The organism is Streptococcus himalayensis (assembly GCF_001708305.1).
Lineage (GTDB): Bacteria > Bacillota > Bacilli > Lactobacillales > Streptococcaceae > Streptococcus > Streptococcus himalayensis.
The window spans coordinates 1,269,557-1,384,899 of sequence record NZ_CP016953.1; the positions used below are offsets into that span (position 1 = coordinate 1,269,557).

Annotated in this window: 95 protein-coding genes and 1 tRNA gene (2 of these 96 running past the window's edge); 81 read left to right on the forward strand and 15 right to left on the reverse strand. The window is 42.0% G+C overall.

Annotated elements, in window-relative coordinates; all coding sequences use genetic code 11:
* The 9 genes from BFM96_RS05965 to BFM96_RS06005 form a co-directional block, all read left to right on the forward strand.
* On the forward strand, nt 1-372 hold the 3' portion of the coding sequence (locus BFM96_RS05965; protein WP_068991605.1) for a glycogen/starch/alpha-glucan phosphorylase. It extends 2,025 nt beyond the left edge of the window; the window shows 372 of its 2,397 coding nt (coding positions 2,026-2,397); its start codon lies beyond the left edge, outside the window; the stop codon is at nt 370-372.
* Nucleotides 373-955: 583 nt separating this feature from the next.
* Nucleotides 956-1,165, forward strand: a complete 210-nt coding sequence (locus BFM96_RS05970; RefSeq protein ID WP_068991607.1) for a F0F1 ATP synthase subunit C — start codon at nt 956-958, stop codon at nt 1,163-1,165.
* Between the two features lie 21 nt (nt 1,166-1,186).
* On the forward strand, nt 1,187-1,888 hold the full coding sequence (atpB, locus tag BFM96_RS05975; protein WP_068991609.1) for a F0F1 ATP synthase subunit A: 702 nt from the start codon (nt 1,187-1,189) through the stop codon (nt 1,886-1,888).
* 18 nt (nt 1,889-1,906) lie between these two features.
* The gene (gene atpF / locus BFM96_RS05980; protein WP_068991613.1) at nt 1,907-2,401 is read left to right on the forward strand and encodes a F0F1 ATP synthase subunit B; all 495 of its coding nucleotides are present in this window, start codon (nt 1,907-1,909) and stop codon (nt 2,399-2,401) included.
* On the forward strand, nt 2,401-2,937 hold the full coding sequence (locus BFM96_RS05985; protein WP_068991616.1) for a F0F1 ATP synthase subunit delta: 537 nt from the start codon (nt 2,401-2,403) through the stop codon (nt 2,935-2,937). The genes atpF and BFM96_RS05985 overlap by 1 nt, the downstream gene beginning before the upstream one ends.
* 15 nt (nt 2,938-2,952) lie before the next feature.
* Complete coding sequence (gene atpA / locus BFM96_RS05990; protein WP_068991619.1) at nt 2,953-4,461, forward strand: F0F1 ATP synthase subunit alpha; 1,509 nt, start codon at nt 2,953-2,955, stop codon at nt 4,459-4,461.
* 15 nt (nt 4,462-4,476) lie between these two features.
* Complete coding sequence (locus BFM96_RS05995) at nt 4,477-5,352, forward strand: F0F1 ATP synthase subunit gamma (protein ID WP_068991620.1); 876 nt, start codon at nt 4,477-4,479, stop codon at nt 5,350-5,352.
* A gap of 87 nt (nt 5,353-5,439) precedes the next feature.
* The gene (gene atpD, locus BFM96_RS06000) at nt 5,440-6,846 is read left to right on the forward strand and encodes a F0F1 ATP synthase subunit beta (RefSeq protein WP_068991623.1); all 1,407 of its coding nucleotides are present in this window, start codon (nt 5,440-5,442) and stop codon (nt 6,844-6,846) included.
* A 10-nt stretch (nt 6,847-6,856) separates the two neighbouring features.
* Nucleotides 6,857-7,276: a F0F1 ATP synthase subunit epsilon gene (locus BFM96_RS06005; RefSeq protein WP_068991626.1), complete on the forward strand. Its 420-nt coding sequence runs from the start codon at nt 6,857-6,859 to the stop codon at nt 7,274-7,276.
* Between the two features lie 472 nt (nt 7,277-7,748).
* Here the strand turns inward: BFM96_RS06005 and birA are convergent, their stop codons facing one another.
* Nucleotides 7,749-8,684 (reverse strand): bifunctional biotin--[acetyl-CoA-carboxylase] ligase/biotin operon repressor BirA, encoded by a 936-nt coding sequence (gene birA / locus BFM96_RS06010; RefSeq protein ID WP_068991627.1) that lies wholly within the window; start codon nt 8,682-8,684, stop codon nt 7,749-7,751.
* Nucleotides 8,671-9,690: a LacI family DNA-binding transcriptional regulator gene (locus tag BFM96_RS06015; protein ID WP_068991630.1), complete on the reverse strand. Its 1,020-nt coding sequence runs from the start codon at nt 9,688-9,690 to the stop codon at nt 8,671-8,673. The genes birA and BFM96_RS06015 overlap by 14 nt, the downstream gene beginning before the upstream one ends.
* Before the next feature lie 319 nt (nt 9,691-10,009).
* Here BFM96_RS06015 and BFM96_RS06020 point away from each other — a divergent pair, with 319 nt between their 5' ends.
* From BFM96_RS06020 to ftsX, 10 genes are all read left to right on the forward strand, one after another.
* Entirely contained in the window at nt 10,010-11,185 is a 1,176-nt protein-coding gene (locus tag BFM96_RS06020; RefSeq protein ID WP_068991633.1) for a galactokinase, read from the forward strand.
* Nucleotides 11,178-12,683: a UDP-glucose--hexose-1-phosphate uridylyltransferase gene (gene galT / locus BFM96_RS06025; RefSeq protein WP_068991637.1), complete on the forward strand. Its 1,506-nt coding sequence runs from the start codon at nt 11,178-11,180 to the stop codon at nt 12,681-12,683. Before BFM96_RS06020 ends, galT begins: the two co-directional genes overlap by 8 nt.
* Complete coding sequence (galE, locus tag BFM96_RS06030; protein WP_068991639.1) at nt 12,680-13,681, forward strand: UDP-glucose 4-epimerase GalE; 1,002 nt, start codon at nt 12,680-12,682, stop codon at nt 13,679-13,681. The genes galT and galE overlap by 4 nt, the downstream gene beginning before the upstream one ends.
* Before the next feature lie 157 nt (nt 13,682-13,838).
* Complete coding sequence (locus BFM96_RS06035) at nt 13,839-13,973, forward strand: DUF4044 domain-containing protein (protein WP_068991641.1); 135 nt, start codon at nt 13,839-13,841, stop codon at nt 13,971-13,973.
* A gap of 99 nt (nt 13,974-14,072) precedes the next feature.
* Nucleotides 14,073-15,383 (forward strand): GTPase ObgE, encoded by a 1,311-nt coding sequence (obgE, locus tag BFM96_RS06040; protein ID WP_068991642.1) that lies wholly within the window; start codon nt 14,073-14,075, stop codon nt 15,381-15,383.
* Between the two features lie 42 nt (nt 15,384-15,425).
* The gene (locus tag BFM96_RS11090) at nt 15,426-15,581 is read left to right on the forward strand and encodes a hypothetical protein (protein ID WP_145939714.1); all 156 of its coding nucleotides are present in this window, start codon (nt 15,426-15,428) and stop codon (nt 15,579-15,581) included.
* A 228-nt stretch (nt 15,582-15,809) separates the two neighbouring features.
* Entirely contained in the window at nt 15,810-16,937 is a 1,128-nt protein-coding gene (gene queG / locus BFM96_RS06045; RefSeq protein ID WP_068991646.1) for a tRNA epoxyqueuosine(34) reductase QueG, read from the forward strand.
* A gap of 32 nt (nt 16,938-16,969) precedes the next feature.
* A protein-coding gene (prfB, locus tag BFM96_RS06050) for a peptide chain release factor 2 (RefSeq protein WP_145939715.1) occupies nt 16,970-18,065 on the forward strand; the annotation gives its coding sequence in 2 pieces (ribosomal slippage) (nt 16,970-17,041 and nt 17,043-18,065; 1,095 coding nt in all).
* A gap of 21 nt (nt 18,066-18,086) precedes the next feature.
* Nucleotides 18,087-18,779 (forward strand): cell division ATP-binding protein FtsE, encoded by a 693-nt coding sequence (ftsE, locus tag BFM96_RS06055; RefSeq protein WP_068991651.1) that lies wholly within the window; start codon nt 18,087-18,089, stop codon nt 18,777-18,779.
* Entirely contained in the window at nt 18,772-19,698 is a 927-nt protein-coding gene (ftsX, locus tag BFM96_RS06060) for a permease-like cell division protein FtsX (protein WP_068991654.1), read from the forward strand. Before ftsE ends, ftsX begins: the two co-directional genes overlap by 8 nt.
* A 304-nt stretch (nt 19,699-20,002) precedes the next feature.
* Here the strand turns inward: ftsX and BFM96_RS06065 are convergent, their stop codons facing one another.
* Nucleotides 20,003-20,632 (reverse strand): MBL fold metallo-hydrolase, encoded by a 630-nt coding sequence (locus tag BFM96_RS06065; protein ID WP_068991657.1) that lies wholly within the window; start codon nt 20,630-20,632, stop codon nt 20,003-20,005.
* A gap of 105 nt (nt 20,633-20,737) precedes the next feature.
* On the opposite strand from BFM96_RS06065, the gene BFM96_RS06070 reads away from it, so the two are divergent.
* The 3 genes from BFM96_RS06070 to BFM96_RS06080 are packed head-to-tail and all read left to right on the forward strand — an operon-like array spanning nt 20,738 to nt 25,030.
* Nucleotides 20,738-23,188 carry a bifunctional DnaQ family exonuclease/ATP-dependent helicase gene (locus tag BFM96_RS06070; RefSeq protein WP_068991659.1) on the forward strand — a complete coding sequence of 817 codons (2,451 nt, stop codon included), beginning with the start codon at nt 20,738-20,740 and terminating at the stop codon, nt 23,186-23,188.
* A 49-nt stretch (nt 23,189-23,237) separates the two neighbouring features.
* A complete protein-coding gene (locus tag BFM96_RS06075; protein WP_068991661.1) occupies nt 23,238-24,470 on the forward strand; it encodes an FtsW/RodA/SpoVE family cell cycle protein in 1,233 nt (410 codons plus the stop codon).
* Between the two features lie 11 nt (nt 24,471-24,481).
* Nucleotides 24,482-25,030 (forward strand): DJ-1 family glyoxalase III, encoded by a 549-nt coding sequence (locus BFM96_RS06080; protein WP_068991663.1) that lies wholly within the window; start codon nt 24,482-24,484, stop codon nt 25,028-25,030.
* Nucleotides 25,031-26,419: 1,389 nt separating this feature from the next.
* Here the strand turns inward: BFM96_RS06080 and BFM96_RS06085 are convergent.
* The gene (locus BFM96_RS06085) at nt 26,420-26,746 is read right to left on the reverse strand and encodes a helix-turn-helix domain-containing protein (RefSeq protein WP_068991669.1); all 327 of its coding nucleotides are present in this window, start codon (nt 26,744-26,746) and stop codon (nt 26,420-26,422) included.
* 191 nt (nt 26,747-26,937) lie between these two features.
* On the opposite strand from BFM96_RS06085, the gene BFM96_RS06090 reads away from it, so the two are divergent.
* From BFM96_RS06090 to BFM96_RS06105, 4 genes are read left to right on the forward strand one after another with little or no spacing between them, the layout of a single operon-like run.
* A complete protein-coding gene (locus tag BFM96_RS06090; RefSeq protein WP_145939716.1) occupies nt 26,938-28,305 on the forward strand; it encodes a hypothetical protein in 1,368 nt (455 codons plus the stop codon).
* 19 nt (nt 28,306-28,324) lie between these two features.
* The gene (locus BFM96_RS06095; protein ID WP_068991674.1) at nt 28,325-29,311 is read left to right on the forward strand and encodes an excalibur calcium-binding domain-containing protein; all 987 of its coding nucleotides are present in this window, start codon (nt 28,325-28,327) and stop codon (nt 29,309-29,311) included.
* A complete protein-coding gene (locus tag BFM96_RS06100) occupies nt 29,304-29,747 on the forward strand; it encodes a thioredoxin domain-containing protein (protein WP_068994210.1) in 444 nt (147 codons plus the stop codon). The genes BFM96_RS06095 and BFM96_RS06100 overlap by 8 nt, the downstream gene beginning before the upstream one ends.
* A 1-nt stretch (nt 29,748) precedes the next feature.
* Complete coding sequence (locus BFM96_RS06105; protein ID WP_068991677.1) at nt 29,749-31,014, forward strand: hypothetical protein; 1,266 nt, start codon at nt 29,749-29,751, stop codon at nt 31,012-31,014.
* A gap of 983 nt (nt 31,015-31,997) precedes the next feature.
* On the opposite strand, the gene BFM96_RS06115 is transcribed toward BFM96_RS06105, so the two are convergent.
* Both BFM96_RS06115 and BFM96_RS06120 read right to left on the reverse strand, forming a co-directional pair.
* Nucleotides 31,998-33,530 (reverse strand): DNA primase family protein, encoded by a 1,533-nt coding sequence (locus BFM96_RS06115; protein WP_068991685.1) that lies wholly within the window; start codon nt 33,528-33,530, stop codon nt 31,998-32,000.
* Nucleotides 33,505-33,837 (reverse strand): hypothetical protein, encoded by a 333-nt coding sequence (locus BFM96_RS06120; protein ID WP_083201756.1) that lies wholly within the window; start codon nt 33,835-33,837, stop codon nt 33,505-33,507. Before BFM96_RS06120 ends, BFM96_RS06115 begins: the two co-directional genes overlap by 26 nt.
* Before the next feature lie 415 nt (nt 33,838-34,252).
* On the opposite strand from BFM96_RS06120, the gene BFM96_RS06125 reads away from it, so the two are divergent.
* The 8 genes from BFM96_RS06125 to BFM96_RS06160 all read left to right on the forward strand — a co-directional run bounded on the left by BFM96_RS06125 (nt 34,253) and on the right by BFM96_RS06160 (nt 40,348).
* Entirely contained in the window at nt 34,253-35,062 is an 810-nt protein-coding gene (locus BFM96_RS06125; RefSeq protein WP_068991687.1) for a helix-turn-helix domain-containing protein, read from the forward strand.
* A 60-nt stretch (nt 35,063-35,122) separates the two neighbouring features.
* Complete coding sequence (locus BFM96_RS06130; RefSeq protein WP_068991689.1) at nt 35,123-36,268, forward strand: tyrosine-type recombinase/integrase; 1,146 nt, start codon at nt 35,123-35,125, stop codon at nt 36,266-36,268.
* Nucleotides 36,269-36,417: 149 nt separating this feature from the next.
* Complete coding sequence (serC, locus tag BFM96_RS06135) at nt 36,418-37,509, forward strand: 3-phosphoserine/phosphohydroxythreonine transaminase (protein ID WP_068991691.1); 1,092 nt, start codon at nt 36,418-36,420, stop codon at nt 37,507-37,509.
* Nucleotides 37,509-38,069 carry a GNAT family N-acetyltransferase gene (locus BFM96_RS06140; protein WP_068991694.1) on the forward strand — a complete coding sequence of 187 codons (561 nt, stop codon included), beginning with the start codon at nt 37,509-37,511 and terminating at the stop codon, nt 38,067-38,069. Before serC ends, BFM96_RS06140 begins: the two co-directional genes overlap by 1 nt.
* Before the next feature lie 55 nt (nt 38,070-38,124).
* Nucleotides 38,125-39,300, forward strand: coding sequence for a 3-phosphoglycerate dehydrogenase family protein (locus BFM96_RS06145; RefSeq protein ID WP_068991697.1), 1,176 nt, complete (start codon nt 38,125-38,127; stop codon nt 39,298-39,300).
* A gap of 7 nt (nt 39,301-39,307) precedes the next feature.
* Complete coding sequence (locus tag BFM96_RS06150; protein ID WP_068991700.1) at nt 39,308-39,511, forward strand: DUF6440 family protein; 204 nt, start codon at nt 39,308-39,310, stop codon at nt 39,509-39,511.
* Complete coding sequence (locus BFM96_RS06155; RefSeq protein WP_068991703.1) at nt 39,498-40,001, forward strand: methylated-DNA--[protein]-cysteine S-methyltransferase; 504 nt, start codon at nt 39,498-39,500, stop codon at nt 39,999-40,001. The genes BFM96_RS06150 and BFM96_RS06155 overlap by 14 nt, the downstream gene beginning before the upstream one ends.
* Nucleotides 39,995-40,348: an arsenate reductase family protein gene (locus BFM96_RS06160; RefSeq protein WP_068991707.1), complete on the forward strand. Its 354-nt coding sequence runs from the start codon at nt 39,995-39,997 to the stop codon at nt 40,346-40,348. The genes BFM96_RS06155 and BFM96_RS06160 overlap by 7 nt, the downstream gene beginning before the upstream one ends.
* Before the next feature lie 163 nt (nt 40,349-40,511).
* Here BFM96_RS06160 and BFM96_RS06165 read toward each other — a convergent pair whose 3' ends face one another.
* Nucleotides 40,512-41,642, reverse strand: coding sequence for a 5-methyltetrahydropteroyltriglutamate--homocysteine S-methyltransferase (locus tag BFM96_RS06165; RefSeq protein ID WP_068991711.1), 1,131 nt, complete (start codon nt 41,640-41,642; stop codon nt 40,512-40,514).
* 162 nt (nt 41,643-41,804) lie between these two features.
* Between BFM96_RS06165 and nth the strand changes: the two genes are divergently transcribed.
* Nucleotides 41,805-42,434 carry an endonuclease III gene (gene nth / locus BFM96_RS06170; protein ID WP_068991713.1) on the forward strand — a complete coding sequence of 210 codons (630 nt, stop codon included), beginning with the start codon at nt 41,805-41,807 and terminating at the stop codon, nt 42,432-42,434.
* A 733-nt stretch (nt 42,435-43,167) separates the two neighbouring features.
* Here the strand turns inward: nth and yghU are convergent.
* Nucleotides 43,168-43,959 (reverse strand): glutathione-dependent disulfide-bond oxidoreductase, encoded by a 792-nt coding sequence (gene yghU, locus BFM96_RS06175; protein ID WP_068991716.1) that lies wholly within the window; start codon nt 43,957-43,959, stop codon nt 43,168-43,170.
* 189 nt (nt 43,960-44,148) lie between these two features.
* Between yghU and BFM96_RS06180 the strand changes: the two genes are divergently transcribed.
* Complete coding sequence (locus BFM96_RS06180; RefSeq protein ID WP_068991719.1) at nt 44,149-47,337, forward strand: LPXTG cell wall anchor domain-containing protein; 3,189 nt, start codon at nt 44,149-44,151, stop codon at nt 47,335-47,337.
* Nucleotides 47,338-47,679: 342 nt separating this feature from the next.
* Here the strand turns inward: BFM96_RS06180 and BFM96_RS06185 are convergent, their stop codons facing one another.
* Nucleotides 47,680-48,060 (reverse strand): VOC family protein, encoded by a 381-nt coding sequence (locus BFM96_RS06185; protein ID WP_068991723.1) that lies wholly within the window; start codon nt 48,058-48,060, stop codon nt 47,680-47,682.
* A 9-nt stretch (nt 48,061-48,069) separates the two neighbouring features.
* Entirely contained in the window at nt 48,070-48,897 is an 828-nt protein-coding gene (locus tag BFM96_RS06190) for an exodeoxyribonuclease III (RefSeq protein WP_068991726.1), read from the reverse strand.
* Between the two features lie 197 nt (nt 48,898-49,094).
* Between BFM96_RS06190 and metG the strand changes: the two genes are divergently transcribed.
* The 5 genes from metG to BFM96_RS06215 all read left to right on the forward strand — a co-directional run bounded on the left by metG (nt 49,095) and on the right by BFM96_RS06215 (nt 56,084).
* A complete protein-coding gene (gene metG / locus BFM96_RS06195) occupies nt 49,095-51,089 on the forward strand; it encodes a methionine--tRNA ligase (RefSeq protein ID WP_068991728.1) in 1,995 nt (664 codons plus the stop codon).
* A 459-nt stretch (nt 51,090-51,548) separates the two neighbouring features.
* Nucleotides 51,549-51,803, forward strand: a complete 255-nt coding sequence (locus tag BFM96_RS06200; RefSeq protein WP_068994215.1) for a DUF1912 family protein — start codon at nt 51,549-51,551, stop codon at nt 51,801-51,803.
* Between the two features lie 19 nt (nt 51,804-51,822).
* Nucleotides 51,823-52,167, forward strand: a complete 345-nt coding sequence (locus BFM96_RS06205; RefSeq protein WP_145939717.1) for a hypothetical protein — start codon at nt 51,823-51,825, stop codon at nt 52,165-52,167.
* Between the two features lie 458 nt (nt 52,168-52,625).
* On the forward strand, nt 52,626-53,204 hold the full coding sequence (locus BFM96_RS06210) for a GNAT family N-acetyltransferase (protein ID WP_068991736.1): 579 nt from the start codon (nt 52,626-52,628) through the stop codon (nt 53,202-53,204).
* A 228-nt stretch (nt 53,205-53,432) separates the two neighbouring features.
* Nucleotides 53,433-56,084: a valine--tRNA ligase gene (locus BFM96_RS06215; RefSeq protein WP_068994217.1), complete on the forward strand. Its 2,652-nt coding sequence runs from the start codon at nt 53,433-53,435 to the stop codon at nt 56,082-56,084.
* Between the two features lie 270 nt (nt 56,085-56,354).
* On the opposite strand, the gene tnpC is transcribed toward BFM96_RS06215, so the two are convergent.
* Genes tnpC through BFM96_RS06235 form a run of 4 tightly spaced genes read right to left on the reverse strand, consistent with a single transcriptional unit; the run spans nt 56,355 to nt 58,433 of the window.
* Nucleotides 56,355-57,689 carry an IS66 family transposase gene (tnpC, locus tag BFM96_RS06220; RefSeq protein ID WP_068991741.1) on the reverse strand — a complete coding sequence of 445 codons (1,335 nt, stop codon included), beginning with the start codon at nt 57,687-57,689 and terminating at the stop codon, nt 56,355-56,357.
* On the reverse strand, nt 57,661-57,867 hold the full coding sequence (locus tag BFM96_RS06225; protein WP_068991744.1) for an IS66 family transposase: 207 nt from the start codon (nt 57,865-57,867) through the stop codon (nt 57,661-57,663). Before BFM96_RS06225 ends, tnpC begins: the two co-directional genes overlap by 29 nt.
* A 49-nt stretch (nt 57,868-57,916) precedes the next feature.
* Nucleotides 57,917-58,210 carry an IS66 family insertion sequence element accessory protein TnpB gene (gene tnpB, locus BFM96_RS10870; protein ID WP_262981923.1) on the reverse strand — a complete coding sequence of 98 codons (294 nt, stop codon included), beginning with the start codon at nt 58,208-58,210 and terminating at the stop codon, nt 57,917-57,919.
* Nucleotides 58,211-58,247: 37 nt separating this feature from the next.
* Nucleotides 58,248-58,433, reverse strand: a complete 186-nt coding sequence (locus BFM96_RS06235) for a hypothetical protein (protein WP_068991750.1) — start codon at nt 58,431-58,433, stop codon at nt 58,248-58,250.
* Between the two features lie 775 nt (nt 58,434-59,208).
* Here BFM96_RS06235 and murB point away from each other — a divergent pair.
* The 18 genes from murB to BFM96_RS11230 all read left to right on the forward strand — a co-directional run bounded on the left by murB (nt 59,209) and on the right by BFM96_RS11230 (nt 98,147).
* Nucleotides 59,209-60,108 (forward strand): UDP-N-acetylmuramate dehydrogenase, encoded by a 900-nt coding sequence (gene murB, locus BFM96_RS06240; RefSeq protein WP_068991754.1) that lies wholly within the window; start codon nt 59,209-59,211, stop codon nt 60,106-60,108.
* A gap of 274 nt (nt 60,109-60,382) precedes the next feature.
* Nucleotides 60,383-61,540, forward strand: coding sequence for an ABC transporter ATP-binding protein (locus BFM96_RS06245; RefSeq protein ID WP_068991757.1), 1,158 nt, complete (start codon nt 60,383-60,385; stop codon nt 61,538-61,540).
* The gene (locus BFM96_RS06250) at nt 61,521-62,324 is read left to right on the forward strand and encodes an ABC transporter permease (protein WP_068991761.1); all 804 of its coding nucleotides are present in this window, start codon (nt 61,521-61,523) and stop codon (nt 62,322-62,324) included. Before BFM96_RS06245 ends, BFM96_RS06250 begins: the two co-directional genes overlap by 20 nt.
* Entirely contained in the window at nt 62,324-63,097 is a 774-nt protein-coding gene (locus BFM96_RS06255) for an ABC transporter permease (protein WP_068991762.1), read from the forward strand. Before BFM96_RS06250 ends, BFM96_RS06255 begins: the two co-directional genes overlap by 1 nt.
* Nucleotides 63,094-64,164 (forward strand): ABC transporter substrate-binding protein, encoded by a 1,071-nt coding sequence (locus BFM96_RS06260; protein ID WP_068991766.1) that lies wholly within the window; start codon nt 63,094-63,096, stop codon nt 64,162-64,164. Before BFM96_RS06255 ends, BFM96_RS06260 begins: the two co-directional genes overlap by 4 nt.
* Before the next feature lie 539 nt (nt 64,165-64,703).
* The gene (locus tag BFM96_RS11095) at nt 64,704-74,441 is read left to right on the forward strand and encodes a MucBP domain-containing protein (RefSeq protein WP_068991769.1); all 9,738 of its coding nucleotides are present in this window, start codon (nt 64,704-64,706) and stop codon (nt 74,439-74,441) included.
* 340 nt (nt 74,442-74,781) lie between these two features.
* The gene (mnmE, locus tag BFM96_RS06270) at nt 74,782-76,155 is read left to right on the forward strand and encodes a tRNA uridine-5-carboxymethylaminomethyl(34) synthesis GTPase MnmE (protein WP_068991772.1); all 1,374 of its coding nucleotides are present in this window, start codon (nt 74,782-74,784) and stop codon (nt 76,153-76,155) included.
* A gap of 845 nt (nt 76,156-77,000) precedes the next feature.
* A complete protein-coding gene (gene rnc, locus BFM96_RS06275) occupies nt 77,001-77,708 on the forward strand; it encodes a ribonuclease III (RefSeq protein WP_068991777.1) in 708 nt (235 codons plus the stop codon).
* Nucleotides 77,689-81,222 carry a chromosome segregation protein SMC gene (smc, locus tag BFM96_RS06280; RefSeq protein ID WP_068991779.1) on the forward strand — a complete coding sequence of 1,178 codons (3,534 nt, stop codon included), beginning with the start codon at nt 77,689-77,691 and terminating at the stop codon, nt 81,220-81,222. The genes rnc and smc overlap by 20 nt, the downstream gene beginning before the upstream one ends.
* Before the next feature lies 1 nt (nt 81,223).
* Nucleotides 81,224-82,018 (forward strand): Cof-type HAD-IIB family hydrolase, encoded by a 795-nt coding sequence (locus tag BFM96_RS06285; RefSeq protein ID WP_068991782.1) that lies wholly within the window; start codon nt 81,224-81,226, stop codon nt 82,016-82,018.
* Nucleotides 82,018-82,851: a Cof-type HAD-IIB family hydrolase gene (locus tag BFM96_RS06290; protein ID WP_068991783.1), complete on the forward strand. Its 834-nt coding sequence runs from the start codon at nt 82,018-82,020 to the stop codon at nt 82,849-82,851. Before BFM96_RS06285 ends, BFM96_RS06290 begins: the two co-directional genes overlap by 1 nt.
* Nucleotides 82,838-84,493, forward strand: a complete 1,656-nt coding sequence (gene ftsY, locus BFM96_RS06295; RefSeq protein ID WP_068991787.1) for a signal recognition particle-docking protein FtsY — start codon at nt 82,838-82,840, stop codon at nt 84,491-84,493. Before BFM96_RS06290 ends, ftsY begins: the two co-directional genes overlap by 14 nt.
* 239 nt (nt 84,494-84,732) lie before the next feature.
* Nucleotides 84,733-84,876 carry a hypothetical protein gene (locus tag BFM96_RS11225; protein WP_188595269.1) on the forward strand — a complete coding sequence of 48 codons (144 nt, stop codon included), beginning with the start codon at nt 84,733-84,735 and terminating at the stop codon, nt 84,874-84,876.
* 414 nt (nt 84,877-85,290) lie between these two features.
* On the forward strand, nt 85,291-85,788 hold the full coding sequence (locus tag BFM96_RS06300) for a GAF domain-containing protein (protein ID WP_068994218.1): 498 nt from the start codon (nt 85,291-85,293) through the stop codon (nt 85,786-85,788).
* Nucleotides 85,788-87,458 (forward strand): DNA polymerase III subunit gamma/tau, encoded by a 1,671-nt coding sequence (gene dnaX / locus BFM96_RS06305; protein WP_068991789.1) that lies wholly within the window; start codon nt 85,788-85,790, stop codon nt 87,456-87,458. The genes BFM96_RS06300 and dnaX overlap by 1 nt, the downstream gene beginning before the upstream one ends.
* A gap of 29 nt (nt 87,459-87,487) precedes the next feature.
* Nucleotides 87,488-87,682 carry a DUF3272 family protein gene (locus BFM96_RS06310; protein ID WP_068991792.1) on the forward strand — a complete coding sequence of 65 codons (195 nt, stop codon included), beginning with the start codon at nt 87,488-87,490 and terminating at the stop codon, nt 87,680-87,682.
* A 481-nt stretch (nt 87,683-88,163) separates the two neighbouring features.
* Nucleotides 88,164-97,949 (forward strand): MucBP domain-containing protein, encoded by a 9,786-nt coding sequence (locus BFM96_RS06315; protein ID WP_068991794.1) that lies wholly within the window; start codon nt 88,164-88,166, stop codon nt 97,947-97,949.
* 21 nt (nt 97,950-97,970) lie between these two features.
* Nucleotides 97,971-98,147 (forward strand): hypothetical protein, encoded by a 177-nt coding sequence (locus tag BFM96_RS11230; RefSeq protein ID WP_188595270.1) that lies wholly within the window; start codon nt 97,971-97,973, stop codon nt 98,145-98,147.
* 503 nt (nt 98,148-98,650) lie between these two features.
* Here BFM96_RS11230 and BFM96_RS06320 read toward each other — a convergent pair.
* Entirely contained in the window at nt 98,651-99,559 is a 909-nt protein-coding gene (locus tag BFM96_RS06320) for a LysR family transcriptional regulator (protein ID WP_068991797.1), read from the reverse strand.
* A gap of 399 nt (nt 99,560-99,958) precedes the next feature.
* Between BFM96_RS06320 and BFM96_RS06325 the strand changes: the two genes are divergently transcribed.
* From BFM96_RS06325 to rnr, 22 genes are all read left to right on the forward strand, one after another.
* Complete coding sequence (locus BFM96_RS06325) at nt 99,959-100,765, forward strand: dihydroorotate dehydrogenase electron transfer subunit (RefSeq protein ID WP_068991802.1); 807 nt, start codon at nt 99,959-99,961, stop codon at nt 100,763-100,765.
* Nucleotides 100,766-100,776: 11 nt separating this feature from the next.
* Entirely contained in the window at nt 100,777-101,715 is a 939-nt protein-coding gene (locus BFM96_RS06330) for a dihydroorotate dehydrogenase (protein ID WP_068991805.1), read from the forward strand.
* A 178-nt stretch (nt 101,716-101,893) separates the two neighbouring features.
* Nucleotides 101,894-102,589 carry an orotidine-5'-phosphate decarboxylase gene (gene pyrF / locus BFM96_RS06335; RefSeq protein ID WP_068991808.1) on the forward strand — a complete coding sequence of 232 codons (696 nt, stop codon included), beginning with the start codon at nt 101,894-101,896 and terminating at the stop codon, nt 102,587-102,589.
* A gap of 19 nt (nt 102,590-102,608) precedes the next feature.
* Complete coding sequence (gene pyrE / locus BFM96_RS06340; protein ID WP_068991812.1) at nt 102,609-103,238, forward strand: orotate phosphoribosyltransferase; 630 nt, start codon at nt 102,609-102,611, stop codon at nt 103,236-103,238.
* A gap of 2 nt (nt 103,239-103,240) precedes the next feature.
* Entirely contained in the window at nt 103,241-103,672 is a 432-nt protein-coding gene (locus BFM96_RS06345; RefSeq protein ID WP_068991816.1) for an ASCH domain-containing protein, read from the forward strand.
* A 395-nt stretch (nt 103,673-104,067) separates the two neighbouring features.
* Nucleotides 104,068-104,412 carry a DUF4298 domain-containing protein gene (locus BFM96_RS06350; protein ID WP_083201759.1) on the forward strand — a complete coding sequence of 115 codons (345 nt, stop codon included), beginning with the start codon at nt 104,068-104,070 and terminating at the stop codon, nt 104,410-104,412.
* Between the two features lie 43 nt (nt 104,413-104,455).
* The gene (locus BFM96_RS06355) at nt 104,456-105,964 is read left to right on the forward strand and encodes a glycosyltransferase family protein (protein ID WP_068991821.1); all 1,509 of its coding nucleotides are present in this window, start codon (nt 104,456-104,458) and stop codon (nt 105,962-105,964) included.
* Nucleotides 105,961-106,176, forward strand: coding sequence for a YozE family protein (locus tag BFM96_RS06360; protein WP_068991824.1), 216 nt, complete (start codon nt 105,961-105,963; stop codon nt 106,174-106,176). The genes BFM96_RS06355 and BFM96_RS06360 overlap by 4 nt, the downstream gene beginning before the upstream one ends.
* 76 nt (nt 106,177-106,252) lie before the next feature.
* On the forward strand, nt 106,253-107,233 hold the full coding sequence (locus BFM96_RS06365; RefSeq protein ID WP_068991826.1) for a PhoH family protein: 981 nt from the start codon (nt 106,253-106,255) through the stop codon (nt 107,231-107,233).
* A gap of 120 nt (nt 107,234-107,353) precedes the next feature.
* Nucleotides 107,354-107,911 carry a GNAT family N-acetyltransferase gene (locus tag BFM96_RS06370; RefSeq protein WP_068991829.1) on the forward strand — a complete coding sequence of 186 codons (558 nt, stop codon included), beginning with the start codon at nt 107,354-107,356 and terminating at the stop codon, nt 107,909-107,911.
* A 281-nt stretch (nt 107,912-108,192) separates the two neighbouring features.
* Nucleotides 108,193-108,265 (forward strand) — tRNA-Thr (locus BFM96_RS06375).
* Between the two features lie 124 nt (nt 108,266-108,389).
* Nucleotides 108,390-108,887 carry an rRNA maturation RNase YbeY gene (ybeY, locus tag BFM96_RS06380; RefSeq protein WP_068991831.1) on the forward strand — a complete coding sequence of 166 codons (498 nt, stop codon included), beginning with the start codon at nt 108,390-108,392 and terminating at the stop codon, nt 108,885-108,887.
* On the forward strand, nt 108,868-109,263 hold the full coding sequence (gene dagK, locus BFM96_RS06385) for a diacylglycerol kinase (protein WP_068991832.1): 396 nt from the start codon (nt 108,868-108,870) through the stop codon (nt 109,261-109,263). The genes ybeY and dagK overlap by 20 nt, the downstream gene beginning before the upstream one ends.
* Before the next feature lie 49 nt (nt 109,264-109,312).
* Nucleotides 109,313-110,209 (forward strand): GTPase Era, encoded by an 897-nt coding sequence (era, locus tag BFM96_RS06390; protein WP_068991835.1) that lies wholly within the window; start codon nt 109,313-109,315, stop codon nt 110,207-110,209.
* Nucleotides 110,210-110,244: 35 nt separating this feature from the next.
* The gene (locus BFM96_RS06395; RefSeq protein WP_068991836.1) at nt 110,245-110,718 is read left to right on the forward strand and encodes an NUDIX hydrolase; all 474 of its coding nucleotides are present in this window, start codon (nt 110,245-110,247) and stop codon (nt 110,716-110,718) included.
* Nucleotides 110,719-110,741: 23 nt separating this feature from the next.
* Nucleotides 110,742-111,176, forward strand: coding sequence for a GNAT family N-acetyltransferase (locus BFM96_RS06400; protein WP_068991837.1), 435 nt, complete (start codon nt 110,742-110,744; stop codon nt 111,174-111,176).
* Between the two features lie 214 nt (nt 111,177-111,390).
* Nucleotides 111,391-112,215, forward strand: coding sequence for a DNA-formamidopyrimidine glycosylase (mutM, locus tag BFM96_RS06405; protein WP_068994220.1), 825 nt, complete (start codon nt 111,391-111,393; stop codon nt 112,213-112,215).
* A complete protein-coding gene (gene coaE / locus BFM96_RS06410; protein WP_068991840.1) occupies nt 112,212-112,808 on the forward strand; it encodes a dephospho-CoA kinase in 597 nt (198 codons plus the stop codon). Before mutM ends, coaE begins: the two co-directional genes overlap by 4 nt.
* Before the next feature lie 64 nt (nt 112,809-112,872).
* Nucleotides 112,873-114,015, forward strand: a complete 1,143-nt coding sequence (locus tag BFM96_RS06415; protein ID WP_229676517.1) for a multidrug efflux MFS transporter — start codon at nt 112,873-112,875, stop codon at nt 114,013-114,015.
* Nucleotides 114,015-114,164 carry a 50S ribosomal protein L33 gene (rpmG, locus tag BFM96_RS10925; RefSeq protein ID WP_083201761.1) on the forward strand — a complete coding sequence of 50 codons (150 nt, stop codon included), beginning with the start codon at nt 114,015-114,017 and terminating at the stop codon, nt 114,162-114,164. Before BFM96_RS06415 ends, rpmG begins: the two co-directional genes overlap by 1 nt.
* A gap of 39 nt (nt 114,165-114,203) precedes the next feature.
* Nucleotides 114,204-114,437, forward strand: coding sequence for a preprotein translocase subunit SecG (secG, locus tag BFM96_RS06420; RefSeq protein ID WP_068991842.1), 234 nt, complete (start codon nt 114,204-114,206; stop codon nt 114,435-114,437).
* Between the two features lie 180 nt (nt 114,438-114,617).
* Nucleotides 114,618-115,343: the start of a ribonuclease R gene (rnr, locus tag BFM96_RS06425; protein WP_068991845.1), read on the forward strand. It continues 1,560 nt past the right edge of the window; only the first 726 of its 2,286 coding nucleotides appear in the window; its start codon is at nt 114,618-114,620; its stop codon lies beyond the right edge, outside the window.

Here is a 115,343-nt window from a genome sequence, read left to right on the forward strand (position 1 = left end):
ATTGTGATTTTCGGGATGGATAAGGATGAAGTCTATCGCCATTATGAGCAGCATGACTACTATTCACGTGCTCTATATGAAGCTAATCCAACAATTCGTCGGGTGGTTGATAGCTTTGTGGATGGTACCATTCCAAACGTTCGGAATGAAGGTTCTGAGATTTATGAAGCCTTGATAACGCATAATGACGAGTATTTCTTGTTAGAAGACTTTGAATCTTATGTTGCCGCACAAGAGAAGATTGATCAGCTCTATCGAGATAAAGAAGTGTGGGCACGCATGAGCCTCATCAATATTGCTACATCTGATAAGTTTACATCCGATGATACTATTGAACAATATGCCCAAGAGATTTGGAATTTAGAACGTTAATAAACTGAGAGGAGCTGGGAGATTTTTTCCGGCTCCTTGTCATATGCAAGGAAAATCAAAGTTATACTCATCCAAAATCAAAGTCTGGCTCAGCCTCTCAACTAACCTCCGTTCCCCCTGTGGTTTTTCGAACACAAGCTACGTTAGTTTTATCGATCACCTCCCACTATTCTCAATTGTGGAATTTAGGCAGATGTTGATTGGTATAGAGTAGTATTTTTACAACTTTCTCAGATGGTTCGGACGTAAATGATTTTTTTCTATTATTGTCCATTTCATTCACTGTAAAAGTATCCTATTTGTTTCACTTAATGCTCTATTTTATGGCAAAAAAAATAAATAATGATAGCTAAAATGGCTGTTTTTGAAATTTGATAGAGATTAGTAGGGAGAGGCCGATGACCAACAGGTGAAACTTTCATTAACTTTCTTCCTATTTAATAGAATTCTTGTTTTAGAATTATTGGTCAGGGAAAGTGAAACAAAAACTTAAAAAACGCTTTCAAATAGTGAAAACATTTGACAAATAAAAGAATTAGGACTAGAATAGCTTAGTAAATCAAAAAAATGAAGGAGAATCGTTATGGATTTAACAATTTTAGCACTCGGTCTAGCTGTTATGGGTGTCAGTATCGGAGAAGGTCTTTTGGTCTCTAGTTTTTTACGCTCAGCAGGTCGTCAGCCAGAAATGTATAATAAATTAAGAACAGGGATGATGCTTGGGGTTGCCTTTATCGAAGGAACATTCTTTGTATTACTTGCTATGGCAATCTTGTTCAAAATCATTTTCTAATGCTCAGAAAAGAGGTGATTGTTGTTGGAAAATAAAACTCCAACCTTAAATCTTGGTCCGATAACCCTCGATTTGACGTTACTTGCCATGTCTATACTGACAATCGGAATTATTTTTGGGCTTGTCTATTGGGCGAGTCGCAATATGACAGTGAAACCGACAAAAAAACAAAATGTACTAGAATTTTTTGTTGACTTTGTCAATGGCATTATCAAAGACAATCTAGGCACAGCATCAGAATATACCAAGTCCTACTCTCTCTTCTTATTTGTTATTTTTTCTTTTGTGCTAGTGGCCAATCAATTGGGGCTATTAGCTCACCTACAAGTAAATGGCTATAGTTTTTGGTCGTCTCCTACCTCAAATATGTTCTATGATATGGGCTTATCCTTATTGATTAGCTTATTTGTAAACATTGAGGGAGCTCGTAGACAAGGGTTTAAAGCCTATATTTCAGAATATAAAAATCCAATGAATATTTTGGAAGTCTTTACAGATTTTCTTTCTTTGGCTTTGCGTTTATATGGAAATATCTTTGCTGGTGAAATCATTTTAGGGCTATTGGTCCAAATGTCACAAGCAAGTATCTTTTTATTCCCGTTTGCTTTTATTTTAAATATGGTTTGGACAGCCTTTTCGATGTTTATCGGCTTCTTGCAAGCCTATGTGTTCACGATGTTGACCACCATGTACTTAGCGAAAAAATCAGGCATTGAGGCGTAATAGAATAGGAGAAGAGAAATGGAAACATCACTAGGAAGCATCATTGGAAATCTTATTCTTGTGACCGGTTCAGTGGCAGTTTTATTCTTCCTCATTAAGAAATATGCATGGGGAGATATCACAAAAACCTTTGAAGAACGTTCACAAAAGATTGCTAACGATATTGACAGTGCAGAACTTGCTCGCCAGAAGGCTGAGGAACTTGCACAAAAAAGAGAAATGGAATTGGCAGGAAGTCGCCAAGAAGCGTCTGACATTATCGAAACAGCTAGGGAAACTGCTGAGAAAAATAAGGCAGGTATTCTGTCAGAGGCAGCACTTGAGGCGGGTCGCTTGAAGGAAAAAGCCCATCAAGAGATTGCACAGACCAAGGCAGAAGCACTCAGTGGCATTAAGGAAGATGTTGCCGATTTGACCATCCGCTTGGCCAGCAAAGTTCTAGTGCAAGAATTAAATCAAGAGGCGCATAGCGACTTGATTGATCGTTATATTGACCAGTTGGGAGATGCATAATGGACAAGAAGAGATATGGGGTTGTCGCGACCTATACTGCACCGTTTGTCCAAGTTGTGATGGAAAAAGGGCAGCAGCAAGAGGTGTTTGAAAAATTGTATGAAATTCGTGCGATTTTTGAGGAGACCCATCTTGCTGGCTTTTTGTCACATATTGGTGTCGATGGGGCAGAAAAAGAAAAAGCTCTTCGTCTGTTTCAAGGGACAAACCTATCCTTACTGGACCATTTTATAGAAGTGATTCTCCAAAATCATCGGGAAAGTTATTTCTATGATATGGTGGTTGATAGCCTAGGGCGTTTGGAAAAGATTACCAACGAATTTGATGTGGTAATTAAGTCTGTTAGTCCCTTATCAAGCGAGCAAAAGGCGAGATTGCGTCCCTTGATTGAGAAAAAGTTCAACTTAAAAGTACGTGCTTTTCAAGAAGAACTCGATCACGAGCTGATAGGTGGCTTTGTAGTAACAGCAAATAACAAAACAATTGATGCGAGTATTAAACGTCAATTGCAAGCAGTAAAAGAAAAATTGAAATAGAAAGTGGTGTGAATTTTGGCGATTAACGCACAAGAAATCAGCGCTTTAATTAAGCAACAAATTGAAAATTTTCAGCCAAATTTTGACGTCACAGAAACAGGAGTTGTAACCTATATCGGGGACGGAATCGCACGTGCTCATGGACTTGAGAATGCTATGAGTGGTGAGTTGTTGATTTTTGAAAACGGCTCTTATGGAATGGCGCAAAACTTGGAGTCAACGGATGTCGGTATCATCATCTTGGGTGATTTTACGGACATTCGTGAAGGAGATAGCATTCGTCGGACAGGGAAAATCATGGAAGTTCCAGTCGGGGAAGCCTTGATTGGTCGTGTTGTCGATCCTTTGGGTCGTCCTGTGGATGGGCTTGGCGAGATTCATACAGACAAGATGCGTCCTGTTGAGGCTCCTGCACCGGGGGTTATGGAGCGTAAATCTGTTTCTGAGCCCTTGCAGACGGGTTGGAAGGCGATTGATGCCTTGGTACCGATCGGCCGTGGACAGCGGGAATTGATTATCGGTGACCGCCAAACAGGAAAAACAACCATTGCGATTGATGCGATTTTAAACCAAAAAGGTCAAGATATGATCTGTATTTATGTCGCGATTGGTCAAAAAGAATCAACGGTTCGAACGCAAGTAGAAACCCTTCGCCAATACGGAGCCTTGGATTATACGATTGTCGTGACAGCATCTGCCTCTCAACCGTCTCCATTGCTTTACTTGGCACCGTATGCTGGGGTCGCTATGGCAGAAGAGTTTATGTACCAGGGCAAGCATGTTTTGATTGTCTATGATGATTTGTCTAAGCAAGCGGTTGCCTATCGTGAATTGTCCCTTCTTCTTCGTCGGCCGCCGGGTCGTGAGGCCTTTCCTGGAGATGTTTTCTATCTCCACAGCCGCCTGTTGGAGCGTTCTGCCAAGGTATCTGATGAGCTAGGTGGCGGCTCTATTACCGCTTTGCCATTTATCGAAACTCAGGCAGGAGATATTTCAGCCTATATCGCAACCAATGTGATTTCGATTACGGATGGTCAGATTTTCTTGGGAGATAGCCTGTTTAACTCAGGTATTCGTCCAGCGATTGATGCGGGTTCCTCTGTTTCTCGGGTAGGGGGTTCTGCTCAAATCAAGGCCATGAAAAAAGTTGCTGGGACACTTCGGATTGACTTGGCTTCTTACCGCGAATTAGAAGCCTTTACCAAATTCGGTAGTGACTTGGATGCGGCAACTCAGGCGAAATTAAATCGTGGTCGTCGGACGGTAGAAGTCTTGAAACAGCCGGTTCATAAACCACTTGCTGTGGAAAAACAAGTTACAATTTTGTACGCCTTGACCCATGGCTTCTTAGATAGTATTCCAGTGGATGATATTGTGCGGTTTGAAGCAGAATTCCACGATTACTTTGAAGCTCATCATGAGGATATTTTAGAAGTGATTCGCACAACGAAAGACCTTCCATCTGAGGAAGTGTTGGATAGTGCTATCACGGAATTTATCAATCAGTCAAGCTTTAAGAAATAAGAATAGGGGTGTCAGATGGCGGTTTCGTTAAATGATATAAAAACTAAAATTGCATCCACTAAGAATACTAGCCAAATCACCAATGCCATGCAGATGGTATCCGCTGCAAAACTTGGAAAATCAGAAGAAGCCGCAAAGAATTTTCAGATTTATTCCCAAAAAGTTCGGAAATTGGTCACGGATATCCTGCATGGGGACGTAGTTTTGGATTCGCAAAATCCCATGCTCATCCATCGTCCTGTGAAAAAGACAGGCTATATTGTGATTACATCAGATCGGGGCTTGGTCGGCGGTTACAATGCGACGATTTTAAAGAGTATGATGGAGTTGCTAGCGGATTACCATGAAAAACATGATTTTGCCATTATCGCCATCGGTGGTATCGGGGCCGACTTTTTCAAAGCACGTGGAATTCAGCCAGTCTATGAACTGCGAGGCTTAGCCGATCAGCCAAGTTTTGATGAGGTTCGCAAAATCATCAATAAAACGGTTGAAATGTATCAGAGCGAGATTTTTGATGAACTTTACGTCTGTTATAACCATCATATCAATAGCTTGACCAGTCAAATGCGGGTGGAGCAGATGCTTCCTATCATTGATCTCGATCCGAATGAAGCCGATGAAGATTATAAGCATACATTCACGCTTGAAACCAATCGGGAGGAATTGCTCGATCAGCTCTTGCCTCAATTTGCAGAAAGTATGATTTACGGGGCCATTATTGATGCCAAGACTGCTGAAAATGCAGCTGGAATGACGGCTATGCAAACGGCAACAGACAATGCTAAGAAGGTCATCAATGACTTGACCATTCAGTACAACCGGGCTCGGCAAGCGGCGATTACGCAGGAAATTACCGAGATTGTCGCAGGAGCTAGTGCTTTGGAATAATCTCTTGGATGATGCAATCTAAGAAGAATAGAATGAGAATATAGAGTTAAAAGAGATGTCTTTAGACTCTTAGAAATGGAGAAATAGATGAGCTCAGGCAAAATTGCTCAGGTTATCGGACCAGTTGTAGACGTTGCGTTTGCAGCTGGCGATAAGCTACCTGAGATAAATAATGCACTTGTAGTCTATAAAAACGACGAGAAAAAATCAAAAATCGTCCTTGAAGTAGCTCTTGAGCTTGGAGATGGAGTAGTGCGGACCATTGCCATGGAGTCAACAGATGGCTTGACACGTGGCTTGGAAGTCTTGGACACAGGTCGTCCAATCTCTGTCCCAGTTGGACAAGAAACGCTTGGACGAGTGTTCAATGTATTGGGAGAAACCATTGATTTAGATGCTCCGCTAGCTGAGAGCATGGACCGTGAACCCATTCATAAAAAAGCCCCAACCTTTGATGAATTGTCAACCTCATCTGAAATTTTGGAAACAGGGATTAAGGTTATTGACTTACTTGCTCCTTATTTAAAAGGGGGAAAAGTTGGTCTCTTTGGTGGTGCTGGTGTTGGGAAAACCGTTCTTATCCAAGAATTAATTCACAATATCGCCCAGGAGCACGGTGGTATTTCAGTATTTACGGGTGTTGGTGAGCGGACGCGTGAAGGAAATGACCTGTACTGGGAAATGAAAGAATCAGGCGTTATTGAAAAAACAGCCATGGTCTTTGGACAGATGAATGAGCCACCAGGGGCGCGGATGAGGGTTGCCTTGACTGGTTTAACCATTGCAGAATACTTCCGTGATGTCGAAGGTCAGGATGTGCTATTGTTCATTGATAATATCTTCCGTTTCACGCAAGCAGGTTCTGAAGTGTCTGCCCTCTTGGGTCGGATGCCATCAGCCGTAGGGTATCAACCGACCTTGGCCACTGAAATGGGACAATTGCAGGAGCGGATCACCTCCACCAAAAAAGGTTCTGTAACCTCCATCCAAGCAATTTATGTGCCAGCAGATGACTATACAGATCCAGCTCCAGCAACAGCTTTCGCCCATTTGGATTCAACAACCAATCTTGAGAGGAAGTTGGTACAGCTAGGGATTTATCCAGCCGTAGATCCACTTGCTTCCAGCTCTCGTGCTTTGGCACCAGAGATTGTCGGTGAGGAGCACTATGCAGTTGCTGCAGAGGTGAAACGAGTTCTTCAACGCTACCATGAATTGCAGGATATTATTGCTATCTTGGGGATGGACGAGTTGTCAGACGAAGAAAAGACCTTGGTTGCCCGGGCACGCCGAATTCAGTTCTTCCTATCTCAAAACTTCAATGTGGCAGAACAATTCACAGGTCAGCCAGGATCATACGTACCAGTAGCAGATACGGTTCGTGGTTTCAAAGAAATCTTGGATGGTAAGCACGACCATCTTCCTGAAGATGCTTTCCGTGGTGTTGGTTCTATCGAAGATGTGATTGCTAAAGCTGAAAAAATGGGATTTTAAGAGGTGACTGATGGCTCAAATGACAGTACAAATCGTGACGCCAGATGGTCTGATTTATGATCACCATGCGAGCTTTGTGTCCGTAAGAACAAATAACGGAGAATTGGGAATTTTACCTCATCATGAAAATATGATTGCTGTATTAGCTGTGGATGAGGTAAAGGTCAAACGAATAGATGATGATAGCCATGTCAATTGGATTGCTGTAAATGGAGGAATTATCGAAGTAGCCGATAATCTTATTACCATTGTGGCGGACTCAGCAGAGCGGGCACGAGATATTGATATTAGCCGTGCCGAGCGTGCCAAACGCCGTGCCGAGTTGGCCCTTGAAGAAGCTCAAGACAAGCATTTGATAGACCAAGAACGTCGGGCAAAAATCGCCTTGCAACGAGCGATTAACCGAATCAATGTCGGCAGTCGTCTATAAACATGAAAAATCTAATCTCAAAAGATGTTGATGCTTGAAATTTTTGATCATCAAATATTAAAGTTGATAAATGAAGCATAAAAAACGAACAAGACAGGATTCTGAGAGTCAGAAAACTAGTCTTGTTCGCTTTTTTATATGTAGGGGTGAACTTTTTGTTTCAGCCTCTTTTTCTGTATTCAGCAGAAGGGGGGTGACACGCTATAACAATCACAATCTGCCTAGGCAACAAAACTAAAGTTCAGCAAGATGAGTATAAAGACGTCAGATTTTGATGTTTGACGAGTATGAGGGGAAATCTCAAAATATTGCTTACCTGTCTTGGGGAGAGGTCAAATGTTCGAAGTTGTTAACGTTGGTGGACGCAATAGTTTTGAAAGGGATGCTTCTGTGCGAATGCATAGAGTGGATTATGCAGTGCTGAAGCGTTAGTAGGACTGATAAGGGGAACAGAGGGTAGCATTTCGTCGTTTTACCAACTTTGCAGAGAAATTTCGCCACTGGATAGCCAGATTTCAGTCCCTGTATCGAGTTTAACGAGGAGTTTTCCTTGGTCGGAGATGTCTTTTGCCTGTCCTGTTTGGAGCTGGCCGTTTTGTTCAAAGGAAATTTTTTGCCCTAAAACAAGGGATTGCTTGCGGTAGAGGTAGATGAGTTCTTCTGGGCTTGAATGGAAAAACTGATTCCAAATCGCTGCGATTAGTTCATTACGGGTAATCGGACAGCGATCGGGGAACAGGGACGTAGCCTTGTCTTTTAATTCTTCTGGAAAGTGTGAAATAGATAGGTTCAATCCTACACCGATGATGACATCGGTTACCAAGCCTGTTTCGACAGAAGTGACAGCCTCCGTGAGAATACCCGCAACCTTCTTTTTGTGGTAATAGAGGTCATTGACCCATTTGATGTCTAAATCAATCAGGGTTAACTCTTTAACAGCCTTGTAAATAGCAGCAGCAACTAAAATAGTATAAGTCGGAAGTTGCTCAAAAGGGAGTTGCGGTTTGAGATGAAGGGACATATAAATTCCCCCTTGGTTGGGCGAATAATAGTCTCGACCAAATCGACCTCGCCCAGCTTCTTGATAGGGAGCAAGGTAGAGGGTGTTGGGCTGTTCTCCATTTTCGATTCCTGCTTTGGCATCGAGCTGTGTGGACTGACAGCTGGGATTGAGACGGACCTTAACAGGGCAATGATGTTGGATAGCTGCTGGTAGGAGTAAGTCACCAGCTATCCATTTATACCCCTTATTTTTGACAGATTCAATCGTAATTCCTTTTTTTTCCAATCGTTGAATAGCCTTCCAAATAGATGTTCTGGAGACACCAAGTTGGGTGGCTAAGCTTTCTCCGCTGAGGTAATCTTGGGCATCATAAAGCAATTGAAAAAGGGTTTCATAGGTTTTCATAGGGACAGCTACTTTCTCGAATGGTTAGGCTTGTAGATAAGGTCATCATTTGTGGAATGCTCTCTCCCTCTTTTTCTAGCTCTTGGTGGAGAAGTTCTAGGGCTGCTTTCCCCATCTCTTCTGTGTAGACTGTGACAGAGCTGAGAGGCGGGTAGACATATTTGGAAATAGAGGTGTCGTTAAAGGCAACAAGGCTGATTTGAGTAGGGACGGCAATGCTGGCTTCTTGGAGGGCACGAAGGGCTCCGAGAGCGAGGGTGTCGTTGGCTAAAAAGAGAGCAGAAGGAAGGTGTTTCGGATGTTCACGGAGTAATTCTGCCATCATTTGGTAGCCAGCTTCAGCTGTAAAGAAGCCAATCTTAATCCAGTCTTCTTGGAGCAATCCCTTTTGGCTGAGATAGTTCCGAAATGTGGATAAACGGCTATCCAGCAAAAGAGTAGTGTCATCAGACGTACATTCTTGACCAGCTAGCATCCCAATTTTTACATGTCCATGTTTTAGAAAATAATCCAAGACAGCAATGACAGAGTTTTCAAAGTCAGTCGTCACACAGCTATGGCCGTAGCGAAGAGTATTGCTGTCTATGAATACAATCTGCTTAGAGTAGGTTTCTAGCTCCTGAATCTTTTGACTGCTAAATTTACCAATGGCAACAATGCCCTTGATGCCTGATAGGGTATGAAAACTATCATTGTTAAAAATCCGAACAAGGCTGTAACCCATCTCCTGAGCTCTTTTTTCAACCCCTATTCGGATAGAATAATAATAGAGATCATCCAGTTCTTGGGCTTTTGTGTACCATTCAACGATGGCAATGGTCCCTATTTGAGACTTTTTAGGAGGTGTTTTCTTTCCTCTTTTTTCATATCCTAACTCTTGGGCGGTTTGAAAGATTAGCTGTCTAGTCGTCTGCGTTACTGAGAGATTGGGATCGTGATTTAAGACCCGCGATACCGTAGCAGACGAGACACCAGCCTTCTCTGCGATGTCTTTGATTCTGACCATAGCATTTCCTTTGGAGGTATGTTTTCTTGATGTTTCTATTATACGCTACTTTAGGACAAATGAAAAGAAAAATTTAGTAAATTTTTATTAGAAATCAGCTATTTTGTAAGATAGATGTAAGAAAAATTTACTAAATAAAGTTTGAAAAGTTCCTAAATATTGGATATAATAAAGAAAAAACGTTTTCATACTCGTCAAACATCAAAATCTGACATCGTTAACTCACCTTGCTGAACCCGAGTTCTACCTGAGGTTTCGTTGCCTAGTCTGATTTTGATTGTTATAGGGTATCAACAGAAAATGGGAAATGAGGACAATTATGGATATGCATGTAGCAGATTTGAAAAAGGATTTCTTAGAAGTATTTGGCGTGGAAGCTGACCAGACCTTCTTTTCTCCTGGGCGGATTAACTTAATTGGAGAGCACACGGACTACAATGGAGGACACGTTTTCCCAGCGGCGATTAGTTTGGGAACTTACGGTGCTGCAAAAAAGCGGACGGATCAACTATTGCGTTTTTATTCCGCTAATTTTGCTGACAAGGGGATTATTGAGGTAGAGCTTGAACATCTTGTCTTTGATAAGGAGGATCATTGGGCCAATTATCCAAAAGGAGTTCTTCATTTTTTGAAGGAAGCAGGGCACATCATCGACCAAGGGATGGATGTTTATGTCTATGGCAATCTTCCCAATGGCTCTGGGCTGTCATCGTCTGCGTCCTTGGAGCTTTTGATTGGGGTGATGGCAGAACATCTTTTTGGACTAGAAGTGGAACGCTTGGATTTGGTCAAAATTGGCAAGTTGACAGAAAATCAATTCATCGGGGTGAATTCAGGGATTATGGACCAATTTGCCATCGGAATGGGAGCAGATGAGCGAGCGATTTATCTGGATACCAATACCCTAGCTTACGAACTGGTACCACTTGATTTGAAGGATAAGGTCATTGTCATCATGAATACCAATAAACGGCGGGAATTGGCGGATTCCAAGTACAATGAACGACGTGCTGAGTGCGAAGAAGCGGTTGTTGAATTGAGAGCTGCATTAGACATTCAGACGTTGGGAGAATTGGACGCTCAAACCTTTGATGAATACAGCTATTTGATTAAAGATGACAATCGTCTCAAACGTGCCCGCCACGCAGTTTTAGAAAATCAGCGAACCTTACAGGCTCAGCAGGCTTTACAGGCGGGAGACTTGGAGCGTTTTGGCCGTCTCATGAATGCTTCTCATGTATCCTTGGAGTACGATTACGAGGTAACTGGTCTTGAGTTGGATACCTTGGTTCATGCTGCTTGGGCACAAAAAGGAGTGCTTGGAGCACGAATGACTGGAGCAGGATTTGGTGGCTGTGCCATTGCCCTTGTAGAAAGAGCCTGTGTGGAAGACTTTATCGAAGCTGTCGGCCAGTCTTACACAGCTACTGTGGGATATGAACCAAGTTTTTATATGGCAGAGATTGCAGGAGGAACAAGAATTTTTCATGAATAGAAGGCAAAACAGGAGTGAATCGCTAGTCGAATCCTTTGTTGCACAGGTCATTCACTTTGGTCCCTATGAGGAGCTGGATCGGCTTTACGTGAACAACCGAGTGCTAGCCTTGGTAGGAGACGAAGCCTTGGATGTTGAGACGTTGGCTACCGACTTGCTCGATTTGAAGGAAGAATTGGTGGCAGTCGCAGTGGTTAATGGTCAGATAGGAGATAGTCAGTCTGAAAAAGAAATCTTGGGAGCTAGCCTGATGGACTTATTGACACCAAGTCCAAGTCAGCTGAACCGGCAATTTTGGGAAGATTATGCAGTCTCTCCCCATCAAGCGATTGCAGATTTCTATGCTCTCAGTCAGCGAAATGATTATATTAAGGTGAGAGACATCGCTAAAAACATCGTCTACACCAGTCCGACCAGCTACGGAGATTTAGAAATTACGATCAATTTATCAAAGCCAGAAAAAGATCCGAAAGAAATCGCAGCGGCACGAGAGCAAGCAGTCAGTCATTACCCTGTTTGCCAGTTATGCTTTGAGAATGAAGGCTACCACGGGCGGTTGAACCATCCTGCGCGTGCCAATCACCGCATGATTCGTTTTGATTTGGACGGAAAAGAGTGGGGCTTTCAGTATTCTCCCTATGCTTATTTTAAGGAGCACTGTATCTTTTTAGATAAGGAGCACCGTCCGATGGAGATTTCTCGGAGCACCTTTGAGCGTTTGTTTGGGATTGTGGAGCGTTTTTCAGATTATTTTGCAGGCTCTAATGCCGACTTGCCGATTGTAGGGGGCTCTATCTTGACCCACGAACATTATCAGGGAGGACGACATACGTTTCCCATGGAAATAGCAGAGCTGGAGAGCCGATTTACTTTCAGAGGATTTGAGACGGTAGAGGCGGGGATTGTCAAGTGGCCGATGTCGGTCATTCGCTTGCGTTCTCAAGATAAATCTGCTATGCTAGAACTTGCAGATCGCATCTTACAGAAGTGGAAAGGCTATTCTGATCCAGAGCATCACATTTTAGCTTATACGGGACGGGAAAGTCATCATACGATTACCCCAATCGCACGCTTGAAACAGGGTTTGTATGAGTTGGATCTCGTTTTGAGGGACAATCAAACATCAGAAGAATTCCCTGATGGCATTTACCATCCACATCCAGATGTGCAGCATATCAAAAAAGAAAATATCGGCTTGATTGAAGTCATGGGCTTAGCGATTTTACCGCCGCGTCTCAAGGATGAATTGGCAGAAGTAGAGAAGTTTTTGCTAGGAAAAGAAGCACGAGTGGCTCCTTATCACAAGGACTGGGCCAATCGTCTCAAACAAGAATTTCCAGATGTCTATGAGGATACCGTTGTAGACATTGTCCGTCAGTCAGTTGGACAAATCTTCTGTCGAGTACTAGAAGACGCTGGGGTCTATAAGCGTCATCAAGAGGGACAAAAAGCCTTTTTAGAGTTTATCAAGACGGTCGGTATCAAGGAGAAACTATGACAGTTTTAGTATTGGGAGGGGCAGGCTATATCGGCTCTCACATGGTGGATCGCCTCATTGCAACAGGAAAAGAAGAGGTTGTTGTAGTGGACAATCTCGTCACAGGGCACAAGAAAGCTCTGCACCCTGACGCTGTATTTTACCAAGGGGACTTGGCAGACAAGTCTTTTATGCGCCAGGTCTTTGAACAGCATCAAGAGATTGATGCTGTGATTCACTTTGCAGCTTACATTCAAGTGGCTGAATCCATGGCTGATCCCTTGAAATATTTTCAGAATAATACAGCAGGACTGGTCAACTTGCTAGAAGTGATGAGGGAATATGGGGTGAAACATATTGTCTTTTCATCTACGGCAGCGACTTATGGTATTCCAAAAGAAATTCCAATTGTGGAAACGACGCCCCAAAAGCCCATCAATCCTTACGGTGAAAGCAAACTGATGATGGAAACCATCATGCGTTGGGCAGATGAGGCCTACGGTATGACCTTTGTCGCTCTGCGTTATTTCAATGTGGCAGGGGCAAAACCAGACGGCAGTATTGGAGAGGATCATGGTCCTGAAACCCATCTTTTACCGATTGTCTTGCAAGTAGCGCAAGGCAAGCGAGATAAGATTATGATTTTTGGGGACGATTACCAGACACCAGATGGAACCAATGTTCGTGACTACGTCCATCCCTTTGATTTGGCAGATGCTCACCTACTAGCGGTCGAGTATTTACGGGCTGGAAATCCTTCTGAGGCCTTTAATCTCGGTTCTTCTACTGGATTTTCAAATTTGGAAATCGTAGAAGCAGCCCGCAAAGTCACTGGACATCCGATTCCGCTTGAAATTGCCGATAGACGCCCGGGCGATCCAGATACGTTGATTGCCTCTTCTGAAAAGGCCCGCCAGGTACTGGGCTGGACACCAAAATTTGACGATATAGAGCGGATTATCGAGACCGCTTGGAAATGGCATGCTAGCCATCCAAATGGCTACGATGACCGAGGATAAAGTGGCAATCGAGGAAGTCTGAGAGCAGATTGCTAAAATTATTCAAAAGAGAGGCAGGAAAATCATGATTTTTATCCCACTGCCTCTTTATGATTTGAAAATCTTTGCCGTTCATGGTAGAATAAAAGAAAAACTTAAGAGATATTGAGGTAACATCGTGGCTTTTGGAGATAATGGACAACGAAAAAAAACAGCATTTGAAAAATTAACCCTGCTGGTCGTAATTATCATGTTGCTCGTGACGGTTGGAGCTATTTTTGCAAGTGCCTTGGGAGCTTTGAGTGCTTCTTAATCACACGAGACTATAAGAAAAAGTGAGTGAGATAAACCTCCTCTGTGCGAGTTGGAGTTTGTCTTGCTCCTTTTTACGGAAATTAGAAAGTAGTAAAAAATGAGTATGTTTTTAGATACAGCCAAGATCAAGGTCAAGGCTGGTAATGGTGGAGATGGCATGGTCGCTTTTCGCCGTGAAAAATACGTTCCCAATGGCGGACCTTGGGGCGGTGATGGCGGTCGTGGTGGCAATGTTGTCTTTGTTGTAGACGAAGGCTTGCGGACCCTGATGGATTTTCGCTACAATCGGCATTTTAAGGCCCCATCTGGTGAAAAAGGCATGACCAAAGGCATGCACGGTCGTGGAGCAGAAGACTTGTATGTTCGAGTACCGCAGGGAACGACCGTCAGAGATGCTGAGACAGGAAAAGTATTGACAGACTTGATTGAGGATGGGCAAGAATTTGTCGTGGCACGCGGGGGTCGTGGGGGTCGTGGAAATATTCGTTTTGCCACACCGAAAAATCCAGCACCCGAGATTTCAGAAAATGGAGAGCCAGGGCAAGAGCGGGAATTGCAGTTGGAGTTGAAGATATTAGCAGATGTGGGCTTGGTTGGTTTTCCATCAGTTGGTAAATCAACCCTGCTCAGTGTGATTACAGCTGCCAAGCCTAAAATTGGGGCTTATCATTTCACTACCATCGTGCCTAATTTAGGGATGGTTCGGACCCAGTCTGGCGATTCCTTTGCGGTGGCAGATTTGCCAGGTTTGATCGAGGGAGCCAGTCAAGGAGTTGGACTTGGAACCCAGTTTCTTCGCCATATTGAGCGGACGCGGGTCATCCTGCATGTGATTGATATGTCAGCTAGTGAAGGACGCGATCCTTACGAAGACTACCTCGCCATTAACAAGGAGCTAGAGTCTTACAATCTTCGCTTGATGGAACGTCCACAGATTATCGTGGCAAATAAGATGGACATGCCAGATAGTGCTGAAAATCTGAATGTTTTCAAAGAAAAATTAGCTGCAACTTATGATGAATTCGATGAATTACCGCAGATTTTCCCGATTTCGAGTCTGACAAAGCAAGGCTTAGGGACGCTTTTAGATGCGACGGCTGAATTGCTAGCGAAAACGCCAGAATTTCTCCTTTATGATGAGTCGGATATGGAAGATGAAGCCTATTATGGCTTCCATGAGGACGAGCCAGCCTTTGTTATTGATCGTGATGACGATGCGACTTGGGTCTTATCTGGGGATAAATTGGAGAAACTCTTTAGCATGACGAATTTTGACCGTGACGAATCTATCATGAAATTTGCCCGTCAACTTCGGGGAATGGGGGTCGATGAGGCCCTTCGTGCACGAGGTGCCAAAGATGCTGATTTGGTCCGCATTGGTAATTTTGAATTTGAATTTGTGGATTAGGAGAATGTAGCCCCTAGACTAGACATGAAGTGGAGGTTTACCATGGGAGATAAACCCATATCTTTCCGAGACAAGGATGGTAATTTTGTATCAGCCGCAGATATTTGGAATGCTGAAAAGTTAGAAGAACTCTTTAATCGGCTCAATCCCAATCGGAAACTCCGCTTGGAGCGAGAACGATTGGGAAAGGAAGACTAACAAGTCGTCTAAGGCCCTTTTCTTACAAGGGAGATGTCCAGACAGACTAGCAGTGAGCGATTCAATTTTTGAAGAAAGATTGGTTTTTTGTAGGATGCAGATACCAGTCTTTTTTATTGGTCTTGAAAGGATGGGTAATCATAGTATGAGCGAAGTCTAGTAGGAGTTCTTTGATGCTTTATTTTCCCTTTATTCCCAAATGTAGCTTTTTTTGTTACAATAAAAGAAATGAATCTAAAAGAACAAATCATCTCCTTATCGAAGGAAATTGGTATTTCGAAGATTGGCTTTACAACAGCTGACGATTTTGCCTATTTGGAGAAATCCTTGCGGGCTGCAGTCGAAGAAGGGCGTACATCAGGCTTTGAACATAAAAACATTGAAGAACGCATCCAGCCCAAATTGAGCCTAGCCTCTGCTAAGACCATTATCTCGATTGCCGTTGCTTACCCAAGAAGGCTACCGCAAAAACCGCAGAAAACCCAGTATAAACGTGGCAAGATTACGCCCAATTCTTGGGGTCTAGATTACCACTATATTTTACAGGACAAGTTGGAACGCTTGGCACGTGGCATTGAAGAATTGACAGCTGATTTTGAATACAAGGGCATGGTCGATACCGGTTCACTTGTTGATACAGCAGTCGCAAGACGGGCAGGAATTGGCTTTATTGGTAAAAATGGTCTGGTCATTTCAAAGGAATTTGGTTCCTACATGTTTTTGGGTGAACTCATTACCAATTTAGAAATTGAGCCTGATCAGCCGGTGGACTATGACTGTGGGGACTGCAATCGTTGTGTGACGTCCTGCCCCACCTCTTGCTTGATTGGGGATGGCACCATGAATGCTAGGCGTTGTCTGTCCTTTCAGACCCAAGATAAGGGGATGATGGACCTTGAATTTCGTAAGAAAATCAAAACAGTCATCTATGGCTGTGATATTTGTCAGATTTGCTGCCCCTATAATAAGGGGATTGACAGCCCACCGGTTGTGGACATTGACCCTGATTTGGCTGAGCCAGAACTCATTCCCTTTTTGGACTTGTCAAATGCTCAGTTCAAGGGAAAATTTGGCATGATTGCGGGTAGCTGGCGAGGAAAAAATATTCTCCAGCGAAATGCCATTATCGCACTTGCCAATGCAAATGACAAATCGAGCATCCCAAAACTCTTAGAAATCATTGATAAAAAGCAAAATCCGATTCACATGGCAACGGCCATCTGGGCACTTAGTCAGCTGGTCAAAGAGCCCAATGAGGAGCTGATTGACTTTATTGAGCAAGTAAAGAGCGACCATCCAGATGTCCTAGCTGAGCAGGCCGAATTTTTAAAATTCGCCAAACAGGCTCAGATATGATATAATGAAAAGGATATAGAAAAGAGGTAACTATGGATATTGCAGAAATTCGTCAAAAAATTGACGCGAATCGTGAAAAATTAAACTCTTTCAGGGGGTCTCTTTGACTTAGAAGGTCTGGAAGAGGAAATTGCCATCTTAGAAAATAAGATGACGGAACCTGATTTTTGGGATGACAATCTGGCAGCACAGAAAACATCTCAAGAGTTGAACGAACGAAAAGAAACCTATAATAACTTCCATCACATGACAGATTTATTTGATGAATCGGAGATTCTCCTTGATTTTCTCGCAGAAGATGAATCTGTTCAGGAGGAGCTGGAAGAAAAACTACGAGAGTTAGAAAAGAGAATGACGGCCTATGAGATGACCCTTCTCTTGTCTGAGCCTTATGACAATAACAATGCCATTTTGGAAATTCATCCAGGTTCTGGCGGAACAGAGGCCCAGGACTGGGGGGACATGCTACTTCGCATGTACACACGCTTTGGCAATGCTCGTGGCTTTAAGGTGGAGGTGTTGGACTACCAAGCAGGGGATGAGGCAGGGATTAAGTCTGTGACCCTTTCTTTTGAAGGTCCGCATGCCTATGGTCTTCTCAAGTCTGAAATGGGCGTTCACCGCTTGGTGCGGATTTCGCCTTTTGACTCAGCGAAACGTCGTCATACCTCCTTTACATCAGTGGAAGTCATGCCAGAGTTGGACGATACGATTGAAATTGAGATTCGAGATGACGAGATTAAGATGGATACCTTCCGCAGTGGCGGTGCTGGTGGACAAAACGTCAATAAGGTCTCAACAGGGGTTCGTTTGACCCATATTCCGACAGGCATTGTTGCCCAATCAACGGTCGATCGAACTCAGTACGGCAACCGTGATCGTGCGATGAAAATGCTTCAAGCCAAGCTCTATCAGATTGAGCAAGAGAAAAAAGCAGCTGAAGTTGATTCCTTAAAAGGAGACAAGAAAGAAATTTCTTGGGGGAGCCAGATTCGCTCCTATGTCTTTACGCCATATACCATGGTAAAAGATCACCGCACAGGCCATGAAGTCGCTCAGGTGGATAAGGTTATGGATGGAGACTTGGACGGCTTTATCGATGCCTATCTCAAGTGGCGGTTAAATTAGAAGAAAGGACTTGTAGCTGACATGTCAATAATCGAGATGAAAGACGTTGTCAAAAAGTACGACAACGGAACGACAGCACTCCGTGGAGTATCTGTCACGATAGCGCCAGGGGAGTTTACCTATATTGTAGGTCCTTCTGGGGCTGGGAAGTCAACCTTTATTCGCTTGCTTTACCGTGAAGTCAAGGTCGATAAAGGCAGTTTGAAAGTGGCAGATTTTGATCTGACCAAGATTAAAAAGAGAGATGTCCCCTTGCTTCGTCGCAATGTCGGCGTGGTCTTTCAAGACTATAAACTCTTGCCCAAGAAAACAGTCTATGAAAACATTGCCTATGCGATGGAAGTGATCGGCGAGCGCCGCAGACATATCAAAAAACGGGTCATGGAAGTCCTTGACTTGGTGGGATTAAAGCACAAGGTTCGTTCCTTTCCAAATGAGTTGTCAGGTGGGGAGCAGCAGCGGATTGCGATTGCACGTGCGATTGTGAATAATCCTAAGGTGCTGATTGCAGATGAGCCAACGGGAAATCTGGATCCCGATAATTCTTGGGAAATCATGAATCTTTTGGAGCGTATCAATCTCCAAGGAACAACGGTTCTCATGGCCACCCATAATAGCCAGATTGTTAATACCCTTCGCCACCGCGTTATTGCTATTGAAAATGGTCGTGTGGTGCGTGATGAGGCGAAAGGAGAGTACGGATACGATGATTAGTAGATTTTTCCGTCATTTAATAGAATCGCTGAAAAGTTTAAAGCGTAATGGCTGGATGACCGTTGCTGCGGTCAGTACGGTGATGATTACCCTCAGTTTGATGGCGATTTTCATCTCTGTGATTTTAAATACCGCAAAACTAGCGACAGATATTGAAAACAATGTCCGAGTGACGGTGTATTTGCGTAAAGATACAGCGGATAATAGTGAGCGGGTTATCCAAGAAGGCCAAGAAGTCCAAAACGAGAATTACCACAAGGTGTACAATGCTCTGACCAACCTATCCAATGTTAAGTCTGTGACCTTCTCCAGCAAGGAAGAGCAATTGGATAAATTGGTTGAGGTGATGGGAAGCGATTGGAAATTGTACCAAGGAGATGCCAATCCCTTATACGATGCCTATGTCGTAGATACCACTGCTCCTGAGTATGTCACCAGTGTGGCAGATGGAGCCAAGTCTATCGAGGAAGTTTCCGAAGTAGAATACGGTGGAGCCAACACCAAGAGAATCTTTGCCCTTGCCAATATCATTCGAACTTGGGGGCTAGTCGGAGCGGGCTTGCTGGTCTTTATTGCGATTTTCCTCATTTCTAATACCATTCGGATTACCATTATTTCTCGAAGCCGCGAAATTCAAATCATGCGTTTGGTGGGAGCTAAAAATGGTTATATCCGTGGTCCCTTCTTACTGGAAGGAGCTTGGATTGGCTTGATTGCAGCGATTATTCCAGCGGGCTTGGTTTATGTTTTGTATGACATGGCTTATCAAGCCTTTAATCCAGCTCTTGCCAAGCAAAATCTCTCGATGATTGTGCCAGATACCTTTGTACCGATGATGATTGCCTTTATCTTTGTAGTCGGTATCATCATTGGTTCGATCGGATCCGGCATTTCGATGAGACGCTATTTAAAGATTTAAGAGCGGGAGCTAGAAACCTTGTTAGCCATCAGCTTAGCTGGTGGTTTTCTCATTTTTCTCTCCGAGAAAAACTGGCTGGAAGCTATAATACTCAATGAAAATCAAAGGTAGCGATTTTGCGACTTTTTTAGATGTTTCCTACCTCTTTTTATCACTGTCTTTTTCATTTACTGAAAAAGCGTCCTATTTGATTGACTTAGCCCATTTCATAGCAAAAAATAAATTTTTATATATGGTGACTATTTTTGAAATTAAATGAGTATAACGAAAAAAACGTTGAAAGATTATCAACGTTTTTTTGTGACTAAAAGAAAGGATTAAACAGCTTTTCATGAGAAATGGTGGTAGCAGGGCCGTGACCGGGATAGACATCATAGTTGGGCAGGGTGAAGAGCTGGGTTTTGATACTGGTTAAGAGAGTGTCCTTGTCTCCGGTATAAAGATCAAATCGCCCAATGGCTTCGAAAAAGAGAGCATCGCCACTGAGAACCATTCGATCATCTGGAAAGACAAGGGAGACACTGCCGATCGAGTGCCCTGGTGTTTCCAGAACATAGAAATGAAAACCATCAAGATGATACGGAGTCTGAATGGCAAAGAAGTGCTCAGCTGGTTGTAAGATGACATCAGGGATATCATCGTGCATGGGAAGACCTGAGCGGTTATAGGTTGGCGTGTAGAGCCAGTCCCCTTCTTTTTCAGAGATGTAGACAGGCGGTGCCCCAAACTGCTTTCGAACCAAGTCCAGACTCATAATATGGTCATAATGGGCATGGGTCAATAAAATCGCTGAAATGGGTTTGTTTATCTCTTCAATCTTACTACGGATGACCTCCCAGTCACTACCAGGGTCAATGATGAGAAGATGGGTCTCATTTTCTAGGTAGTAGGTGTTTTGATAAGCTTGAGTATTTAGGGTTGTATGAATCTTCATCGTGTTTCCTCCGCTTCTAGTGTAGCAAAAAAGAGAAAAATTGACTAGAGAGAGGTCAGCTTTTCCTCCCCAAATCTTAGTAGAATATGATATAATTTGAGTATTATGGCACAAGAAAAGACGAAGTATGCGGTTGTTGATCTGGAGGCAACGAGCGCAAATAGCAATGCAAAGATTATCCAAGTGGGCATTGTTCTCATTGAAGACGGCAACATTACCCAGACCTATGAAACGGATGTCAATCCTCACCAAGCTTTAGATAGTCATATCAAGGAGTTAACAGGGTTGACGGATGAACGCTTGAGACAAGCTCCAGATTTTTCTCAAGTAGCAGGAGAGATCTATGAACGGATCCACGATGCCATTTTTGTGGCTCACAATGTACAGTTTGATGCGAATCTCTTGGCAGAAAGTCTCTTTTGGGAGGGATTTGATTTACTGACGCCGCGGATTGATACGGTTGAGTTGGCACAGATTTTTTTTCCGACTTTTGATAAGTATAATCTCGGTGTCTTGAGCCAATATCTGGACATTCCTTTAGAACACGCGCATACTGCTCTTTCAGACGCTTATGCGACCGCTCTGCTCTTTCTTAAAATTCAAGAAAAGATAAAAATGCTCCCCAAAACATTGGTGGAAGAACTACTGGAGCGTGGGGACTGTCTTTTGTACGAGTCTAAGTTAGCCATTCAGGCTGTTTTTGAAGAGATGCCTGATGTCGCAAGCCACGATTTTATAGAACGCCACGGTCTCTTTTTTAAAAAGCCAGAGGAAAAGACCTCCGCATTAAAATTATCACAGGATTTTAGCCATAATATCCATCTGCTGGGATTAGAAGAGCGTGGGGAGCAGGCTATTTTTGCCCAGCTTGTTGAACAAGCACTCAAAGAAGAAAAACCTAGTTTTTTAGAGGGAAGAACAGGGATTGGTAAAACCTATGGCTATCTCTTGCCCCTCTTAGCAAAAACCAATCAAAAAATCATCGTAAGTGTGCCGACTAAGCTCTTGCAAGACCAGTTGATGAGACAAGAAGGAAACCGTCTAGCCTCGACCTTTCACATTTCCTTTCATAGTTTGAAAAGTCCGAGGAACTATCTTCATCTGGATCGTTTTTATGAGACCTTGGCAGAAGAGGACAATCGCTTAATCAGTCGCTGCAAGTTGCAGCTTTTGGTCTGGCTAACGGAGACATCTACGGGAGATTTGGATGAAATCCCGCAAAATTATCGTTACCAGCCTTATTTTGAGAGAATTGCTCATTGTGGAGGAGTTGCGGAGACGTCCCTCTTTTCAGATGTGGATTTTTGGGAGCGCGGGCAACGATTGGCCGCAACCAGCCGAGTTTTAGTGACCAATCATGCCTATTTGCTGACGCGATTAGAGGATGACAAGAGCTTGGTTGACAATCGCTTTTTAGTGGTGGATGAGGCACAAAAACTCTTTTTAACCATGGAACAGGTGATGCGTTCAAGTCTGAGTGTGACCAAGCTCCTGCAAGAAATCCAGCAAGCCTTGCAAGGGAAAATAAATATTTTGGAACAACGCCTGCTGGAAAGTCTGCAATTTGAATGTGTTCAGTTGGCAAATTCCATTGGTAAAAAAGGCCAGAGAGAGATTCCCCTGCAAAAGATTGAGAAAATCCGCCAAGATTTGGCAGAATTGCCGATGGACTTACTGACCGATGTTCGGGCAGCCTTTGAAGAACCCTTTGATTTGTTTTGGCTGGAAGAGGAGATTTTCAGCAGCCATCGTCAAAAATGGCTCAAATCAGCACGGTTGGCTGCTCCAGCATTTGCAGATTTATTGCCGAAAGACCAATCCTTTTTAGCGACATCAGCAACCCTAGAGATTAGTAAGCGCGTGAATCTCCCTAGCCTACTAGGCTTTAAGGAGGCAACCCTCTATCGTCTGCCCCAGTCTAGGACTCAGCAGCAGCGAGTGTGGGTAGATTTGACAGCTCCTCTGGTGACTGAGTTATCCCTAGAGGCCTATGCAGCTCTCATCGTGGAGAGACTAGAGATTTTAGCATGTCTTTCAAGGCCGATTTTGGTCTTGTTTACCTCAAAAGACTTGCTATTAGCGGTGTCAGAAGCTCTTTCTCTCCCCCATCTAGCCCAGTATAAGAATGGTGACGCTAGTAACATCAAACGTCGCTTTGATCGAGGAGAGAGTTCGATTTTACTGGGAGCAGGGAGTTTTTGGGAAGGAGCGGACTTTATTCGATTTGACCAAATGCTGGTTGTGATTACCCGTTTGCCTTTTGACAATCCTAGTGATCATCTGACCCAAAAGCTCAACCGAAATTTGAAGCTAGAAGGAAAAAATCCTTTTTATGATTATCACTTGCCGCTGGCTATTTTAAGGCTCAAGCAGGCCTTGGGACGAACTGTTCGACGTAAAGACCAGAAATCTGCTGTGCTCTTGCTTGATCAGCGGATTAAAACCAAAAATTATGGTCCTCAAATAGTCAAGTCCCTCGAAGAGCTCGTCGCATTTTCCTTTTCAGAGAAGGAAGAGTGGCAAGAGGAGATGGCAGGCTTTTTACAAGATAAATAAGGAGAGAAGATAGTGAGAGCAACGTCTTATAAGTGTGAAAGGAGGATTTATGTCGAATAGTCGACGATCGATTGATTCCAGAGTGGATTATAGTTTAATTTTACCTGTTTTTTTCTTACTGCTACTTGGGATTGTAGCGATTTATATTGCTGTTAGCCATGATTATCCCAGTGCAGTTTGGAGCATATTGGGGCAGCAGTTAGCCTGGATAGCACTGGGCGTGGTCATTAGTTTTATTGTCATGTTTTTTAATACTAAATTTCTATGGCAGATGACCCCTGTTTTATACGTCTTTGGCTTAGGCTTGATGGTGCTTCCACTCTTTCTATACAGCCCTGCTCTTGTCGCGTCAACTGGAGCGAAAAACTGGGTGACAATTGGTGGAGTAACCCTCTTTCAGCCCTCGGAATTTATGAAAATTTCTTATATTCTGATGCTGTCGCATGCCATTGTCCGATTTTACCAGCGGCATCGGAACAAAGAACGGACGATTCAACTGGATTTTCTCCTGATTTTAGAATTGCTGGCCTATACCCTTCCTGTGTTGGTCTTGTTAACTTTTCAGAAGGATTTAGGAACAGCTCTGGTCTTTGTAGCGATTTTCTCAGGCCTCGTTCTCCTGTCTGGCGTTTCTTGGAAAATCATTGTCCCAACAGTGCTCATCCTAGCCTTGTTACTGGCTAGCTTTATGCTTATTTTTCTATCTAAAGATGGGAGGGCCTTCCTCCATCAGCTAGGAATGCCGACCTATCAAATCAATCGCATCTTGGCCTGGCTTAATCCCTTTGACTATGCCCAGACCACGACTTATCAGCAGGCTCAAGGCCAGATTGCCATTGGGAGTGGTGGGCTTTGGGGACAGGGCTTTAATGTATCCAATCTCCTCATTCCAGTGCGAGAGAGCGATATGATTTTCACAGTGATTGCAGAGGATTTTGGTTTTGTGGGCTCAACAGGCTTGATTTTGCTTTATTTGCTGTTGATTTATCGCATGCTGAAAATTACCCTACAATCCAACAATCAGTTTTATACCTATATTTCCACAGGATTTATCATGATGTTGCTCTTTCATATTTTTGAAAATATTGGAGCTGTGACGGGAATTCTGCCCTTGACAGGGATTCCACTCCCCTTCATTTCCCAAGGAGGGTCGTCTATCATCAGTAATCTTATCGGTGTGGGCTTGCTTCTTTCGATGAGCTATCAAAATCAGGTAGCAGCAGAAAAAGAGGGCAAGGTTCCAAAAAAACGCAAGAAAATTATTTTACAACAATTAAAATAAAGGAGAAAAACATGGCAAAAGTTGCTGTTATATTAGCCAACGGCTTTGAAGAAATCGAGGCTCTTACAGTGGTAGATGTGCTGCGCAGAGGAGATATTACCTGCGATATGCTGAGTGTTGAGAGCGAGGTGACAGGTTCCCATGGAATTACAGTTAAAGGTGACCGGCTTTGGGATGGAAGTTTGGAAGGCTACGACATGGTTGTTCTCCCTGGGGGGATGCCAGGGGCTGCTAATCTCCGTGATGATGAGACCTTGATGGCGGCTTTGCAAAACATGAAGGAGCAAGAAAAGTGGATTGCTGCCATTTGTGCGGCTCCTATCGCGCTTGAGAGAGCTGGAATTCTTGAGGGGAAAAGCTTTACCTGCTACGATGGGGTGGAAAAAGAGATTGCTTCAGGTCGTTATCTCAAAGAGACGGTAGTGGTCGATGGAAAACTTATCACCAGCCGAGGTCCGTCAACAGCCCTCGCCTTTGCTTATGAATTACTTCATCAATTAGGCGGTGACAGTGATAAACTAGCAACTGCTATGCTTTATAAAGATGTATTTGGTGTCTAAGAACAAAGACGCTTCTACCCATCTGAAAGAGGGAAAGAAGCGTTTTTTTTATGTGAAATCCGTTTAGAAATCATCAAATTTGAACTACAAGTCGTTTAAAGTTCCATCTATATTTCGGTTTATACTCGGAAAAAATTAAAATCTGACGTTGGTAACTAATCTTGCTGAACCATAGTTCTACTTACGGTTTTTAGGACACAAGCTACGCTAGTTTTATCTATCATCTTCTACAATTCTCAATTGCAAGGGGCGAGCTACGCTCGTTCTATTTCCACCCTTTCACAATTCCTAATTGTGGAAGCTAGTCAACTTGCGGGGGTAGGGCTAAACTAATCCAGTGGATTAGTTTAGCCCGAACCTAAAAATAAAGGAGTGAGGATAATCGATTTGTGCGAAATACTGATTTTTGCTCCACTCCCCCTAGTCAGATGTTGATTTTAAAATAAACTCATCAAGTTTTCGAGCCATTTTATGGAAATAACTGGTGATAGGGGGATGTTCCATGAAAATCAAAACTAGCACTTTTGCGATTTTCTTAGATGGTTCGGACGTACCTGCCTTTTTTAGTACTCTTCATTTCAGTCACTAAAAAAGCATTCTATCTGCTTCATCTGACTAACTTTATTTTATGGCAAAAAACAACAACGATAAATAAAAATGTTGTTTTTGGAATTTTATCAGGATTGGAACCATGGGAGGTAAGAAGCGGTGAAGGGTATCAATGAATAAGGGGGATTGTGGTACTTTGTAGGATTTGCCTGCACCATTGTTCGTGAATAGGGATGGTTTCACATGGGAAAGCGAAATTTATAGCAATTTTCTGAAGATTAGGTTTCGGTATTGAATAATCAATACTATACTTTCAAAATACCTTTAAACCAATGATTTGGAAGAATTTAATAGCTAATATACATAAATAGAAAATAGTGGAGAGTGAACAAAAAGTCCACAAAAGTTACAGAGAAATGAGTTCAGCAGGCAAGAGAAAGGAGTATCTATAGTGATGCTCTTTTCTTTTATCAAAAGGACGAGAAAAATCTTTAGATTGAAGAAAAACATTTTGTATCATTTTCTTAAATCTTTTATTTGCTTCTCCAATAGAAAAACTCTTAGAAGCAATACAAAATAAGCTTTTCTAAGAGTTTAATCAATGTCTGAGCTTGTTCCTAATATTTAGATTTTTTATTATCTTAGAGGTCTTGTTCTAGATTTCTTTGGATAAGATGTTTATGATTGTTGATTGGTATAGGAGATATGTATCAAGAAGCGCGTGATTAAAAAAGGCGATTAAAAAATGAAATAGGCGTATGCGAATGCAAAATAGTCTATTCATCGTTGAACTTTATTTATAAAAGCCTATTGATTTATCGCTATTTTTTTAGAGAGTATCTATTTAGACTTTGCGACTTTTGCAATATCTAGGAAAATCTTGATTAGCTCTTCAGGATTGTCACTTTGTTGAATTTCAAGGAGTAATTTAGTGATTTGGGTATCAGTGGTACTTGCAAAGGGTTGGAAAAAATCTCCTAGTGAAACTTCTAGCACATCTAGGATTGTGATTAATGTATTTAAAGCGACTGTACGTCGTCCATTTTCTACAAAATTTATGTATGGTAGGCTTAAATCGCATTGTTCAGCTAACTCTTGCTGGGTCATTCCTTTTTGTTTACGATAATACTTGATTTGAGTTCCGATACTAGTCATAATATCCGTCATATCTTCCTCCTTCTGTGGCTATTATCATTTTATAATCTAGGGGAAGAAAATTATATATTCTGTGAGTTTTTGTTTGTATAATATATTTACTAAAAAGATAAATTGAGGTAAAATTATAAATGAATAGTCTAAAAAAGTTAAACAATTAATTAGATTTGTATTCTAAAGTTATACCAATAGAAAAGTTGGTGATGGAGGCAGAAATGATACTAGGATGGATTTGTTTGTTATTATTAATAGCTTTGGATATATATTATTATATATATGGTTTTGATTCTAATATATTAGATTTTTTAAGAAATAAATTTAACTCATTATCATTGCGTTCTTGGTCATATATAGCAGCTACTATCTCTCTTTTAATTGTTTTTACAGTTTTTATTAATATTCCGAAAGCCACAGTACCTAATTCTTCGTCTTATTTTATTGGGAAGACTTTGGATGAAGTAAAGGAGGAATTTGAAAAAGAAGGTTTTTATAATATTGTTTCTGTTCCTGTAAGAGATTTACAATCAGGCAAAGATAAAGATAAAACTGTCAGAGGAGTTGAAATAGCTGGAGATATTTCTTTTAAGAAAGGGGAAAAATATTGGCAATCTACTGAAATTAAGATAAAACATCATGACTTTCCAGAAGATTATGCAAAATTATCCATTGATACAAACAAAAATTTGGAGGAAATAGCAGAGAATCTACGTTCAAATGGTTTTACTAGAGTATCTATTGAGACAGTTCCGTTAAAATTAAAAAATAATGGAGAAGAAGTTTCATTCCAAGAAATGAGAGTTAGTGGAAAAGTATACAAAGGAGTTCAATTGGAAAAAATAAAATCTGCTTATTTTCCGAAATCTTCTGATTTGGTGCTAATAAAATATGAATCAAGTATTCCTTTAATTCCGCTACCTAGTTTTTACAATGGTTTGACGGATGTAGAAAAGGTAAAAAAAGCTTTAGAATCATTGGATTTTTCAAATATTAAAGAAACTCCTATTCCTACTGAAGATGATGTTCTCCACAATAAGATGTATAGTATTGACGTAGAGGACGAAAATTTCCAAGAAATAAATGGTAATATCGAAGCTTCTTCTGATGCACAGATTGTTCTTCATTTTTACCATTCAAAAAAGGCTGCTCAAAAAATAGAAGAAGAAAAGAGAAGAGAAGAAGAAAAAATACAAAAGAAAGCCGAAGAAAAACAAAAGGAGGAACAAGAAAGAAAAGATGAGGAAGAAAAAGCTTTAGATTATTTAGAGAAGATGGAAATTGCAGCAAATTTTGTAAACGCTACTTCAGGAACGGACATTGTTTCCAAGGTTACACTAAGTACCAGTAAACAAGCAGGAGCATTAATCATCAATTTAAATCCTAATATTTTATACGCTGGAGCATTAGAGATTAAAGCTGCCATTCAATCGCTTAATGAATCACTTGTTATTAGTTCTACGCAATATGGATATGAGAAACCTATTCTCCATTATTATTTGAATGGAAATGAGGTTGCAGTGAATCGCTACATTCTTAACCCACCAGAAGTTAAATTTAGAGGAATATTAAAATAGTTATGTTAAGGAGAACATCATGTTATTCATGTGTATATTATTTGGTATTATCGTAGTTATTTATGGGATTATTTTTCATTCTCGGTATTTAATGCATAAGTCTGAACAATGGAAATTCTATACATTTCTGAGTTCGCTTGCTGTCTTGACCTTACTGTCTGTAGTTGGTTTACTTTCGACCTTTGCCCCTATAAATAAGAATATGGCTATGACGTCCAGTTCTTCTACAATATCAGAGGTTTCAAGCAGTTCTTATGTAAGTAGTTCAAGTCAGAGAATCAGTAGCTATAGTAGTTCTAGCAGGAGAGATTTCACTGTTGATTCATCTTCAAAGAATATCGACAGTAACACTAAAGAAACAGGAAGTACCACTACTTCAGCCAGAGGTACGTGGACACCCACAGCTAACTATACAGTTAATGAGTATTTGAATAAACCAAATACGAATATTGTTCTACGCGCAAAGGTTATCAATAGTTTCCCTGATTACCTTATTCAAGGTGATAATTTACTGGAAGTTGAAACAGAGGTTATGGGTATCTATGAGCCAGATGCGTATCGGGAATATTCCATCAATGGTGACAGACTGTTTATAAGAGTTCCGTCTTCACAAGATGTGCGTGTTGGTGAAAGAAAGGTTTTCACAGGAGAAATTACTAAATTAGAAGACTATGGTCGTATGGGTGTAGGAGCTATCAAGATAAGCAGTATGCGAAAACCAGCTGATGAAAATAGTCCTGTGTCTGCACCTAAAAAAGAAGAACCAGCATCACAATCAGCACCAACTTCACCTGCTCCAGAACCCGCTCCAGTTCAACCAAGCCCGCAACCACAGAGTCCAGCACCAATTCAACCAAGCCCGCAGCCATCTCCTAACCAAGGATTAAGACCTTTCAGAAATTGTACAGAAGCAAGACGAGCAGGCAGAGTAAATATTCCTGCTAGTGACCCACAGTATGGGCCGTGGTTAGATAGAGATAAGGATGGTTTTGGTTGTGATGAGTAAGTATAAGATAATGATTTTATGTATTAGCTTATCTTTTTTAATAGTATGCTGTGTTTTAGTTATTTTTCTAAAAAGTTCTTCACTAACCGATTATCAAAAAGCGGTACAAGCGTATCGTAGAATAAATATGGAGGAACTAGAAGCTAGGTTAGAAAAAAATGAATCAATTTATTTATACATAGGAAGAGAGAGTTGTCCCTATTGTCGAGAATTTGTGCCTAAACTTACACAGGCTGTCTCAGAAAAAAATAGTATTGTATACTATCTGGATAGTGAAGGAAATGATAAAGAGGCTATAAAACAATTTAGAAAGCTTCAGGGAATTAAGACAGTTCCTAGTTTGGGGTATTATAATCATCGTGGCTTGGTTAGAAAATTAGAAAAAGGTAGTCAAGCTAGTATAGAAGAAATAAAGGAATTTTTAAGGAGAAGGTAAAATGGTTGTGCTATTTCAAATTTTACGATTTGTTGGTTTAATAGGAATAGTTATATTTATATGGTTATTGATTCGTTATAAAAAGCTAGGTAATCGAAAGTATATTAAGTTGGCAGGTATTGGTGAGGTAATTAGTTGTACATTATTTTTCTCATCGCTATTCTTTTATTCTAATTTTATTACAGAAATCCCGTACTCGTCTGAACAATTTGTAGGACGGCACAAAGATGAAGTAGTCAAGGAGTTAGAAAAGGCAGGATTTACAAACATCAAGTTAAAACCAGATAAATCTCTCAAAAAAGATTCTGATGAAAAGAGAACAGTTAGCAGCGTTGTTGTGGGTAATCAGGAAAAATATCAGGATAAAGCAAATTTTGATAAAAATATAAAAATCGTCATTGCTTATCATGAATTTCTTGACTCGTATGCTAAGATAGGAAAAATCTCTGAAAATGTTTCTGTGAAAGAATTAGAAGGTAGATTAAAATCTTTAGGATTTAATGAAATTACACTGATGCAAGAAATTGTAAAAACAGGAGACAACTCAAGAAATGGCTCAGTGAAAGAAGTTTCGATTAATGGACAGGAATATTATTCTGTTTACCACAAATCAAACTATTTTCCAAAAGATTCTAAAATTAACATCACTTACTATGAAAAAGATAAGGATGCAATTACTGTACCTGAACTCAAGATTTCTGGTCCCTATACAGAGTTAGAGAATAAGTTAAAGGAGCTAGGTTTCACGAATATCAAGTTAGAGCCAATTGAAATTATAACAGATATCAATGATTATGAAGTAAAATATGTGACGATTGAAGGACACAAATACGAATCAGAGACATTGTCTAATCATTTCTATACTAAGGACACAGAGATTGTGATTGGGTACAATGATTATTCTTTTTATCAAGAAAAGAAACGAACTGCCGAGAAAGAAAAACTAGAACCATCTAGCTATGGTACAGTGAGCTATGATGCATGGAATCATGATGAAGTGGCAAAGGGAACAAAAGTCCAAGTCGCTGGAGAGATTGTACAGGTGTCGAGAGGTTTAGTTGATGTAACACTACGTATCCGTGTCGATGATTCATGGAATATTATTTATGCAACAGTCCCTAGAGGTTATTTTGATAGTAATATTCTAGCAGAAGATGACAAGGTTACTGTTTATGGTACAGCGACAGGTTTAACGACCTATGAAACTATTTTTGGTGCAGAAAAGACTCTTCCTTCGATGACTATTGTCTTTTATACGCGACACTAAGATAGACACAAAGGGGCTAGAAGTAGCCTCTTTTTTGATAAACTATACCATGAACCAAATATGATGATAGATAAACACAGAAAAAATTAGGAAAAGGAATCGATTGTAAGGTGTAATATTTAATAATTAATCAGATATTTTTAGAATTATATTGTAATTTATATCTCAAAATATTTGGAGATAATTAGAGAGTTTTAATCTCATGCTTTTAGAGAGTGGATTGTGCTTCACTCATTAAATTTGTATGATAATATCCTTCTTTTTATCATGTGGAATAAGCTTTATAAAAACGGATTTATGGGAGGTTATAGCACCATCTTCTAAATCTGGACTATGGACAATAAGGATAGTGATAAAGTCGGATACGCCCGCCTGTATCAACAATTTGAATGAATAGAAATCATTAATTGTATTAGGCTTAATAACCATTTGTCCCAGATATATTCAATAGCTTTCTAAGTACATAAGTAACTAATTTACAATGTCACAGTTAGCTATACTTGTTAAAAAAGGCTTTATATCAGCTTCTGTGGCATTTTCTCAAAAAATTATAAATCTTACACAGAGGGGAGTTTAAAAGAGTTGTATGAGGCTGTTAATGGCTCTTGTGACGTACTACGGACTTTGGGGGTCCTTCGTACTACAAGAGCCTATGAAGTGGGGAGAAAATGGCATATTTTCTCCCTTGTGAGTTTTAAAAGTATAAAAATACTGTGCTGGGAGCCCCTGAAGGCGGACAGCACGGTATTGATGATTTCATATACACTATATACACTAAATGACTAACTTATAGGTAGAAAAATAAAAAAACAACAAACATGAATATAAATGTTTGTTGGAAATGTGTATTTGCTGTATTTAACTGAAAAATCATTTTATATGATGATTGAAAGTAATGTATAAAATAAAAGAGAACAACGTTGAAATTCTGACGATCAGAAATAAACGATTGTTCCCTTTTTTATTTTGAGATTGGACTCTTATTATTTAGTGATTCTCTTGTATCCTCTATAGCTAGATGAGCTGTTCAGTTCAAAAGGATTATCTGAAAAGAATTTAGAATCCTCTTTGTTAAATTTAGAAAGCTTCTGAGGCCCACTACTTTGCCATTGATTGGAGAGTGTTTTCTTGAACTCCCTAAAAAATTGTTCTGGTGATAGCGGAGTTATTCCTTGTTTATCACAGAAGGAGTTATATGCCCAAAGTACAAACTGATTAGGTAAAAAATCAGATTCACATTTTGAGAATAAATCATCCGAAAAAATGTCTAAGTCGGTTATCTCTCCGTACATTTTTTTGACAAGTACGGAATCTTCTAAATCTGTAAATTTTTTAAACCCTAGATGAAGGGCTTTTTGAAGAACGTATTCCAGAAGCTTAGAATTGTTAATATGTTTATCCTTAATGTCTCTATCGTAATTATCTTTATTGAACTGAGCATCAAAGATTAATGAAATTCTTCGTCTACTAATTGCCGTAGAATCTCCTTGTATAGTAGGAAATTTATTGGCAGATTGGAGGATAACAGGTCGCATCCACATGGTGTAGGGTGTTTGGTTTTTAAATTCTACAGATACAGGGTCACCTGTGGTTAGAGAAAAGATAATAGAAGGGTCCTTGATATTAATATTAATAGGGTTATCGTCGCCAATAATCAGTCGTTTCCCTATTAGCTTACTTGTAAAGAATCGATTTTCAAACTCATTGAGTTTTGCAGAAGCTATATTACTTCTACCTATTAGATTCGTGATTAACTGCTGGAAAGTTCCTTTTCCGGTTCCTCCTTCTCCAAGTAACCAAATAATTCGCTCATCAGAATATCCGATAATACATGCTGTAAGGATTTCCCAAGCAAGCTTAATTCTATCTGTGTCTCCTGAAAATAGAGTATGTAACCAATTATTAAATTCAAAATTCTCCAATTTAGGAGAATCCAAATCCTCTGTAATATAGTCTATAGAATTTTTTGAGGTAAATACAATTGAATGACTAAAAGGATATGATGTTTTATTAACTGTATCAAATATACAATTATTACACGCTACATATCTTGTCTCTTTATAAGATTGGACTGTTTCTATATTAGATAGAAAATATAGACTTTTTAGACATTCTTTTACTTCTCTGTTAGTGTACGAGGGTTCAGTATATCTTATTATCTTTTCAAGACGATTTTGATCGTGTCTGTATATACCCATTTTAGGGTCGTAGATAAATAACATTGAATCTTCTCTATCAGAGTTATCACTTATTTTACGTAGTATTAGAAAGCTCTCAAGGAATTCAGCCATTTCATGGTGAGGTATTTTTTTTCTTAATTCCTTTCTGATAAAGGAATCACTTTCCCCAGAATACTCTGTGGTTAGCTTCTGTTTTCGCTTCTCTTTGAACTCTGTTATTTTCCTATCCAACTCACTATACTCTGATAGGTCGGATAGTTTGTTTTCAGGTATAGGGAGGAAAAGTAATTCTTGTTCTTCTCTGTGAACCTCAGTTGTCTTTATAACTTTCATCATAATTCTTCCTTTCGGTATTATTACTATATGTTAGGAACTTCATAACGTCTATTTTCCTATAATAGACTTTTCTAGTTCCTTCAATGGGTGGGCAATAACGATTAAGTCCTAGACTCTCCCACTCATGCAGAGTTGCTAGGCTAATTCCTAATTCTTTGATTAGGTCTTTTTGTTGGATGAGACCAAATGAGTCTCGTTTAAAATTATCTGTTAGTAATGATAGGTAATTTTCTATCATTTTTTGAATCCCATCTAGTAGGCTTAATTCAGCTTGTGTAGATAGTAATCCTTGTGAATCAATCTTCACATAATTGTCCTCCGCCCTATATTTATATAGGTAGCAGGTTGTTGAAATATACCATTGTGTATGGTATAATAGAAGAAATCAGCATAGAAAAGGGCTTAGAAGAAAATTGTATTTTCCTCTAACTATCTCTATTCTATGTTTTTAGATACCTTCAAGCTTGCCTGCTACTTGGTATTTATATCTGTTTATGACTCTTATCCTATGTTTGGCGACATGTAAGAGTCTTTTTTATACTTCCAAGATTCATCACCTCCAATTTGAATAAAAGTTATTCTACACCAATTTATAGACTTTGTCAACTATCAATTGCATAATTTTGTCAGCTTTTTAAAGAAACATCTTAAAAAATCTCTTTTTCTATTGATTTTCTAGGTGTTAACATGTATAATGGAAATATAGAGAACAGAGGTGTACTATGATTGGAAAAAAACTAAAAAATATAAGGAATGAACTATCTATTTCCTTGTCTCAGATTTCTAAAGAGATAGATGTTTCTAGGTCTTATATTTCAGACGTAGAGAATGAAAAGAAGATTTCTTCTTATCCTGTCTTCATAAAGGTAATAGATTTCTTATCTAAGGTGTCTCCTATTAATGAGAAAAATAAAGATCTATTTCTCACAGAAAAACTATATAATGAGTGGAAAGAGAATTGTCAATTCAATTTATCTGATGATAGTAATTTTGAGGGCTACTATGAATTGTGGGCACCAGATGGTTTTATTATCACAATGTTGTCGGACACAGATAAAGAAGATGAACAGTTGATAGATGAGAAGAAAAGAGATTTCTTCTTTCAAAAAAGTTTTTTACCAGATGGAAGAGATGGAGACTATAAAAATACGAATGAGAGATATATTCCCATCTATCAAGCTATTGACGGTATGGATTATCAAGTTCAGCAATGGTGGAAAATGCACTACTTCCAAGATATGGTATTGTCTGTGTTAGATAGTAACGAGACACTCGGCGATAAAGAAGCTAGATTATTTGCGATTATTCAAAATGAATTAGCATCGTTGAATAGTGGGAGTAGACAGGGAGAATTTTTATCATTTACTCACTCAATTTCCCCAAACAAGGAGTATTCTCTTGATTTATCTAGTTTATTAAGTTCTAATATGAAATTGACACTTCGAGGAAGTTACCTGTCGGATGAGGAACATACTTTTCTTAAAACAGTTGTTGAAGGAATGATTGCTAGGAGAAAGGAACTAGATAAATAATATATCATTCTGTTAGATACCTTCAAGCTTGCCTGCTGATGAAGGAAGGAAGCTAATGGAATGAAAATAAACGAAATCAAAAAGAAAAATGGTACAACAGTCTTTCGTGCTAATATTTATCTAGGCGTGGATAGAAGTACAGGAAAAAAAGTAAAGACTAATGTTACGGCACGAACTAAAACAGAATTGCGTAAAGCAATTAAACAAAGACAGGTTGAGTTTGAAAAGAATGGCTCAACTGTTCAAAAAAAGGTAAGTGTTAAAACTTTTAAAGAATTGACAAGTCTATGGCTTGATAGTTACAAATTAACAGTTAAGTTACAGACTTATAAAGGCACAGTGTCACAGCTTAATTGTCATGTACTACCAGTTATCGGAGATAGGAAAGTAGATAAGATAACTTCTAGTGATATTCAAGTTTTGATAAATGAGTTGTCAACCTATTTTGAAAACTACAAAGCTGTCCGTTCAGCAATTCGTAGGATTTTTCAATATGGGATATTGCTAGGTATTATTACTTTGAATCCAGCTAGAGATATTATCTTGCCACGCTCTAAACCCAAAGACACTTCCAAAGTAAAATTCATTGAGCCAGAGCATTTAAAGGATTTTTTGGATAATATAGAGAAAATCCAGTATAGGCGGTATGGATTGTATTTTGAGTATGTTCTCTATAATTTGTTGCTTTCTACGGGATTACGAATAAGTGAAGCATGTGCTCTGGAATGGTCAGATATTGACCTAGAAGAAGGCACTATATCAGTCAGTAAGACTTTTAGTAGGGCTACACAGTTGATTGATACAACCAAAACTAATGCAGGAAATAGAACGATAAGCATTGATGGAAAAACAAAAAATACGCTACGATTGTATCAGGTTAGACAAAGACAGGTGTTTTTTGAGCATGGTGCGCGTGCATCATCGGTTGTCTTTGCTACTCCAACAAGAAAGTACTTTGACACAGCGATTAGGCAGCATTCCTTAGATACTCGTTGTAAAGAGGCAGGTGTCCCGCGTTTCACCTTTCATGCTTTTCGCCATACTCACGCTAGCTTATTATTGAATGCTGGTATCAGCTACAAAGAGCTACAGTATCGTCTAGGACATGCTAACATCTCCATGACATTAGATGTCTATTCTCACCTATCCAAAGATAAAGAAAAAGAAGCTGTCTCATACTTCGAAAAAGCAATCAGCTCTCTTTAGTCCACAAAAAGGTGAACAAATTGGTAGAAGGTTAGATATAGACTCATCAAAAAGCTTATTTTATCAGTCTTTAGAAAGGACGATGATAAAAACTATAGCAATTTTCTGAAAATTATGCTATGATAGAAAAAATAGCAAGGAGGTCGGATATGACGATTTACAATTTTTCTGCAGGTCCTGCAGTATTGCCTAAAGAAGTGTTGGAAAAAGCCCAAGCTGAATTTTTGGACTATGCAACGAGTGGCATGAGTGTGATGGAGCTATCCCACCGATCCAAAGAGTTTGATGAGATTATCAAAGGGGCAGAGAGCTTGTTGAGAGAGCTGATGCAGATTCCAGATACCTATCGAGTGTTGTTTTTACAAGGAGGAGCCTCAACTCAGTTTTCGATGATTCCTTTAAATCTCGCTCAAGGCCGAAAAGCCTATTATGTGGTAGCTGGTTCTTGGGGGAAAAAAGCCTATACAGAGGCTGTCAAACTCTCAAAAACCATTCCTTTTGAGCCAATTTGCCTGGCTAGCTCAGAGCCGCAAAATTATGTGGAAATTCCATCTTTTGACGCTGGAGCCATTGATCCACAGGCAGCCTATGTCCATGTGACGACCAACAATACTATTGAAGGAACAGCCTTGTATCAAGTGCCAGATACCAATGGTGTCCCAGTGATTGCGGATATGTCATCGAATATCCTAGCAGCAGACTATCAGGTTGAAGATTTTGGGATGATTTATGCAGGGGCACAGAAAAATATCGGTCCAGCTGGCGTGACGGTGGTCATCATCCGAGAGGACTTGTTAAATCAAGAGCCAGTGCTTTCAAGTATGCTAGATTACCGCATTCAGGCGGAGAATAACTCTCTTTATAATACCCCACCAACCTTTGGAATTTATATGGCTAAACTGGTCTTTGAATGGGTCAAGGACTTGGGAGGCGTGGCAGAAATGGAAAAACGCAACCGTGAAAAATCAGATCTCTTGTATGATTATATCGAGCAGTCGAGCTTTTACACGAGTCCAGTCCTCCATAAGAAGCAGCGCTCCGTGGCCAACATTCCTTTTGTATCGCCAAGTGCTGAGCTAGATGTAAAATTCAACAAGGAAGCCGATGCGGCAGGTTTTAAAAATATTAAAGGTCACCGTTCGGTCGGCGGTATGCGAGCGAGTCTGTACAACGCCTTTCCCCGCCAAGGAGTGGTTGATTTGATTGCCTTTATGAAGAAATTTGAAGAGGAGAATGCCTAATGGAAATTCGACTTGCTCACCCCAATGAAGTGACTGCGATTTGTCAAATTTTTCAAGATGCTCGTGAGTTTTTAGCCCAATCGGGCAGTAGCCAGTGGCAAGGAGCCTATCCAAGTCAGGAGGATATCTTTGAGGATATTTTATCCGGTCGTGGCTATGTGGCAATTGTAGAGGGACAGGTAGCAGCCTATACAGCTGTCCAAGTCGGTAATGAACCAGCCTATAACGAGATTTATGACGGAAAATGGCAGCACAATAATTTTATCTACACCACTTTTCACCGCATAGCAGTTGCTGCAGCTTTTCGTGGGCAACAAATCATTCAGACCTTTTTACAGGGCTTAATTGAAGGACAAAAGGGGCCAGATTTTCGGTGCGACACCCACGAAAAAAATCTGCCCATGCAGCATATCTTGGAAAAATTAGGCTTTGTTTATTGTGGGAAAGTCCCGATTGATGGGGAGCGTCTGGCCTATCAGAAAATCAAAAGCAAGCAAGAAACCAGTTTGTATCAGGAAATTGCAGAAGATGACCGCTGGTTGCTAGGTCGAAATGACTAAAAAAGAATAGAAAGAGAAGGGAATGGAGAACAACCACTCCCTTTTAGGAAATAACATGGTATTTAGTGTACGAACCTTTAACAATATTAATCAAATTGGCTTGAAAGAATTGGGCAATCATTTTCAGATTGATGGGGATAAGGCGGATAATCCAGATGCCTATATCTTGCGAAGCCAAAATTTACACGGAGAGGTTTTTCCAGAAAATCTGAAGGCTATTGCCCGTGCAGGTGCAGGGACGAATAATATCCCAGTAGATGCGGCAACAGCCCAAGGAATTGTCGTGTTTAACACGCCAGGAGCCAATGCTAATGCGGTGAAAGAAGCTGTCCTGGCCTCTATTTTACTCTCTGCACGTGACTATATTGGTGCCACTGCTTGGGCCAACACCCTATCGGGCGATGATGTGCCAAAGCAGATTGAAGCTGGGAAAAAGGCCTTTGCAGGAACAGAAATTACAGGGAAAACTCTTGGTGTCATTGGACTAGGTGCCATTGGAGCCAGAATAGCAAATGATGCTCGCCGTCTAGGCATGAATGTTCTAGGTTATGATCCTTATGTTTCTATTGAAACAGCTTGGAACATCTCCAGCCATGTTAAGCGTGTAGGAGATATCAAGGATATCTTTGCAGCGGCTGATTACATCACGATTCATGTTCCCTTGACTCCAGATACCAAAGACACCTTTAACAAGGAGAGCTTTGACCTCATGCAAAAAGGGGTAACTATCCTAAACTTTGCTCGTGGAGAATTGGTCAACCACGCTGACTTATTTGAAGCCATTGAAGCAGGTGTCGTTCGTAACTACATCACAGACTTTGGGACTGAAGACTTACTCAACAAGCCCCATATCACTGTCTTTCCTCACTTGGGTGGCTCGACCGAAGAAGCGGAGCTTAATTGTGCGATTATGGCTGGTCAGACTTTACGTCGCTTCATGGAAACAGGTGAGATTGTCAATTCGGTCAATTTCCCTACTGTCGTACAAAATCTATCTGCTCCCTATCGGATTACCTTGATTAATAAAAATATTCCAAATATGGTGGCTAAGATTTCCACAGCTGTCAGCCATCTCAATATCAATATTGACAATATCATCAACAAATCCAAAGGAGACTATGCCTATACTTTGTTAGATTTGGATGAGTCGGATGCTGAAAAGGTGGCAAATCTAGTGGCAAATTTTGAAGCAGATGAAAACATCGTCCGTGTCCGTGTGATTAAAAAGTAGGTGAAAGATGAAGAAACAGGTGCATCAGCAACACGCGAAAGACCTCGTAGATGGATTTGAGGTATTTGATGTCAGTGCAGGCTTTCCGCTGGTCATTGATAAAGAAACGGGGCTTGAGTATCTGGGAACTTCAAAAGGTGGTTTCACTGCCTTGCTCAATCCAGACGGAACTCCTAAAATTAGTCAGGTTTACCAAGATGGTCTACTATAAGCAACTCTATTCTTCTCCGATAGGGGAGATGTCTTTGGTAGCAGATAACAAGGGGCTTGTTGGCATTTGGTTTGTAAAGCAAAAGTATGCTGAAAAAGGAGTGGAAGAGCCTGTTTTCCTATCTTCGCATGCGATTTTAACCCAAACCAAAGAAGCTCTGGATGCCTATTTTGCAGGCCGAAATCCTCATTTTGAGAGGATTCCCTTATCCATGAAAGCAACAGCGTTTCAAGAGCGAGTATGGCGCTATTTAACCACGATTCCTTATGGACAAGTAGTCACCTATGGGGAAATTGGAAAAGTCTTGGGAGTTCGCTCTGCCCAGGCTGTTGGAGGAGCCGTAGGGCGAAATCCTTACTCCATTCTCATCCCCTGTCACCGCGTGATCGGAAAAAATGGCCAACTGACAGGCTACGCAGCTGGCTTGGATAAAAAAGATTGGCTACTCGCCCATGAATTATCAATGAAAAAAGAGGACAAAACATGTTAACATTTTATGAATACCCAAAATGCTCAACCTGTCGAGCAGCCAAGGCTGAGTTACAAGATCTGGGACTTGAATTTGAGGCGATTGATATTAAAACCGATCCACCCAAAGCGAGTCAGTTAAAAGAGTGGATGGAAGCGACAGGGCTTGAGCTCAAGAAATATTTCAATACCTCTGGCAATAGCTATCGTGCCCTTGGTTTAAAAGACAAATTTGACCAGTTGACGGTGGATCAAGCCTTGGATCTACTAGCAAATGACGGTATGCTCATCAAACGCCCTCTGCTCATTCAGGACGGCAAAATCTTGCAGATTGGCTACCGAACAAAGTATAAAGAATTAGAGGTGTAGAGATGTACCGCAAGCAAGGCTATGAGGAAGTCGCTTCTTATAGTGAGTGTTACCAATCTTAACAGAAAAACCACAGAGATTGTTTTCGCCCAATTGTTTGGGGAAACGATTTCTGTGGTTTTTTCTATGTAGAGTTGGGCTGTTGTTCCAAGCTCTTTATTTTTTATCCCCAAACCTCATCAATGACTTCTTTGACGAGGGCAAGTTTTTTCCATTGGTCATCTGCAGTGAGGATATTTCCTTCTTCCGTTGAAGCAAATCCGCACTGAGTGGAGAGCCAAAGTTGGTCAAGAGGCACAACTTTTTCCGCTTCGCGAATGCGATGGATAATTGTTTCTTTGTCCTCTAATTCTCCATTTTTGCTAGTGATAAGGCCTAGTACGGCTACTTTATTATCTGTCAGTGCTGCAAGGGGTTCAAATCCACCTGCGCGCTCTGTGTCAAATTCTAAGAAGTATTCTGCAACGGCTTCTTTTTCAAAGAGTTCTTTGGCAATAGGATCATAACCTCCAGCTGTCGCCCAAGTCGAGTGGAAGTTTCCACGGCAGACATGGGTGTTGACCAAGAGACCATCTGGAACAGCTTGATAGACATCATTATTAAAGGTCAAGAAGAGATGAGAGAGCTCATCACGGACTTGTTCAGGAGTTTTTCCTTGAGGTCTTCCCCAAAGAGTGAGGAAGTTTTCATCGACCAGAGTTCCCCATGTACAGTCATCGACTTGCAAGGTTTTGAGTCCAGCCTCTACGAGATCTGCAATGACTTGTAGGTAAGCAGCTTTGATGTCTTGGCGGAGTTCATCAAAATCAGGATAAATCTCAGCTAATTTTTCGACATGTTCTTGGTCACGGATCAATTCAAAATAGAACTGAGCAGGAGCTGGGATCGTGATTTTAGCCTCGACTGCTGCATTTTTGCTATCTACATAATCTTTTAGGAAGCGATAAGCAGCTACAAAAGGATGGTTGTCGCCAGTGATTTTTCCAGCAATCAAAGCAGAGTCGGCTTTTGTAGTTTCATCATGGAAATGGTAGCCTTCAGCTGCCTGCACGTGGTCAACTCCTCCAAATCCCCAGAAGAAGTCCAAGTGCCAGTAACTCCGACGGAATTCACCATCGGTCACTTTCTCAAGACCTGCAGCAATCTGCTGATCAACCAATTCGCGAATGGCTTGATCCTCAACAGCTGTTAATTCTTCAAAAGAAACGGTTTTCGCTTCAAATTGCTTGCGAGCTTCTTGCAGAGCTGCAGGGCGTAAAAAACTACCAACGTGTTCAAATGCTTTTTTTGTCATCTTATGTCCTCTTTCTTTCGATTATAGCCTTATTCTAGCACATTCTTATATAGCTGTAAAATATAGTTTTATTATGATTTTCTATAGTTTAAAACTATAGGTCGAGAGAATAGTCACTTTCTCTGATTTTCATGATATAATTAAGAGGAGAAAGGAATTGTTATGGTTTTATCAAAGAAACGTGCGAGAAAAGTATTAGAAGAAATCATTGCCCTGTATCCAGATGCAAAACCAAGTCTTGATTTTCGAAATCATTTTGAGCTCTTGGTTGCCGTCATGCTGTCTGCTCAAACGACAGATGCAGCGGTCAACAAATCTACCCCTGCTTTGTTTGAAGCCTTCCCGACACCGGAGAAGATGGCAACAGCCTCCGAATCAGAAATTGCAGCCTACATCTCAAGGCTAGGTCTCTACCGTAACAAGGCTAAATTTTTGAAAAAATGTGCTCAACAGCTTCTTGATGATTTTGATGGCCAAGTGCCGCAGACACGAGAAGAGTTGGAAAGTTTGGCTGGCGTGGGAAGAAAGACAGCCAATGTGGTCATGAGTGTTGGATTTGGCATTCCGGCTTTTGCTGTCGATACCCATGTGGAGCGCATTTGTAAGCACCATGAAATTGTCAAAAAATCAGCCACTCCATTAGAGGTCGAAAAAAGAGTCATGGAAATTCTAGCACCAGAGCGTTGGCTACCAGCCCATCAAGCCTTGATTTATTTTGGACGTGCGGTTTGTCATCCTCGAAATCCTGAGTGTGACCAGTATCCCCAACTTTATGATTTTTCTGATTTGTAAATGAAAGATTGGTTTGTGTAGATTGAAGAAGGGAGTGGGACTTAATCGTGATTTCGAAGAAATCGATTTTCCTCACTCCTTTATTTCTGGTTTCGTTTACTCCCACCCCGCATGTTGACTAGCTTTCACAACTCTTAATTGTGAAAGGTTAGAAATAGGGCTAGCGAAGAAATATTCGCTAGCCTCTTCTATTAGAATGTTGATTTATCAGTGTTCTATAAAGCAGACAATTACTGCGTCAGACTGTTAAGCTAGAAAAAAGCGAGGTTGGATACTGTTACCTCGGCTTTTTTCATAAATAGGGATAATCTGTAAAACAGGATAGGGGCAACCGTTGAAAAGTTTATTTCATACTCAAATCCGACTAGGCAACGAAATCGCTTATTTCCAACCTTCAACAGTCTGCTGAACTGTTGAAGCAAGGGGAGTTAACGCTGTCAGATGTTGATTTTTGACGAGTATCAGGTTTTGTGTTTATACTCAATGAAAATCAAAGTTAGCAATTTTGCGAGTTTCTTAGATGTTTCCTACCTCTTTTTTTGTCACTGTCCTTTTTATTTACTGAAAAAGCATCATGTTTGACTTACTTAGCCCACTTCATTTCATAGAAAATAAATTTTTATATATGGTATAGCTATTTTTGAAATTAAATGAGTATTAGAAAGAGGGGGTGTTCGGCCTTCTTTTTTGTAAAAAAACCATGTTGGAAAGATTTCCTACATGGTTGGGGTTCTTAGTGGATAGATTGGTAGTCAGCGGCAAGTCCACGTTTGACAGCAGGACGAGCTGCGATTTTCTCCGTCCAGGCTTGTAAGTGAGGGTATTCTTTGACATTGAGGAATACCCCTGCCTTGTCCCACAGCTTGTCTTGGGATAATTGGCCGTACCAAGACCAAATCGCAATATCTGCGATAGTATAGTCATTGCCTGCGATATAGGGTTTGGTTGCAAGTTCCTTGTCAAGAAGATCAAGCTGGCGCTTAGCTTCCATGGCAAAGCGATGGATAGCGTATTCGATGCTTTCAGGTGCATAATGGAAGAAATGGCCAAATCCTCCTCCGAGAAACGGTGCAGCACCTGTTTGCCAAAAGAGCCAGTTGAGCACCTCTGTTCGCTCAATCGAATTGCTCGGCAGAAGGGTTTCAAATTTTTCTGCTAAATAGAGCAAAATGGCAGCTGATTCAAAGACGCGAACAGGCTTGTCGCCTGATAAATCTAAGAGTGCAGGAATTTTGGAATTGGGGTTAATAGCCACAAAATCAGAGCCAAATTGGTCACCCTCGCCGATAGCGATGCGGTAGAGGTCATAATCAGCCCCCGTCAGCCCTAGTTCTTTCAACTCCTCAAACATAATGGTGACTTTTACACCATTTGGTGTGCCCAAGGAATAGAGTTGGAAAGGTTTTTCACCGACAGGAAGTGTTTGTTCAAATCGGCTTCCTGCGGTTGGACGATTGAGGCCGCCCCATTTTCCATCCATGCTCTCAGGTGCTTCCCATACTTCTGGTAGTTTGTAATCAGTCATATTCAATCCTCTTTCTCGTTTTCTTTCATCCTATCAAAAATACCAAGAAAATTCAAAAATCCACTACGATTAGGGAAATTGGAATATTCCGAATTTTACATATGTTTTATTTGTTTACTACCTTTATTTGTAAGCGCTTTTTGTTTTTGTTATAATAAAATTATAAATTATTTACAAAGGAGATGTGCCATGAAAAAAACATCTAAACATCTATTATTAAAACAGTTGACGATAACCTCTGCTGTTTTAACGGCTTTTCTTCTTAGTCAGGGTCAGGGAGTATTGGCAGATGAAAGAACTTCTCAGGAAAGTTCATCTGGTACAGTTATCTCGAGAGTTGCAAGAAATGAAGAGATAGTGCCGGAACTTGTTGCTGAGTCGTTCGAATCAGTTCTTCCATCTTCTCAACCTCAAGCTCCCATGCTTGAGGAAACGCATCAACATAAGGGAACTGTATCCGGAGAAGTGACACAGAAGTCAAATCAAGATGATTCGATTGTAACTCTACCATCAACACAGGTCTACATGTCTGAAGCAGGAAGTTTTTCCGATACAATAAAACAAAAGATAGATAATCTTTCGAGTTTGACATGGACTTTGGATGATAAGCCAATTGAGGATTGGAAAACATGCTCTTTGAAAGCAGGGGATTTTTCAGGGGATTCCTTGATGACAATAGCAAGTAGTGAGCAAGGAGATACTCAAACAATTTCAGCTACATTCAATCCGCTATTTGGAAAAGACTTAAGCTTAAGAAGTCCTAGTAATATCCGACGTACGTATCGAAGTTTTATTGGGGAACATATTTTAAAAGGGATGGCAAGTGATGGAACGGTGTCTGTTGTCAAACCATTGCTATTTCGGCCTTATAAGGATTTCCATACACACGATGAAATGCTAGCTGCTATTGGAAAAGCTCAAACAGAAGCTGCACAAAATCGTTTTGTAAATATTGAGACAATCGGTATAAGTGCACAAAATAGAGCGATTAAAATGGGGATTATCGCAAAAGATCAAGAAAGTGTAGAGGATTATCTATCTCGTGTAACCCCGCTGATGTTAACAAAACCAGACAAAATGTTAGAGCTTCTCAAAAAAGGAGAATTCGACTATAAACTTCCTGTTCTAATAAACAATACTCATGCTGATGAGCAACCAGGAATTGATATCATCACTGGATTGTTTAAAGCGTTTGCAAGTCAAGATATTTTTGATTATTCAACGACGGATGAACAAGGCAATCTAAAACAGGTTCATATGGATGTGAATGAACTTTTAAAAAAATTTATTTTTTTATTTGATTTCACCGAAAACCCAGATGGAGATGTCTTAAATACTCGAACTCTAGCCAATGGTCTGGATCCTAATCGCGATACTGGTTACCAAAACAATCCAGAAACGAGAGCTATTGTTGCTCAAATGAATAAGTGGAATCCAATTGCAGTCTATGATGTTCATGGATTTGTCAAGGAATTTCTAATTGAACCTGCTACTCCGCCTCATGATCCAAACTTTGAATATGATTTGCTTGCGGATTTAATGCTTGAAAATGCGCGTGAGATGGGAAGAACTGGGGTCGCTAATTCCAGCTATGAATCGTTTATCATTCCTAAACTAGATTGGGGATCCGGTTGGGACGATTCTTTCTCAGGCTATACAGCAGTGTATGCTATGTATCATGGCATACTCGGACATACCATTGAAATTCCTCAAGGGAATCAGGATTCTTATGATGCTGGTTATCATGCTGTTTTAGGAGGTATCCATTTCCTTTCAGAACGTCCAGATCAACTGATGGAAACACGGTTGAAGTTCTATTCTCGAGGAGTAAATAAAGTAGAATCTCCTGAAGCAGAAAAAGAGCTAGTTGGACCAGACGGTGAAGTTGTGGGACGTTTGAAACAAGGGGCGCCGAAATTCTTTCCAGATTACTATGTGATTCCGATGGGATTGGGGAAAGAAGTTGATTCCCAAGAAGCATTTAATATGATTGACTACTTTAAACGAAATGGTGTGGAAGTAAAAGAATTGTTACAAGATACCGCTTCCTTTAAAAAAGGAGATCTGGTAGTGGATATGGCGCAAGCGAAACGAGGATTTGCTAATCATGTGCTATACTCAGGCTCGAATGAATCTGCCTGGGAAGCGATGTATGCTGAGTTAGTTGTTAATTTCCCAAATATGCGTGGGTTTAAAGCAACGGCCGTTTTTCAGGATAAATTATTTGAGAATCAATTAAAAGAGGTAAGTTGGACTAAAGCACCTCGTACTACTATGGTTGATGATGAGGCTCCTTACTATGTGATTGCGAATACTTCCAAGGAATCTGTGAAAGCAGTGAATCAAGTAATCAAAGCAGGTGGCAAGGTTTATTTGACAGAGGATGGCTATATCGTTGATACCAATACCTTTGCCAAGTTGTTGACTGATTATGCTATTTATGGAGAAGCTCTGTATAAGAAGCCAGTTGGAACACCATTATCAATGATCAAGGTTTATTCACCTTCTCATCATTTTACCTGGGCTGGAGATTTTCCGATTACTTCAAATTCAGCCTTAGCTTTGAAGGATATGGGCTTTACTATTGTTGAAACAGCAGATGAATCAGATGCGATTGTTTTGGAAGATGGCAAGTTTTCAGCCGATATTCTGGGGAAGAAACCGACGATTATTCTAGGTGGAGAAGCGATGCAACGTCTGGAGGAGTTAGGTGTTTTAGAGGGCTTTAATGCAGAGCAATTTGAATATGGAGATAGCTATGAAGGATTACTGCGGGCAATTGTTGACGACAAGAGTCCGATTGCAAGTGGATATGCAAAACACGACTTCTTCTACTCAAATTCAGGGAATTGGATTGAAGAAACACCGAAGGGTTTCCAACCAATTGTGACAGTTGCAGATAAAGATTTTTATGTTGCTGGTTGGTGGCCAGGGAATGAACAATTAGCTAATAAAGTGATGGCTATTTATGGACAGTATCAAGAGAATCCATTGTTTATCTATGCAGGGAATCCAACCAATCGATTGCATCCTGTACATTTGTATAGATGGGTTTCGAATGCTTTGTTTGGTTTGCAGCTAGCTAGTTTGGAAGAATTACCGATAAAAGGAATCATGATTCCGCCTGTGTATCAATCAACTCCTTCACAAAATTGGAACATGGCGAAGCCAATCATTCACCAAGAAGTTATTCAGACAGCGGTTGTCTACCATCAAACAGAGAAACAGCCTATATTGACCAGTACTCAGGAGACAATGGTAATGCAAGAAGAACTTCCAAATACATCTAGTAAAGAAAGTTCAAAAATGACTATTTTGGGTTTGCTCGTTTCTATCAGTAGTTGTATGTTTGTTCTCAAGCGTAAAGAAGAAAAATAAGAAGAATTTACTTTATTGCAACTAAAAAATACGGGAGTTAGACATGCGGGACCTTGTCTGACTCCTGTTTTTATAGAGTATGAAACCTGAAAAATGAGTTGACAGGAAGTTGATACTCATTTCATTTCAAATATAGCCTTTTTATCTAGATATATTTATTTTAGGTTTAAAATGTAGAGAACTAAATGAGTTAAACAGGATACTTTTCCAGTAAATAAGATGAATAGTCATAGAACACAGGTAGTTTACATCCAAACCATCTAAGAAAGCATCAAGATGCTAATGTTGATTTTCATTGGGTATAAATAAAAAGGCAAGAGCGAACTCTTTTGCCTTTTTGCATTATTTGGCGGTGCTTTCTCGTACTGCGATGTAGTGTCCTTCGTTGTCAGCAAAGGTGAAATGAACCATCCCTTGGTATTCCATGATGGGATTGGTGGAAACGCCTGCTTGTGTCAAACGTTCGTACTCAGATTTCAAATCTTCTGTGTCAAACAACAGACTTGGATAGCTGAGAGTCATACCAGGATTTGCTTTTGCAACCCACTCCTTATCATGAATGCCAAATTTGGTCGTAGCCTCAAGCGACGGTGCAATTTCATAGGAAATAGCGTCTCCGTGGTCAGCTGTATCTAAGAGAACAAAGCCCATTTTTTCGGTCCAAAATTCCATAGCGGCTGTTGTATCCTCTACATAGAGCATAGTGGTTGATGCTGTAATCATCGTTTCTCCTTATAAATCAATTTCCATCACGATTGGGGTGTGGTCTTGGCGGGCACCTGAGTCAATCATCTCAGACTTGGTGACCTTATCAGCTACACGATTGCTGGTAAGCCAGTAGTCAATTCTCCAGCCGGTGTTGTTGATTTTGCTGGTCTTGCTGCGTTGCGCCCACCAAGTGTATTGATGGGGAAGCTCACCATGCAAGTGGCGGAAGGTATCAGTGAATCCCTTGGCAAGTAGATTGGTAAATCCTGCACGTTCTTCATCAGTAAATCCAGGTGATTGGCGGTTGCTAGCAGGATTTGCAAGGTCGATTTCGTGGTGGGCAACGTTATAGTCACCTGTTGCCAGAACAGGCTTTTCCTGGTCTAATGTTGCTAGGTATTCTGCATATTTTTGATCCCAAATTTGGCGATCGCTGAGGCGTTTCAAACCGTCTCCCGCATTTGGTGTGTAGACCTGGGTCACAAAGAAATGTTCGAATTCTAGGGTGATGATTCTCCCTTCCAAGTCCATGGTCGTTGGTGCTCCAATTTCTGGGAAGGTAATAGTTGGGGTCAAGTCTTTTTTATAGAGAAACATGGTTCCTGCATAGCCCTTACGAGCTGGCTCGACAGATGAACGCCATGTGTGTTCATAATCAGGAAAGAGTTGCTCTAAAATCTCCAAATGCTTTTTAGTAGGTCCTTTGGCTGACAATTTTGTTTCCTGAATGGCGATAATATCCGCGTCTTCTGTAACGAGGGTTTGCAAGACAGCTTGTGACAATTGTGCACGGGCAGAATCACTGGTCAAGGCTGCATTGAGAGAATCAATATTCCATGAGATGAGTTTCATAATCTATCCTTTTCTTTTTGTTCTTCTTGTATTATATCAAAAAGTGAGAGAAGTAGGCTTCTTTTGTGCTCAATCTTCTGTGGTCATTTCTACACATAGGGAAGTAGAGTACGTGATATTTTGTATGTTATCAGTTCCTTTTTTATGATATAATGAAGAAATAGAACTGGGTTTCATTTGCCCTGAAAGGAAAAGTTATGACAGAAAAGAATTTTTACATTACGACCCCCATTTATTACCCTTCTGGGAAGCTCCATATTGGTTCTGCCTATACAACGATTGCCTGCGATGTTTTAGCGCGCTACAAGCGCCTTATGGGCTATGATGTCTTTTATTTAACAGGATTGGATGAGCATGGTCAAAAGATTCAGACCAAGGCAGCTGAAGCTGGTATTACTCCGCAAGAATATGTGGACGGTATGGCCGATGAGGTCAAAAAATTGTGGGAACTCTTGGACATTTCCTATGATAAATTTATCCGCACGACAGACGACTATCATGAAACGGTAGTCGCAGAAGTGTTTGAACGTTTGCTGGCACAAGACGATATTTATCTAGGAGAATATTCTGGCTGGTATTCTGTGTCTGATGAGGAATTTTTCACCGAAAGCCAGTTAGAAGAAGTTTTTCGAGATGAAGCAGGCAAGGTGACTGGGGGAATTGCTCCTTCTGGTCATGAGGTGGAATGGGTATCAGAAGAATCCTACTTCCTTCGTTTGAGCAAATATGCGAATCGCTTGGTAGCCTTCTTTAAAGAACGTCCTGATTTCATCCAACCAGATGGGCGGATGAATGAAATCGTGAAAAACTTTATTGAACCAGGACTTGAGGATTTGGCAGTCAGCCGGACTTCCTTTACCTGGGGAGTTCCAGTACCGTCCAATCCAAAACATGTTGTCTATGTCTGGATTGATGCCCTCTTGAACTATGCAACAGCTCTTGGCTATGGTCAAGTAAATCATGCAAATTTTGATAAATTCTGGAACGGAACGGTTTTCCACATGGTTGGAAAAGATATTTTACGTTTCCACTCGATTTACTGGCCAATCCTCCTCATGATGCTCGATTTACCATTACCAGAACGCTTGATTGCTCACGGTTGGTTTGTCATGAAAGACGGCAAAATGTCTAAGTCTAAAGGAAATGTTGTCTATCCAGATATGCTGGTGGAGCGCTATGGACTCGATCCTTTGCGTTACTACCTCATGAGAAGTTTACCGGTCGGTTCAGATGGGACCTTTACACCAGAGGATTATGTAGGACGGATTAACTACGAACTCGCCAATGACCTTGGAAACCTCCTCAACCGTACGGTGGCTATGGTGAATAAATACTTTGATGGACAAGTGCCTACCTATGCAGAAAATGTGACAGCCTTTGATGCGGATTTGGCACAGGTAGCAGCAGAAGCAATCGCAGAATACCATAAGCAAATGGATGCGGTGGATTATCCACGTGCCCTAGAAGCGGTCTGGACCTTGATTGCCCGTACTAACAAGTATATCGATGAAACGGCTCCATGGCTGTTAGCAAAAGACGAAGACAAACGAAGCGAACTGGCTGCTGTGATGAGCCACTTAGTAGCAAGTCTTCGTGTGGTGGCTCATTTGATTGAGCCATTCATGATGACGACAAGTGCTGCAATCTTAGAGCAGTTGGGAATGGAAAAGGCAAATAGCTTAGAGAATTTAGCACTGGCAGATTTACCAGCAGATTTGCGAGTGGTTACAAAAGGTCAGCCAATCTTCCCACGTCTTGAAATGGACGAGGAAATTGCCTACATCAAGGAACAGATGGCAGCTGGTAAACCAGTTGTGGAAAAAGAATGGAAACCAGAAGAGGTTGAATTGACCCTCAACCGCAAGGAAATCAAGTTTGATGATTTTGAAAAGGTTGAAATCCGTGTGGCGGAAGTCAAAGAAGTAAAAAAAGTTGAAGGTAGTGATAAATTACTTCAATTCCGCCTAGATGCAGGTGACAAGGAGGACCGCCAAATTCTCTCTGGAATTGCCAAATATTATCCAAATGAGCAAGAATTGGTCGGCAAAAAAGTTCAAATTGTAGCCAACCTCAAGCCGCGTAAGATGATGGGACACATCAGTCAGGGGATGATTCTATCTGCTGAACATGGGGATAGCGTGACCCTCTTGACAGTTGATGCCAGTGTGCCAAATGGAAGTGTGATTGGCTAAGGTTTTTACAGCTGTCTCAGCAGGGAGATCATACTCTATGAACATCAAGATTTGATTAGCTTTCACAATTGAGAATTGTGGAAGGTGATAGATAAAACTAGCCTAACTTGTGTCCTAAAAAACATAGGGTTAACGGAGGTTAGCTGAGGATTATGTCATAATGCTTATTTCCAACCTTCAACAGTCCGCTGGACTGTTGAAGCAAGGTGAGATCACAACACCAGATTTTGATTTTTAATGAGTATAAATCAGATTTTCAGACGAATATCTATCGATAATTGCTGGGTCAATGGCCTCGAAGAGGAAAACTTCACTCTAAAGACGAAGTTTTCCTCTCGTTGCTGTTAAACAGGGGAAGTCCTTGTCCAGATGAGCGATGAAAATTAGGCTGAAACCTGCTAAGGGAGTTTTTGCTCAGCCAAATAGGAAAGTGGCTCTATGAAAAGAGAAGGAGAGAAAATGACCTACGAACAAGAATTTTTAAAGGATTTGGAAGAATGGCTCAAGACCCAAGTCATGATTAACGACATGGCGCTCCAAGAAAGTCAGGCTGTTTTTGAGGCTGATGGTGATGAACGAGCCAAAGAAGCCGCAGTACGCTACGAAAGTCGTCTGGATGCCTATCAATTTTTAGCAGGGAAATTTGACAATTACCATGCTGGTAAATCCTTCCATGATTTGCCAGAAGATTTATTTGGAACGCGGGGCTATTAAGCAAGGAGGGTTCTACCATGTGGGAGTTGCTACTAGAAGGGATCATAGAGTTTATCTTGAACTTTCGAGTAGAGGAGTGTCAGACAAAAAAACGCTTGCTTGTTATCACCCTAGTGAGAAATCTAGTCTCCCTGTCTCTATGCACGCTTTTGGCTTTTATTTGCTATGTGAGTTTACCGCAAAGTCATTGGAAATCGTGGTGGATTTTCCTGTTACTCTTTCCTTTTTTACTGTTTCATCTGTATTGGTGGTTTTCCTGGAATGTGAAGAGTTATCATCGTTTCAAACAGCTTCATCACAAGGAGTGAGACAAAAAAATTGGATTTTTGAGCATTTTCGAAAGAAAACCCAGACCTGTCTTTAAACATTCATGCCAACTGCATGAAAAATTCGTTTTCGGATAACTATAGTTATAAATAGTATCTATTTTGTTACAATGCAGATGAAGACGATGATGAAGCAGTGTAGATATGTAAAGATGTTAAAAATATTTGAGGAAATTGCATGTAGCTAGAAAATAGTTACATATATTTTCTTCATGCGTTTCTCCTGTGAAACAGTCAGAAGCAGTTGCAATTTCTCAGAAAATCTGCTACAATAAAGCCAATCAGAGGGATAGTGAGTTTGTCTGTTACAGAAAGCGGTGGTGTTGAGAAATCCGCACAGATGTCAGTATGGGTTGCTGAGGATTGAGAATAGAGATAAGATCAAGAGCGGGCATTTGCCCGAATTTGGGTGGTACCGCGGAAATTAGCACTAACTTTCGTCCCTGTCGTATGGCAGGGGCGTTTTTGTGTTAGATGAGAGAAAGTGAGGAAAGCTATGGTAAACATCTTAGAGGACTATGATGGCCAATTCTTGCCTAAAGTGGAAACCGAGCGTCTGATACTGCGCCAGCGAACTGTGGAGGATGTCGAAGACTTATTTTCCTATGCGAGCTTGCCTGAGGTGTGCTTGCCAGCGGGTTTTCCACCGATAGCGACGCTTGAGGAAGAACAGGAGTATTTTGAAAATAAGTATTTCCAAAATCTAGCAGAAAAAGACCTGCCGTCTGGCTACGGCATTACCGTCAAGGGGAGCAATCGTATCATAGGCTCTTGTGATTTTAACCACCGCCGAGCTGATGCTGTCTTTGAGATTGGCTATTTGCTTCATCCAGACTTTTGGGGCAAGGGCTATATGCCAGAAGCGGTTGCGGCATTGATTGAAGTCGCTTTTACTCTTCTTCATCTCCACAAGGTCGAAATCAGATGTTACAGCTCTAACCAGCCGAGCAGACGAGTTGCTGAAAAACTCGGTTTTACCTTAGAAGCGACGATTCGTGACTATAAAGACTTAGAAGGAAATCGAGTAGACGAATTGGTTTACGGATTGTTGAAGAGAGAGTGGGAGGAGAGATGAATATGCGAGCGCCTCTCAGAGAAATAGTGGTGTTTGTCCTTAAACAGAAGATAACCATAAAATGACACGTTTTTCATCCAATTATATCTAAGTCGTTTCCTTGAACAAAGGAAAAACTCTCTAAAATACGCTCTTATGTCTATCGCTTTAATCATAAATTCTGAGAAAGAGAATGGTATATTCAATCTTTCTCATTTACCGAAACTCTATAAAAAGAAAGGACAAGATATGTCAAAAGAACTATCACCAAAATACAATCCAGCCGAGGTTGAGGCTGGTCGTTATGCGAAATGGCTGGAGGCAGATGTCTTTAAGCCCTCAGGAGACGAGAAGGCTAAGCCTTACTCTATCGTGATTCCACCTCCGAACGTGACGGGAAAACTTCACCTTGGACACGCCTGGGACACGACCTTGCAGGATATTATCATTCGTCAAAAACGCATGCAGGGCTTTGATACCTTGTGGTTGCCAGGGATGGACCATGCAGGGATTGCCACTCAAGCCAAGGTTGAGGAGCGTCTCCGCGAGCAAGGCATTACCCGCTATGACCTCGGTCGTGAGAAATTCCTAGAGAAAGTCTGGGAATGGAAAGACGAGTACGCTGCAACGATTAAGGAGCAGTGGGGCAAGATGGGTTTGTCGCTTGACTACTCGCGTGAGCGATTCACCCTTGACGAGGGTTTGTCAAAGGCTGTTCGTAAGGTCTTTGTTGATTTGTATCAAAAGGGCTGGATTTACCGTGGGGAATTTATCATCAACTGGGATCCAGCAGCCCGCACCGCGCTTTCTGATATCGAGGTGATTCACAAAGATGTCGAGGGTGCTTTCTACCACATGAACTATATGCTTGAGGACGGCTCTCGTGCGCTTCAAGTTGCGACCACCCGTCCTGAGACCATGTTTGGAGACGTTGCCGTTGCAGTTAACCCAGAAGATCCACGTTATAAGGACTTGATTGGCAAAAACGTTATCCTGCCGATTGTCAATAAAGCCATTCCAATCGTAGCCGATGAACATGCGGATCCAGAATTTGGAACAGGGGTCGTAAAAATTACACCAGCCCACGATCCAAATGACTTCCTCGTAGGACAACGCCACAATTTACCACAAGTCAACGTCATGAACGATGATGGAACGATGAATGACTTGGCGGGTGAATTTGCAGGGATGGATCGTTTTGAAGCTCGTAAGGCAGTCGTAGCTAAGTTAGAAGAGCTTGGTGCTCTAGTAGAAATCGAAAAACGGGTGCATTCTGTCGGACACTCTGAGCGTAGCGGTGCTGTTGTCGAGCCACGTTTGTCTACACAATGGTTTGTCAAAATGGATGAATTAGCTAAAAACGCCATTGCCAACCAAAAGACTGAAGATGAAGTGAAATTCTATCCACCACGTTTCAACGATACCTTCCTTCAATGGATGGAAAATGTCCATGACTGGGTGATTTCTCGTCAGCTTTGGTGGGGTCATCAAATCCCGGCTTGGTACAATGCAGAAGGTGATATCTATGTTGGGGAAGAAGCACCAGCAGGTGACGGATGGACGCAGGATGAGGATGTGCTTGATACCTGGTTCAGCTCAGCCCTTTGGCCATTTTCAACGATGGGCTGGCCAGATGAGGACAAGGCAGACTTCAAACGCTACTTCCCAACCTCAACCCTTGTCACAGGCTACGACATCATTTTCTTCTGGGTGTCACGGATGATTTTCCAATCTCTTGAATTTACAGACCGTCGTCCATTTGAAAATGTCTTGATTCACGGTTTGATTCGAGATGAAGAAGGCCGTAAAATGTCTAAATCTCTCGGGAATGGGATTGATCCGATGGATGTGATTGACCGGTATGGAGCAGACAGTCTCCGTTGGTTCTTGTCTAACGGCTCTGCCCCAGGGCAAGATGTCCGCTTTAGCTATGAGAAAATGGATGCCAGCTGGAACTTCATCAATAAAATCTGGAATATTTCCCGCTACATTCTCATGAATAATGAGGGCTTGAGCCTTGCAGATGCGCGTGAAAATGTCTCAAAAGTAGCTGCAAGCGAGGCCGGAAACGTGACAGACCGCTGGATTCTCCACAACCTCAATGAAACCATTGCCAAAGTCACTGAAAACTTTGACAAATTTGAGTTCGGTGTTGCTGGGCACATCCTCTATAACTTTATCTGGGATGAATTTGCGGACTGGTATGTCGAGTTGACCAAGGAAGTGCTTTATAGCGACAATGAGGCAGAAAAAGTCATGACGCGCTCTGTGCTTCTTTACACCTTGGATCAAATCTTGCGCCTGCTTCACCCAATCATGCCGTTTGTGACGGAGGAAATCTTTGGGCAAATCTCAGAAGGAAGCATTGTAACGGCAAGCTATCCAGTGGTTCGTCCTGAGTTTGAAAATCTTGCGGCGGCAAATGGCGTAGAAGCGTTGAAAGATGTGATTCGTGCCGTACGAAATGCGCGTAGCGAAGTCAACGTTGCTCCAAGTAAGCCCATCACGCTCTTGATGAAACCGATTGACAGCCAGCTAGAAGAATTCTTCAAGGCCAATATCAACTACATTAAACGCTTTACAAATCCTGAGCATTTGGAAATTGACGCAAGCCTAACCGCGCCAGAACTGGCTATGTCAAGTGTCATCACAGGTGCGGAAATCTATCTACCACTAGCAGACCTGCTCAATATCGATGAAGAATTGGCTCGTCTGGAAAAAGAACTTGCCAAATGGCAAAAAGAACTCGATATGGTCGGTAAAAAACTCGCTAACGAGAAATTTATCGCCAATGCCAAACCAGAAGTCGTTGAAAAAGAACGTGCTAAACAGCTTGATTATCAAACCAAGTACGATGCCACCAAAGAACGCATTGCAGAGATGGAGAAATTGGGGAAATAGCTGGAACAATAGTGAATAGGCATCAACTGTCATAAGAACTGGCCATAGTTTGAGGCTGAGACAAACCAGGATGAGCGCGCCGCGTTCACCCATAAACACATGAAAACTCGCAGAAAGCCCTCATTAGGTGTATACTCCTAGTGAGGGCTTTGTGGCTAATATTTTATTGAAAACTGCATCGAGAGACAAACTAATCCAGTCTACCGTAACCGCTCCATAACGAGGTATATTGAAAAAGTTCCAAAGTCTTGCTTGACTCTGGAACTTCTTCTATTTGCAGCTGTTCTGAATTCGTTCAGTCCACGGTAAATAAGCCTCTAGAACCTCCTTTTTTGCGAGTGAATCCTCGTTTGGAAGATGTTCCAGAAGATAAGTGATGTATTTCTCTGAATCAAGACCATGCCTCTTAGCTGTCTCCAGTAAACTCAGGATAATGGCAGTTGCTTTAGCTCCCTCAAAACTTTGGGAAAACAACCAATTTTTCCGTCCAATGACCAAGGACTTAATGGCGCGTTCTGCTACATTATTGGATAGAACCAAGCGACCATCTTGAAGAACTGCCTTGAATAGTTCCTCATACTTAAGGCTATACTCTATCGCACGACCAAGTTTTGATCCAGGTAAAATAGATTGATTGCGGCACCAGTTGAAGAACTCATCCATCAAAGGGGCTAACTCTGCCTGGCGTTTATGTAGTCGCTCTTCAGTAGAGAGGTCAACCCAGTCATTCTCCAAGGCAAATAAGCGGTCGCAATAGGCTAATCCCTTGGCACCCAAGGAAGTCTTGTCTGCCTTTTTAGGAGTGGCCTCGAAGAACTTTCTTCTGACATGAGCCCAACAACCAACTAGCTGAGCTCGTTCTAACTGTCTATATGCCGACCACATATCACAATGTACATAGCCTGTGTAATCTCCAAGAAACTCCTTCACAACCAAGCCACTCCGCCCTTTATCGTGATGATAAAGAGTGATTCCCTGTTCTTCATGCTTCCCAGACAAGAAGGTCCAGTAGAAGGTCAACTGACTATCATTTTCCAAGACCTTATAAGAAGTCTCATCCGCATGGAGAACAGGCTGTTCTAGTAATTTCTCGTGCAGAAGGTCATAAATCGGCTCGAAATAATACTGACTAGACTTGATGTGCCAGTTGGCGATTTCCTTCCGTGTGATTGGCAAGCTAAGCTTGTTCCAATCCTCTTCCTGGCGGTAGTTGGGGACTTTCAGATTGAACTTCTGATGAATGGTGTGGGCAATAATGGAGGCTGACCCCAAGCTATGGGCCAGAGGTGCCTTAGGAACAGGAGCCTTGATAATCTTATCGTTAAAATTCTTCTCGCTACAGTTCTGGCACTTGTAAGCGTGTTGGACATGGTCAATCCGCTTCAATTGTGCAGGGATGAAGACCAACTCTTGCCGTTGGACGGTTGAACCAATCTCTGTCAACTGACCGTGACAGTCTGGACAAGTGCAGTCTTCGCCTTTTAGTTCATGATGAACCATCTCTGGAGTAAACTGACTGAAAACAGCCTGACGAACTCCCTTAGTTTTCTTGCGTTGATAGGTAATCGTTTCTGTATCACCTGGGTAAGTCAGCGTCTTCTTCAGGAAGTGATTCTTCTTCGAAGAGACTTAGCTGACCAGGTTGATACACAACCTTCTCTGATGACTTGCCATAGAGCTTTTGTGTCAGATAAGCCACCTGTTCACGAAGGAGGGTCAACTCATTGGTCAGGTTATCAATTGTAGAAGCCTGTTGTTTAATAATGGCTAATAACTCTTCCATAGTCTCACCCTCCAGTTTTCTTTATTATACCGAAAAGAAAGCCATGATTTCAATAGAAATCACGACTGTTTGTAGGTTTTATTTTAGGGCTTATCGAAAATCCCTTCATCAGCCAGTCTACTTGCTCGGAAGTGAGGGCTTTGACCTCATGTTCATCATTAGGCCAAGTGAGTTTGCCATTTTCAAATCGCTTGTAAAGCAACCAGAAACCTTGTCCATCCCAGTAAAGAGCTTTGAAACGATCTTTGCGGCCACCACAGAAGAGAAAAACTTGATCAGAAAAGGGATCAAGGTTGAACTGACTTTTTACCAGATAAGCCAGCGAATCAATCCCTTGACGCATATCGGTTTTGCCACAAACCAGATAGACCTGCCCTAAATCACTGAGTTGAATGACAATAGAGCAATACCTTATCTAAAATAGTTTCCAGTGTTTCTTGATGAAGAGATTGGAACAAGCTTAGTTCAACTTTTCCAATACGCATTTTCATTACCAGATCATTTCTGGATTTATGAGGAAATCGACGAGATTGTGGTGTTTTCAAGGGAACAATAGGTTGTGACATCAAAATAGCCTCCAGTTCTGTTTTCTGATAACAGTATACTAGAGGCGTGGAAAATATCATAGACACCTGGTTATGGGGCGGTTACAGTCTACCTACGAGTACCCCAAATTATCGCCTTTATGGCATGAGTATAAAAAATCGGTATTGCGTAGAAATCGATTATCCTCACTTCTTTATTTTTAGTTCGGTCTGAACGAATCCACTAGATTCGTTTACTCCTACTCCCGCCAAGTTAACTAGCTTTCACAACTCTCAATTGTGAAAAGTTGGAAATAGGGCTAGCGAAGAAATGCTCGCTAGCCTCTTCTACTAGAATGTTGATTGATCAAGGTTTTACAAACCAGACAACGACTGCGTCCAACTCTTATATCTATAAAGGAATTGAGGCTGGACACTTTTTATACCTAATCTTCCAGATTACATTATTTTGAGGGTGAGCGTATCGAGCTCATCCTGGTTTGTCTCCCTCCTTTTTTACTGTTCATACTTATTGAATTTCAAAAATAGCTCTTTTACACTCATCAAAAATCAAAATCTGACATCGTTGACTATCACATTTCCACATGATTTCATCATCACTGCAATCGGAGAGTCTCTTCAAAAGAAGAAAGTAATCTGACGAGCGGGTAAACGTTTTCCATTTTTGTGAAGACTGACTAGTCTTGACTTATTTTGTCTCTCACGGACTTTTTCGGAATAAATAGAGTTTCGTATCGAAAATAGGGTAAAAACATGATATAATGGATTGTATTTTAATCTAGAAAAGAGTAGTGGCATGGGAGTGGAAATGATTCAGAAAGAATTGGAAGGGATTGATATTCGCTATCAAGAACCCTTGAAAAATTATACCTATACAAAAGTTGGAGGAAAGGCTGATTATCTCGTCTTTCCTCACAATCGCTATGAACTCGCTCGCGTGGTTCGATTTGCCAATAAGGTAGGAATTCCTTGGATGGTTTTGGGCAATGCTAGCAATATCATTGTCCGAGATGGGGGAATTCGTGGCTTTGTGATTATGTTTGATAAACTCAATAGTATGACGGTCAATGGGTATACCATTGAAGCAGAGGCGGGTGCGAAGTTGATTGAAGCGACTCACCTTGCCCTTCGCCATAGTTTGACGGGTTTTGAGTTTGCCTGCGGCATTCCAGGAAGCATTGGCGGAGCTGTCTTTATGAATGCTGGAGCCTATGGTGGCGAAATTGCCCATGTTTTGACTTCTTGCAAGGTCTTGACGAGAGAAGGAGAGCTTAAGACCCTAACGGGGCAGGAGTTGAAGTTTGGCTATCGCCATTCGGCTATTCAAACGACGGGTGATATTGTCATTTCGGCTAAATTTGCCCTGAGACCAGGTGTCTATAGCATGATTCAGCAGGAAATGGATCGATTAACGCATCTAAGAGAGTTGAAGCAACCGCTGGAATACCCATCTTGTGGTTCGGTCTTTAAGCGCCCTGTAGGAAATTTTGCAGGTCAATTGATTAGCGAGGCAGGACTCAAGGGCTACCGCATGGGTGGCGTTGAAGTGTCGCAAAAGCATGCCGGTTTTATGGTGAATGTGGACGGCGGCACCGCTTTAGATTACGAATCCTTGATTGCGTATGTTGTAGACCAGGTCAAAGAGCAGTCTGGGATTACCTTAGAGCGAGAAGTGAGAATCATTGGAGAAGCCTGAGAGGTTAGGAGGTTTGTTTGGAAACCTTCAATTTGGAAACAGGCAGTTCCAACACTCATCGATACCGCTCGGTGTACCATTCATGGATCGAGTTTCCGAACAACTCTAGTATTCCACAAAAACGGAAAGGGGGTGAAAGCCTATCGATAGTCAGCAGTTATGGAGGGTGAAAAGTCCCCTTATAGAGGTAGATGTGGCCTGACAGAGCCAATCTGTCCTAGTCTTTTTAAAAGTCTAGCGTTTTGTTGGAAGAAAAAGAAGGAATTTATGAGAATTGAAAAAACCAATTATTGAATTCAAAAATGTGTCAAAGGTCTTTGAAGATAGCAATACAGTAGTCTTGAAGGACATCAACTTTGAATTGGAAGAAGGGAAATTTTATACCCTTTTAGGGGCATCTGGTTCTGGAAAATCAACGATATTAAACATCATTGCAGGCTTATTAGATGCGACAACAGGCGATATTTTGCTAGATGGTGTGCGGATTAACGATATTCCGACCAACAAGCGAGATGTGCATACAGTCTTTCAATCCTACGCCCTATTTCCGCACATGAATGTGTTTGAAAATGTGGCCTTTCCCTTGCGATTGCGGAAGGTTGACAAGGCAGAAATCGAGCGTCGTGTATCAGACGTTTTGAAAATGGTACAGCTAGAAGGATTTGAGCGTAGATCCATTCGGAAATTATCGGGCGGACAGCGTCAGCGGGTGGCCATTGCTCGTGCCATTATCAATCAACCGCGGGTGGTTCTGCTAGACGAGCCTTTGTCAGCCTTGGATTTGAAGCTACGGACAGATATGCAATATGAACTGCGTGAATTGCAGCAGCGCTTGGGAATTACCTTTGTCTTTGTCACTCACGACCAGGAAGAAGCCCTCGCGATGAGTGACTGGATTTTTGTCATGAATGATGGTGAGATTGTCCAGTCTGGTACGCCAGTGGATATTTACGATGAGCCGATTAACCATTTTGTTGCGACTTTTATCGGAGAATCAAACATCCTATCTGGACGGATGATTGAAGACTATTTAGTAGAATTCAACGGCAAACATTTTGAATCGGTCGATGGGGGGATGCGACCCAATGAGCCGGTTGAAATTGTCATTCGGCCAGAGGATTTGCAGATTACGCTTCCAGAAGAAGGCAAGCTCCAAGTTAAAGTGGATACCCAACTCTTTCGAGGTGTTCACTACGAAATCATTGCTTACGACGACTTGGGCAATGAATGGATGATTCACTCGACCAGAAAAGCCATCGTTGGTGAGGTGATTGGACTGGACTTTGAACCAGAAGACATCCACGTCATGCGTCTCAATGAAACCGAGGAAGAATTCGATGCTCGGATTGAAGAATATGTCGAAATGGAAGAGCAAGAAGCTGGTTTGATCAATGCCATTGAGGAGGAAAGAGATGAAGAAAGCAACCTCTAGATGGTTTAGTATTCCGTATTTTCTATGGATTTTCCTCTTTGTCCTCGCCCCTGTGGTGATGATTGTGTGGCAATCTTTCTTTACGATCGAAGGACAAATCACTCTGGACAACTATAAGACCTATTTTACCTCGCAGAATCTGACCTATCTAAAGATGAGTTTTAATTCGGTCTTTTATGCAGGGATTATTACCTTGGTGACGCTCTTGATTAGCTATCCAACGGCCTATTTTCTGACCAAATTAAAGCATAAGCAACTATGGCTCATGCTGATTATTCTCCCTACTTGGATCAATCTCTTGCTCAAAGCCTATGCCTTCATTGGAATTTTTGGGCAAGATGGCTCTGTTAATCAATTTCTAAGCTTTATTGGGTTAGGGCGGCAGCAAATCCTCTTTACAGATTTTTCGTTTATCTTTGTGGCTAGTTATATCGAGCTGCCTTTCATGATTTTGCCGATTTTTAATGTCCTAGATGACTTAGATCCCAATCTGGTCCATGCCAGTTATGACCTTGGGGCCAATAGCTGGGAGACCTTCCGAAGAGTTGTTTTCCCCTTGTCCATGAATGGGGTCAGAAGTGGGGTCCAATCTGTCTTTATCCCAAGTCTTAGTCTCTTTATGCTCACTCGTTTGATTGGTGGAAATCGCGTGATTACGCTAGGAACTGCGATTGAGCAACATTTTCTGACGACGCAAAACTTAGGCATGGGCTCAACCATAGCGGTGGTTCTCATCCTTGCCATGATGGCAGTGATGTGGCTGACAAAGGAAAGGAGAGAATGATGAAAAAAATTGCAGCAACGTATCTAGGGCTGGTCTTTCTCGTCCTTTACCTTCCGATCTTTTATCTGATTGCCTATGCCTTTAATGCTGGGGAAGATATGACGACCTTTACAGGCTTTAGCTTGGCGCACTTTGAAGGCATGTTTAGCGATAGTCGCTTGATGGTCATTCTAGTGCAGACCTTCTTTTTAGCCTTTTTATCCGCCTTGATTGCGACACTCATTGGGACTTTTGGAGCCATTCATATCTACCAAGCTCGCAAGAAATACCGCGAAGCTTTCTTATCGGTCAATAATATCTTGATGGTCGCACCGGACGTTATGATTGGAGCCAGCTTTCTGATTCTCTTTACAACGGTAAAATTCCAACTTGGCTTTGTATCGGTTTTGGCAAGCCATGTTGCCTTCTCCATCCCGATTGTAGTCTTGATGGTACTGCCCCGCTTAAAAGAGATGAATGATGATATGATTCATGCGGCCTATGATTTGGGGGCTAGTTCTTTTCAAGTTTTGAAAGAAATCATGCTGCCTTATTTGACGCCTGCTATCATTGCTGGGTATTTCATGGCCTTTACCTATTCCTTGGATGACTTTGCAGTAACCTTCTTTGTGACAGGAAATGGCTTTTCAACCTTGTCTGTCGAGATTTACTCACGGGCCCGTCAAGGGATTTCCTTGGACATCAATGCATTGTCTGCCCTCGTCTTTCTCTTTAGTATCCTCTTGGTGATTGGCTACTACTTTATCTCTCGTGAGAAGGAGGACCTACGATGAAAAAATTGTATTCATTCTTTCTAGGCATTGTGGCCATTATCCTACTATTGTGGGGGATTGGGGTGCATATCGAAAGCCAGAGCAAGAGCAGTGATAGTGACAAACTCGTCATTTATAACTGGGGAGACTATATCGACCCCGCATTGCTGGAGGAATTCACCAAAGAAACAGGTATTCAAATCCAGTATGAGACCTTTGACTCTAATGAAGCCATGTATACCAAAATCAAGCAAGGCGGCACGACCTATGATATTGCTGTTCCAAGCGAATACATGATTGCAAAGATGAAGTCTGAACATCTATTGGTTCCGCTTGATCATAGTAAAATCAAAGGTTTGGAGAACATCGGCGACCGCTTTTTAAACCAACCCTTCGATAAAGCAAACAAATATTCGATTCCTTATTTTTGGGGAACCTTGGGCATCGTCTATAACACCAAGCTCGTCAAAGAAGCACCAGAACACTGGGACGATCTTTGGAGAGAAGAGTATAAGAACGATATTATGCTGATTGATGGGGCGCGTGAGGTGATGGGCTTTGGACTTAATTCCTTGAGCTATAGCCTGAATTCAAAAAATGAAGCTCAGCTACAAGAAGCCGTGGACAAACTCTATCGCTTAACGCCGAATATCAAGGCGATTGTAGCCGATGAAATGAAGCAGTACATGGTGCAAAATAATGCTGCCATCGGCGTGAGCTTCTCAGGAGAAGCCAGTCAGATGTTGGATGGAAATGAAGATTTACGCTATGTCGTTCCAAGTGAAGCCAGCAACCTTTGGTTTGACAACATGGTCATTCCAAAAACGGTTAAAAACAAGGACGCGGCCTATCAGTTTATCAATTTCATGCTGCGACCGGACTCAGCTTACAAGAATGCCCTGTATGTCGGCTATTCAACGCCAAATACAGCCGCAAAAGCCCTTCTTCCAAAAGAGGTACAAGAAGACGAAGCCTTCTATCCTAGTGAGGAGACCATGAAGCACTTGGAAGTCTATGAGTCACTTGGACAAAAGTGGCTAGGCCTTTACAATGACCTGTACTTGCAAGTCAAAATGTATCGGAAATAAGAAAAATAAACCATAAATGATAAAAAGGATTTAGTTTTGGATTCCACAAAACTAAATCCTTTTTGTTGTTGTTCCAGCTGGATTTACCTCTAACTGACTATTTGCGAGACTAGCGGGTCTTTGCTGGGAATACTCGTCACACGTCAAAATAATCTCTCTCACAAGAAAGAGAATTAAGGAAAATTTTCAGAAAAAATGAATATCATACAAAAAAATAAAAGAAAAAACGAGGAAATCCCCTTTAAAATAAGGATTTTTAAAAAATTAAAACGTATAAAAATAGAAAATAAACACCATTGTCAGAATAGAAGAAATAGTCTCATAATACAATTAGTATTATAACAATTTGTTATAAATAATAGGGGGGGGGGTGTAACATAGAATGTTTTTGATAAAAACAAATCTAATTTCTTGCCAAACTAAAAAACATTTATTATAATTAATAGCATAGGTTTCTATTTTCTTTGTAAGGGGCATAGGAACTTGCTATGTTAATCTGAATAAAGTTACATAGAAACACAAAAAACCAGGAGGAACATATGTTTTTCAAAAAACAACAGCGATTTTCAATTCGTAAGTTTACGATTGGGGCCTGCTCCGTCCTTTTAGGAACGGCAATCGTAGCCAATGTAGACCAAGCGAAAGCTGAACAAGTCGTACCTGCTTCATCAGAAGTAACGACTCTCGAGGAGTCGATTGTATCAGACGACACTACTGTAGCATCTACCGAAGCACCAGAAGTAGCAGCACCAGCTTCAGCAACACCTGAGGCATCAACAGCTAGCACAGAAAGTGCTGCACCAAAAGTGGAGGAAGCATCAACTGCAAGCTCTACAGCTCCATCAACAGCAGCTACAACTTCAGAAGCAGCAACGCCAGTTGCTCCAACAGCACCTGTAGCCGTAGCGCCAGCAACATCTGCAACAGCAGCAAGCTCTGAAGCAACTTCAGAAGCAGCACCAGCAGTAGAAGCACCAAAAGATACCTTGGTAGCAAGCAAGGCACAAGCGGTCGAAGCAATCAATGCTTACTCACTCATCTCAGAAGAGTTGAAAGCTAACTTTATCGCGCGCTTGAATGAAGCAACGGATGCCGCTGCCTTAGAACTTATCTCAAGAGAAGCTCGCCGTGCGCAACGCCGTGCAGAAGCTTTCCCAAATGAAGGACAAGCAATCCCAACAGGAACTGGCTTCCGTGCGGATGCTCCAGCAGCTGATGAAACCTTAGATACTGCAGGTTGGGAAACACTTGGACGCTTTAGTAACAAACCAGGTGTCTTCTACGTTCAAAAATCAGGTACAATCAATGGTGGTAATAGTACTGATAGAATCACAAAAATCTATGAGGTAGATACAACAACTGGTAACGTTGTAGAAGTCTCTAAAGATGACTTTGAAGGTGGCGGTACACTTTATGATAAAAACTTTGAACTGTCAAAACAACAAGGTTTTGGCGATCGTGGTGTAGCTAATACTGGTGAAAACTATCGTGCTATCAATGCTCTAGGACTTTCAAATGACGGACGTTATGCATATGCTCTTGGTTTCACTTCCGATAATGATGTCGTTGACCGTACAACTATCAACGGTATTTACCGCTACGATATGGAAGCGAAAACGTGGAGTTTAGCGAGCGATTCTAGTACTTGGGCAGATGGTATGGGTGTACTAAAGACCAATGCTTGGACAGCCGGTGCAGTCAATCCAAAAGATGGTAAATACTACTTTGGTACTGTAACCCTACAAACAGATCCTGCCTTCTCTCGAGTGGCACCACGTGATATGGCTGACTACATTAACAAACGTAATGCTGGTGAGTTTGATATTTATTTCCGTATGTGGTCATTCGATCCAACGACAGGCACAGTTGCTAATGCAGGTTATATTGATACAAACTTTGTAAAATCAGGTAAGTTTGATAAAAATGAATCTTACTTCGTTTCTACTGGTAACCGTTTTGATGGTGGAGAAAGTTATGTAATTGGTAACGATATTGCCTTTGACACAGAAGGTAACTTCAAATTAATTTTGAACCAATTTAATACACCGAATTACTTTGTTTATGAAGAAACGAAAGCAGCCTTTGATGCAGCAGCATCTCAAAACGATAAATATTCTGCTCATAATGGTACTTTATCACGCAATATTCCAATCTTAACAAATACCAACGACATTGGTTTTGGAGACAATGCAGATGCTGCCAAATCAAATGAAGTAACAACTGGGGGACTTGCGATTGACGCCAATGGTGATCTTTACTTCCATAGCCGTCAAGGTAAAGTCGGACGTATCCTAGCAGACCTTTCTATCGGTGGAATTATGCCAAATGTGGTAGCACCTGCTGGTACAGTAACGTGGGGAGATGCGGCAAGTATCCGTGGTACTGTTGGTACTGGTAATGTTTACCGTGAGTATTACATCCAAGGTACAGAAGACATCCTTGCAGGTACAGTTGGTTCTATCGTAGATGGCAAGTTTGTACCAACTACTGAAACAACGACAGGTAAAGACGATATTGAAAAAGAGCAAGCTCTTTATAAAAAATACGATGCTACTATCGGTCGTCCACAAGCAATCCGCGCAGCAGATGGTACGGTATATGAATATGTACAGGTGAAAGAAAATTCTGATCCTGAAACAGGTGAGGTTAAAAAAGAAGACCAAACTATTAGATATGAATATGCACCAAAAGCTGTAACTGGTAATGTTATCGTTAAGTACATTGATGTAGAAGGTAATATTATTAAAACTGAAGTTAAGGATGAAACAAATGCAGATGCAAACACTCCTTATAACACAGATGAAGACCGTAAATTAGACCTGATTAAGGGATCTAAGGAGTTCAATAATGAAGGTAAGATTTATGAACTTGTTCCTGCAGGTACATACGGTACTTATAACAATAATCCAATTGAAGTTGATGGTAATAGCCATTTAACTTCATCTGATTCTACAACTGGTGACGTAGAAGCTGGAAAAACAAAAGAAGTTGTTTACGTTTATCGTGAAGTAACACAACCAAAAACTGGTGACGTTGTGCTTCATTATGTAGATACAAAAGGAAATGAACTTCAACCAAATCACCACAATTCTGATGATAAACCAGTAGATGAGAACTATACAGTTACACCTACTGAAAAACCAGATACTCTTGAAAAAGATGGCGTTGTGTATAAGAAAGTTGAAGTCTCTGAAACTGGTGTAGTTGATGGGAAGCCTATTGCAACTGAGAATGTAACGACAGACGAGACTGGTAAGATTATCGAAGGTACTCAAAACATCGTTTACGTTTACAAACCAGTTGGATCAGTTGTGATTCACTATGTAAACACTAAAGGTGATGTTATTAAACAAGAAATTAAAGACATCACTGAAGGTGATATTGATGCACCATATAATGCTGCGGACAATAAAGAAAATGCAGATGAAAAACCAGCAACAATTGCAAATGGCAATGTAAACTACAAGTTTAAAGAAGTTGCTACATCAAATACAGTTGGTGGTAAAGTTGTTGTGAATGAAAATGCTACAAATGTCGTAAAAGGACAAGAAGGCACAATCGTTCCAGGTACAACTCACGTTATCTATGTTTATGATGAAGTAGAAACACCGGTAGAACCAAAAGGTTCAGTAGTTGTTCATTATGTCAACGAAGACGGCGAAGTAATCCAATCTTCATACAAAGATACAACAGACGCTGCAGTAGATTCAACATACAACACGAAAGAAAACCCATTAGAAAAACCACAAGAAATCACATACAACGGTAAGACATATGAACTTACACGAGTATCAGATTCAGGTACAGTTAATGGAAAAGAAATCGTTAAGACTGATGCTACAAACATCGTAACGAACCAAGAAGAAGGTTCAGTTGTTGAAGGTACAACAAACGTTGTTTATGTCTACAAGTTGAAAGAAGAACCAAAAGGTTCAGTAGTTGTTCATTATGTCAACGAAGACGGTGAAGTAATCCAATCTTCATACAAAGATACAACAGACGCTGCAGTAGATTCAACATACAACACGAAAGAAAACCCATTAGAAAAACCACAAGAAATCACATACAATGGTAAGACATATGAACTTACACGAGTATCAGATTCAGGTACAGTTAATGGAAAAGAAATCGTTAAGACTGACGCTACAAACATCGTAACGAACCAAGAAGAAGGTTCAGTAGTAGAGGGAACAACAAACGTTGTTTATGTCTACAAGTTGAAAGAAGAACCAAAACCAGAACCAACAGGTTCAGTCATCGTTAACTACGTGGATGTAGATGGAAACTTCTTGAAAGATCAAGATACAATCTTCGATACGAAAGAAGGAAAAGACGGCGAAGCCTACGATACAGTTGTAGACTTACGTCCAGAAACTATTACAAAAGACGGTAAGACATACAAACTCGTAGAAACACCAGGTACATACCCAGTAGGTACAGTAGATGCTGATAAGCATTTAGAAGGTACTGATTCTATTACAGGTTCAGTAGAAGCTGGTAAGACTAAGAAAGTAACATACGTTTACGAAGAAGTGAAACCAGAAACACCAAAAGCACCAGGTTCAGTAGTTGTTAAGTATGTCGATGAAAATGGTAAAGAAATCAAAGACCCAGTCGTTGATGAGAAAAACCAACCAGACGCTACAGACTACGATACAAAAGTAGACAACCGTCCAGAAAAAATCATTGGTAACGATGGTAAAGTTTACGAACGTGTGCCAGCAGGAGACTACCCAGCAGGTAAAGTAGACGACGAAAGCCACTTAGACGGAACAGATTCAATCACAGGTAAAGTAACATCAGGTGAAACGAAAGAAGTCACTTATGTATACCGTGAAGTGAAAGAAGAAGAACCAAAAGCAGAACCAAAAGGTTCAGTAGTTGTTCATTATGTCAACGAAGACGGTGAAGTAATCCAATCTTCATATAAAGATACAACAGACGCTGCGGTAGATTCAACATACAACACGAAAGAAAACCCATTAGAAAAACCACAAGAAATCACATACAACGGTAAGACATATGAACTTACACGAGTATCAGATTCAGGTACAGTTAATGGAAAAGAAATCGTTAAGACTGACGCTACAAACATCGTAACGAATCAAGAAGAAGGTTCAGTAGTAGAGGGAACAACAAACGTTGTTTATGTCTACAAGCTGAAAGAAGAACCAAAAGAAGAGCCAGTAAAACCTGGTGGAGAAGTAACAGCTCAATACTTCGTTGAAGGTGAAGAAACTCGTCTTTACGAAGATCCAACTGTAGAAAAAGATACAGTAGTTAAAGAGAAAAACACTCCATTAGAAACACCATACGAAGATACACCACCAGTAGTCTTAACAGACAAAGACGGTAATATCTACGACTTGGTGAAAAAAGAAGACGGTACTCCAAAACTTAAAGAAGGTTCAGCACCACAAGAAGGTAACGTAACGGACCAACCACAAGTTATTCAATACGAGTACAAGAAACGTGAAACACCGGCAGAACCAAAAGGTTCAGTCATCGTTAACTATGTAGATGTAGACGGAAACTTCTTGAAAGACGAAGACACAATCTTCGATACGAAAGAAGGAAAAGACGGTGAAGCCTATGATACAGTTGTAGACCTACGTCCAGATACAATCACAAAAGACGGTAAGACATACAAACTCGTAGAAAAACCAGGTACATACCCAGTAGGTACAGTAGATGCTGACAAACACTTAGAAGGTACTGATTCTATTACAGGTTCAGTAGAAGCTGGTAAGACTAAGAAAGTAACGTACGTTTACGAAGAAGTGAAACCAGAAACACCAAAAGCACCAGGTTCAGTAGTTGTTAAATATGTCGATGAAAATGGTAAAGAAATCAAAGACCCAGTCGTTGATGAGAAAAACCAACCAGACGCTACAGACTACGATACAAAAGTAGACAACCGTCCAGAAAAAATCATCGGTAACGATGGTAAAGTTTACGAACGTGTACCAGCAGGAGACTACCCAGCAGGTAAAGTAGACGAAGAAAGCCACTTAGACGGAACAGATTCCATCACAGGTAAAGTAACATCAGGTGAAACGAAAGAGGTCACTTATGTATACCGTGAAGTGAAAGAAGATCCAAAACCTGAAGCACCAAAAGCACCAGGGTCAGTAGTTGTTAAGTATGTCGATGAAAATGGTAAAGAAATCAAAGACCCAGTCGTTGATGAGAAAAACCAACCAGACGCTACAGACTACGATACAAAAGTAGACAACCGTCCAGAAAAAATCATCGGTAACGATGGTAAAGTTTACGAACGTGTGCCAGCAGGAGACTACCCAGCAGGTAAAGTAGATGAAGAAAGTCACTTAGACGGAACAGATTCAATCACAGGTAAAGTAACGTCAGGTGAAACGAAAGAAGTCACTTACGTTTACCGTGAAGTGAAAGAAGATCCAAAACCTGAAGCACCAAAAGGTTCAGTCATCGTTAAATACGAAGACGAAGATGGTAACGAGATCCAAGATCCTAAGGAAGATACGCCATTATCACCAGTTGATACTCCGTACAATACAGTTGATAAACGCGATGAGAAAATTGAAGTTCCAAATCCAAATGATCCAGAAAATCCAACAGTTTACCACTTAACTAAGAATGAACCAAAAGAAGGTGAAGGGGAAGACGACGGTAAAGTTAAAGAAGGCGAAAAAGTTGTAACATACGTGTACAAGAAAGCCGGATCAGTTATCGTTCACTATGTAGACGAAGCTGGAAACGAACTTGCAGACGATCAAGTTGCGAAGAAAAACGAAAAAGACGGAACTGCTTACGACACGACTACGAAATCACTTCGTCCATCTACTATCACAAAAGATGGTAAGACGTATGAGCTTGTACCAGCAGGAACATACGGCGCAGGTGAAGTTGATGAAGACGGTCACTTGACTTCTACAGATAAAGTTGACGGTTCAGTTGAAGCTGGTAAGACGAAAGAAGTTACTTACGTTTACCGTGAAGTGAAAGAAGATCCAAAACCTGAAGCACCAAAAGGTTCAGTCATCGTTAAATACGAAGACGAAGAAGGTAACGAAATTCAAGATCCTAAGGAAGATACGCCATTATCACCAGTTGATACTCCGTACAATACAGTTGATAAACGCGATGAGAAAATCGAAGTTCCAAATCCAAATGATCCAGAAAATCCAACAGTTTACCACTTAACTAAGAATGAACCAAAAGAAGGTGAAGGGGAAGACGACGGTAAAGTTAAAGAAGGCGAAAAAGTTGTAACATACGTGTACAAGAAAGCCGGATCAGTTATCGTTCACTACGTAGACGAAGCTGGAAACGAACTTGCAGACGATCAAGTTGCGAAGAAAGACGAAAAAGACGGAACTGTCTACGACACGACTACGAAATCACTTCGTCCATCTACTATCACAAAAGATGGTAAGACGTATGAGCTTGTACCAGCAGGAACATATGGCGCAGGTGAAGTTGATGAAGATGGTCACTTGACTTCTACAGATAAAGTTGACGGTTCAGTTGAAGCTGGTAAGACGAAAGAAGTTACTTACGTTTACCGTGAAGTGAAACCAGAAACACCAACGGATGAACCAGGTAAATATATTCCATTTATCCCAGTTGATCCAAACAACCCTAATGACCCAAGCGATCCACAAGATCCTACAGTTCCAGAATCTGGTAAGGAAATCCCAACTCGTCCATACGATGAGACACCGGAAGATCCATCAGATGATCCACGCTTGCCAGATGTACCAGGATACATCCCAGTAGATCCAAGTGATCCAACTGGTAAGACACCACTCAAACCAGTAGATCCAGAAGATCCAACTAAGGGATATGAGCCACCAAAACCAGTAGATCCTAAAGAAGATACACCAATTCCTTACGTACCAGCAGGTACAGTTACTGTTCACTATGTGAACGAAAAAGGTGAAGTGATCAAGGATCCAACCGTTGATACTCCGAAATCACCAGTAGGAACTAAGTACGACACGGACGAAAATGGTAAAGAAATTCCAAGAGAAATCACTGGTAAAGACGGCGAAGAGTATGTACTTGTGAAAGTAAAAGAAGGGGACAATCCAACTGGTGTAGTAGAAAAAGGTAACATTGATGTTACTTACATCTACAAGTTGAAAGAAAAACCAACAACACCTCCAACAGAGGACAAACCGAACAAGTATATTCCATACATTCCGGAAAATCCTGAAGATCCATCAAATCCAAAAGATCCTAAGTATCCAAATGATCCAGAGAACAATCCTCCTCTAGATCCAAATACAGGTGATCCAATCCCACCAGTGGATTACGATGAGACTCCAGAAGATCCAAGCAACAACCCACCGTTGCCAGATATCGATGGTTATGTACCAGTAGATCCACAAGATCCAACTGAACCATTGAAACCAAAAGATCCAAACGATCCATCTAAGGGATATGAGCCACCAAAACCAGTTGATCCTAAGGAGGATACACCAGTACCTTATGTACCAGCAGGTTCAGTAGTGATTCATTACGTAGATGAAGATGGAAATGTTCTTCTTGATAAACTTGTAGATACAGCGAAAGCTCCAGTTGGTTCTGAATATGACACAACTGAAAATACAAGAACAAGAACAGAGCGTCCAGATGAAATCACTGTTACGGATGAAGATGGAAATGAACATGTCTATGAATTGGTTCGCGTATCAACTTCTAACAAAGTTGGTGAGCAAGACGTTGTTCCAGAAGATGCTATTGTAGGTGAAGAAACTGGTAAAGTTGTGAAGGGTGAAACAAACGTCATCTACGTTTACCGTGAAAAACCAGGTAAATACATTCCATTTATCCCGGTTGATCCAAACAACCCAACTGATCCAAGCGATCCACAAGATCCTACAGTTCCAGAATCTGGTAAAGAAATCCCAACTCGTCCATACGATGAGACTCCGGAAGATCCGTCAGATGATCCACGCTTGCCAGATGTACCAGGATACATCCCTGTAGATCCAAGTGATCCAACTGGTAAGACACCACTCAAACCGGTAGATCCAGAAGATCCAACTAAGGGATATGAGCCACCAAAACCAGTAGATCCTAAAGAAGATACACCAATTCCTTACGTACCAGCAGGAACAGTTACTGTTCACTACGTAAACGAAAAAGGTGAAGTGATCAAGGATCCAACCGTTGATACTCCGAAATCACCAGTAGGTACAGAGTACGACACGGACGAAAATGGTAACGAAATTCCACGTGAAATCACTGGTAAAGATGGTGAAGAATACGTACTTGTGAAAGTGAAAGAAGGGGACAACCCAACTGGTGTAGTAGAAAAAGGTAACATTGATGTTACTTACATCTACAAGTTGAAGGAAAAACAAACACCACCACCAGTGGAAGAGGAAAAACCGAACAAGTATATTCCATACATTCCAACAAATCCAGAAGATCCATCAAATCCAAAAGATCCTAAGTATCCAAATGATCCAGAGAACAATCCTCCTCTAGATCCAAATGGAAATCCAATTCCACCAGTGGATTACGATGAGACTCCAGAAGATCCATCAGATGATCCACGCTTACCAGATATCGATGGCTATGTACCAGTAGATCCAAAAGATCCAAGCAATCCATTACCAAAAGATCCAAACGGAGGCTATGTACCACCAACACCAGAGAATCCTAAGGAAGATACACCAGTGCCTTACGTTCCAGCAGGAACAGTTACTGTTCACTATGTGAACGAAAAAGGTGAAGTGATCAAGGATCCAACTGTTGATACTCCGAAATCACCAGTAGGAACTAAGTACGACACGGACGAAAATGGTAAGGAAATTCCACGTGAAATCACTGATAAAGATGGTAATGTCTATGAACTTGTAAAAGTGAAAGATGGTGACAACCCAACTGGTGAAGTAGAAAAAGGCAACATTGACGTTACTTACATCTACAAGTTGAAGGAAAAACAAACACCACCACCAGTGGAAGAGGAAAAACCAGGACAACCTGAATCAGGTAAGGAAATTCCAGACGGTGATACACCAAAACCAGATGGTGACAGACCACAACCAGATGGTGACAAACCAGGTATCGAAATCCCAGGTAAGCCAGGTGTTCCAACTCCAGCTAAACCAGCTGAGCCAGGACAACCAGCGAAAGAAACAGTTCCAACGTATGTGGCTAAAGGTGAAAGCCTTCCAAATACAGGGGATACAGCTGGACAAAGCGGCATGGTTTATGGTGCAGCAGCTCTTGGATTGACAGCTCTTCTTGCAGCAATGAAGAAGAAGTCAGAAAACGAAGAATAATCTTTGGGATTGAATTCTGATGGGAACTTCCAGTCAATTCAAAAATGCTCGCGTATTTACTTGCAAACGCTGTGGTCGTGTAGTAACAACCATCCAAGGAAACTTGGATAAACGAACAACTTTTTGTAGCGCTATCTGTGGTCGCAGATATTGGCGCCATCCAGAAAGACGACGCAAGGCTGAGCAAGAAAAATAGAGTACCTTGCCGGAAAACCAGTATCTTCGAAAGAAGGTGCTGGTTTTTTGGATATTCAAAATTCGTCAGGCTAAGAGAGGGACTTTTGGTCTAGATAATGGTACACTAATGTATAGAAGATGATAAAATGAAGAGAGGAACGAGATGATTACCAAGGAATTTGATACGATTGTTGCGATTTCAACGCCGCTTGGTGAGGGGGCGATTGGGATTGTTCGCTTGTCTGGGACAGAGAGTTTTGCCATTGCCCAAAAGATATTTAAGGGAAAAAATTTAGCAGAGGTTGCTAGCCACTCTTTAAATTATGGGCATATTGTGGACCCGCGGACGCAGCAAGTCTTAGATGAGGTCATGGTGGGGGCTATGCGTTCTCCTAAGACCTTTACCCGTGAGGATGTGATTGAGATTAACACCCATGGCGGGATTGCAGTGACCAATGAAATCTTGCAGCTCGCGATTCGCGAAGGTGCGAGAATGGCAGAACCAGGAGAATTTACCAAGCGTGCCTTTTTAAATGGGCGAGTGGATTTGACCCAGGCTGAAGCCATTATGGATTTGATTCGAGCAAAGACGGATAAGGCGATGAATATTGCGGTGCAGCAGCTCGATGGCTCCTTGTCAACCCTCATCAACGAGACACGGCAAGAAATTTTAAATACCTTGGCACAGGTGGAGGTCAATATTGATTACCCAGAGTACGATGATGTGGAAGAGCTGACGACAAAGTTATTGTGGGAAAAGACAGCTGATTTTGAGGCTTTATTACGGAGTTTACTGGCGACTGCAAAGCGGGGGAAAATCTTGCGTGAAGGGATTTCCACGGCCATTATTGGTCGGCCCAATGTTGGAAAGTCAAGTTTGTTAAACAATCTCTTGCGAGAAGACAAGGCGATTGTGACAGATATTGAGGGAACGACGCGTGATGTGATTGAAGAGTATGTCAATATCAAGGGGGTGCCGCTCAAGCTTATTGATACGGCGGGTATTCGTGAGACAGATGATGTGGTCGAAAAGATTGGGGTGGAGCGTTCTAAAAAAGCCCTGCAAGAAGCAGACTTGGTGCTCTTAGTTTTAAATGCCAGTGAACCTTTGACGGAGCAAGATAGACAGCTTTTGACGATTAGCCAAGACAGCAACCGCATTGTCCTGCTCAATAAGATGGACTTGCCAAGTCAGATTGAGCGGGCAGAATTGCCAGCAGATGTGCTGGAAATCTCTGTTCTTCACAATCAAAATATTGATCATATCGAGGAGAGAATCAATGCACTCTTCTTTGAAAACGCAGGCTTGGTGGAGCAGGATGCGACCTACCTTTCCAACGCTCGCCATATTTCCTTGATTGAGCAGGCGATTGAGAGCTTGGAAGCGGTAAATCAGGGGCTGGACTTGGGCATGCCAGTGGACTTGGTTCAGGTAGATTTGACACGAACCTGGGAAATCTTGGGAGAAATCACGGGAGATGCAGCTCCAGACGAACTCATTACCCAACTCTTTAGCCAATTCTGCCTAGGGAAATAGCTGGATGAGAAGGAACTTTTCCAAAAGAAGTTCCATGCCCAACAGTGTAAAACGGGGCCAGCAAATCAAGGGGCGATAGCCCATGGCAGCAATCTATTTCATCAATACTTATCAGAGAGGTTGGATTTTTCCAGCCTCTCTTTTTGGGAAATGGGGCTCAAGCGTGATTTCGTAGCAATCGATTTATCTCACTTCTTTATTTTTGGGTTCGCCCTCCCCAGCAAGTTGACTAGCTTTCACAACTCTCAATTGTGAAAGATTGGAAATAGAGCTAGCGAAGAAATGCTCGCCAGTCTCTTCTACAAACCAGACAACTACTGCGTCAAACTGTTAAAGCTACAAAAATAATAGAGGCAAGAACTCTTGCCTCACTCCCAGATAGTAGACGGTTATGCTCATTAAATCTCAAAAATAACCTCTTTATCTCTAATTACTTTTTGCCATAAAACAAATTCAGATGTGTGAAGTAAATAGAATGTTTTTTAATGAATGAAATGACTGGTAATAGAAAAAGGGTCATTTACGTCTGAACCATCTAAGAAACGTTCAAAAGTGTTAACTTTGATTGTCATTAAGTATGATGCCCGAGAAAGGCATAAAGAAAATATTATTTTCAATCCTTGGTGTTAGTATTTAGAAAAATTAGGGTACAATTAGGTCGTTAACGAGAGAAAAATGACTATTTTTTTCAAAGAAGTTATGAAATACTTTAAACAAATGCACTTATCAAAAATTAGAATAGGTGCATTTTGTCATGTGTTTGCTCTGGACTTTTATGGGAATTATTTGGTTCTCCCCTTGTCTTTATGGTATAATAGGACTATTGACATTGAAAGGAAATGACAATGGAAGTAGTACAAAAAATGCTAGAGGAGCAATTTGGAATTCGGTTTCAGGACGAGAGTTTGCTAGAGACGGCCTTTACTCATACCAGCTATGCCAACGAACACCGCCTCTTAAAAATTTCACACAATGAACGCTTGGAATTTTTAGGAGACGCTGTTCTGCAATTATTGATTTCAGAATATCTCTATCATGCCTATCCTCAAAAACCTGAGGGAGACTTGTCCAAGCAACGCTCCATGATTGTGCGGGAGGAGAGTTTGGCAGGCTTTGCCAGAGCTTGTCAGTTTGATCGTTTTATCAAGCTTGGTAAGGGCGAGGAGAAGTCAGGTGGTCGGTACCGCAATACGATTTTAGGAGATTTATTTGAGGCCTTTTTGGGTGCTCTCTTGTTGGACAAGGGGGTGGAAGCTGTCAAGGCTTTTCTCTATCAAGTGGTCATTCCAAAGGTGGAGTCTGGAGATTATGAAAAGGTGACGGACTATAAGACCAAGCTTCAGGAAATCTTGCAGGTCAATGGGGATGTGGATATCCACTACCAAGTCATCAAAGAATTCGGACCTGCTCATGCCAAGGAATTTGAGGTCGCTGTTCTGGTCAATCAAGAGCAGGTCGGCCAAGGTCAGGGACGCTCCAAGAAAATGGCGGAGCAGGAGGCTGCCCGCAATGCGGTCGAGAAAGGATTGGCTCATGTTTTTAAAGGAAATTGAAATCCAAGGCTTTAAATCCTTTGCTGATAAGACCAAGGTGGTCTTTGACCGTGGGGTGACAGCTGTCGTTGGTCCCAACGGTTCTGGCAAGTCAAACATCACGGAGAGTCTGCGTTGGGCCTTGGGGGAATCAAGTGTCAAGAGTCTGCGTGGGGGCAAGATGCCAGATGTTATCTTTGCTGGGACCGAAAACCGTAAGCCTCTGAATTATGCGGCGGTGACCGTGGTCTTGGACAATCAAGACCAGTTCATCAAAGAGGCGGCAAAGGAAATCCGCGTTGAGCGGCATATTTACCGCAATGGAGACAGTGAGTATAAGATTGATGGTAAGAAGGTCCGCCTGCGAGATATTCATGATTTATTTATGGATACGGGGCTGGGACGGGATAGTTTTTCCATTATTTCCCAAGGTCGAGTTGAAGAGATTTTCAACAGCAAGCCCGAGGAACGCCGAGCGATTTTTGAAGAAGCAGCTGGGGTTTTGAAATACAAGACCAGACGCAAAGAAACTGAGAGCAAACTCGCCCAAACCCAGGACAATCTGGATCGGCTAGAAGACATCATCTATGAATTGGACGCTCAGATTCAGCCCTTGGAAAAGCAGGCAAAGACAGCACAGCGATTTTTAGAGTTGGACGAGCGGCGCAAAGCCCTTTATCTGGATGTCTTGATTGCGCAGATTAGGGCTTATAAGCAGCAAGAGCAGGCTGTGGATAAAGAGCTGTTGAGGTTGCAGGAGGATTTGTCCCAGTATTATCAAAAACGAGAGCAGCTTGAGATGGAAAATCAAGCCTTGAAGGCAGAGCGACACAGACTACAAGCGCAAATGACAGAGAATCAGGCGACTTTGCTAGAGCTGACGCGCTTGATTAGTGATTTGAAGGGGCAGATTGACCTTGCTCAGCTAGAGACTAGTCAGGCGGCGACCAACCGTAAGGAATTGGAGGAACGCTTACAGATTCTGCGAGAGAAAGAAAAGCAAGCAGAGCAAGAAAGACAAGAAAAAGAAGAGCATCTTTCGCGCATTCGTGAGCAGGTAAAGGCTGTTCAGCAAAATCTTGAAACAGTCGAAGCGGATTTGGCGACTTTTTCAGAGCACCCTGATCAGCTCATCGAGCAACTGCGGGAGAAGTTTGTCGCGCTTCTGCAAGAAGAAGCAGATGTCTCCAATAGTCTGACCGCTCTTTCAAGCCAGATCGAGCATGACTTGAAAGAATCCGAGCATAAAAAGGGCGAGTGGCAACGGTTGAAAGAGGCGGTCGCAAAAGCAGAGACTGCAGAAAGGCAAGCAACTGAAGAGCTAGAAAGTGCCACACAGGCAGTCAAGAGCTTACTTGAGGACTACCGCAAACAACTGCAGCTCTTGGAGGAGCGAAAACAGCAATACCAAGCCGCCCAGCAAGCGATGTTTGACCAGATGGACCAGCTAAAAAGCAGGCAGGCACGTTTCAATAGCTTGGAAGCGATTCAAAAAAATCATAGCAATTTCTATGCAGGGGTCAAGGCTGTTTTACAGGAAAAGGCTCAGCTTGGAGGAATCATTGGCGCGGTCAGTGAGCATTTGACCTTTGATTGGCGCTACCAAACGGCACTGGAAATTGCCATGGGAGCAAGTAGCCAGCATATTATCGTTGAGGATGAAGGGGCGGCGACACGGGCCATTGATTTTCTAAAGAAACATCGGTCGGGACGAGCGACTTTTCTGCCCTTGACGACCATTAAGCCACGGACGTTGGTAGACCATCAGGAGATGAAGATTCGTGGCAGTCAAGGCTTTTTGGGCTTGGCCAGCGAATTGGTGACATTTGACGAGCGTTTGACGAGCATTTTTCACAATCTTTTGGGAACGACCGCGATTTTTGATACGATTGAGCATGCTAAACAGGCTGCGGTGCAGGTGCGTTACCAAGTGCGGATGGTGACCTTGGATGGGACGGAGTTGCGGACAGGAGGTTCCTACGCTGGTGGGGCCAACCGCAATCAGCAGACCCTTTTTATCAAGCCTGAAATGGATGCTTTAAAGCTGGAAATCCAGCAAATTCAAACAGCCTTGAGTGAAAAAGAGCAGGAAGTCGAAAGTCTCCACACCTTGGTCACCCAAGCCAGCCACCTTTTAGAAGAAATCAAAACAGGGGGCGAAGAGGCACGACTTGAAGAGCAAAAAGCAAGATTGGCTTATGAGCAAGCGGGTCAACAGTTGGAAGAATTGACGACCTTGTTGCACTTGCAAGAAAAAGAGTTGACAAGTCAGCAGCATGACGAGGAAGCTAACCAAAAAGTTAAATTAGAGCAACGCTTAGAAGAGATTCAGGCAGAAAAAGGAGAGCTAGAATCCAGCATTCATCAGGTCAAGTCCAATAAATCTGCGGTAGAAGAGCGCTTATCAGCACTTCAGCACCAGCTTTCAGCCATCAGGCTAGAAAAGGCAGAATTGCTAAGCCAGGAGCGTTATGAACAGACCGACCTTGCTCGTTTAAAGGCAGAGGTCACAGCTCATCAAGCAGACATCGAGCAGCTGGTGATGGCCGTAACAGTGACAGACCAAGAAAGCAAGGAGAGGACTATCCCTCTCTTGACAGAGCAGCTGGAGACGGCTATGACAAAAGAGGCCACGCTCAAGCAGACCAAGGTTCGCTTGGATTTGGAGTTGGAGGATTTAGAAGGCCAGCTGGAGGATTTGAGTAGTCGATTTGAGCAGATCAGACAGCAAAATGACCAGCTGATCCGGGCCCAAGCCAAGAGTGAGGCCGAAAAGGAAAAAATCATCGAGCAACTCCGCCGTTTGCATGGCCGTCTGACAGAAGAATACCAAGAAAGCTTTGCTGCAGCTGCAGAGAAGGCACACGCACTTGAAAATCTCGAGCAGGCAGAGCAGGAAGTCAAAGACTTGGAGCGTCAGATTCGCACCCTTGGCCCGGTCAATCTGGAGGCGATTGCCCAGTTTGAAGAAGTCCATAGTCGCCTGACCTTTCTCAACACCCAAAAGGCTGATGTCCTGTCCGCGAAAACCCTCTTGGTCGAGACCATTGAGGAGATGAACGAGGAGGTCAAGGAGCGTTTTCAAGCAACTTTTGAAGCCATTCGGGAGTCTTTTAAAGTGACTTTTCAGCAGATGTTTGGGGGCGGTCGGGCAGACTTGCTCTTGACCGATACCGATCTCCTTCAGGCAGGGGTGGAAATCTCAGTCCAGCCACCGGGTAAGAAAATCCAGTCGCTCAACCTCATGAGTGGGGGAGAAAAAGCCTTGTCGGCTTTAGCCCTGCTCTTTTCCATCATTCGGATCAAGACCATTCCGTTTGTCATCTTGGATGAGGTCGAAGCAGCCTTAGATGAAGCGAATGTCAAACGATTTGGCGATTACCTCAATCGCTTTGACAAGGAAAGTCAGTTTATCGTGGTGACCCACCGAAAAGGAACCATGGCTGCCGCGGATTCGATTTACGGCGTGACCATGCAGGAGTCAGGAGTTTCAAAAATTGTCTCTGTCAAATTAAAAGACTTAGAAAGTATGTAGTATGGATATAAAATTAGTCGCAACAGACATGGACGGCACCTTCTTAGACAGCAAGGGGCAGTTTGATAGGAAGCGTTTAAAGGCAGTCCTTGAAGGCTTCAAAGAAAAGGGGATCTACTTTGCCGTCGCTAGTGGCCGTGGGCTTTTGTCCTTGGAAAAACTCTTTGATGACGTGCGAGAGGACGTGATTTTTATTGCTGAAAATGGCAGTGTAGTCGAATATCGTGGCAAAAGCTTGTACGAGGCTACCATGTCAAGGGATTTCTACTTGACAGCTTTTGAACACTTAAAAACTTGTCCGTATGTGGATGTCAATCAATTGCTCTTGACTGGCAAACGTGGTTGCTATGTGCTTGATACGGTTGACCCGACCTATCTGGCCTTTAGCCGCCAGTACAATGAAAATATCCAAATGGTCGCTAGTCTAGCGGATATTACGGATGATATTTTTAAGTTTACAACCAATTTTACGCAAGAGACGCTTGAAGCTGGGGAAGCTTGGGTCAATGAGCATGTGCCTGGTGTCAAAGCCATGACAACGGGCTATGCCTCGATTGACATTGTCCTTGAACATGTGGATAAGGGGGTGGCAATTACAGCGTTAGCAGAAGCCTTGGGCATTTCTCTCTCGCAAGTTCTCGCCTTTGGGGACAATCTCAACGATTACCACATGATGCAGGTGGTTGGCTTTCCCATTGCCCCTGAAAATGCACGACCAGAGATTTTAGACTTGGCCAAGGAAGTGATTGGCCACCACGATGCCCAGTCGGTCATCACTTATATGGAGGGATTATAATGGCAGATATACGATTGATTGCCTTGGATTTAGATGGAACCTTGTTGAATTCGGAGAAACAGATTTCCCGAAAAAATCTTGCTGCGCTAAGAGCAGCCCAAGAGAAGGGGGTGAAGATTGTCCTAACAACAGGCCGTCCGCTCAAAGCTATGGAATTTTTCTTGACAGAGCTAGGGCTTGCCAACCAAGCAGATGAATACACCATCACCTTTAATGGAGGCTTGGTGCAACGCAACACCGGAGAAATTTTGGACAAGACAGTTTTTTCACAGGACGATGTGGCGCGTATTTTTGCAGAAACTGAGCGCTTGGGCTTGCCACTTGATGCCATATCTGAGGGCACTGTTTACCAGATCCAGTCGGATCAAGAATCGCTGTATAGCACCTGCAACCCAACCTTGCAGTTTGAAAAGGTTGCCTTTGCAGACCTTTCTAGCCAGCAGACCTATAACAAATGTGTAACGGCTTATACGCCAGAAATCGTGGATGCAGGCCTGCAAAAGATTTCGAAGGATTTATTTGACCAGTACGAGATTTTCAAATCCCGCGATATTCTCTTGGAATGGTCGCCTAAAAACGTTCATAAGGCCAATGGTTTAGAGAAATTGATTGCTCATCTAGGGATTGACCGCAGTCAGGTCATGGCGTGCGGGGATGAGGCCAATGATCTCTCCATGATTGAATGGGCAGGACTTGGCGTTGCTATGGGCAATGCTGTGGAAGAAGTCAAAGAAGTAGCCAAGGTCATCACTCCAATGACCAATGACCAGGATGCTGTTGCTTGGGCTATCAAAGAATATGTACTAAAGGAGGGAGAAAATGGGCTTATTTGATCGCTTATTTGGCAGAAAAAAAGAAGAGACGAGTGCGACGGAAGAGGTCTTGAGCCAAGAAATTTCAAATGAGAACCTGGCAGACTCAGAAAATCTTGAAGTCGTTGAGATGGAAGAAAGAAATGACTTCCCTGAGACGACCCTAGAGGCAGACCTCTCATCGAGCAATGCTGACCTTGAAACGTCAATCCAAGCATCTTCTGAGAGCAATGTTGACCTTGAAACGTCAATCCAAGCATCTTCTGAGAGCAATACCAATCTTGAAACGTCAATTCAAGCGTCTTCTGAGAGCAATGCCAATCTTGAAATGTCAGCTCAAACACCTTTTGAGCTTGCTAGCGAAAGAGAGAATTCTTCTCACCAAGAAGTGCCTTCAGACCAACCAGCGTCTGCCTTAGAGGCTTACTATGCAGACTTGCAGGCTCGGTTAGCCGCAGCACATGACAAGGCTAAAGAAGAAGCTGGGCTAGACACCTCAGTTGAAAACACCTTCGAACCAGAGCTAGTTGAGCAAGAAAAATCAACCGACGCACCTGTTGCAGAAGTTGCAAAACCAGAGCTGTTTGAGGATGAAAGCACCTCAGTTGAAAACACCTTCGAACCAGAGCCGGTTGAGCAAGAAAAGTCAGCAGACGCGCTCGTTGCAGAAACCGCAAAATCAGAGCAATTCGAGGAAGAAAGTACTTCAAAAACGCCAGAGTTTCAAACCCAGCCAGAAACGGTGCAAGATAAGTATGACCGAAGTTTGCGCAAGACTCGGAAAGGATTTGGTGCTAAACTCAATGCCTTCTTTGCTAATTTCAGAAAGGTGGATGAGGAATTTTTCGAGGAATTGGAAGAGCTCCTGATCACGAGTGATGTGGGCGTGCAGGTCGCTTCTCGTTTGACTGAGGAATTGCGCTATGAAGCACGGCTTGAAAATGCCAAAAAACCAGACGCGCTCCGTCAGGTTATCATTGAAAAATTGGTCGATCTCTATGAAAAGGATGGCACTTATAAGGAAACAATCCAGCTAAAAGACGACTTGACTGTCATGCTCTTTGTTGGGGTTAATGGGGTTGGGAAAACCACTTCCATTGGAAAATTAGCCTATAAATACAAGAACGAAGGCAAGAAAGTCATGCTAGTCGCCGCAGATACCTTTAGGGCTGGAGCTGTTGCCCAGCTAGTGGAATGGGGCAATCGCGTCGGTGTGCCGGTCGTGACAGGCCCTGAAAAGTCAGACCCAGCCAGCGTCGTCTATGACGGCATGGAGCGTGCCAAGGCAGAGCAGGTCGATATTCTCTTGATTGATACCGCAGGTCGTCTGCAAAATAAGGACAATCTGATGGCCGAATTGGAGAAAATCGGTCGGATTATCAAGCGAGTGGACGAAACAGCACCGCATGAAACCTTCTTGGCGCTTGACGCTTCGACAGGGCAAAATGCCTTAGTGCAGGTCAAGGAATTTTCAAAAATCACTCCGCTGACGGGAATTGTCTTGACCAAGATCGATGGGACAGCGCGTGGGGGTGTTGTCCTAGCCATCCGCGAAGAGTTGGACATTCCAGTCAAACTTATCGGTTTTGGGGAAAAGATTGACGATATTGGCGAATTCAACTCAGAACACTTTATGAAAGGCCTGTTAGAAGGTCTGCTATAAAGCAGGAAAAAGTCTTTTGAGACAAAACAAGATAAAAATCGAATGATGCTACTTTCTGACAAGAGATTAAGAAACCATCATTCGGTTTTTATTGTTTTATTCTATATTTTATAGCAGTTTATTCGTTATGAATTTTATTTCTTTTCCTATTTTAGTGATTGTTGACGAGTATTAGGCAGAAAGCTCGGTTGTTAGAATGTAGATGACCAAATAGCCTGCCCTTGCCAGTAGAAATATAGGTGGAAGGATTATTACTAGTCATGCTAGCAAGCAAATCTTATGAAAAGCTTGCAGGTCTATTAGAAGTCTATCTCGTATTTGGAACCTGTCTTCACAATGTCATAATGCCTTCAAAAGACGAGCGATTTGTGATGATTTCATAAAAGCGACCTCCGATGATATTGATTTGTCAACATCCTAGGAAGTTGAATGTGTAAAATCATGACAAATTCGGTTTATGTTATAGAGTATGAAAGAGCTTGTGATGGTGTGACTACAAGTCCTTATATTCATGTAATTTCAAAATAGCCATTTGATATACATCTGTTTATTCTTGATAAAAAATATAAGTGTGTTAAGTAAGCCAAATAAGATGATTTTTTGGCAGATGAAAAGTACAGTCATAAAAAAATAGGTAGTTTACGTTCGAACCATCTAAGAAAGTACGTTTATTGTGACTGAGTATGAGAAAGAAAAGCTCTTCTATTTCAGTTGGAGAAAAGGCGATCTTTTGGATTTCTCCGAGAAAATTAGCGCGAAACTTCGCCTATCATCAAAAATTTTGCTATAATAGTCTCATGAAAGAAAAAGAAAAACAATCCAATTACGACTTACTCCTGGCCCAGTTAGAGGCCTTGTTAGAAGGGGAGACCAATCCTCTGCCAAACCTCTCCAACGCCAGTGCCCTGCTTAGACAAGCCTTGCCTAATTCGGTCTTTACAGGTTTTTACTTGTATGACGGGACAGAATTGCTCCTAGGTCCTTTTCAAGGGGGTGTATCCTGTGTCCATATCCCGCTAGGGAAGGGAGTTTGTGGGGAAGTAGCTGAGAAGCGAGAGACCATGATTGTCCCTGATGTGCGTGAGCATGCCAACTATATCGCTTGTGATGGGGCTGCCCGCAGTGAGATTGTCGTGCCTATGGTGAAAAATGGTCAGCTGATTGGGGTCTTGGACCTTGATTCTCACGTAGTAGCTGACTATGATGATGTGGATCAAGCTTATCTCGAACGCTTTGTTGCTATCTTGCTCGATAAGACCCACTGGGACTTTTCAATGTTTGGAGAAAATCGCTAATGTACCAAGCCCTCTATCGCAAGTATCGTAGCCAGACCTTTGGACAAATGGTGGGGCAGGACGTGATTGCGACAACGCTCAAACAGGCTGTGGAGCAGGACAAGATCAGCCATGCCTATCTGTTTTCAGGACCTCGTGGGACAGGAAAGACCAGTGCGGCAAAGATATTTGCCAAGGCCATGAACTGCCCCAACCAAGTGGGAGGTGAGCCCTGCAATGACTGCTATATCTGCCAGTCCATCACAGACGGGATCCTTGAGGATGTCATTGAGATTGACGCCGCATCCAACAACGGTGTCGATGAAATTCGCGATATCCGAGACAAGTCCACCTATGCTCCCAGCATGGCTAAGCACAAGGTCTATATCATCGACGAGGTTCACATGCTCTCGACGGGGGCCTTCAATGCTCTCTTGAAAACCTTGGAAGAGCCAACGGAAAATGTAGTTTTTATCCTTGCTACGACTGAGTTGCACAAGATTCCTGCGACCATTTTGTCACGCTTGCAACGCTTTGAATTTAAGGCGATTAAGACCAAGGCAATCGAGGAGCATTTGGCAACTGTCCTAGCGGCAGAAGGTCTAGCCTTTGAAGATGAGGCACTTTCTCTCGTCGCAAGACGTGCCGAAGGCGGGATGCGCGATGCTCTGTCTATCTTAGATCAAGCCCTCAGCTTAGCCCAAGGGCAACCGCTTAGTGTCGCTATTGCTGAGGAGATGACAGGCTCCATCAGCCTTGCTGCTCTCGATCAGTATGTCGCTGCTCTCCTTCAGTACGAAGCTAATCAGGCACTGGAGCAGCTCAATCTCATCTTTGATAATGGGAAAAATATGGCTCGCTTTGTGACCGACCTCCTCCAATACCTGAGAGACTTGCTAATCGTGCAGACAGGTGGGGAAAATACGCATACCAGTGACATCTTTCAGGAAAATCTCTCAGCTCCCAAGGAGCGGATTTTTAGCATGATTGACCAAGCGACGGATAGTCTAGGAGAGATTAAAACGAGTCTCCAGCCCAAGATTTACACCGAAATGATGACCATCAAGCTGGCTAGTAAGAAAGAAGCCTCTACTCATTCGGACGACTTGGCAGATGAAATCCTGCAACTGAAAAAAGAGATAGCAGTCCTCAAGGAGGAGTTAGCTCAGCTTGGGACAGCACCAATTGCCAAAAAAACAGCCACCACTCCAGCCACTACCAAGTCCAGCAAGGGCTACCGTGTCGACCGCTCCAAGGTCTATGCTATCTTACAGGAAGCCGTGGAAAATCCAGACCTAGCACGGAAAAATCTCATCCGTCTCCAAGAGTCTTGGGGTGAGATTATCGAGAGTTTAGCAGGACCAGACAAGGCTCTGCTCATCGGCTCTCAGCCCGTAGCAGCCAATGAACGCCATGCCATCCTTGCCTTTGAGTCCGCCTTTCATGCAGAACAAACCATGAAACGCGACAATCTCAATACTATGTTTGGCAATCTCCTCAGTAGAGCAGCGGGCTTTTCGCCAGATATTTTAGCCCTTTCTATGGAGGATTGGACCCAGATTCGGGCGGAATTTTCTGCTAAAGCCAGAAGCCAGAAGCAAGGAGAGCAGGAGCCAGAAGCAAGGGAAGAAAGCCTGATTCCAGATGGATTTGAATTTCTCGCGGATACCATCACTGTCCAAGAGGACTGAGCTAGGAAGAAAGAGAACCAAAGAACTTGATGAACAAACGACAACTAATCCTAATGGCGATCTTTACCGCCATTGAAACCTATTATTTTAATGAAGCGATGATGGCAGAGCAGTATCTGATAGCAGGATTTTGGGGCTTTTTAGTCGCGAGAAATCTCCAAGTAAGCTATGTCATGAGTAAAATCGTAGCCACCATTGACCGCCACATCCAAAAAAGAAAATAAAGAACAACCACTTAGAAGCATCCTTCTAGGTGGTTTTTTCTAGCCTATTCAATCTAAGTAGACATAAAGAGGCCCTCCTAAAGCTCTTAGAGATTTTGAAATAGCCAAGAAAAAATGAGTAGATTCAGTCTTTCCTGCTGAAACTGACTTGAAAAAGGTTGAATGGGTGTTCTGTATTTGCTGAAAGGCGAAGCAAGAGTACAGCTAGTATGCTCACTATGAAAATCAACAGAATGTCCATTTTTATGTAATGAAATAGAAAAATAAGAAAGTATACAGAAAAGTTTCGGAAATAGAATAAGGGGGTGAGCTAATTTCTTTTATAAATGTAAAAAATACGAAATTTACTTGATTTTTTGTAGAAATTATGATACCTTCTACTTGACAGATTGATATGGGGGGGGGCATTGCTATAGTACTTATAGTAATATATGAACCCCTCTAGAAATGAAGTCAAAAAAAATACTAAGGAGGAAAAATGATGTTTTATCGCAAAAAAGATCGTTTTTCAATTCGTAAATTTAAGGTAGGTGTAGGCTCTGTTTTCTTAGGTTCATTTTTATTAGGTGTACCTCAAGTGTATGCGGATGAAGCAATAGAAGCGAAAGCAGAAACAGAAGTCGTATCAGCTACGGTCGAAGATACGGAAGCAAATGCGATTTTACCAGATGTTGTCCCATCTTCAGTAAATCCTGAAGATGCTTCTACAAAGGAAACTCCTAACGCTGCGGTTGTCAACGTAGAAGAAGTGCCTAGTGTGAATGTAGCTGCTCAGGAAAAACCAGCAGTTTCTCCAAGTGTGGCGCAAAAAAATGAAAGCGCTACAAACGCTGTAACTCCGACCATTACGGAAACTCCGTCAAGTAAGGAACAGGCAGTACCAAAAAATGAAAGCGCTTCGCAAGCAGTAGCTCCAGCTATCCCAGCGAAAGAGACCCCAACTGCTCCAGCAGAAAAAGCAGCTGAGACGCCAACTACAGCAGCCGCTGAAAAGGCAGCACCAGAAGTATCTGCTCCAAAAGATACATTGACAGTCTCTAAAGCGCAAGCAGCAGAAACCATCCAGGCTTACTCTCGTCTCTCAGAAGAATTGAAAGCAAGCTTTATGACTCGCTTGAACCAAGCGACAGATGCAGCTGCCCTTGAGTTAATCGCAAATGAAGCCAAACGACTCCAAAAACGAAGCGAAACCTTCCCTAATGAAGGTCGAGTAATCCCAACAGGGACTGGCTTCCGTCTAGGGGAAACAGAGACACCGACACAAGGAAGACAGGTGACGCCAAAAGTTACGGTTGATGGGACTCATTCAACATACAATGTTCTGCCAACCTTAGTTGCAAATCCATTCAAAGTAAATTTGAGTTTTGAGGGGCAAGAGCTACATAAGGACGATTATTTCTACATCGAAGGACAAGATGTACCAGTCGAACTTCCAAGAAAAATCGTCATTACAAATCCTGATACTAATGAAGAAGTTGTGATTGGTACGGTAGAGCGTGTTGGTTATGAAAGTGATTACTACCGTGCTCAAGATTCACAGGATCCTACACGTTTTGATTTGTCTGCATCTTCAGACTATATGTCTAAGAAAATTAAATATAAAGTTACCTTCAATGAAAATGTAGAAGGACTTAAGGACGTAAAAGCGGAAATTAATCGTAATTCTAATGTCCAAACTTTAGGTGTGACACAACCTCACACAGTTAAATTCAAAGTTTTAGTGAATGGTCAAGTGGCTGCAGAGAAAGACTATATTCAAAATCCGTTAAATAATGGTGCTGGTACAACTTATAGACGGTTTGGTCCTGGAGATACCAAACCTTATCTTCGCTTTAATACCATGTTGTATGATTTTCGACCGCTTGGAGATGCAGAAGATATTGCCTTTTCAAAAGAGGTTGAAAATGATGCAATTCTAACCTTTAATGGTGAAGTCGGTGGGCTACCAAATGGATTTGTAGCTAAAATCAAAGCTAAGGATACCAATCCAAATCCATATATTTGGGGCGATAATTTGATGCTAGGGACTCGCCTTCCAGTGTATTATATGCCGTATGATAAGGATGGTAAACCACAAGCAAATTCAACGGATGGAAGTGTCTATGTAACTCCAAAAGACACGTATATGATCATCGAGAAGATTAGTGAGGACAAGAAAGAAGCAACGATTCGTTTCTTTGGAGACTATTCAAGACCTGGTATCATTATTAACGGTACTATGCATCCAGATAAAGAAGAGGCCGGAAAAACATCCAAGTTTGGTGTGACATTACTTAAAAAGGAATGGAGCACGGCAAATCCAGGGAATAACGCAGACCTTACGGAAAAGGTGCAAGTTGACGATCCTGACCATCCAGGCGGATCGATTATGGTGGATGATCCGAAAAGACCTGGACCTGCACCTGGTTTCCATTTGGTAACGTTTTTTGATCATAATGGAAATCCAATAAATACTCGTGCTTTGCAAACTGGGGGGAACTATCGTTATGCAGATTCTGCTCGCTTTACAGCCCTGCCAGTCACAGCGAGTAACCCTGAGATCCTTAATAAAGGAAAAGTCACTGTACACTATGTAGACACAGACGGTAAAAAACTACAAGACCCTGTAGAAGCTGTCTCTGAACAGCCAGTTATAGCTCCAGGTACAGAAAACAAGACGCAATACGATACAAAGACGGATAACGTCCGCAAACCAACGATTAAATCAGGCGATGTAACCTACAAACTTGTTTCAGCAGGAGACTACAATGTCGGTACAGTTGGAGCAGAGAATAACCTAGAAACCAAAAAACTGGATACAGTCGATGGTGAAAAAATAATCGCTGCAAATGATATGGAAGGTATTGCACCGTCTGGTGACTTGATGCAAGGTGAACACCATGTTACTTATGTCTACAAGGCAGTCAAAGGTAATGTCGACGTTTACTTTGTAGATGAAAATGGAAATACCCTTTCTCCAAAAGAAACTGATACGACTGATGGCAATATTGATGCTGCCTACGATACGGAAGATGACCACCATAAAGCAGAAATTACTGTTAATGGAAAAGTCTACGCCTTTAAAGAACTTTCTAAGACAAACATTGTTGATGGTAAGGAAATCAAAACTGATGAACTGAACCATATCGGTGGAACTACTGGAAAGATAAAAGAAGGTACGACACACGTCATCAAAGTGTATGCATTGAAACCAGGTTCTGTCTTTGTAAACTATGAGGATAAGACAACAGGTCAACCAATAGCAAACAAAGTTACCGATACTGATAATCAACCAGATGGAACAAAATATGACACTTACGACCGAAAACCTGAAAAATTAGACGGTACAGACGGCTCAACTTACTATCTTGCACAAAGCAAACCAAAAGACGGTTCAGCACCTGAAAGTGGCGAAGTAACGGCAGGTGTCAATAAAGAAGTAACTTATCTGTATGAAAAAGCTGGTAACGTCAAAGTCCATTACGTAAATACTCAAGGAGAAGAAATTAAAGCTCCAGTAGATGATGTTGTAAATGGCAAACCAGGTTCAGATTATGAAACAGCTGACCGTAAAGATCAAACGATCACAAAAGGTGATGTTACTTATGTCTTTAAGCAAATTCAAACAGGTCAACCAGGAAATGCACCTGAAAAAGGACAAATCAAGGCAGGTGAAATACTTCATGTAACCTATGTCTATGATGTTCCAGAAAAACCAGTTGAAAAAACAGGTTCTGTCTTTGTTAAATTCGAAGATAAAGATGGACACCCTATCAAAGACAAGGTTTTGCAACCAAATGATGAAAACTTCGTGATAGATACTGACAAAAAACCAGTTGGTGATCATTACGAAACATTTGATAACAAGCCTGAAAAGATCACCACAAAAGACGATAAAGTCTATTATCTTGCTCAAACAGAACCAAAAGAGAATTCAGCACCAGAAAAAGGTGAAGTGACTGAGAAAGATCAAACAGTTACTTATATCTATGAGCAAGCAGGTAGTGTTGTCGTTCGTTATGTAAATGAACAAGGACAACTTCTAAAAGATAAAGATGTTGAAGATGAAACCAATGTCAAACCAGGTACACAATACAACACTTCCGAACAAAAGGACCCAACGATTACAAAAGATGACGTTGAATATGTCTTTAAGGAAATTCAAACAGGTCAGCCTGGAAATGAACCTGAAAATGGGGTTGTACAAGCTGGTAAGACACTCGTTGTAACTTATGTGTATGCTGTGAAACCAGCACCAGAGGCTCCAAAAGATCCTCAATACGCAACGATCACTTACTACGATGTAACAGATAAGCAAGATCCAACTAAGATTAACGAGGACACTAAAGAGAAGTTAGGTGAGGTTGATAAAACGAATGGTGTTGAGGGTGAAAACTCTCCTTACACAACAGTGAAACGACTTGAAGATTATCTCAATAAAGGATATGAGCTTGTAAATGACGGCGTACCAAGTCCAATCACATTCGATGGGAAAGCAGATAATTCTGAAGATGACCCAAGTCAAAAATATCAAGTTACTTTAAAACATAAAACAACACCGATTACACCAGACACGCCACAACCAACACCAGGAACACCGATTAATCCGAATGATCCAAAAGGACCAAAATGGCCTGATTTAGCGAATGAACTTGAGCGTACAGCAACACGTACAATTCGCTACCGTTATGAAAACACACCAGATGATGACACGATGAAAGTCTTCCCAGATGTGGAACAAACGGTTAAATTCAGACGTACTGCAACTGTCGATCATGTGACTGGTAAAGTGACTTATTCTGATTGGAAAGCGATTGTTGATGAAGCACCAGCTGTTATATCTGGCTCAAAAGAGGGACACACGCACTATAACCAAGCAGATGCTACAAAAGCTCAAAAAGATGTATTAGCTCAAACAGCGACGATATCTAAAGAGGGTGTGATTTCTGGTCTTGAAGATCAAAAAATCTTGTATGCTCCGGTTACACCAGAAGTGCCGGTACCAATCAAGCAACACGCAACCATCACTTACTACGATGTCACAGATCCAAACAATAAAACTCAGCTTGGTGATGTGGATAAAGAAAGTGGTACCGCTGGCGATAAATCAGACTACACAACGGATCCAGAGAAAAAACAAAAGAGGGTTCAAGAATATCTTGACAAAGGTTATGAAGTAGTTAGCGATAATGTTCCAACACCAATTATCTTTGATAATGAAGTAGATAATTCAGATGAGGATCCTACTCAGAAATACGAAGTAACCTTGAAACATGCGATTGAACCAGTTGATCCAGATAGTCCAAAAGATCCAAATCAACCAATCAATCCAAAAGATCCAGATGGACCAAAATGGCCTGATCTTTCAAAAGAAGACCTTGTTCGTGAAGCAACACGTACAATTCGTTACCGTTATGCAGACAAACCAAAAGTAGAGGATGAAGAAGTCTTTGGTGACATTGTTCAAACAGTGAAATTCAAACGCACTGCCAATGTCGATAAAGTAACTGGTAAGATTGTATCTTATGGTGAATGGATGCCAGTGGTAGCAGATGCACCAGCAGAGAAGTCAAAAGATAAAGCTGGCTATACTTTTGATAAAGATGCACCAAAAGAAACAGCCATGATTTCTAAAGAAGGTGTGATTTCAGGTATCCATGATCAATTAATTCTCTACACACCTGTGACAGCACCTGAAGCAGATAAGCAATACGCGACCATCACTTACTATGATGTCACAGATCCTAAGAAACCAGTTCAATTAGAGGGTGTGGATAAAAAAGAAGGTCTAGCAGGTAAAGAGTCTGATTACACAACTGCATCACGGATTAAGATGTACACAGACAAAGGTTGGGAATTAGTTTCTGACGGTGTACCAAATCCAATTGTATTTGATGATGTCACAGATCCGTCACAAGAAAAACCATCACAACAATACATAGTAACGTTGAAACATAAAGTGACACCTGTAACGCCAGATACGCCGGACACACCGGACAATCCAAGACCAAAACCAGGTGACCCTGTAAATCCAGAAGATCCACGTAGCCCACGTTGGCCAAATGAAGTAGGAGACCTTGTTCGTGAAGCTACTCGTACAATTCGTTACCGTTATGAAGGTAAAGAAGGTAATGATGATGAGGCGGTCTTCAAAGATGTTGTTCAAAAAGTTCGCTTTACTCGTACAGTGACAATGGATCATGTGACAGGTACATACACAGTTTCTCCTTGGAAAGCTGAAGTCGCAGAAGCTCCAGCTGTTGTATCACCAGAAAAAGATGGTTATACACACTATTATAAGGAAAATAAAGCTGAAAAAGATGCACCAGCTCAAACAGCCATGATTTCTGAAACAGGTGAGATTACAGGCATCAACGATCAATTGATTGTGTACAAACAACAAGTAGGATCAGTCATTGTCAAATACGTCGATGAAAAAGGTAATGAAATTAAAGAGAAAGTTACCGATACGAAAGATGCCCCAGTAGGTAGTCACTACGAAACCTATGATAAGGTAGAAAGTACGATTACTACCAAAGACGGTGATAAGACTGAAGTTTACTACTACAAGAAAGTTGATGAAAAATCAGCACCTGAAGAAGGCGAAGTGACAGAGGAGACAACAACTGTCATCTATGTCTACGAAAAAGCTGGAAATGTCGTTGTAAATTACAAAGACAAAGACGGTAAAGTCATCAAAGACCCAGTCACTGATGAAGAAAATGCAGAACCAGGTAAACCGTACGATACAACTGATCGCATTGAAGAAGAAATCAAGACCCCAGACGGTAAGACCTATAAGCGTGTTCCAAATCTTACTGAAGGTAAAGAACAAGGTGAAGTGCCATCAGGTGATACTGCCAAAGTAACCTACATTTACGAAGAAGTAAAAGGTAAGGTTGTCGTTCATTATATAGATATTGATGGAAAAACCATTAAAGAAGATGTCGTAGATACACCTGAAAGCTCAACTGGTGTTGGTTATGATACTATGGAGCACAAACTTCCAACTGTTACAAAAGACGGTAAAGAGTATGAATTGCTTCCAGCATTAACGCAAGGTCATGAAACTGGTAAAGTAGTACCAGGTACGACAAATGTTACATACGTTTATCGCTTGAAAGAAACACCACCAACTCCAGCACCAGCTGATAAGGTTGGATCAGTCGTTATCAAGTATGTCAATACAAAAGGTGAGACACTCGCAACAGACATCAATGACACTGTCAATGCAAAAGTTGGAACGGACTACGACACAACCGATTACAAACCAGAGAAACTTTATAAAGACGGTAAAGTTTACCATTATAGAGAAGTAAAAGCTGGTTCAGCAGCTGAAAAAGGTTCTGTAATTGAAGGAACATTAACGGTAACGTATGTGTATGAAGAATACGGAAATTATGTGCCATACGTACCAAACGATCCTGAAAATCCAAATCCAAAAGATCCAGATCCGAAATATGAATTACCAAAAGTACCGTATGATGATACACCGAAGGATCCAAAAGATAACCCACCGGTGCCATACGTACCAGGTCATACACCAAAAGATCCAAATGGCGATCCGTTGAAACCAAAAGATCCGAATGATCCTAAGAAGGGCTATGTCCCACCAACGATCACCGATCCAAACGATCCTTCTCAGGATACACCAATACCGTATGAACCAAACGGAGGCTATGTGCCGTTTATCGACGATCCAACTCCAGATCCAAATAAACCGAAAGATCCGGAAAAAGTACCGTACGATAATACACCGGAAGATCCAAAAGATAATCCACCATTACCATATGTACCAGGATATCGACCAAAAGATCCTAATGGTAATCCATTGAAACCAAAAGATCCGAATGATCCAACACAAGGATATATTCCACCAACGATTACGGATCCAAACGACCCAACGAAAGATACGCCAGTACCTTATACACCTGCCGGAACGGTTGTTGTTCGCTACAAGGATACAGACGGTAATGTGATTGCACCACAAGTGACAGACACACCAGAATCTGATGTGGGAACACCGTATGACACAACTGACCATATCAAACCAGAAATTACATTCAATGGTCACAAGTATGTTCGTGTACCAAGTAAGACTGAAGGTATGGAAAATGGTAAAGTTGTTAAAGGTGAAACAGTTGTTACTTACGTTTACCAAAAAGTAGGGAACTGGATTCCATTAATTCCAGGTGTACCAGGTAAAGATCGTCCAGAAATTCCGTATCCATTCGATCCAGAACATCCAGATTCTCCGATTGACCCAACGAAACCGAACGATCCAAATCAACCAAATACACCACCGGTAATTCCATATGTACCAGGATTTGAACCGAAAGATCCAACGGATCCAACTGGTAATACACCACTTAAACCAGTTGATCCAAAAGATCCGAATAAGGGTTATGTACCACCAGTACCAAATGAACCAGGTGAAGATACATTTATTCCTTACGTTCCAGTGGGTGCGAAAGTTGGTTCAGTAATTGTCCACTATGTTAATACAAATGGTGAAACAATTGCGAAAGACCGTATTGATACACCAGTTTCACCAGTGGGAACTGACTATGATACGACGGATGCTAAGAACCCTGAAAATGAATCCACAAAACCAGAACGCATTGAGTTGAAAGACGGTACAGTTTATGTATTAGTTAAGACTATGGGTGCTGAAACAGGTAAAGTGGTTGAGGGAACTACGGAAGTCACTTATGTTTACCAAAAAGTAGGGAACTGGATTCCAGAAATTCCAGGTGTACCAGGTAAAGATCGTCCGAAATTACCATATCCGTTTGATCCAACGGATCCAGATTCGCCAGTTGATCCAACGAAACCAAACGATCCAAATCAACCGAATACACCGCCGGTGATTCCGTACGTACCAGGATACATTCCAAACGATCCAAACGGTAATCCATTGAAACCAGTGGATCCAAACGATCCAAAACAAGGTTATGTGCCACCAGTGCCAAATACACCAGGTGAAGATACACATATTCCTTACGTGCCTGAGAAACCAGCTCCGAAGGAACCAGGAAGTTATGTACCACATATCGAAGATCCAAATCCAAATAGACCAAAAGATCCGGAAAAAGTACCGTATGATAATACACCGGAAGATCCACAAGATAATCCGCCATTACCATATGTACCAGGATATACACCAAAAGATCCTAATGGTAATCCATTGAAACCAAAAGATCCAAATGATCCAACGCAAGGATATATTCCACCAGCGATCACGAATCCGGAAGATCCGTCTGAGAATACACCAGTACCTTATGTGCCAAACGGAAGCTATGTACCACATATCGAAGATCCAAATCCAAATAGACCAAAAGATCCGGAAAAAGTACCGTATGATAATACACCGGAAGATCCACAAGATAATCCGCCATTACCATATGTACCAGGATATACACCAAAAGATCCTAATGGTAATCCGTTGAAACCAAAAGATCCGAACGATCCAAAACAAGGATATATTCCGCCAACGATTACCGATCCAAACGATCCAACGAAAGATACGCCAGTACCTTATACACCTGCCGGAACGGTTGTTGTTCGCTATAAGGATACAGACGGTAATGTGATTGCACCACAAGTGACAGACACACCAGAATCTGATGTGGGAACACCGTATGACACAACTGACCATATCAAACCAGAAATTACATTCAATGGTCACAAGTATGTTCGTGTATCAAGTAAGACTGAAGGTATGGAAAATGGTAAAGTTGTTAAAGGTGAAACAGTTGTTACTTACGTTTACCAAAAAGTAGGGAACTGGATTCCAGAAATCCCAGGTGTGCCAGAAAATGGACGTCCAAGTCTGCCATATCCGTTTGACCCAGCGAATCCAGATTCTCCAATTGATCCGAACAAGCCAGGAACACCAATCATTCCATACGTACCAGGATATACTCCGCATGATCCAGCAGGAAATCCATTGAAACCAGTGGATCCAAACGATCCAAGCAAGGGCTATATCCCACCAGTACCGAAGAATCCAGGTGAAAATACCCATATTCCTTATGTACCAAATGAACCGATAGTCCCAGAAGATAAATTGGTACCAGCGAAACCAATTCCAGAAAAACCAGCTGACCCGGCTAAGCCAGCAGAACCTGCGAAGGAAGTGACTCCACAGTACATGAAACAAGGTACAGAATCATTGCCAAATACGGGTGATGCAGCTGGGCAAACTGGCATGGTTTACGGTGCAGCAGCACTCGGATTGACAGCTCTTCTTGCAGCAATGAAGAAGAAGTCAGAAAACGAAGACTAAGGTTTTATAGAGATACTGCCTATGCAACAAGAGAATCATTTTCAGTATCCTCGCACCTTTGTGTGCAAGCAATGTGGTCGTGTTGTGACGACGATTGCAGGGACTATTGACCGTCGTCAGACCTTCTGCAGCCCGATTTGTAGCCGGCGCTATTGGCGTCACTCTACAAGGAGAAAAAAAGTAGAGAAGTCCTCTTAGCAGGACTGTCCATAGACCTATTGGCTAGCGAAAGCTAGCTGATAGGTCTTTTTTGTTTGCTATTGTTGTCCAATGGTAAGTAAGTAACCGCTCCATAACGAGGTATATTGAAAAAGTTCCAAAGTCTTGCTTGACTCTGGAACTTTTTCTATTTGCAGTTGTTCTGAATTCGTTCAGTCCACGGTACTCTTTCACTCCGTCTCATAACCAAATCCTTGATTGTCTTTTGTCAAAGGATTGGACGCTTCCTATAAATGCAAAACACTCCAGAATCAATAAAGATCCTGGAGTGTTTTAGTGGTAGGGTTGTCAGCATTGTATAATCGACTTGTTTGGAAACATTTCATTTTGACATACAAGCAGTTCAAAAAACATCTCTATCGCTGGTTTTTAAAATGACCTCATTGAGTTTTCGCACCAGTCTAGTGAGGCATATTGAAACAGGAAAAAATGCTAAGGCCAACGTCGACTTTGAAACGGATTCATTCAGCTAGTCTTGGATATTAGTGATCAAATTTGACTTCATCTAGTAGATAATCGATAAATCGTTCGCCCATTTTAGATAGGCTAGCCTTTTCATGCTGGAGATAGACTAGTTCAATGGGGTCGTCAATATCAAGAGGGATGGAGACGATATTGTCCCCATTGAGGTTGCTGTTTAAAATCCCTGTGGCAATGGTATAGCCATCCAGCCCAATCAAGAGATTAAAGAGGGTTGCCCGGTCGCTAACGACAATCGATTTTTTATGGTGTTCTTGAGAGAGGATTTCTTCTGAGAAATAAAAAGAATTGTGGGTTCCTTGATCATAGCTGAGATAAGGGAAGTTTTCCAAATCAGACAGTTGGACCCGCTTTTTCTTGGCCAAGGGATTGAACTTGCTGACAAAGATGTGGGGTTGAGCTGTGAAGAGATGTGTGGCCTTGAGGTGATTGTCATCAAACATCTTAGAGAGGACATCACGGTTGTAGCTATTGAGAAAGAGAACGCCGATTTCACTGCGAAAATTCTTGACATCATCAATGATTTCCCAAGTTCTGGTTTCCCGCAAGAAGAGCTCGTATTTCTCCATATCGCTTTTTTTGAGGAGCGAGACAAAGGCGTTAACGACAAAGGCATAGTGCTGGGAAGAGACGCTAAAGAGCTCGCGATTGGCTACAGGATTTTTATAGCGTTCTTCTAAGAGCTGGGTCTGCTCAACCACTTGACGTGCATAGGAGAGAAATTCCATCCCATCTCTTGTGAGCGTGATACCTTTTGGATTGCGGATAAAAATATCAATGCCCATCTCGTTTTCCAAATCCCGAACGGCATTGGACAGACTAGGCTGGGTGATGAACAATTGCTTAGCCGCCTCGTTCATACTCCCTGTTTCGACGATTTTAATAATGTAATGTAATTGTTGAATTCTCATAGTCTTATTTTATCATATTTAGGATTGACAAAAAAGCATTTTAGGTGTAGAATAGTGAAAATTTAACCTTTAAGCAGGTCCAGAGAGACTTACAAGGTTCCAACCATCTGGGAGATGGTTGGAAGTTGCAGAACCATCTAGTGTAGCTAGATTTCTCATCCAGTGAGTTGTGGTAACTGACAGACAAAGCTAGCCCATCCTCAAACAAGTGATAGCCAGTTACAAATCAATTGGGTTTGGGTGCTCTCCTCTTTTTAACATGAGGATTTTAGGCCAATCATTGACGGTGGGATATGCATGGGGAGTGGAATAGTTGTAACAGAGTAAAGTAAGTCTTTCTAGCAATCGTCTAAGAGGTTAAAACGGAGGTTTTGACCTCTTTTGATAAGCGAGGGTAAGATGGCAGAAGAAACTTGTAAACGTCGTTTGGGGAAAATTATGCTGGAGCAAATGGAAATTATCTCACAAAGCGAGATTGCTCCTCGTATTTTCTCGATAGAACTAGCTGGGGAAATGGTGCTTGAGATGCAGCCGGGGCAATTTTTACACATGCGGGTACCTGATGAGGCAAAGTTATTGAGAAGACCGATTTCTATTTCAGCGATTGACAAAGAGAAAAAAATCGCTCGTTTGATTTATCGGGTGGAAGGAGATGGGACGCGTATCTTTTCTCGAATGCAGCCTGGTCAGCGAATTGATTGCATGGGGCCGCAGGGCAATGGCTTTGATGTATCAGGGCTTGGTGCTAAAGACAAAGTCTTAATCATCGGTGGAGGCATCGGCGTCCCTCCTTTGGTGGAAGTGGCGAAGGTCCTTCATGCGAGAGGAGTTGAGGTGACCAGCGTTCTTGGCTTTGGAACAGCGACTAGTGTGATTTTAGAGGAAGAATTGCAGTGTTATGGTCGTGTTTTGGTGACAACAGACGACGGGAGCTATGGCCAGCAAGGCTATGTTTCTCAGGTGGTGGATCAGTTGTCAGAGGAATTTTCTGCGGTCTATGCTTGCGGAGCTCCAGGCATGTTGGCCTATGTAAATCAGGCATTTGAACATCATCCGAGAGCCTACATTTCCATGGAAGCTCGGATGGCTTGTGGTATGGGAGCTTGCTATGCTTGCGTGGTTCATCCTAAGGACCAAGGAGCAGCTGCCCATAAGCGAGTGTGTGAAGAAGGTCCTGTTTTCCAAACGGGAACCATCATGGTCTAGGAGGTAAGAAGATGAGCAATCGTTTAGCGGTATCACTCCCAGGATTAGAGTTGAAAAATCCGATTATCCCAGCTTCTGGCTGCTTTGGCTTTGGTCAGGAATATGCTAAATACTACGATTTGGATGTACTGGGTTCCATTATGATAAAGGCTACGACCCAGCACCCTCGTTTTGGCAATCCTACGCCACGTGTGGCAGAGACACCGGCCGGTATGTTGAACGCGATTGGCCTACAAAATCCAGGTGTGGATGTTGTGTTGGCAGAAAAATTACCCTGGCTAGAAAGAGAATATCCTCATCTCCCCATCATTGCCAATGTAGCTGGTTTTTCCAATGAAGAATATGCCTATGTATCCAGCAAGATTTCAAGGGCAAAAAACGTTAAAGCCATTGAGCTGAACATCTCCTGTCCCAATGTTGACCATGGCAATCAAGGTCTTTTAATCGGCCAGGTTCCTGAGTTAGCCTATGAAGCGGTCAAGGCCAGTGTAGAAGCATCTTTCGTTCCTGTTTATGTCAAGTTGACGCCAAGTGTTGCAGATATTACTCAAGTCGCGAAGGCTGTTGAGGATGCAGGAGCAGTTGGTTTTACCATGATTAACACCTTAGTAGGGATGCGTTTTCATCTAGCGACCCGAAAGCCTATTATTGCAAATGGGACGGGAGGGATGAGTGGACCCGCGATTTTTCCCGTGGCCCTAAAATTAATTCGCCAAGTTGCACAGGCTAGTTCGCTTCCCATTATTGGGATGGGAGGAGTAGATTCGGCAGAAAAAGCTTTGGAAATGTTTGTGGCGGGGGCCTCTGCTATCGGAGTGGGCACGGCTAATTTCACAGATCCCTATGCCTGTCCACAGATTATTGAGGATTTACCCAAAGTTATGGATCGATATGGGATTGACAGTTTAGAAGAATTGCGAAAAACTGTCCAGAAAGAGCTGAGAAGCTAGATTTTACTTGACAAATCCCCCAAAAATCGTTAGAATGATTGATAACAATAGAACCTTTAATGCAGTCCAGAGAGGCTACCAAGGTTGACCGTTTAAAAAAGGGAGTGTCCCTTGCTTTTTCGTGCAACCTTGCCTACTGGCAAGGTTTTTTTGAATGAAAGATTCCAAAGGAGAAACCATGCACGAAACACGTCCGATTGTGGCTTTAGACTTTCCTTCCTTTGACCATGTCAAGGAATTTCTAGCCCTTTTCCCTACAGAAGAAAAGCTTTTTGTAAAGATTGGTATGGAATTATACTATGCCACAGGTCCAGAGATTGTCCACTATGTCAAAAGTCTAGGACACAGCATTTTTCTAGATTTGAAACTCCATGATATTCCTAATACAGTTCAGTCTACCATGGGAGTTTTATCTCGCTTGGGAGTTGATATGATGACTGTTCAGGCTGCAGGTGGGGTCGAGATGATGCGGGCGGCAAAAGCTGGCTTGGAGCAGGAAGCCATCCTCATTGCGGTGACCCAGCTAACTTCTACAACAGAAGAGGACATGCGGGAGTGTCAAAACATTCAAACCAGTCTGGAAGAGTCGGTCGTTCACTATGCCCAAAAGACTGCAGAAGCAGGGCTAGATGGGGTGGTTTGCTCAGCCCATGAAGTGGCCCTGATTAAGGGGGCAACCTCTGAGGACTTTATTTGCCTGACGCCGGGGATTCGTCCGAGCGGGACAGCAGTCGGAGACCAAAAGCGGGTCATGACCCCGCATGACGCTCAACTCATTGGGAGCAATTATATTGTCGTGGGACGCCCAATTACACAGGCCAAGGATCCGGTCGCGGCTTACCATGCGATTAAAGAGGAATGGAATCAAGCATAAGATAAGAAAGGAAGAAAAGATGACTTTAGCAAAAGATATTGCGCGTGATTTATTAAAGATTCGTGCCGTTTACCTCCAACCAGAAAATCCCTTCACTTGGGCGAGCGGCATTCACTCCCCGATTTATACGGATAATCGGGTCACACTGGCCTATCCTGAAACACGAACCTTGATTGAAAATGGCTTTGTTGAAGCGATTGCAAAAGAATTTCCAGAAGTGGAGGTTATCGCAGGAACTGCAACGGCAGGAATTCCTCATGGGGCTATCATCGCAGATAAGATGAATCTGCCTTTTGCCTATATCCGGAGTAAGCCAAAGGATCACGGTGCAGGCAATCAAATTGAAGGGCGTCTTGAAAAAGGACAAAAGATGGTCGTTGTGGAAGATTTGATTTCAACAGGGGGATCTGTCCTTGAAGCGGTAGCAGCAGCTGAGCGAGAGGGGGCAGATGTCCTTGGAGTTGTTGCCATTTTCACCTATCAGCTACCCAAGGCTGATCGCAATTTTGCAGCAAAAGGGGTGAGATTGGTGACCTTGTCCAACTACACAGAGCTCATTCAGCTAGCCGAGGAAGAAGGTTATGTATCTAGCGAAGGCTTGGCCTTGTTAGAACGTTTTAAGGAAGACCAAGAAAACTGGCAGGGATAGCCATGGCGAAATTTGGAGATTTGCAGAAAAAATATCCTGATTTAGAAGTGTGGGCTCATCCAGCAGAATATAAGGATTTATATGATTTGACAGTGAAGGGCATCAAAACAGCTACCTCATCTTGGCATGATTCGTATTTGGCATGTGGCGAGGGGGTTCCTAGCCAGAGTGAGGTGGGGACTTGCTCGATTATGCTGGATGATGCGGACAATCCGACTGCTGAAGTTTTATTGCAGACAGACGAGATTGTAGTGGAGCGATTTTGTGATATTTCGGAACGAACAGCCTGGGCTAATGGCGAGGGAGATCGCAGTGTCGAGGATTGGAAGAAAATCTTTGGAGAGTTCTGGGAACGAACGCTGCCAGATGAAGGTCTTAGGTTCTCTGAAACGGGCTTGGTTGTCACAGAATTTTTCCATGTAAAAGAAGTCTAAAGAAAAGTTTCAGTTAGCTTGTCTAGCTGAAGCTTTTTTCATGGGATTTATACTCGTCAAATATCAACATGTGATGCCGTTCACTCACCTTGCTTCAACAGTTCAGCGGACTGTTGAAGATTGGAAGTAAGGCTTATGAAATAATCCTCAGCATAACCTCTAGTTCTGCCTGCGATTTTTAGGACACAAGCTATGCTAGTTTTATTTATCACATCCCACAATTCTCAATTGTGGAAGCTAGTCGGATGTTGATGTTTATAAAGTGTTAGGTGATATGGACGCAAGTAACTTAGGCTCTATTTACTGTGAAGGTATCATTTTTAAGGTATTTAGTTTGCTCTATTTTATAGTAAAAACTAAATAGTGATAGATAAAAGCTCTATTTTTGAAGTTCGATGAGTATTAAAGGTGTATGGCAGTCGATTTTTTGCTATACTAGCAGTATGAAAAAAGAACTAAACACCATTCAGATTATGGAAGCTATTGCCAATCGTGCAGCTGCTGTCTTTGAACAGCTCGAGAGCTCGCTGGCTGCTTTTGAGGACTTAGAGGAAGATTTTGCTAGATTACTCGCTTACTACGAAAGTGACTGGCGCAAGCACTATGAGATGGACAATGAGGGGAAATTTCCGTCAGATATGCCTCGTGGAGTGCTGGGAGAAGATACGATTTATAACCTCATTGTCAGCCATCATGAGCTCTTAGCAGAGCTGAAACGCTTAGGGGAAAGAGAAGAATAGCTCAGCAGTAGCAAGCCTTTTTAGTTTTTGTTATAATAAAACCATGTCAAAATTTTATCAGTTATTTTTCACGGCCTTGCAGTTACTGATGGTGGGGGTGATGCTCCATTGGCTCTTAGTCGCTATTTACGAACTTCCTAAGATGTCCACATACTGGCTGGTGCTCCTTGCTCTACCTGCTTATTTCTATCGTCAGAAATTAGCAAGTCTTTATAGGTATCTTATGAAGCATAAGGGTGCGGTGATGGTGGCAGTCATCCTCTTTCAGTTGGCGATGCTCCTATCTGCGGAACTCTTGATTCGTAGAGATGCAGCAGTGGTCTTTAAGGGAGCCTTTCGCTTTATCAGTGATCAATCGATTAGCAATTACTTGACCCGCAATCCTAACAATCTAGCCTTATTTTTATACGAACGCTGGTTCTATGCTCTTTTTGGTGATGCTGCGTTATGGATTTTGCAAGCTCTCAATATGCTCTATACGGATCTTACTGCTGTGATTTTATACAAGGGGATGAAACGTTACAAAAGTCAAGCTAGTGCGGATGCAGTCTATAGTTTGTACCTGGCCTTGCTGGGCTTCTCTCCGTATTTTTACTCCATGTATACGGATATTTGGCCCCTGCCCTTGATTGCAGGGCAGATTTTCTTGATTTTTGCCTTGTTGGAAAAGTATCAAGAACGATCAAAAACGAGAAACTTATCCTTGGTGCTGGGTGTGGTCAGTGCGATTGCCTATGTTATTCGTCCGACGACGATGATTTTGCTCATGGCCTACTTTATCCTTCTTTTTTTCAAGGGAAATTGGAAGAAAGCTTTGCTGATTTTAGGATGTTTTTCTCTCGCTTTTGCCCCTGTCTATGCGGCTCAGTCCTATCTAAAAAATACCCAGCAAGAGGTTCAAATCCTTGAAGGAGATGGGTTAGCTAAGGGGCCGCTCCTTTTTATCAATCTAGGCTTGACCTTTATCGGCCACGATCAAGAAGATATGAAAGAGGGGCTTTTACAATACATAGAGCCGTCTGAGCGTGAGAATTACAATAACGGCATGTTTGCAACCGAAAATGTCAAAAAAGAAATCAAGCGAAGGTTGGAAGATTATTCTGTGCCATCCTTTTTAAGCCACCTCTCCTACAAGCATAGTCTGACAGTTGCAGAAGGAACTCTTGGTTGGCTCTATCGGGCGGCAGATAAGGAAAAGACGCCTTATATCTCACCTTTATACGAGCATACCAAACATCAATCCTTTGCCAGATTTATACGGACTTATTTCCTGGATATTGACAAACAGGAGTATGATTACTATAAACTTATCAAACAGCTTGTCTGGATTGTTATGAGTTTGGGCTTGGTGTTTGCCACCCTCAAGTACCACGGGTCAGACCAGCTCAATTTTCTCCTGTTAGCTGTCTTTGGTGGCTTGCTGTTTCTTCTCATTTTTGAAGGGGGCAAGACCCGTTATTTAATTCAATTTTTACCGCAAATTCTACTCTTAGCAAGTCTTGGTTTGACTGAGTTGAGACCGACTTTAGGACCTAGAAAGGAAAGAAAGTGAGAAAATCATTTTACAGTTGGCTGATGACGGAGCGAAATCCAAAAAGCCAAGCTCCCAAGGCGATTTTGGCAGACTTGGTATTTGAAGAAACAGCCTTCCCCAAACATACCGATGATTTTGACCTGATTAGCCGTTACTTGGAAGAACATGCTAGTTTTTCCTTCAATTTGTCAGAGTTTGACCGTATTTGGGAAGAATATCAAGCCCATTAAACAGTTCAAAGAGGTATTTTGCCTCTTTTTTTGTTATACTAAGACTATAAAAAATTCAGGTAAAGGAGTGCTTGCTTTGCAAGAACATTCAGTAGATATTCACCTGCATCATCCAGATGATGCTTTTCATCTTTTTGGGTCGAACGACCGACATCTGCGTCTTATGGAGCAGGAGTTGGATGTGGTGATTCATGCACGGACAGAAGTTGTTCAAGTCATTGGGGAGGAGAATGCACGTGAGTGTGCTCGCCAAGTCATCGAGGCACTCCTTGTCTTGGTCAATCGTGGCATGATGGTTCACACCCCAGATGTGGTCACGGCTATTTCCATGGGAAAAAATGGTGAAATTGATAAATTTGTGGCCCTCTATGAAGAAGAAATCATCAAGGATCATTATGGCAAGCCCATTCGGGTTAAGACTTTGGGGCAAAAGCTTTATGTGGATAGTATTAAACGACATGACATCGTCTTTGGAATTGGGCCAGCAGGGACAGGAAAAACTTTTCTTGCCGTGACTCTTGCCGTGACTGCCCTCAAACGTGGCGAAGTGAAGCGGATTATCCTTACCCGTCCAGCTGTGGAAGCGGGGGAAAGTCTAGGATTTTTACCGGGTGATTTGAAAGAGAAAGTCGATCCCTATCTTCGCCCAGTTTATGATGCTCTCTATCAGATTTTAGGAAAAGATCAAACAACTCGACTGATGGAGCGTGAGATTATTGAGATTGCGCCCCTTGCTTACATGCGTGGTCGAACCTTGGAGGATGCTTTTGTAATCTTGGATGAGGCACAGAATACAACCATTATGCAGATGAAAATGTTTCTGACTCGCCTTGGCTTTCACTCCAAGATGATTGTCAATGGGGATAGTAGTCAGATTGACCTCCCACGCAATGTCAAGTCTGGGCTGATTGATGCGACTGAAAAGCTCAAGAAAATTCCGCAGATTGACTTTGTGCATTTTTCAGCCAAGGACGTTGTCCGCCACCCTGTTGTTGCAGAAATCATTAGGGCCTACGAGCCAGAAGAAAGCCATCAACACGAGCAAACAGACGCTTGATTTGTAAATTATTACATAGAAGATAGGATACGAGGATGTTTGAAAAATCAGGAAAATGTTTAGGCAAATCTTGATTTTTCTAGTTTAGAGTTATAAAATCATGTAAAAAAGGAGAAAGGCATGGAAAATATCTATCTTTTGCTAGCCGAAAATCGAATTCTTGAAACAGAACGCCTGATTTTACGTCCTGTGACCTTGGAGGACGCTGGGGACATGTATGCCTATGCGTCTGATGAGGAGACAACGCGGTATGTATTTCCACAAAATCATAGTTTAGAGGAGACAAAGGCTAATATCGCTGGTATCTATCTAGCAACCCCTCTGGGTCGCTGGGGAATTGTGCTCAAGGAAACTGGTGCCTTTATCGGTAGTATTGATATGCATAAGCTAGATACGACCATGCGAAAAAGTGCTTTAGGTTATTGTTTACATAAGGATTGTTGGAACAACGGCTATATGACGGAAGCAGTAAAAGCCGTTATTCAGTTAGCTTTTGAGACCTTAGAGATGAATGCCTTAGTTGCGGTGCATGATAAGGAAAATCCTGCATCTGGTCGTGTTATGGAAAAGGCAGGCATGCACTTTTCTCATGAAGAACCCTATGCAAAGATGGATGGAGATCGCATCGTGACAAGGATGTATTACCGGCTGACAAAAGAGCACTATTTTGGGAAGTAAAAAGACTGAGTGGAGAGGGGGAACACTGAGAAAGTCAAAGTGATAGAAAGAAGACGAATAATCTTATATAAAATTTAGAATAAAAATCGAGTGATTGATGCCTATTCTCTTTTAAGAAAGCGCCATTATTCGCTGTTCATCACATTATTTGTTATCAAAAGACTTTTTCAGTGGGCTCTGGAGAGGGAACTCTTTCTTTATCTTATAATTTATTTTTCCAAAAAACAAATTTATATAGGTTATTGACAAGAAAGTCTCTTCGTGGTATAGTAGATAAGTAAGCTGATTTAGCTCAGTAGGCAGAGCGCATCCATGGTAAGGATGAGGTCGCCGGTTCGATCCCGGCAATTAGCATGATCAGAAGAGGAAAGTCTGTTTTACAGGCTTTTTTTGCTATGTTGCTGTCAAAAAACAGCTCGGTTCAGTCAAATAAAGGGAATTGTGATATAATAAAAGAAATAGATAAAGCAGGTGTGATATGTATATCGAGATGGTAGATGAGACAAAGCAAGTATCTGAAGAAATCTTGCACCAGACGAAAGATATTTTAGAGTTTGCGGCTCAAAAGATTGGTAAAGATGACAAGGAAATGGCGGTGACCTTCGTGACTAATGAACGCAGCCATGAACTGAACCTAGAGTACCGCGACACGGATCGTCCGACGGATGTGATTAGTTTAGAATACAAGCCAGAGATAGAGATTGCCTTTGATGAGGCAGATTTAGAGGACAATCCTGAGTTAGCAGAGATGATGGCAGAGTTTGATGCTTATATCGGTGAGCTGTTTATCTCGATTGACAAGGCGCGTGAGCAAGCGCAGGATTACGGCCATAGCTTTGAGCGAGAAATGGGCTTCTTAGCTGTCCATGGTTTCTTGCATATCAATGGCTATGACCACTATACGCCTGAGGAAGAGACAGAAATGTTTGGTTTACAGGAAGAGATTTTAACAGCCTATGGACTTACAAGACAATAAACGCAAGTGGAAAAACCGTACCTTAACAGCCAGTCTTGAATTTGCCTTGACCGGTATTATGACCGCTATCAAGGAAGAGCGTAATATGCACAAGCATGCTGTGACAGCTCTTTTAGTGGTCATCGCAGGACTCATCTTTGGGGTGTCCGCAACGGAGTGGCTCTTTTTGTTCCTGAGTATTTTTTTGGTCATCGCCTTTGAAATCATGAATTCAGCGATTGAAAATGTGGTGGATTTGGCGAGTGATTATCATTTTTCCATGTTGGCTAAAAATGCTAAGGATATGGCAGCAGGGGCTGTCTTGGTTATTTCAGTCTTTGCACTATTGGTGGGGATGATTATTTTTCTGCCCAAAATTTGGCAGTTGATTTTTTAAGAAGAAAGAAAGGATTGGACAAGAGTGGAACTCTTATCCACAAAAAGAAATGTTTAAATCAGGATTTGTAGCTATTTTAGGTCGTCCAAATGTTGGGAAATCGACCTTTTTAAATCATGTCATGGGGCAAAAAATTGCCATCATGAGCGATAAGGCGCAGACAACGCGCAATAAAATCATGGGAATTTACACGACAGAGCAAGAGCAGATTGTCTTTATCGACACCCCTGGAATCCATAAGCCCAAGACAGCTCTGGGGGACTTTATGGTGGAGTCAGCTTATAGCACTCTTCGCGAGGTGGATACGGTGCTTTTTATGGTGCCAGCTGATGAGCCGCGCGGTAAGGGCGATGACATGATTATGGAACGTTTGAAGGCGGCGAAAGTTCCTGTAATCTTGGTTGTAAACAAGATTGATAAGGTTCATCCGGACCAGCTGCTCAGTCAGATTGATGATTTTAGAAATCAAATGGATTTCAAGGAAATCGTGCCGATTTCTGCCCTGCAAGGCAACAACGTTTCTCGCTTGATTGACATTTTGAGTGAGAATTTAGAAGAAGGTTTCCAGTATTTTCCAGCTGATCAGATTACGGATCATCCAGAGCGATTCTTGGTATCTGAAATGATTCGGGAGAAGGTGCTTCATTTGACACGCGAGGAAATTCCGCATTCAGTAGCCGTGGTCATTGATAGTATGAAGCGAGATGAGGAGACGGATAAGATTCATATTCGAGCAACCATCATGGTGGAGCGTGATAGCCAAAAAGGCATCGTCATCGGAAAAGGTGGGGATATGCTCAAGAAAATTGGCTCCATGGCTCGCCGTGACATCGAGTTAATGTTGGGTGATAAGGTCTTCTTAGAAACCTGGGTCAAGGTCAAGAAAAATTGGCGGGATAAAAAGCTAGACCTAGCAGACTTTGGCTATAATGAGAAGGAATACTAAGCTTGAGCAATTTTAGAAAAGGTTGAGGAGTAAGAATGGCAGATTATATTTCTTATATTCGCTCAAAAGTTGGGCATGACAAGGTGATTTTGACCTTTGCAGGGGGTATTTTAACAAATGCTGCTGGGGACATTCTCTTACAACTTCGTGGCGATAAGAAAACCTGGGCGATTCCTGGCGGTGCCATGGAATTAGGGGAATCTTCTGTTGATGCCCTCAAGCGTGAATTTTTAGAAGAAACGGGCATCGAAGTGGAGCCCGTTCGCTTTTTGAATGCGTATACTAATTTTGAGGAAGTCTATCCCAACGGTGACCGAGTGCAGACAGTAGTACTTCTCTATGAAGTTGTGGCCTTAAAGGAGTTTGATATTGCACATTTCCACAATGAAGAGACCCTGAGCCTCCGCTTTTTTTCACCAGAAGAGATTGCCCGCTTAGCGTCCATCTCAGATAAGCATCGGCTGATGCTGGATGAATTTTTAAACCATACCTTTGCTATGGGACACTAAGATTGAAGAGGCAGGAGCAGGACATGGAACATACGATTCAAATGGTTCAACCAGATGAAGTTGAAATCTGGCTAGGTTTTGCAAAACAAATCTGGTCTAGCGATAGAGAGAAGTTACGGACAGGCTTTTTAAGCAATCCATTTCCCTATGAATTTCTCTACTGGCGTGGAGGAAAGGCTCTTGCCTGGTTAAGTCTTTCTATTCGCAAAGAATATGTGGAAGGGTGCTCTAGTCTACCGATTGCCTATTTAGAGGGAATTTCTGTTCTCCCAGAAGCTAGACGACAAGGCATCGCACGAGAGTTGCTTGCCTTTGCTAGACAATGGGCGAAAGACCATGATTGTCTACAATTAGCTTCCGATTGTTCCTTAGAAAATGAGCTTAGCCAAGCATTTCATCACAGAAGCGGTTTTCGTGAAGTTGGCCGAACTGTTCATTATATCTTGAACGTGGATTAGAAGGCTGTGCTATAAGAAAGGTAAGTCGAAGAGTTAGGCTAGGCACTCTTATTAGTGTAATGCGAAAAGTTGTTCGTTTATATAAAAAATGAAGAAAGGATAGGGAAGCTGGTGTTCGAAATGAAATACTGGCTGCGGACGGTGTCAAAAAGACTAAACGTAGGTGTTATTGATAGATTTGACTATGTCTGCTTACGCCCTTTGTATCTTAATCATGCCAGAATTACCAGAGGTTGAAACAGTTCGCAAGGGACTTGAAAAACTGGTTGTTGGAAAAAGAATTCAGAAAGTAGAGATCACCTATCCACGCATGGTGTTGACGGGGGCAGATGTTTTGTGTGAAGCCTTGGTTGGACAGGAGATTTGCGAGGTCAAGCGTCGCGGGAAGTATCTTTTGCTTTACTTGACAGATTTCGTGCTTATTTCCCATTTGCGGATGGAAGGCAAGTACAATTACTTTCCTAATCAAGTACCAGAAAATAAGCATTTTCATGCCTTTTTCACCTTTACAGATGGCAGTCACTTGGTCTATCAAGATGTGAGGAAGTTTGGAACTCTTGAGTTGCTAACAAAAGAACAAATTGAGAAATATTTTCTCTCGAAAAAGTTAGGGCCAGAGCCGACCGCAGAAGATTTCGACTATGAGCGTTTTACCGTTCAGCTCGCTCAATCGAAAAAGCCCATTAAAGCCCACTTGCTGGATCAGACCTTGGTGGTAGGGCTGGGTAATATCTACGTGGACGAAGCCTTGTTTCAAGCAGGCATTCATCCTGCAAGAACTAGTCAAAGTCTCTCAACCAAAGAAAGCAAGGCCTTGCACCAAGCGATTATTGCTGTCTTGCAACTAGGCGTTGAAAAAGGTGGCTCGACCATTCGAACCTATAAAAATGCCCTTGGGATGGATGGGACTATGCAGGATTATCTACAAGTTTATGGAAAGCAGGGACAAGAGTGTCCGCGTTGTCAGACAGAGATGGTCAAGTTTCAATTATCTGGCCGTGGAACGCATATTTGTCCCAAGTGTCAGGTAACACCATGACAAGAGTAATTGGATTAACAGGTGGTATTGCTTCGGGGAAATCCACAGTGACAGCTTATTTGCGAAAACGTGGCTATCAGGTCATTGATGCGGATGAGGTTGTTCACACCTTGCAGCAAAAAGGAGGTAAACTCTACCAAGCTCTGCTTCAAGAATATGGGCCAAATATTTTACTACCCAATCAAGAGTTGGATCGCGGGAAATTAGCGGCTGTCGTCTTTGCAAACGAGGAGAGTTTAGAGCGGACCAATCGTTTGCAGCAGGCTATTATTCGTGAGGAATTAGCGAGCTTAAAGGCTCAGCATGAAGGCTCGGAAAGTCTATTGTTTATGGATATTCCGCTCTTGTTTGAGTTGAATTATGAGCAGTGGTTTGAAGAAATCTGGCTGGTTGGCTTGTCCAAGAGTCAGCAGGTGGAGCGTTTGATGGCTCGTAATCGCCTAAGTCAAGAAGAGGCTGAAAAACGCATAGCCGCACAACTATCTTTGGCTGAAAAACGCCAAAGAGCCAGTAGCTATATTGACAACAGTGGCTCTGTGAAGCAGACCTATGCGCAGATTGATCGCTTATTACAGGAGCTAGAAAGAAGATGATATTATTTTAAGTCAGGATGTTTGGAAACGAAATTTAAAGATTGCCTGGCTAGGCAATCTCCTAATGGGGGCTAGCTTTTCGATGGTCATGCCCTTCATATCTGTCTTTGTGGAAGAATTGGGAACTCCTAAAAATCAGGTGGAGTTCTATGCGGGCTTGGCCGTATCCACAACCGCCCTTGCCTCTGCCATCATGTCTCCGATTTGGGGGAGTTTAGCCGATCGATATGGGCGTAAACCAATGATGGTTCGAGCGAGTTCTGTCATGGTAGTGACCATGGGAGGCTTGGCCTTTGTGCCCAATGTCTTTTGGTTGATTTTTTTGCGGATCTTAACAGGCGTTTTTGCTGGTTATGTGCCGAACTCCACAGCTCTCATCGCAAGCCAAGTCCCCAAAGAAAAAACGGGCTATGCCTTAGGAACCTTGTCAACAGGTTTGGTGGCAGGAACCTTAATCGGTCCACTTATGGGAGGTTTTTTAGCAGAAGTAGTCGGAATGCACTGGGTCTTTCTGATTGTCGGATTTCTACTGTTTCTGGTAACCTTGCTGACCTTCTTTAACATCAAAGAAGATTTTAGGCCCATCAAGGCAGGGCAGGAGATGAGTTTACAAGAGGTTTTTCACCAGATTAGCAATAAACAAATCGTGCTGAGTCTTTTTGTAACGAGCATGATTATCCAGATGGCGGCTCAATCAGTTGTACCGATCTTAACGCTTTACATTCGTCATTTAGGACAAAGAGAGAATCTCCTTTTTGTATCGGGGATGATTATCTCGGCCCTTGGTTTTTCTTCCATGTTTAGCTCTCCCGTGCTGGGGAAATGGGGCGATAAGATTGGCAATCACCGTCTCTTGCTCATGGCTTTGCTATACAGTTTCATCATGAATTGGCTCAATGCTCATGCCACAACTCCCTTGCAATTAGGAATTTTCCGCTTTTTCTATGGTTTTGGAACAGGGGCACTTTTGCCATCTGTCAATTCCTTGCTTGCCAAATTAACCCCTAAAGAAGGCATTTCACGGATTTTCTCCTTTAACCAGACCTTTATTTATATGGGGAGCGTTCTAGGACCCATGTTGGGCTCAGCTGTGGCAAGCTACCTAGGCTATTCGTGGGTCTTTTATGTGACTGCTTATCTTGTGCTGGCCAATTTTATCTGGTCCTTGTGGAACTTTAAAAACTATCTGAAAGTAAGGGAAATCTAGTGCGAAAAAAAATCAATTTACAATGTTCAGAATGCGGTAGTCTGAACTACCTCACCAGTAAAAATACCAAAACTCACCCTGAAAAGATACAGGTCTTAAAATACTGTCCCAAGGAAAGAAAAGTGACCTTACATCTTGAACATCGTTAGATTTTATGGTAAAATAGATAGGATTTTAAGGAGTTAGCTATGTACAATTTATTAATAACCATTTTATTAGTCTTATCTGTGATTATTTTGATTGCTATTTTTATGCAGCCCACGAAAAACCAGTCTAGCAATGTGTTTGATGCTAGTGCCGGGGATTTGTTTGAGCGTTCAAAGGCAAGAGGATTTGAAGCAGTTATGCAGCGGTTGACAGGGATTTTAGTCTTTTTGTGGCTCCTGACCGCCTTGCTCCTTGCCATCCTATCCAGTAAATAAGATGAAAAATGGGCTTTGACTTTGTCGTTGCCTATTTTTTATAAGCTAATGAAACATAACATCCCGACTGATGATTGTCGGTTCATGATACAGGAGAAAGCGAGTGAAACAATGATTGCTTGGTGAAGCATCATTCCAAATATTCCTAATTGTAGGAGGAAGCGAGAAATACAAAAGAATATGAAAACAGAAATTATTGAGTATCTAACAGCCCAAAAGAGAGCTAGTATGAATGAATTGGCAGAGAATTTTGCCAAAGACAGCGCCAAAGATTTTCGTGACTTGGTGAAAATCATCTCAGAAATGGAACGTAGGCATCAACTACGGTTTACAGATGATGGCCTGATTGAGCTGAAAAAAGAGCGTGAGACAGTCACGCTGAAAGGCATTTTTCATGCCCATAAGAATGGCTTTGGATTTGTAACCGTTGATGAGGGGGAGCCAGATCTTTTTATCGGACGCAATGATGTCAATCATGCCATCGATGGCGATAGGGTCGAGGTGGTGATTACCAAAATTGCCAATCGTTTAAAAGGCACGTCTGCTGAGGCAAAAATCATTGATATTTTAGAACACAGCCTACAAACGGCGGTGGGACAGTTGATTTTAGATGAAGAAAAGCCCAAATATGCAGGCTATATCCGCAGTAAAAATCAAAAAATCAATCAAAAAATTTATGTGAAAAAGCCAGCTCTTGTACTGGACGGGACTGAGATTTTAAAGGTGGCTATCGAAAAATATCCCCATCGTGGACGTGACTTTTTTGTGGCGACTGTCCTTGATGTTGTCGGTCATGTCAATGACCCTGGCATTGATGTCCTTGAAGTCTTGGAATCTATGGACATCGTGTCCGAATTTCCAGAAAAGGTTTTGGAAGAAGCCAATCAAATCCCTGAGAGCCTACGG

Bases quoted from the DNA above. Each gene is read 5' to 3' on its own strand.
- dagK (WP_068991832.1), top strand. From the start codon at position 108,868: ATGGACTTACAAGACAATAAACGCAAGTGGAAAAACCGTACCTTAACA.
- BFM96_RS06160 (WP_068991707.1), top strand. From the start codon at position 39,995: ATGTTAACATTTTATGAATACCCAAAATGCTCAACCTGTCGAGCAGCC.
- BFM96_RS11090 (WP_145939714.1), top strand. From the start codon at position 15,426: ATGGGAGATAAACCCATATCTTTCCGAGACAAGGATGGTAATTTTGTA.
- BFM96_RS06125 (WP_068991687.1), top strand. From the start codon at position 34,253: ATGATTGGAAAAAAACTAAAAAATATAAGGAATGAACTATCTATTTCC.
- rnc (WP_068991777.1), top strand. From the start codon at position 77,001: ATGGAAGTAGTACAAAAAATGCTAGAGGAGCAATTTGGAATTCGGTTT.
- BFM96_RS06400 (WP_068991837.1), top strand. From the start codon at position 110,742: ATGGAACATACGATTCAAATGGTTCAACCAGATGAAGTTGAAATCTGG.
- BFM96_RS06155 (WP_068991703.1), top strand. From the start codon at position 39,498: ATGGTCTACTATAAGCAACTCTATTCTTCTCCGATAGGGGAGATGTCT.
- BFM96_RS06180 (WP_068991719.1), top strand. From the start codon at position 44,149: ATGAAAAAAACATCTAAACATCTATTATTAAAACAGTTGACGATAACC.
- atpF (WP_068991613.1), top strand. From the start codon at position 1,907: ATGGAAACATCACTAGGAAGCATCATTGGAAATCTTATTCTTGTGACC.
- BFM96_RS11230 (WP_188595270.1), top strand. From the start codon at position 97,971: ATGCAACAAGAGAATCATTTTCAGTATCCTCGCACCTTTGTGTGCAAG.
- queG (WP_068991646.1), top strand. From the start codon at position 15,810: ATGAATCTAAAAGAACAAATCATCTCCTTATCGAAGGAAATTGGTATT.
- coaE (WP_068991840.1), top strand. From the start codon at position 112,212: ATGACAAGAGTAATTGGATTAACAGGTGGTATTGCTTCGGGGAAATCC.
- BFM96_RS06370 (WP_068991829.1), top strand. From the start codon at position 107,354: ATGGAAAATATCTATCTTTTGCTAGCCGAAAATCGAATTCTTGAAACA.
- BFM96_RS05970 (WP_068991607.1), top strand. From the start codon at position 956: ATGGATTTAACAATTTTAGCACTCGGTCTAGCTGTTATGGGTGTCAGT.
- birA (WP_068991627.1), bottom strand. From the start codon at position 8,684: ATGAAAACCTATGAAACCCTTTTTCAATTGCTTTATGATGCCCAAGAT.
- BFM96_RS06015 (WP_068991630.1), bottom strand. From the start codon at position 9,690: ATGGTCAGAATCAAAGACATCGCAGAGAAGGCTGGTGTCTCGTCTGCT.
- BFM96_RS06225 (WP_068991744.1), bottom strand. From the start codon at position 57,867: ATGGAAGAGTTATTAGCCATTATTAAACAACAGGCTTCTACAATTGAT.
- pyrF (WP_068991808.1), top strand. From the start codon at position 101,894: ATGCACGAAACACGTCCGATTGTGGCTTTAGACTTTCCTTCCTTTGAC.
- BFM96_RS06145 (WP_068991697.1), top strand. From the start codon at position 38,125: ATGGTATTTAGTGTACGAACCTTTAACAATATTAATCAAATTGGCTTG.
- BFM96_RS06250 (WP_068991761.1), top strand. From the start codon at position 61,521: ATGAAGAAAGCAACCTCTAGATGGTTTAGTATTCCGTATTTTCTATGG.
- BFM96_RS06215 (WP_068994217.1), top strand. From the start codon at position 53,433: ATGTCAAAAGAACTATCACCAAAATACAATCCAGCCGAGGTTGAGGCT.
- BFM96_RS05995 (WP_068991620.1), top strand. From the start codon at position 4,477: ATGGCGGTTTCGTTAAATGATATAAAAACTAAAATTGCATCCACTAAG.
- BFM96_RS06345 (WP_068991816.1), top strand. From the start codon at position 103,241: ATGGCGAAATTTGGAGATTTGCAGAAAAAATATCCTGATTTAGAAGTG.
- BFM96_RS06090 (WP_145939716.1), top strand. From the start codon at position 26,938: ATGGAGGCAGAAATGATACTAGGATGGATTTGTTTGTTATTATTAATA.
- BFM96_RS06150 (WP_068991700.1), top strand. From the start codon at position 39,308: ATGAAGAAACAGGTGCATCAGCAACACGCGAAAGACCTCGTAGATGGA.
- galT (WP_068991637.1), top strand. From the start codon at position 11,178: ATGAATAGAAGGCAAAACAGGAGTGAATCGCTAGTCGAATCCTTTGTT.
- atpD (WP_068991623.1), top strand. From the start codon at position 5,440: ATGAGCTCAGGCAAAATTGCTCAGGTTATCGGACCAGTTGTAGACGTT.
- BFM96_RS06085 (WP_068991669.1), bottom strand. From the start codon at position 26,746: ATGACGGATATTATGACTAGTATCGGAACTCAAATCAAGTATTATCGT.
- mutM (WP_068994220.1), top strand. From the start codon at position 111,391: ATGCCAGAATTACCAGAGGTTGAAACAGTTCGCAAGGGACTTGAAAAA.
- BFM96_RS06065 (WP_068991657.1), bottom strand. From the start codon at position 20,632: ATGAAGATTCATACAACCCTAAATACTCAAGCTTATCAAAACACCTAC.
- BFM96_RS06165 (WP_068991711.1), bottom strand. From the start codon at position 41,642: ATGACAAAAAAAGCATTTGAACACGTTGGTAGTTTTTTACGCCCTGCA.
- obgE (WP_068991642.1), top strand. From the start codon at position 14,073: ATGAGTATGTTTTTAGATACAGCCAAGATCAAGGTCAAGGCTGGTAAT.
- BFM96_RS06350 (WP_083201759.1), top strand. From the start codon at position 104,068: ATGAGTATTAAAGGTGTATGGCAGTCGATTTTTTGCTATACTAGCAGT.
- ftsE (WP_068991651.1), top strand. From the start codon at position 18,087: ATGTCAATAATCGAGATGAAAGACGTTGTCAAAAAGTACGACAACGGA.
- smc (WP_068991779.1), top strand. From the start codon at position 77,689: ATGTTTTTAAAGGAAATTGAAATCCAAGGCTTTAAATCCTTTGCTGAT.
- BFM96_RS06235 (WP_068991750.1), bottom strand. From the start codon at position 58,433: ATGTCACAACCTATTGTTCCCTTGAAAACACCACAATCTCGTCGATTT.
- BFM96_RS06290 (WP_068991783.1), top strand. From the start codon at position 82,018: ATGGCAGATATACGATTGATTGCCTTGGATTTAGATGGAACCTTGTTG.
- ftsX (WP_068991654.1), top strand. From the start codon at position 18,772: ATGATTAGTAGATTTTTCCGTCATTTAATAGAATCGCTGAAAAGTTTA.
- BFM96_RS06095 (WP_068991674.1), top strand. From the start codon at position 28,325: ATGTTATTCATGTGTATATTATTTGGTATTATCGTAGTTATTTATGGG.
- BFM96_RS06200 (WP_068994215.1), top strand. From the start codon at position 51,549: ATGACCTACGAACAAGAATTTTTAAAGGATTTGGAAGAATGGCTCAAG.
- pyrE (WP_068991812.1), top strand. From the start codon at position 102,609: ATGACTTTAGCAAAAGATATTGCGCGTGATTTATTAAAGATTCGTGCC.
- BFM96_RS06080 (WP_068991663.1), top strand. From the start codon at position 24,482: ATGGCAAAAGTTGCTGTTATATTAGCCAACGGCTTTGAAGAAATCGAG.
- ybeY (WP_068991831.1), top strand. From the start codon at position 108,390: ATGTATATCGAGATGGTAGATGAGACAAAGCAAGTATCTGAAGAAATC.
- BFM96_RS11095 (WP_068991769.1), top strand. From the start codon at position 64,704: ATGTTTTTCAAAAAACAACAGCGATTTTCAATTCGTAAGTTTACGATT.
- BFM96_RS06255 (WP_068991762.1), top strand. From the start codon at position 62,324: ATGAAAAAAATTGCAGCAACGTATCTAGGGCTGGTCTTTCTCGTCCTT.
- ftsY (WP_068991787.1), top strand. From the start codon at position 82,838: ATGGGCTTATTTGATCGCTTATTTGGCAGAAAAAAAGAAGAGACGAGT.
- BFM96_RS06300 (WP_068994218.1), top strand. From the start codon at position 85,291: ATGAAAGAAAAAGAAAAACAATCCAATTACGACTTACTCCTGGCCCAG.
- serC (WP_068991691.1), top strand. From the start codon at position 36,418: ATGACGATTTACAATTTTTCTGCAGGTCCTGCAGTATTGCCTAAAGAA.
- BFM96_RS06130 (WP_068991689.1), top strand. From the start codon at position 35,123: ATGAAAATAAACGAAATCAAAAAGAAAAATGGTACAACAGTCTTTCGT.
- BFM96_RS06140 (WP_068991694.1), top strand. From the start codon at position 37,509: ATGGAAATTCGACTTGCTCACCCCAATGAAGTGACTGCGATTTGTCAA.
- BFM96_RS06190 (WP_068991726.1), bottom strand. From the start codon at position 48,897: ATGAAACTCATCTCATGGAATATTGATTCTCTCAATGCAGCCTTGACC.
- BFM96_RS06105 (WP_068991677.1), top strand. From the start codon at position 29,749: ATGGTTGTGCTATTTCAAATTTTACGATTTGTTGGTTTAATAGGAATA.
- BFM96_RS06325 (WP_068991802.1), top strand. From the start codon at position 99,959: ATGGCAGAAGAAACTTGTAAACGTCGTTTGGGGAAAATTATGCTGGAG.
- BFM96_RS06020 (WP_068991633.1), top strand. From the start codon at position 10,010: ATGGATATGCATGTAGCAGATTTGAAAAAGGATTTCTTAGAAGTATTT.
- tnpB (WP_262981923.1), bottom strand. From the start codon at position 58,210: ATGCGTCAAGGGATTGATTCGCTGGCTTATCTGGTAAAAAGTCAGTTC.
- mnmE (WP_068991772.1), top strand. From the start codon at position 74,782: ATGATTACCAAGGAATTTGATACGATTGTTGCGATTTCAACGCCGCTT.
- BFM96_RS06310 (WP_068991792.1), top strand. From the start codon at position 87,488: ATGAACAAACGACAACTAATCCTAATGGCGATCTTTACCGCCATTGAA.
- BFM96_RS06355 (WP_068991821.1), top strand. From the start codon at position 104,456: ATGTCAAAATTTTATCAGTTATTTTTCACGGCCTTGCAGTTACTGATG.
- BFM96_RS06415 (WP_229676517.1), top strand. From the start codon at position 112,873: ATGGGGGCTAGCTTTTCGATGGTCATGCCCTTCATATCTGTCTTTGTG.
- yghU (WP_068991716.1), bottom strand. From the start codon at position 43,959: ATGACTGATTACAAACTACCAGAAGTATGGGAAGCACCTGAGAGCATG.
- nth (WP_068991713.1), top strand. From the start codon at position 41,805: ATGGTTTTATCAAAGAAACGTGCGAGAAAAGTATTAGAAGAAATCATT.
- BFM96_RS06315 (WP_068991794.1), top strand. From the start codon at position 88,164: ATGTTTTATCGCAAAAAAGATCGTTTTTCAATTCGTAAATTTAAGGTA.
- BFM96_RS06005 (WP_068991626.1), top strand. From the start codon at position 6,857: ATGGCTCAAATGACAGTACAAATCGTGACGCCAGATGGTCTGATTTAT.
- era (WP_068991835.1), top strand. From the start codon at position 109,313: ATGTTTAAATCAGGATTTGTAGCTATTTTAGGTCGTCCAAATGTTGGG.
- BFM96_RS06075 (WP_068991661.1), top strand. From the start codon at position 23,238: ATGTCGAATAGTCGACGATCGATTGATTCCAGAGTGGATTATAGTTTA.
- BFM96_RS06395 (WP_068991836.1), top strand. From the start codon at position 110,245: ATGGCAGATTATATTTCTTATATTCGCTCAAAAGTTGGGCATGACAAG.
- BFM96_RS05985 (WP_068991616.1), top strand. From the start codon at position 2,401: ATGGACAAGAAGAGATATGGGGTTGTCGCGACCTATACTGCACCGTTT.
- BFM96_RS06285 (WP_068991782.1), top strand. From the start codon at position 81,224: ATGGATATAAAATTAGTCGCAACAGACATGGACGGCACCTTCTTAGAC.
- BFM96_RS06330 (WP_068991805.1), top strand. From the start codon at position 100,777: ATGAGCAATCGTTTAGCGGTATCACTCCCAGGATTAGAGTTGAAAAAT.
- BFM96_RS06185 (WP_068991723.1), bottom strand. From the start codon at position 48,060: ATGATTACAGCATCAACCACTATGCTCTATGTAGAGGATACAACAGCC.
- murB (WP_068991754.1), top strand. From the start codon at position 59,209: ATGGGAGTGGAAATGATTCAGAAAGAATTGGAAGGGATTGATATTCGC.
- BFM96_RS06210 (WP_068991736.1), top strand. From the start codon at position 52,626: ATGGTAAACATCTTAGAGGACTATGATGGCCAATTCTTGCCTAAAGTG.
- BFM96_RS06115 (WP_068991685.1), bottom strand. From the start codon at position 33,530: ATGATGAAAGTTATAAAGACAACTGAGGTTCACAGAGAAGAACAAGAA.
- dnaX (WP_068991789.1), top strand. From the start codon at position 85,788: ATGTACCAAGCCCTCTATCGCAAGTATCGTAGCCAGACCTTTGGACAA.
- BFM96_RS06260 (WP_068991766.1), top strand. From the start codon at position 63,094: ATGAAAAAATTGTATTCATTCTTTCTAGGCATTGTGGCCATTATCCTA.
- BFM96_RS06320 (WP_068991797.1), bottom strand. From the start codon at position 99,559: ATGAGAATTCAACAATTACATTACATTATTAAAATCGTCGAAACAGGG.
- metG (WP_068991728.1), top strand. From the start codon at position 49,095: ATGACAGAAAAGAATTTTTACATTACGACCCCCATTTATTACCCTTCT.
- galE (WP_068991639.1), top strand. From the start codon at position 12,680: ATGACAGTTTTAGTATTGGGAGGGGCAGGCTATATCGGCTCTCACATG.
- secG (WP_068991842.1), top strand. From the start codon at position 114,204: ATGTACAATTTATTAATAACCATTTTATTAGTCTTATCTGTGATTATT.
- BFM96_RS06100 (WP_068994210.1), top strand. From the start codon at position 29,304: ATGAGTAAGTATAAGATAATGATTTTATGTATTAGCTTATCTTTTTTA.
- BFM96_RS06070 (WP_068991659.1), top strand. From the start codon at position 20,738: ATGGCACAAGAAAAGACGAAGTATGCGGTTGTTGATCTGGAGGCAACG.